Here is a 110,428-nt window from a genome sequence, read left to right on the forward strand (position 1 = left end):
TATCTGGCCAAATCGGCAGGCCGCAACTGCGTCTGCGTCGAGGAACCGCCCGACAGTACGGTGAGTGCCGAGGAAAAAAGCCTGCTTTTCAGCCCTTTGCATGCTGCCTCTTTAGACGAAAATGTTTCCGACAACACAGCACCAGACGTAAACACCGACGCCGCAAGCCAGGTCATAACGCCTTGAGACGATGGACACCTTGGCCCCTCACCCTACTTTGCCCGCTCATATATCCATGGAAGATGCCCTGCGGGCGCCTGGCCGCACCAAGCAGGCCCACATCATTGCCGTCACCAGCGGCAAAGGCGGTGTCGGCAAGACTTTTGTCTCTGCCAATCTGGCTGCGGCTCTGACGCGTCATGGCTTCAACGTGCTGGTACTGGACGCCGATCTGGGCCTGGCCAATCTGGACGTGGTGCTCAACCTCTATCCCAAGGTCACGCTGCACGATGTGTTCACGGGCCGCTCCACGCTGGAAGATGCGATTCTGACCACGCCGGGCGGCTACTCCGTGCTGCTGGCCGGCTCGGGCATGATCGAGTATTCGCGCCTGACGCCCGAGATTCGCTCCCAGTTCATGCGTACGGTGGAGCTGCTGCGCCCGCGCTACGACATCATCCTGCTCGACACCGGCGCCGGTATCTCCGACGTGGTGCTGTTCTCCGTCTCTCTGGCCACCGAGGTGCTGGTCGTGGCTACGCCCGAGCCCACCTCGCTGACCGATGCCTATGCAGCCATCAAGGTGCTGGCCCTGCAGCAAAAGCGCCAGCAGATCCGTCTGGTCATCAACCAGGCGCAGCGCCCTGGCGATGGCCGCGCCATCACGGGCCAGCTGCAGCAGGTGCTCAACCGCTTCGTGACCACCGATTCCGGTCAGCCGCTACAGCTGACTCACTGGGGCGATATTCCGGTCGACTCCGCCGTGCGCGAAGCCGTGATGCGCCGACAGCTGCTGCTGCAGGCCATGCCCGGAGCACCCGCATCCCTCGCAGTGGCACAGCTGTCCAATAAAATCAAGGCAGAGCTGACGGCCCCGGTCTGAGCTGCATCACCGTCGATGCAGCAGCCGCGCGGCCGCCCCCCGGATATCGACGTGGCCGACATACTCAACATCTCCTGCTACAAATTCACGCCCCTGCCTGATGCCGACCAGTTGCGCCAGACGCTGCTGGAGCGCGCCCATGCCCTGAGCCTCAAGGGCACGGTGCTGCTGGCCGAGGAAGGCATCAACTTTTTCCTGGCCGGCCCTGCCGATGCCGTACGCGGCTTTGTCGAGCAGCTGAAGCAAGACCCGCGTTTTGCCGACCTGACCCCCAAGGAAAGCTGGTCCGAGACCGTGCCCTTTCGCAAAATGCTGGTCAAGGTCAAGAGCGAGATCATCCGCATGGATCATCCCGCCATTCGCCCCGCCCATGGCCGGGCGCCTTCGGTCAGCCCGGTCACGCTGCGCCGCTGGCTGGAGCAAGGCCATGACGACGAGGGCCGCGAGGTGGTGACACTGGACACGCGCAACGACTACGAAGTGGACGAAGGCGCGTTTGCAGGCACGATCGACTGGCGCCTGAGCAAGTTCACCGAATTCCCGCCAGCACTGCGCCAGCACAAGGGCGAATTCGCCGGCAAGACCGTGGTCAGCTACTGCACGGGCGGCATCCGCTGTGAAAAGGCCGCCATCCTGATGCAGGACGAAGGCATCGAAAACGTCTATCAGCTCGAAGGCGGCATCCTCAAGTACTTTGAGGAAACCGACGGCAAGTTCTACGACGGCGGCTGCTTTGTCTTTGACGGCCGCGACTCGCTGGGCACCGATCTGTCGCGCACCGAGCTGGTTCACCCCCGCCCCATAAAAAAGCACTTGATGGAATAAGCCGGCCAGTCTGGGCGACTCTCAAAAAAAAGAGCGGCTAGCGCTTGTCATCAAAGGATTTCAGATACAAATCAATCTTAAATCCAAGATAGAAAAGCGCTAGACGCTTCTTATTCAATAGCAGATCGAAGCTGCTTATCTTGCCCAGCGTGCTGCAGCGCTGGCCACGCGCTCGCCGAACTGGCGTGCGGTCTCCAGATCGCCGGCGGCCATCTCGCCGGCCGATGCATCCGAGGGCGACTGCGCCATGGCGCCGCTGAAGCTTCCCATCCAGTTCACATCATTGCGCTGCGCGGCCTTGGTGTTCGAAGGCAGCAGGCCCAGACCCACCCAGACGCCGCCATGCTGCATGGCCAGGTGGTAGAAATAGTCGAGCGTGACCTGCTTGTCGCCCTGCACGCTGGCGCTATTGCTGAAGCCGGCGAACAGCTTGTCCTTCCAGGCCTGGGCAAACCAGGCCTTGGACGAGGCGTCGGCAAACTTCTTGAACTGCCAGCTCGGTGCCGCCATATAGGTCGGCGCGCCAAAGACGATGGCGTCGGCCGCGGCCAGTTGCTCCCAGCCGCCGTCTGGCAGATTGCCGTCGGCATCGATGGCCAGCAGCTGCGCGCCCGCGCCCTGCGCCACCGACTGCGCCATGCGCTGGGTATGGCCGTAGCCGGAGTGGTAGACCACAACGATAGTGCTCATGATTTCTTCTTTCTTGCTTGCGTCGGCGCGGCCATCCGCGCCGCCATCCTGTTTCTTTGCCAAATAAAGGCCCGCCGGATTGACACCCGGCGGGCCTTGTCTTGCGAGAGCACGCTAGCTTATCAAAGCCTTGGCTGCCCGCGCGCCTTCAGGCGATGCGGCGGCCTCAATCAACTCTTGCGAGCGTCCATGCTCCAGGCGCCTGCCCCATGGGCGGCATAGCCAAGCAGACCACCGACCACAGCGATGTTCTTCCAGAACAGCAGCTGCTGCATCATCGCGGCTTCGGCGGCAACGCCCCAGAAGTTGTGGAAGAAAAAGCTCGCGACGAGCGTGAAGAAACCCAGGATCAGCGCCGCCCAGCGCGTATGCCAGCCCAGCAGGATGGCCAGACCGCCGACGATCTCGATCACCAGGCCCACAGCCACGGCAATCTGGGGCATGGGCATGCCCACCGATGCGGCATAGCCCACGGTGCCGGCAAAGCCGCTGATTTTCTGGATTCCCGCCGGCAGGAACAGCAGGGCGATCAGCACCCGCCCCAGCAGGTCCAGAGGATTTCTGAATTGATTCAACATTTAAAACTCCAGTCATGGCGACCAAGGGTCGCGTTGGCTCATATCCATCATCACAACCCTTGAAATCGTCAGACTCAAGGCTCCAGGTCAAACACCAGAACTTCCGCAGCCCGGCCGTTTGCAAGGCGCAGGTGCTCCTCATTTTCAATAAGTGCAGCGTCGCCGCTTGTCAGCTTTTGTCCATTCACGTCCAGCTCGCCACGCACCAGGTGCACATAGGTCTTGCGGCCGGCTGGCAGGGACACATCCGCAGTCTCCCCTGCGTCGAACAGGCCGGCGTACAAGCGCGCATCGGCATTCATGCTCACCGAACCCTCGGCTCCATCGGGCGAGGCCACCAGGCACAGGCGACCGCGCTTTTGCGCCTCGCTGAAGGTCTTTTGCGCATAGCTGGGCTCGATGCCCGTGCGCGCCGGCAGCAACCAGATCTGCAGAAAATGCGTGGTCTGGTCCTGGGCATAGTTCTGCTCGCTGTGCACCACACCAGAGCCGGCACTCATGCGCTGCACTTCGCCGGGCAGGATGGGGGTTTCATTGCCCATGCTGTCCTTGTGCGAGAGCGCGCCTTCGAGCACATAGCTGATGATTTCCATATCGCGATGGCCGTGGGCACCGAAGCCCGTGCCCGGCGCGATGCGGTCTTCGTTGATCACGCGCAGATTGCCAAACCCCATGTGGCGCGGGTCGTAGTAATCGGCAAACGAAAAGCTGTGATAGGACTTGAGCCAGCCGTGGTCGGCGTAGCCGCGTTCCTGGGATTTGCGCAGAGTCATCATGGTGTGCTTCCTTTCGTTCAAGTCACTGTCTCTATGGGCTCTACTGTAGAAGTCGGCGGCAAAGCTGTGGCTGAACGGCGTTGATGGCATCATTCAAACTGTTTGAATACTCGATCCCACCATGCCCAGCTCCCGCGATGTGCTCACCCCCGACAGCCTGGCCATGCTGCAGGCCATAGCCGAAACCGGCAGCTTTGCCGCTGCCGCACGCTCCCTCGGTCTGGTGCCCAGTGCACTGACCTACCGCGTGCGCCAGATAGAAGATGCGCTCGACGTGCTGCTGTTTGACCGCAGCTCACGCCACGCCCAGGCCACGGAAGCCGGCCAGGCCTTGCTGCACGAGGGCGCCCGGCTGCTGCAGGAGATCGACGCCGTGGCGCACCGCGTCAAGCGTGTGGCCACGGGCTGGGAGCCGCAGCTGACCATCGTGATCGACGGTGCCGTGGCCCGTACGCCCGTCTTCGAGCTGGTCGAAGCCTTTTATGCGCTGAACCCGCCGACCACGCTCAAGCTGCGCGACGGCATTCTCAACGGCACACTGGAAGTGCTGACCAGCGGTCAGGCCGATCTGGCCATTGGCGTGGCGGTCAACACCAGCAATGTCTCGGAGCTGCAGACGCGCGAGATCGGTGAGATGGATTTCGTCTTCGCCGTCGCGCCGCACCATCCGCTGGCCAGGCTCGACGAGCCGCTGTCCGATGAGCTGCTGCTGCAGCACCGCATGGTGGCCGTGGCCGACTCAGGCGTGCGCAGCAACACCAGCTTCGGCCTGGTCAACGGCCAGGACGTGCTCACCGTGGACAGCATGCAGGCCAAGCTGGAAGCACAGATACGCGGCATTGGCGCAGGCTTTCTGCCGCGCGGCATGGTGCAGGCCTATCTGGACGCCGGCCTGCTGGTCACAAGGCAGGTACGGCGCGCCAGCCGCAATCTGCGTCTGCACTATGCCTGGCCTGGCCCGGCCCACCGGACACCCGGGCGCGCGCTGCAATGGTGGCTGACGCAACTCGAGAGTCCTGCCACGCGCAAGGCGCTCATGGAAAACCATCACCGTCAATAAGCTGCAGCGGCTCACAGCCGACATCCGGGAGGTGTAGAGTGAGTTGCGCTGCAACAATTCAGCAAAAGCAGCACTTGCTATCTTTTGGATAGCTGGCTACGCTAGAAGTCAAACGGTGTCGAAAAGGCTTTTTCATGAATGCTTCCCGCACTCGCGCGTCCGCAACTGCCTCTGCTTCTTCCCCCTCCCTGCATCCCGGTGCCAAGCGCATTGCCGTCATCGGTGCAGGTATTGCAGGCTTGGCCTGCGCCCGCACGCTGATGCAGGCCGGACACGACGTTCATGTCTATGAGCGTCTGACCCAGGCTGGCGGGCGCATGCGCTCGGTCAGCGGCCCCTATGGCAGTTTTGACATCGGCGCCCAGTTCTTCACCGTGCGCGACCCACGCTTCAAGCAGGCGCTGGACACCACACCCGGCAGTCTGCGCGCCTGGAGTCTGAACAGCGTTCAGACCCGCAATGCCCAGGGCCGTAGAGTCGACAAGCACGCACCGGTGCGCGAGACCCACTGGGTCGGCATGCCAGACATGCAGTCCCTGCCCCTGGCCTGGGCCGCTCCGCTGTGGGAGGCCGGGCGCCTGCATCTGGGCCAGTCCCTGCGCGCCATGAGCCACCACATTGCCAGCGGCAGCCACCACAGCCGCCATCAATGGTCGCTGATGCTGGATACCGAGGACCACGGCCCGCAGATTGCCGCCGACTTCGATGCCGTGGTGCTGGCGGTGCCGGCGCCCGTGGCCGCGCAACTGCTTCAGACCGCGCCACAGGGAGCGGCGCTGGCCAAGACCCTGGCCCCCGTGGAGATGGCTCCTTGCTGGGCCATGACGCTGTCCTACCCCATGGCGGCTCAGGCCGGCCTGACCACGCTGGGCCCGCAGTGGAATGCGGCGCGCAGCACGCATGAGCGCGTTGCCTGGGTGGCCCGCGAGTCTTCAAAGCCCGGCCGCGCCCAGACCGAGCGCTGGACGATTCACGCCAACCCGCTCTGGTCCAACGAGCACCGCCATGACGACGCCACGCGCGTGCTCTCCAAACTGCAAAAAGCCTTTGGCGAGATCACGGGCATCCGCGTCGCACCGCGCCATGCCAGCGTCTACCTCTGGCAGCATGCCCAGACTCTGGCCCCCCTGGGCAGGCCCTTCAGCCACGATCCCTCGGTAGGTCTGGGCCTGTGCGGCGACTGGTGCATAGGTCTGCGCGTGGAAGATGCTTTTGTCTCTGGGCTCGAAATGGGCCTGGCTCTGGCCTGAGCCTGCTGCGCACAGGGCAAGGGGCGTAAGATGGCGTCCCTCATGTCTGCGGCCCTCTCCCGTCCCTTCACCAGCGCCCCCAGTGCGGGGCCATATATCGGGCGCTTTGCCCCCTCTCCCACCGGACCGCTGCATGCGGGTTCCCTGGTCGCGGCACTGGCCAGCTGGCTGGATGCACGCGCCCACCAAGGACGCTGGCTGATTCGCATCGAAGACATCGATCCGCCACGCTGCCAGCCTGGCGCCGACCTGGAAATCCTGCGCCAGCTGGGCGCCTGCGGCCTGCACTCCGATCTCCCCGTGGTATGGCAGTCGCAGCGCCATGCTCTCTATGAAAAAGCACTGCAGCAACTGCAGGCGCAAAACATGGCCTACGCCTGCGGCTGCACGCGCAAGGACATCGAAGCCGCCTGGCAGGCAAAGGGGCTGACTCACGAGCGGCATGTGGAGCGCCCCTACCCCGGCACCTGCCGCCATGGCCTGCAAGGCAAGCCCGCCAGGGCCTGGCGCTTTGCGCTGGAGCAGCAGGTACATGAACTACAAGAGAATCAAACCAACACTCTTACTCAGCAAGCGCAAGCAGCTACGCAAAGCATAGCAATAAGGCACTCTTGCCTGGAAAGCGTGCGCCCTGTGCTGCACTGGCAGGACCGGCGTCTGGGCCCGCAGCAGCAGAACCTGATCACCAGCGTGGGCGACTTTGTACTGCGCCGGGCGGACGGGCTCTGGGCTTACCAGCTGGCTGTGGTCGTTGACGACGCCGAGCAAGGCATCACCGATGTGGTGCGCGGCGAAGACCTGGCAGACAACACCCCGCGCCAGCTGATGCTGCAGCTCGCCCTGGGCCTGCCCCAGCCGCGCTATCTGCACACGCCGCTGGTTTGCATGGAAAGCGGAGAAAAGCTCTCCAAACAGCATGGCGCACCCGCCGTGGATGTCAGCCAGCCGCTGAGCGTGCTGTCTGCTGCGGCGCAGGAGCTGGGCCTGCCACAAGCGCCTGCAGCCACCACTGGCTGCAACGAAAGCCCCGCAAGCGCCTTGCCTTTGGCGCTGGACTTCTGGCTTCAATGCTGGCGCCAAACCTACAATATCGCCCCGTGACTTCTTCTATTCCAACACCTACCACCGATATGGCCGAAAACGTGCCAGCCGCTGACGCATCCGCAGCATCCCAAGGCCAGGCGCCCGAAGGCGTGGCCTATCCCAAGACCATCAAAAGCTATGTGCGCCGCGCAGGCCGCACCACCACGGGCCAGGCCAAGGCTTTTGAGGAACTGGGTCCGCGCTTCCTGCTGCAATACCAGAAGGCTCCTCTGGACGCCGCAGCCGCCTACGGCCGCGACGGCAAGCTGATTCTGGAGATCGGCTTCGGCATGGGTGAAGCCACGGCCCATATCGCCCGCGTGCGCCCGGACGACAACTTCCTGTGCTGCGAAGTGCACGAGCCCGGCGTGGGCGCGCTGCTCAAGCGCATTGGCGAGCAGGAGATCGAGAACATCCGCATCCTGCAGCACGATGCCGTGGAAGTCATCGACAACATGCTGCCCGAAGCCTCGATCGACGGCGTGCACATCTTCTTCCCCGATCCCTGGCACAAGAAAAAGCACAACAAGCGCCGCCTGATCCAGAGCCCGCTGATCGCCAAGCTGGCCGCTCGCATCAAGCCCGGTGGCTATATCCACTGCGCCACCGACTGGGAGCCCTATGCGGTGCAGATTCTGGAAGTGCTGAACGCAGAACCCATGCTGCAAAACACGGCCGAGAACTACGCCGAAAAGCCCGACTACCGCCCGCTGACCAAGTTCGAAAACCGCGGCATCCGCCTCGGTCATGGCGTCTGGGACCTGGTGTTCAGGAAGAAGTAACCCCCTGAGGCGCTTTGCGCCTTCCCCCTTTTCTCTACGCGCTTCGCGCTAAGGAAAGGGGGACGACACCCTCGGTGCGGGGCGGCCCTTCCTCGGTGTCTCCGACTTGGGTTATGCCAGTTTCCAAGGGTTCGCTCCAACAATAAAAAACGCTCCTCATCGAGGAGCGTTTTGTTTTGGGGCAAGGCAGCCTGGACTGCCTTTTGGTGCTTGCCTTACAGGCGCTAGGCTCAGAGGCGCTCGGCCACCCAGGCCTGCACGCTGGCCAGCGCTGCGGGCACGGCTGCGGCGTCGGTGCCGCCGGCCATGGCCATATCGGGCTTGCCACCGCCCTTGCCGCCCACTTGCTGGGCCACAAAGTTCACCAGCTCTCCGGCCTTGACCTTGGCAGTTTCAGCCTTGGTCACGCCTGCGGCCAGTTGCACCTTGTCGCCGTCCACGGCAGCCAGCACGATCACGGCCGCGCCCAGCTTGTCCTTGAGCTTGTCCATGGTGTCACGCAAGGTCTTGGCATCTGCACCTTCGAGCTTGGCGGCCAGCACCTTGACTCCATTGACGTCGGCAGCCTGCGTGGCCAGCTCGTCGCCCTGGCTCGATGCCAGCTTGCCCTTCAGAGCAGCGATTTCCTTTTCCAGCGCCTTGATCTGATCCAGCGCACCACCGATGCGGTTGGTCAGCTCGGCTGCAGGCGCCTTGAAGGCAGCTGCAGCCTGGTCCACGGTGGATTCCAGCGACTGCAGATAGGCCAGCGCGTTCTCGCCGGTAATGCCTTCGATACGGCGCACGCCAGCGGCCACGCCGGATTCGCCCACCACCTTGAACAGGCCGATGTCGCCGGTACGGCTGACGTGAGTGCCGCCGCAGAGCTCGCGGCTGGAGCCGATGTCCAGCACGCGCACGGTTTCACCGTACTTCTCGCCGAACAGCATCATGGCACCGGTCTTCTGGGCCGACTCGATGTCCATCACGCGCGCATCCGTGGCGGTGTTGGCCAGCACCTCGGCATTCACGCGGGCTTCGATCTCGCGGATCTGCTCGGCTGTCACCGGAGCGTTGTGCGCAAAGTCGAAACGGGTGCGCTCGGCGTTGACCAGCGAGCCCTTTTGCTGCACATGGCCGCCCAGCACTTCGCGCAAGGCCTTGTGCATGATGTGGGTGACCGAGTGGTTGCGCATGGTCGCAGCGCGCACGGCGGTATCCACCTGCGCCTCAACGGCATCGCCCACCTTGAGGCTTCCGGCTTCCAGCACGCCGTGGTGACCGAATACATCGGCCTTGATCTTGAGTGTGTCTTCCACGGCAAAGCGGTTGCCGCCCGCGGCAATCACGCCCTGGTCGCCGACCTGGCCGCCGGATTCGGCATAAAAGGGAGTGGTGTCCAGAACAACCACACCGTTTTGACCAGCTTTCAGCTCGGAAACCGATACACCATCAGCGTACAGCGCTACGATTCTTGCTGCTTCCACCAGCTTGTCATAGCCCACGAAGGTGTTGCCCTGGCCGGTGTATTCCAGCGCGCGGTCCATCTTGAACTTGCCGGCTGCGCGGGCCGTTTCCTTCTGGTGCTGCATGGCGGCATTAAAGCCGGCCTCGTCCACCGTCACGCCACGCTCGCGCGCCACGTCGTTGGACAGGTCCAGCGGGAAACCGTAGGTGTCGTGCAGCTTGAAGGCCACATCGCCAGGCAGCACCTTGACGTCGCCGGCCAGCGCACTGTCCAGAATTTCCATGCCGTTGGCCAGGGTCTCGAAAAAGCGCTCTTCCTCAGCCTTGAGCACGCTGGTGATATGCGCTTCCTGCTCCTTGAGCTTGGGATAGGCGTCGCCCATCTGTACCACCAGATCGGCCACCAGCTTGTGGAAGAAGGGAGTCTTCTGGCCCAGCTTGTAGCCGTGACGGATGGCGCGGCGGATGATGCGGCGCTGCACATAGCCACGACCTTCGTTGGAAGGAATCACGCCGTCGGACACCAGGAAGGAGGTCGCGCGGATATGGTCGGCAATCACCTTCAGCGAAGGAGTGCTCAGATCTTCGGTGTGGGTTTCACGGCCGGCAGCCTTGATCAATGCCTGGAACAGGTCGATCTCGTAGTTGCTGTGCACATGCTGCAGGATGGCAGCCAGACGCTCCAGGCCCATGCCGGTGTCCACGCAGGGTGCGGGCAGCTTCACCACGGAGCCGTCTTCCTTCATGTCGAACTGCATGAACACGTGGTTCCAGATCTCGATGAAGCGGTCGCCATCTTCTTCCGGGCTGCCGGGAGGGCCGCCGGCAATGTGCTCGCCGTGGTCGTAGAAGATTTCCGAGCAGGGGCCGCAGGGACCGGTGTCGGCCATCATCCAGAAGTTGTCGCTCTTGTACTTGCCGCCCTTGTTGTCGCCGATGCGGATGATACGTTCGGCAGGCAGGCCGATGACGTTCTTCCAGATGTCATAGGCCTCGTCGTCTTCGTGATAGACCGTGGCCAGCAGCTTCTCGGCGGGCAGGCCGAAGACCTTGGTCAGCAACTCCCAGCCCCACTCGATGGACTCCTTCTTGAAGTAGTCGCCGAAGGACCAGTTGCCCAGCATCTCGAAGAACGTGTGATGGCGCGCGGTGTAGCCCACGTTTTCCAGGTCGTTGTGCTTGCCACCGGCGCGCAGGCAGGCCTGCACCGATGTTGCACGGTTATAGGGGCGCTTGTCCGTGCCCAGGAACACATCCTTGAACTGCACCATGCCGGAGTTGGTGAACATCAGCGTGGGGTCGTTGCCGGGAACCAGCGAGCTGGACGCAACAACGGTATGGCCCTTGGAAGCGTAGAAATCCAGGAACGTCTTGCGGATGTCCGCAACGGAAAAAGTGGGTGTACTCATGGTGTTTGGTATGAAGACGCCAGCATGACGCCTGCGATCAGTACGGCCCGGCGCTGCTTTTTCAGGAGCTGCGCAGACAGGCAAATCAGCCGAACATTATAGGTTTGCGACTACATACCCGCGCTGCCTTGTGCCGATAACAGCGATCACGAATTTTCATGCGTTGCATTAATGTCTTCATCATCGGCTTGCGGATAATCGGCAGCCACTATGAGCGATACCCCCAAAACCGAGACTTCCAAACCCGATGCCCCTGCCAAAAACCGCCTGGTGGTCTGGCTCATCGCCCTGCCCGTGGTCATCTTTGGCGCGCTCATGCTCGTCGGCCAGTTCATGGACGATCCACTCAGCAAGCAGCGCTGGACGGAGGCTGAAACCATCAAGATCTGCTGGAAGCAGACAGCCAAGCCCGAGGCCGAGCGCAAGACACAGGAGTTCAGGTCCCCCGAAGACTGCGAACGCCTCGAGTTTGACTTCAAGACCCGCTACGGCGAAAACCCCTGAAGCAGCTGCGACGGGGCATGCCCAGGCACCGAGCATGCGTCCTGCGTGACTGGGAGACTTACTCTTCGCCCCAGTCTTCCTCGACGCCCTCTTCCTCTTCTGCAGCGGCCAGAGCGATCATGCGGTCGAAGGTCTCGATGATTGCGACGCGGCGGTCCTGCTTGTAGCCCTCTTCCGGCTCCAGTTCGTCGATGCTCTGATCCCAGGCCTGCAGATAAGTGGCTTTCCATTGCTCCAGCGTCTGCAGATCCGGCCACAGCGGATGCATGCCGCCCTCGGCCATGGCGCACAGCAGCTCGATCCGGCAGGGAACCAGATCGGACTCGGACTCGCCCGCCTGCAAGGCCTCGGGCGAGTCCAGGGCCTCGGCAATTTCATCGATGAGCTGGCCCGTGATATCGGCCAGCCAGTCCAAGGCGGTGTCGTTATCGAAATTGCCGTGCGACCAAGTGCCCATGACCAAACTCCTTGCTGCGATATGTCAGTAAAGCAGGGCCCAACATAGCAGGCCTTGATGTCAGAACTGTGTCAGTCCGGGCAGTCGATCCAGGCGCGGAAGGTCAACGGTTGCGGTTTTTCATCGCGCGCTCCACCTCACGCTTGCCTTCGCGGTCCTTGATCACGTCGCGTTTGTCATGCTCGGCCTTGCCCTTGGCCAGGGCAATCTCGCATTTCACATAACCGTTTTTCCAGTGCAGATTGATGGGCACCAGGGTGTAGCCCTTTTGCTCGACCTTGCCGACAAGGCGCTTGATCTCGTCCTTTTTCAAGAGCAGCTTCTTGATCCGCGCCGAGTCGGGATTGACGTGGGTGGAAGCGGTCTTGAGCGGGTTGATCTGGCAGCCCAGCAGGAACAGCTCGCCGTCCTTGATCAGCACATAGCCATCGGTGAGTTGCACCTTGCCGCTGCGCAAGGCCTTGACCTCCCAGCCGTGCAGCACCATGCCGGCCTCGTGGCGTTCCTCGAAGAAATAGTTGAAAGCTGCTTTTTTATTGTCGGCAATGCGCGACGATGTTTCTGGTTTCTTGGCCATGGAATATTAGTTGCAGGCGGACCGGAGATGAAAGCTCTCCCTACAATACTGGATTGCCGTCTCGCCTCTGAGCGATGATTTTAGTTTCGCATCGCGCCCCTGGGTTGATTGGCCCTGGCCAATTCCCTGCTCTTGCGCCCTGCTGATTGCTCTTTGTTCATGAAAAACGTCAACAAGTCCGTCCTGATCTGGTACAGCCCCGAAGAAATGTTTGCCCTCGTGACGGATGTGGCCCACTATGCCGACTTTCTGCCCTGGTGCGATCATGCCAAGATTCTGGAGCAGGACGCCACCGGCATGACTGCCGAGGTGGGAATTGCGTTCAGCGGACTGCGCAAGTCTTTCGTGACGCGCAACACGAACAGTACCATGGACAACGGCGGCAAGCAGGTCAGCATGCGCCTGGTCAAGGGACCTTTCTCGCGTCTTGAAGGCCACTGGCGCTTTCATCCTGTAGGCGACGGCACGCAGCGCGCCTGCAAGGTCGAGCTGCAGCTCGACTACGGCTTCGAAAACGGTGCCGTAGCCGCCATCATCGGCCCGGTCTTTGACCGCATCGCAGGCTCCATGGTGGATGCCTTCATCAAACGCGCCGAGCAGATCTATGGCTGACGCGCCCCCCCACGCTGATCGACATCACGGTCTGCATGTCGCCCTGCTCCGGTACCGTGCAGGAAACCTTGTGGCAGCTTCCCGCAGGCAGCACCGTCCAGCAAGCGCTGGACGCAGTGACCGCTTCCACGGCAGCATTGCCGGATGTGCAAGTGCCCGAAGCCTCGGCCGGCATGGTCGGCATCTGGGGCAAGGTCGCGAATCCGGGCCAGGTTCTCAAGCATGGCGATCGTCTCGAGATCTATCGACCGCTGACCGTAGACCCCAAGGTTGCCCGACGCGAACGCTTTGCCCGCCAGGGCGCTCGCAGCGCCGGACTTTTCAAACGCCAGAGAGACGGAGCCAAGGCGGGCTACTAGCGAGCAGCCAGCAGGACTCAAAAAAGCGCCTTCTGACGGCGCTTTTTTATCGAGATTCCGGCGAAGACCCCGGCGACTATTGCGCCGGCTCTGCCATGGGTCCGCAATCGGAAGCGATCACGGCATCGGCTCGCTTGATCTCGGCATCGCGCGTAGCCTCGTCCATGAAGCCGCGCTCGCCGTTGGCATTCACATGCGAGAGCATGCGGCCCGAGGCCAGGGTTGCCCTGGCCTGCTTGGCGCGGTTGCAGTTGTCCTGGCGCTGCTTTTCCTTTTGCAGCTTGTCGGCCTGGACCTTGGCTGCATCCTGCTCCTGCTGCTTGCGCTTCTGCTCTTCCAGCCCCTTGTCTACGCCCTTGTCTGCTGAAGGCTTGGCAGCAGCTGCACCGGCTTCAGGCACGGCCACAAGCGCCGCAGGCTTTGCGCCACCGGGGCTGCGCAAGATATTCTTAGCAGGGATATCCGCAGGCGGCGCCCGGTCGCTGAACACCTTGCGCCCCTGACCATCTATCCATTGCCACTGGGCAATTGCGGGTACCGTGCAACAGGCTATGGCTGCGAACAATGCGAACTTGATGGCGTGCATGGAGTCAATAAGTCTTGGACAGGCGTTGGGGATTCTGGGTCACGAGCCCACATTGTGCGGCAAGTCACAGGTACAATCTTTCTTTTGGAGCCATCACATGCGCCTTCTCGGAAAAGCACTGACCTTTGACGACGTCCTGCTCGTTCCCGCCTACTCCGAAGTCCTGCCCAAGGACGTTTCTCTCGCCACCCAATTCACTCGCAATATCCGCTTGAACCTGCCCCTGGTGTCTGCCGCCATGGACACGGTGACCGAAGCGCGTCTGGCCATCGCCATTGCGCAAGAAGGCGGTATCGGCGTGATCCACAAGAACATGACAGCCGAGCAGCAAGCCGCTGAAGTGTCCAAGGTCAAGCGCCACGAATCCGGTGTGGTCCACGACCCTGTGGTCATCACCCCCGAACACACCGTGCTGCAAGTGCTGCAGCTGTCGGAAGAGCGCGGCATTTCGGGCTTCCCCGTGTGCGACGGCGGCAAGGTCATCGGCATCGTGACCAGCCGCGATCTGCGCTTCGAGACCCGCTACGACGTCAAGGTCAGCCAGATCATGACGCCCCGCGAGAAGCTGATTACCGTCAATGAAAAAGACGGCACCAGCCCCGCCGAAGCCAAGGCCTTGCTGAACAAGCACAAGCTCGAACGTATTCTGGTGGTGAACGACGCCTTCGAACTCAAGGGTCTGATCACCGTCAAGGACATCACCAAGCAAACCACCTTCCCCAATGCAGCGCGTGACGCATCGGGCCGCCTGCGCGTGGCTGCCGCCGTCGGCGTGGGCGCAGGCACCGAAGAGCGTGTGGAACTGCTGGTCAAGGCCGGCGTGGACGCCATCGTGGTGGACACGGCCCACGGTCACTCCAAGGGCGTGATCGATCGCGTGCGCTGGGTCAAGCAGAACTACCCCCAGGTGGACGTGATCGGCGGCAATATCGCCACCGGTGCTGCCGCTCTGGCACTGGTGGAAGCCGGCGCTGACGCGGTCAAGGTCGGTATCGGCCCCGGCTCCATCTGCACCACCCGTATCGTGGCAGGTGTGGGCGTGCCCCAGATCATGGCCATCTCCAATGTGGCCGACGCCCTGAAGGGCACTGGCGTGCCCTTGATCGGCGACGGCGGCATCCGCTTCTCCGGCGACATCTCCAAGGCCCTGGCCGCAGGTGCCTCCACCATCATGATGGGCGGCATGTTTGCCGGCACCGAAGAAGCTCCCGGCGAGGTGATTCTGTACCAGGGCCGCTCGTACAAGAGCTATCGCGGCATGGGCTCCATCGGTGCCATGCAGCAAGGCTCGGCCGACCGCTACTTCCAGGAATCGTCCACCGGCAACCCCAATGCGGACAAGCTGGTTCCCGAAGGCATTGAAGGCCGCGTGCCCTACAAGGGCTCCATGGTCTCCATCGTCTATCAGATGGCCGGCGGCGTGCGCGCCTCCATGGGCTACTGTGGTTGCGCCACGATCTCCGAGATGAACGAGAAGGCCGAGTTTGTGGAAATCACCGCAGCCGGCATCCGCGAATCTCATGTGCACGACGTGCAGATCACCAAGGAAGCGCCCAACTACCGCGCTGACTAAGCAAGTCCCTTGAATTCTGACCAGATTGAAAAATCTGGTCAGAATGCTAAAATCTGGCCTGAACTACTGGTTCTAGCCAGATTTTTTGTTTTCCGCCATGCAATCTATCGGTATCTACGAAGCCAAAAGCCGCTTTTCCGCCCTGGTCGAAATGGTCGAGCAAGGCGAGGAAGTGCGCATCACGCGCCACGGCAAAGAGGTTGTGCGCATGTTGCCCATGCGCCGCAAGCCCGTGATCACCGATGAGCAGATTGCGCGCGAGCTGGAGCAGATCTCGGCTCTGCAGCAGACGGTGAAAGCGCCAGCAGCCGCAACGACCGCCTCTGACAGCATCACCGGCCTGCGCCACACCGGACGGAGTCAGGCATGAGCGCCACCGCTTTTGTGCTCGATGCCTCCGTCACCGCCGCCTGGCTGCTGCCCGACAGCGCCAGCGAACACACCCGGCGCCTGTACACCCGCATCCGCCGCGATGAGGTGGATCCCCAAGCCCCCAACCTCTGGCAGTGGGAATGCGGCAACCTGATTGCGTCGGGCGTGAATAATGGCCGTATTCCACAGACGTCGGTCGAAGGCTTGTGGGGCGTGCTGGAAGCCATACGCCATCGCGTGGAGCTGCACGATCTGGCGCCAGCACAACACAAGGCCGTGCTGGATGTGGCGCTGGACACGGGCTTGCCCACTTACGATGCCGCCTACCTGTGGCTGGCGCAGTCGCTGCGCCTGCCGCTGGCCACATTCGACACTGCCCAGATGGCAGCCGCCCGCAAAAGCGGCGTCACCGTCTGGGCTCCCGAAGATTTCTAATCCCTTTTTGCCACCCTCTTGCCCTTGACCACCATGCAACACGACAAGATTCTTATTCTGGACTTCGGCTCCCAGGTCACGCAGCTGATTGCCCGCCGCGTGCGCGAAGCCAATGTCTACTGCGAAGTCCACCCCTGCGATGTGAGCAGCGACTGGGTACGCGAATTTGCCGCTGACGGCAAGCTCAAGGGCATCATCCTGTCGGGCAGCCATGCCTCCGTCTACGAAGTGGATGACCGTGCTCCCGACGCCGTGTTCGAGTTGAACCTGCCCGTGCTGGGCATTTGCTACGGCATGCAGACCATGGCCACCCAGCTCGGCGGCAAGGTCGAAGGCTCCAACACCCGTGAATTCGGTTACGCCGAAGTGCGCGCCCATGGCCACACCAAGCTGCTGGAAGGCATCGAAGACTTCGCCACGGCCGAAGGCCACGGCATGCTCAAGGTCTGGATGAGCCACGGCGACAAGGTCACCGAACTGCCTCCCGGCTTCAAGGTCATGGCCTCCACGCCCTCCTGCCCCATCGCCGGCATGGCCGATGAAGCGCGTCGCTACTACGCCGTGCAGTTCCACCCCGAAGTCACGCATACCGTGCAGGGTCAGGCGCTGCTCAACCGCTTTGTGCTCGACATCTGCGGCACGCAAGCCGACTGGATCATGGGCGACTACATCGAAGAAGCCGTGGCCAAGATCCGCGAGCAGGTAGGCGACGAAGAAGTGATCCTGGGCCTGTCCGGCGGCGTGGATTCGTCCGTGGCTGCCGCCCTGATCCACCGCGCCATCGGCGACCAGCTGACCTGCGTGTTCGTCGATCACGGCCTGCTGCGCCTGAACGAAGGCGATATGGTCATGGACATGTTCGAAGGCAAGCTGCACGCCAAGGTGGTGCGCGTCGATGCTTCCGACTTGTTCCTGGGCGAGCTGGCCGGCGTGTCCGAGCCCGAGCAAAAGCGCAAGATCATCGGCCGTCTATTCGTGGATGTATTCAAGGCCGAAGCCGAGAAGCTCAAGGCTGCCAACGCCGGCTCCAAGGGAGCCACCTTCCTGGCCCAGGGCACCATCTACCCCGACGTGATCGAGTCGGGCGGCGCCAAGAGCAAGAAGGCTGTCACCATCAAGAGCCACCACAACGTCGGCGGCCTGCCCGAGCAACTGGGCCTGAAGCTGCTGGAGCCCCTGCGCGACCTGTTCAAGGACGAAGTGCGCGAGCTGGGCGTGGCCCTGGGCCTGCCCCGCGGCATGGTCTACCGTCACCCCTTCCCCGGACCCGGCCTGGGTGTCCGCATTCTGGGTGAAGTGAAGAAGGAATATGCCGACCTGCTGCGCCGCGCCGATGCCATCTTCATCGAAGAACTGAACAACTGGATCGACGAGGCCTCCGGCAAGAGCTGGTACGACCTGACCAGCCAGGCCTTCACCGTGTTCCTGCCCGTCAAGAGCGTGGGCGTGATGGGCGACGGCCGCACCTATGACTATGTCGTTGCCCTGCGCGCCGTGGTCACCAGCGACTTCATGACCGCCGACTGGGCCGAGCTGCCCTACGGCCTGCTCAAGAAGGTGTCCGGCCGCATCATCAACGAAGTGCGTGGCATCAACCGTGTCACCTACGACGTGAGCACCAAGCCGCCAGCGACCATCGAGTGGGAATAAAGCGCTGTCGTGAACTGACAGGCAAGCTTTAACGGCCCCTCATCAAAGCCCGCAATCTGCGGGCTTTTTTATTCCGGGCTAGCACTATCTGAAACCTGCCGTTCTTACCACTCAGCCCCTCGGAGATCGAGAGCTGGATGGAGGACGGCCGCAAATGGATGAAGAACTTTCCAGACACCTACCCGCAACATCTGCGCGAGCAGTACGAACTTTGTCACGGAAATCTGCAGCAGGCCCATGGCAAGGCGATTCGCGCCACGAAGGCCACAGCGCAGTGCAGTCCTTTGGTGCGCCATGCCGAAGGAGATAAGACCGGCGCATGGCAGCACCCATGAAAAAATAGCCGCAGCATGGCAAGGCGGCTTCGCCTGACATTGGCCCATAAAAATACCCATGTCGCCACGGGCTTGCCATCGAATCAGCAGGCCGATTATTTCGTGAACTCCTTGATCCGGATGGGGCGATCCTTCACCAACTCCACAATACCTTCGCCATTCCTGAAATGGATGAACGTGCTCTTGCCATCCGTCATGCGCAAGCCGCTGGCCGCCGGCACACGAGTCATGTTGAACGAACGGTCGGCGTTGTCCGTCATCACGGCAGTCTCAAAATTATCCGAAGACTGCAGCCTGATCGTCAGATCCATGGGCCCCACAAAGTTAACCACCTTGGTGGCGGAAACGCCCGCCGCCTTGTCCCCGGCAGCGCTTTGCACAGGCGGTTGAGAGGCATTGCAGCCCACCAGAGCAATAGCGATCAATGAAATGGCCAGCATCACTTTCATGATGAACCCCCTTGCTTGTTGAATCTCAAACCAACCACCATCAAGCAGCATCGAAAGCCTGAGCCAGCCCTGATTCACCTTGATCGCAACACACCGCCACGGGAGCACCGCTGTCGATCACACGGGCAGACTCATCGCAAAATGGCCATCGCTGGATGGCCTTTCTCTGCAACAGCCGGGGTGCATCGCCACTGATGCTTGCAAAAGCGTTGGAGCAATTCTCGCCGCGCGCGGCAGTCATTGGCGCGGCATCCCAGCACCGCCATGCGGAGTGCAGGTGCCAGTTGAACGCTATTGAAACAGAAGCATATAGCGTAAGTCATGCAACGATCTTGATATAGAACTGCTTTCAAGTACATATAGAGCATGCGCTATATGCTCATAAATTCGATAGTCCCTAGCATCTCCCGGCTCCCTATTGCGCAGGCTTTTCATCGCCAACAAGAAAGCATGCTGCGCCAGTGCGCGAGCAGCAATCAAGACATCAACACGCCATCGGAAAGCGTTTCGCGCAGGATGATGAGATTGTCCGGCGACACGTGGATCAGGCCTTTACCAGGCACATCGATCTCGGCAATCAGGAAAAGAGCCAGGGCCGTGACGAACGGGACGATGAAAATCAGGGAGTTGCGACGATTTTGGCCACGGATGTTGTAGCCGATAAGAAAGTTCGAACAGACCCCGAAGATGATGAGCAGAAACCAGGCAGCACCTGGAATGTGATGTCGCCAGCTGGCCATCGTTTTTTGCTGTGCGATATAGAGGTCGTTGCAGGCGTTCAAGGCTGTCGCAATGACCGGGTCGGGGTTGGCTGTGGCAATCTTGCTGACCTGCGTCCACATCCGGGTCTGCATGCGAATGGACTCTCTGCGGATTTGCGCCCGCTGGCCTTCATTCATGGTCTCAAAGAATTGTGTGCGCAGACTCAAATAGTCTTGCAGCAAGGCCTTCGCCTGCTGCTGATGACTGTCCTTCAACAAGCTGTTGCGCTGAAAAGCATTGCCGATTGCGATGGCTTCGTTTTCTTCGGCCGCCACGCGCATGTTGTAGCCGCCAATCGCGAACGACAGAATGAAGCCGATCAGCAGACCAAACAATGACAAGGTTGCACCCAGGACGATCTTGAGTTCATCTTCAGCGACGGCGTCATGTTTGAACCTCTTATTCCAGGTGAATTTGCCCAGAAAAGCCGCGAGGCTGAGCAACGCAAAAATACTGACCAGCAGTATCCAGGAGTTGGTATCAATGGCGAGAAATGTCTTTTGCATCGTTATTCTCCAACTCAGCTCGATAGTCACCAGCAAGCCGGAGGGAATGACTCCGACGAGGACAACCCAGCCCGAGCCCTGAAGCCTCGCCCTCATCAGCTTGTCTCCAGGCAAATATACGCTTTATCGGTGAACCAGACGCAGAGCAGACACTCGCGAATCAGGCGGGCCGAGCAATGGACAAGCCCACGCCAGTCTTTTCGATCAACCCCGTGTCCACATCCGCTGCGACTGGGCAACCGCCCCAAAAACACGCAGCAAAAATCAGCCGCAAACGAGGCATGCAACTACACCGGCATATCGAAAGCTTGGATTGCTGCCAAGAAATGCACCACTGTCAATGCGCTTCAATGAGCAGGTATTTCTCGTAGTTTGTGACAAACAGAATGAATCCGTTTGGATATGCGGCGTGGGGCATGGCCGCTCTCTGAGAAGCCGGCAATGCTTGATTGTCAAGATTCTCATCGCTGCACCAGCTCCTGAAATAATTACAGGAAGCTGTTCTCCATATTTCATGTATCGGCGATACCATTTCCTCTGGCATCTCTTCAGCTGATAGCTATTTGTCGTCGGGCCTTGATACGTTGCAAGACCTGGTCCAGGCCCCATGTCTTGCTGCAAACAATATGGAACTTTTCACTGCCCCACATAACAACGGTTATGGACGTGGATTGGGATTTGCAGGTGATGGCTCGGGAACAGGAACTTGAGACCCCGGGGCTGGATGCGGTGCAGGCATTCCTTCTGTTGCTGGCGGCCTCGATTGAAGTTCTGGTTGTGGCGCTTTTTCACAGGCACTGAGAGCCGCCACAGCCGTAAGCAATACAAGGACATTGAGAGATTTCATGACCGACCTCCTTTCAAGGAACATAGGTCCATGCTAGGCCAAGGCGCTTCTCGGAATCTGCCCTCTTCTTTCAGAACTCACATCCTGTGACTTTCATGCCCGCCGCCAGGAAATCACCATATATGGTCACTTCTGACAAACAGACGGCTCAGCCCTTGGGCTCACCACCTCCCCAGATCTGGCGATGATGGAGCTGCCGTAAGAAGCCCGAAAAGATGTAACACCTGCGTATTGCCAGGGCCAAGCCGGCTGGCAATCAACGGCCTACGCATGTCGCGCCACCTGACCTGACCTGACCTGACCTGACCTGACCTGACATGACATGACATGACATGACATGACCTGACATGACCTGACATGACATGACATGACATAGTTGACCATCAAGTCACTTCAAGCTTTAGCCTTGAACACATGACTTTCCAATCCAGCTCGCAAACTGATTCCTCTTTGCTCGCGCTGCGAGTGCCGCCGATGGCACTGTTGGCAGTGTTTGCCGCAGCCATGTGGCTTCTGCCAGATATCCTGACCACCAAATTCCCGGCCTCTTGGACGGCCGCCTCATTGCTGGCCATATTGGGAGGAGCCTTCTGCATAGCCGGCGTACGAGCGTTTCAGCGCGCCCAAACCACGGTAAACCCCACCACTCCTGCAGCGTCGACCTCACTGGTCGTCAGCGGGGTTTATCGTATGACACGCAATCCGATGTACCTGGGCTTTGCACTGCTGCTGCTTGGCTTCGCCACAGGGTTGGGCAAGTTGTCGGCACTGCTTCTTGTGCCGCTATTCATGGCTTATTTGCAGCGCTTTCAGATTCGGCCGGAAGAAGAAGCGTTGCAAGCACAATTTGGAGCGTCCTTCGACACCTATCGCCAACAGGTCCGACGCTGGCTGTAGATGGGCTTGAACCAGCTCAGGGGAATTCCCAATCAGTTTTGATGACTTGAGCATAGCAATCACGCTCGCGATACCAAGGTAGAAGCACTCGAGCCGCTATTGAGTCAACAAACGGAGTCAGCCAAGGCATCACTGGCTGAAGCCCTTATACATTCGGCCTATCTATGGGGTCGGTCGGCAACTCTGCAGGCGGTTGTTCATTGGGCGGATCAACTGGTTCCGGCTTGGGTTCCGCTTCCTTGAGCGGGTTCTTTTGAAACGTCATGGCGGTCATCTCCTGCATGCGGTTTGAATGAGCGGCTCGCCCCTGAGCTGTCCGGCGAAGCGAGACCCATCCAAGGCGCTATTGCCTCAGCGAATAGCCGAACTAAGCATATCCTGAGGTCGGCTTCCCGATACTTCGTACGTCACGGAAAGATCTGGAAACGCCCAGCCTTGATCATCCAACGCCGAACTCAAACGCAGCGCAGACAAGGCCTGCGCCCATGTGAGCGCCGAACAAGTTGCAAGCACACTGGAGCCAGTGCCCTGGCCCTCGCCGCAGACCTTCAGCAAGCGACTGCAGGGATACCGCGAGGCTCAGACGATCTCGAAGATATCGCCATCGGACGATGCGGCGCTCTCGTGAAAGATGTCGTAGAGATACTGAGGCAACTCCTCGCAGGAAACCTCGGAAGGAACGGCCAGATCCACAAAGCCAAGCTTGCCATCGGCTCCAACGGAAAAACAGCGCCATGCGGAGTCTCTGCGCTCTATGAGCACGATATCGCCGAACACATTGAACCGATACCTTTCCATGTCCACTCCCTTGTTCTGCCTTGCATGCTAGCCCGTTTTCTCCTGCGTCATCTGTGCACTCGCCCGAGTGCTCCGGCCTTTATCAGCTGGATGAGACAACAGCGTGACTCTCATCTCAGCCGCGATGTCCGCAATCGGCTTCGCAGGCGGTAGTCATGCATCAGCCCCGTTGACTTTGGCAACGGAAAGAAGCGGCGGCAAGTGCATTGGGGGTTGACTTTCTGAGGCAAGGCAGCCTACTCGAGCAGGGATCGGCCTTGGAAAACCGCTTGGCGAGCAAGCTGCGCGATAGCGCCAGCACCGAAGCAGCGTTTGCACCGAAGCTGACGTTTTACTTATTGGAGGGCATTTAAGGTTATTAAAAAGAGTACTGTGCTCTTTGACGATCGATCCTGATTCGTCATCCAGGACTGGAGGTCTATATGCAAGATAGCCGTATTCCCCCGCCAATCCAGAAGTTCTGGGAGACCACCAAGGAGCTGTTCTCCATGGACAAGGATTTCCCCACTCCGCCACAACTAGAACAGCAAGAGCCCACAGCAATGGAAAAAAAGCAGGAGCAAGAGAGGCTGCTGCGCGAGCGCCGCAACTACCGGTACTGGTAGCCCGGCGCTTCAAATTCATCTGGCGATGGGTTCCCGACCACCTCGACAGGTGGTTTTTTGTTGCCTTGAGATACAAGAATACGAGCACATAGACCCTGCCAAACATAGGCGCCGTTAAGAAATACAGCGATAAGATGGCTCGCAAGCTGTGCTGCCCATGCCAAGACTCTCAGCCGCATCCCATGCCCCCTTCAGGAGACCCATGAAAAACAAAGTCGTGCTCATCACCGGCGGCAGCCGAGGTATTGGTGCGGCCACCGCCATACAAGCTGCGACGGTCGGCTGGGATGTGCTGCTCAGCTTCAATACGGATCAAGCAGCAGCCGAGGCGGTTGTCTCGCAAATCACCGACATGGGCAGGCACGCCATGGCCATTCAGGCCGACATGGCTTGCGAAGAACAGATTCGACGCCTTTTTGCAGTGGCCGATGTGCAGTTCGGGCGCTTGGATGCACTGGTCAACAACGCAGGCATCGTGGACACGGCGCAGACAGTGGCGGAGTTCAGCCTTGAGCGCCTGGAGCGGATGTTTCGCATCAACACCATCGGTGCTTTTCTGTGTGCCCGCGAGGCCGTGCTTCGCATGAGCACGGCACGCGGCGGTCATGGCGGAGCCATTGTGAATGTTTCCAGCATCGCCGCAAGACTGGGCGCGCCAGGCCAGTATGTGGACTATGCAGCATCCAAAGGAGCCATGGATGTGATGACGCTGGGACTGGCCAAGGAAGTGGCCGCGGAAGGCATCCGCGTGAACGCAGTCCGCCCCGGCCTCATCGAAACGGATATCCATGCCAGCGGGGGACAACCGGACAGGGTTCAGCATCTGGCGCCGCGAGTTCCCATGCGGCGTGGAGGAAGCGCCCTGGAGGTTGCGAATGCAATCGTATGGCTTATGTCGGACGAGTCCCCCTACACCACGGGCAGTCTGATTGAAATTTCGGGCGGAAACCTATGAGGAAAAAACGCTAGCCCGTCCATGCACAACAAAGCCCGCCAAGGCGGGCTTTTCAATGTCCTTACCCGTCAAGGGCATGCGACGGGCGACTTTAGAAAACAGACCTGCGCCAGCAACTCGTGGACTGAAGACCAAGAAGAAACACGGCCCGGCATTCCTGCTTAGGTCGAAAAATTGCCCGCCAGGTGCCGAAGACTCTCAACTATCCAAGTGGCCGATCCGCAGTTGACCTCTTAACTGGCACGCTGCTGCAACAACAATTTTCCAATCTTCGCTCTTTCCCTTGGTACATGCAGCTCAGCGATGCCCATGGCCTCCACCAGGCCGATGACCGCCATGTGGAGGACGATGATTTCCATGTCCGCCATGACCTGGGTGAGGCCTATGGGCGGGTGGACGGTGCACGTGATGATGATGGTGGTACCCAGGCCTGTATGCAGGCCGCCCGTAGTAATACGAGCCGCCGTAAGGCTGATAGATATAGGTATCGCCATACCCGTAGCTGTATCCAGGGCCTGCTGCATAGCAGCCCGACAAAAGCAAGACGAGCGCAGAGACTCCAAACAGTTTCTTCATTTGTCCGAGTCTAGTCGCTTCGATATCTTGCGGGTTTTCAATGTGTAAGGCCGTCTTTCCTCCAACAACTGCAGCCATCTCGACAAGCCGCTTTTGGCGCGCCCATCGGCAACCAGCCATCGGACTAGGTATTTGTGACGCATCAGAAGCGCACTGCATGGACTGCTGCTGATTCGACATGACCGTGGCAACCACATTCCTGCTCAATAGATAGTGAATGCAATAAGTGAACAATCAATTTTGATAGCTTCAATCTCTTTATAGAAAAGCGTTACAAGGCAAAATCACCGTGAACATCGGACCGCATAAATTGATGACTGTGACCTGCCTAAGGTGCCATGCCAGGCCCGCACCAGCAGCAAACGCGGACGCTACAAACCCTTTAAGACACTCGTGTCTGGATAGCTTGGGTTTGCCACTGCGCCAGTCTCCTGCTTCGGTGCAATTGCCGTTGCGAATAGCTGGTACGACTTCTACGCCTGTAACCCGTCAGATGCCGCGCTCGGAATCGCTCCCCCTTGAGCGTCGATCCCAAGCAACTGGAGACACTCAAAGAGTGATTGAGCCGAATCCTTCATCGGGCCAAACTGCCAAGTCTCAGCAAAAATTGCGATAGATCTTCATTTCAGACGGAGTTTGCATCTGGCGATGGGAATCGAACCGATCAAACCGGGGTTTAAGGGGGATTAAAGGGGTCATCCCCCTCTGAGCGCCATCATTTCAATTCCCGTCGCGCCCCCTAAACTCCCCAGAAAACTCCCCACACTTCAATGTCCGAGGGCGCCCTACTCTGTATGATCTGCAAAAATGCATGTCACCCTAGTTCTCCTTCCCGGTATGGATGGGACAAGCACCCTTTTCGAGCCCTTCATTGCTGCGCTCAAGGACAAGTACCCCGTTTCAGTAGTTCGATATCCAACTACTCGTCATTCCCAGACTTACGCTGCTTTAAGTGACTTCGCTACAGCGCATCTGCCACCTGATGGCCCTATTGTTTTGCTTGGAGAGTCGTTTTCAGGCCCAATCGCAATTTCGATAGCGGCAGCCAATCCAGCGCGAGTGCTGGGCGTCATCTTGTGTTGTACCTTCGTTCGAAACCCCAGACCCAACCTTCGGTGGCTAAAAGGCATGACTTACTTGCCGACACCCCGACCACCTTTGACAATCGCAACTAAATTGCTTTTTGGCCGGTTTGCAACCTCGAAGTTGAGCGCCTTGCTGCGTAAAGCTCTGCACGAGGTCCAACCAGCTATTTTGCGAGCTCGGCTCCGTGAAGTCGCATCTGTGGATGTACGTGCTCAAGCTGCCAGGCTTGCGATGCCAGTTCTATATCTGAGGGCACTCAATGATCACGTCGTGCCGCCGTCAGCAGCATCCGAAGCACAGCAACTGTGCCGAGATATGAAAGTCGAAACTTTTGATGCCCCACACTGCCTCTTGCAGGTCGTTCCCGCTGAAGCAAGCGAAGCGGTGATGCATTTCATGGATCGGTTGGTAGCCACCTAAAACAAATGATCAGTACTGCGACAGCCAGAACTCAACCCCAACCTGTCACTTCGGGCATATCAAGCTACAGCTCATGGCTGTAGACGATAAATCCACTATGTTCGGCTAACTTGTCGTAGAGCGCGCGGCCGGCTTCATTGGCTGCTTGTGTTTGCCAGTAGACGCGACTCGCGCCAGCCAGCGTGGCTTGCTCGTAGACGTTGTTGATGAGGGCCTTGCCAATCCCGAGCTTGCGCCGTGTGGGGGCCGTGAAAAGGTCCTGCAGGTAACAGACCAGGCCCAGTCTGGTGGTGCTGCGGTGAAACAGGTAATGGGCCAGGCCAACCACTTCTCCTTCATGCTCCGCAACCAACGCAAATACCGGCTCAATGGGATTGAAGAAGCGTTCCCAGGTTGTCTCGGTAATTTCTCTGGCCAGTGCAGTAGCCCCGACCCGTCCATAGAAAGCGTTGTAGCCGTCCCAAAGCGATAGCCACTGATCAAAGTCTTTGGATTGAATGGCTCTTACCATGACACCATTTAAAGAGGTACTTTCAGACATAGGACAGAATTTCTTAGCATGCAACACGATTGATATTAGAGTGTCCAAGCATAAGGCCTGGACGTTATTTCATAATAATGAAACCATTGACTATTATTTCTAATATTAGTGCATAGATCATTATTGGTCTCAAAAATCGATCTTGAAACCGGCTGGGGGCTGCCAAGACTGCAGCGAGCAATGCAAAAATGCTAACCAACATAGCACCTGCATAGTCCTGAAGCGTGGCAAACGAACGCAGAAGGCTAATCACCAAGACTACGCAGCCTGCACTTAGCGCCACAAAAATGATGCGCACCCACCATTGACGCTCTTCCTCGGCGACGGTATCCCCATCGACTATGTCAGATCGCGCTCGTTCTAACGATACAGAAGGAATTCTGGACATGGCTCGCAGTTTTCACATCTCGGAACTGTGTGAGCTCTGGCGCTCCCACCAAAGACCCACCACACCCGATAGAAACACGACCAGCACCGCTGGCCATAACGGCAGCTCGCTTGGCAATGCGAATAGGTAGATCAACGCTGCGCTGCAGAAGCCGCCGATTACGCTGACATACATGCGTGCATAGCTCCAATCGTTCAAGAAAACGAAGGCAGCGGCGAGCATGGTTTGCAAGGATTTCCACATTTAGTCATGCTAACAGCGGAGGCATCTTCTTGGCCCTCTTTAACGCCCCTACTCGGCTCGCCACAGCCGCTCAACGCCGCGTCTTCTTTTGGTCTTTCAGCACCAGGCACCCCGCCAAAGCCATGCATGAGCCCAACAGCAAGTAGATCGCTCCCGCCGAGGCGGCTCCAACCACGGGCGAAAAAAAATCGGCAAACAAGCGCGAGATCCCACAGATTGCCTTGCAGCTGGCTCCTTCTGCATGAAAAGCGCCGCGAATCAAAATGGCGCTTCCATTTGCAGTACCGAACACGCCAAGAATCAGGATAAGCCAAGCAAAGACCGTTGCATCACGACGCATGTCTGACCTTCAAGAAGTGTGATGGAAGACCTATCACGTCCAAAGGTAGCCACTCGGCCTGAGTGAGAGAATTTTGACCGACCGCTGCGGCGCAATTAAAGGACACTGCCTTGCTTGCCCGGACCTTAGATTGGTCGATTCAGATATACGAACAAAGCAAAAGTTGCTAGCAATAGAGCCAACAGCATCACTGCCTCCAATGCAATGAGCCCCACCCAAAAGCGGACGGGCTCATCTGCTCTGTAGGTCGTAGACGTTCGAGTCCATATAACGCCGTTCCTAATCGAAAAAATCGGATAAATGATTGCAATGGCCAAAAAACATATCCAGCCAAACACAGCGACACAAGTCGCAAGGGTTCCTCGGCCAAGGAAACTAACGAAGACCGGTGAAAACAGTCCAAACGTAAGACACGCTGCGAGTGGAGAAATTTTTTTTTGACTGTCAGTGCGCATACACCTCACCAGATTGGGACGACAAGTAAAACGCACTTGTCACCCGGATAGAAAGACTCTTGCTGGGCAATGATAGCGAACGAACATGCAAAAGCTGCACTATTGATCCAAGCAACGGCAAAGGCGATGGATTCAACTCACAACCCCACCTATATTGCCGCTGACACAAGCTTGCGTTAGCCTGCGTGCTCCACTATTGCTCAGGAGCCTGCCATGTCCCGTCGTTTGGTTCTTTCCGCCAGCACCGCCCTTGCGGCTGCCGCACTGATTGTGGGTTGCGGCGCCATGGGGTCGTCGGGCGGCAACCCCATGAGCTTCTTCATCACCAGCACCAACCCCGGCAAGGGCGGCGACCTGGGCGGGCTGGCCGGGGCCGACCGCTACTGCCAGTCGCTGGCCGCCAGCGTGGGCGCGGGCAACAAGACCTGGCGCGCCTACCTGAGCAATGCGGCACTGAATGGACAACCGGCCGTCAATGCGCGCGACCGCATCGGCAACGGGCCGTGGCGCAATGCCAAGGGCGTGGTCATTGCCACCAGCGTGGCCGACCTGCACAGCGCCAATGCCAAGGTCGGCAAGGACACCTCGTTGACCGAGAAGGGCGAAGTCGTCTCGGGCTTTGGCGATGAGGTCAACCGCCACGACATCCTCACCGGCTCGCGCCCGGACGGCACGCTGGCCGTGCCCGAGCCCGGCAAGGACACCACTTGCGGCAACTGGACCAAGAGTGATGGCGGCTCTGCCATCGTGGGCCACCACGACCACAAGGGCACCAACCCCGACCCTGTGGCCAATGCCTCGTGGAACTCGTCACACGGCACGCGCGGCTGCAGCATCGACCAGCTCAAGCAGAGCGGCAGCGCCGGGCTGATGTACTGCTTTGCGACCAACTGACCTGAGTGAACGCGCGGGCCTGAGCCCGCGCCTTGCTTGAGCGCCACGCCGCTCTCAATTCAGTCATTTCTCTTGAGTGCGTTTTGACCTCTTGATGAAAAACCAATTCACCATGCCATTGCGGCCACGAGCCAGGCGCATTTGATACACGAATCATCCCTTCTGAATTTAGATGGGTGATCGCCGGCGATATTTGGTTTAATCAGGCGCGATAACAACACTGAAAGAAATTGAATGGCTTCCTGCGCGTACTGCAATACCCGAATTCTTTTTGGCGGAAAGCGAGACGGCGAACGTCGCTACTGCAATGAAAAATGCCTGCACCAAGGGCTACTTTCCGACGCTGCCAGCCAGCTATCCCCCGCCGATGTCCAGGCCCATATCTTTCGGGTGCACAAAGGCAACTGCCCTAAATGTGACGGCCCCGGCCCGGTGGATGTGCATACCTCTTACCGCGTGTATTCGGTCGTCATGATGACGTCGTGGTCCAGCAGGCCGCTGGTGGCTTGCTCACGATGCGGCACCAAGCAAAAAATCGGAGACACGGTCTTTTCATTGTTTCTTGGTTGGTGGGGTCTGCCTTGGGGAATCTTGATGACCCCCGTGCAACTCACCCGAAATCTGATGGCCTTTGGCAAAACTCCAGACCCTGAGACGCCCTCACCCGCGCTGGAGCAAGTGCTGAGAAGCCATTTGGCGGCCCAGCTCCTTGCCAATCAGCAACAAGCAGCGTCCCAGCCCGGCAACTACCGTTGAAATCTGGTTAGCGCCCCAAAAGCGCCCACTCGCCAATGAAGGCAAACTAGCTCTCTACATTGCCTTTTTCTTTGCTTTATTTCAGTTGCCCAACATCGCACTGCGGGCCAGGGCTAATGCACTCGTAACTAATTTTTACAGATAATGCTTCGCATGCATTTTCTGCCTGCCTTGACTGCCGCAGCATTTTTGCTGCCAGCCACCGCTATCTCTCCGGCCATAGCGCAGCCCATCTACCGCTGCGGCAATACCTATTCTCAAGAGGCATGCAAAGGCGGCAAAGTGGTGGAAGACAAAACCACCACCCTGCATAGCGGGCACTCAGGCAGTACTGTTTATCTGTGCAAAGGCCATGGCGGCGGGCTGTTCTGGAGCAGCCACTCATGCGGCCAGCACAACGCTTTTCTGGAGCGTACGGAAACCGTGCCCTCGGGCCTGCCCTGGGATCAAAAAGTGGCCCAGGCCGAAGCCCAATGGCGCAAAACACAACGCAATACCGCCACCCCCGCGGTTGTCTATCAAAACCGCCCTGCTCAGCCTGCCGAGCCCGGCAAAAAGCAAGCTTGCGATGCTCTGGAAGAACGTGTCAAAGCGCTGGATAGCATGGGGCGTGCAGGCAGCCAATATTACGACCTGGATTGGGTGCGGAGGGAGCGCAAGGTTGCTCGGGATGAGCAGTATCGGCTGAAATGTTGATACTCGAAATATGCAAGCGCTAAAAGCAATTGGGAAAATCCCATGTAAGCACTTATATATGATGCCCTCACAAACAACTTGAAGGAGGAAATGTGGAGTTCTACGAAAGCCTTAACAACCTTGCCGCAAAAATCCGACAGCAGGGCCAAAACATCTCAACCGAAGAAGCAACAAAAACGGCATTCGTCATACCATTTATTCAATCCGTATTGGGATATGACGTTTTCAACCCTTCCGAAGTTGTTCCAGAATTCATCTGCGATGTAGGCACCAAGAAAGGTGAAAAGATCGACTATGCCATTTTCAAAGATGGCCAAGTCCAAATGCTGATCGAATGCAAAAAGCTCGGTGAGCCACTGAATGTAAACCATGCAAGCCAACTTTTCCGCTACTTTCACGTAACGACCGCAAGAATCTCTATCCTCACGAATGGACGGGTCTACAAGTTTTTCACAGACCTGGACGCCCCCAACAAAATGGATGAAAAGCCATTTTTGGAGCTCGATCTACTGGATATCGACGAGCACGCGGCACCAGAGCTTCGCAATCTCACGCGCTCCGCATTTGACGTTGACTCCATCATCAGTGCGGCGGGCGAACTGAAATATATCGGTCAACTCAAACGTGAATTAGCCAATCAGTTCAGCGACCCATGCGAAGAATTTCTTCGATTTTTTACTGCCCGTGTCTATGACGGAGCAATCACTGCTCGTGTGCGTGAACAGTTCCAGCCACTGCTACTTAAAGCAGTCGCCCAGTTCACCGGCGACTTGGTCAATGATCGGTTGAAGTCAGCTATTACTGGAGTTGCACCACAAACTCTGGTGGCTCAGCCACTTGCTACAGATGATGCTGTGAAGTCGGAGAAATCGACCGATAAGCCACTAGCATCACAAGATGAGGAAACCGCTCGCATCGACACAACCCCTGAGGAGATGGAAGGGTTCTTCATTGTGAAATCGATTGTGCGAACAAGCGTCGAGCCAGAGCGCATTGGTCATAGGGACACACAGAGCTATTTCGGCATTTTGCTGGATGACAACAACCGCAAGCCCGTTTGTCGCCTCCACTTCAATCGCAGCCAAAAATACCTTGGAATTTTGGATGCAGATAAAAAGGAAGTGCGCCACCCTCTTAGCAAACTGGACGATATCTACAACTTCTCCACGGAGCATATAGCTGCGACAAAGCTTGTGGCGCAACGCTAACAACGGCAATAACAAAGCCCGCTCATACGGGCTTGTTTGTCTCGAAGATGGTGACAGGTGTTCGGTATGAGTAGCAGTTTTGTCACCAAACCAGCTACACTTGTCAACGTCACGCCCGTTAAGCGTGACCTGGGCTTGGTCGCCCGGTAGTCAAGGCGCAGCAGCCGCGCCCTCAATCATGGTTTGCGGCTTTTTGCTTTTTTGAGCATGCCTGCCCGCGCATGGCTCCCGCTTTACGGTGGGCCGTGTGGGGACACCCGCGAGGGTGTGCCGGATCCTTGACCCGGTCGACCAACCCTGCACGGTCCACCACCTTCTCTTGGTCGGGGAGGTGATGGGTTTAGACCTCGTCGTCAAGGAGCCTCATCATGGCTGACAACAGCATTGGTTCGCCCGTAACCGCCCTTCCAGCGCTTTCCGTCGATCACGGAACCATCACCACCACAAGTCTTCAAATTGCAGAGCACTTTGGCAAGCGCCACGCTGATGTGATTCGCGCCATCAAAAGACTCGATGTCCCTGCCGAATTCACTGAACGCAATTTTGCGTTGAGCGATTTCACTGACTCAACAGGACGTGTATTGACCCAGCAGAACCTGCACAGGTCAGGCCGCTAATGCGAATGCCTCAGCGGGTGTTCTCATGTTCAACGCCTGATGCGGGCGTCGGTGGTTGTAGAAGTGGATCCAGTCCCCGATCAGGCGACTGGCATGCTGCAGCGATTCGAAGCGATGCCGATGCACGCATTGCTCCTTGAGCGTACGGATCACCCTCTCGACCACGCCGTTCTGCTCGGGGCTGTGTGGCGTGATGAACTCCTGGCGCAGCCCATAGCTTCTGACCAGCGAGGTGAAGCTGCGGCTGGTGAAGACCAGGCCATTGTCTGAACGCAGCAGGAACGGCTCAGATACTCGGCCCAGCGTGCCGAAGCGCGCGATCAGGGCCTGCTCCAGTGCTGACTCCGCCGTCTTCGATTTCCCACTGCGCGACAGGTGCCAGCCCAGCAGTTCCCGGCTATGGCAATCGATCACAAGGGCCATCGTCGTCCAGCCATCACGCCCGGCCCAGACCCGGCACATATCCGTGGCCCAGCGCTCGTTGGGCGCCTTGGCCACCGAGGGCAGCGACTGGATCCGCGGCCTGAAGCCCACCGGGCGCTTGCGCACCTGCCAGCCCTTGAGCTGGAAGATGCGCTGCACCGTGTTCTTGTTGAACCCCAGCAGGTGCGCCACGGTTCGGTACCCGAAGGACGGGTTCTCCTCGATCATGGCCTTGATCGGGGCCACGAAGTGCCCCTGCAGCGTGGGGGCAGCCTTCACCGGCCGGTAGTACACGCTGCGCCGCGGCACCTCGAACCACCGGCACAGCTTGCTGATCGAGACGGTGATGCCGTCGGCCTGCAGTCCCTGGCGGATCGTCTCGATCACTTCTCGTCCTCGCCCAGCAGGGACTGCAATTTTTTTCTTGCGCGCAACTCCAGCATCGCCTCGCCGTAGGCCTCCTGCAACTCCTTCAGTTGGCGCTCGTACTGCTCGCGCACATCCTGCGGGTTGGCCTTCAGCGCATTCTCCATGCCCTTGCGGCCATCTTCCACCCAGCCCTCAATCTCCGACGGCGGCAGGTCATAGGTTCGACTGGCCTCCGACACGCTGGTCTTGCCCTGGATGATCTCCAGGATCAGTGCCGTCTTGCGCTTTGCGGTCCAGCGTTTGATCTCTTCTTCCATCAATGTGCTCATGGTGTCTTTCTCTCGACGGTAACACCTGAGCAGGTTTTCACTGGGTCAATACACGGATACGCAGCGCATGGAGCTGGCCTTTTCTCTGGCCGCAGAGGCCGCGGCGCAGGTGCATCGCACGGTGTTCAATGCCGTGATGGAAGGTGACCAAGACGAGTGGCAGCACAGCCGCTATCTGCTGAACCTGAACTACGACAGGCAGGGCCGCCCCACCCTGCCCCATGCCCAGCCGATTGCGACCGACCAGATGGTGGTGTCCTTCAACAGCCTGCCGCAGCGCATTGCCGACGGCGAGATCATGGCCGCGACCGATACGCAGCTGGCCACGCTGGCAACGGCCTGCACCCAGCGGCTGACCCAGCGCGCCCAGCACCGCGAAAAGCAGGTGACGCTGCCGATCTACCCCGGTAATTCCCCCGGCCAGCGCCGCGCGTCTGCACAGGCCCTGACCGCCAAGCAGCCCCCTGCGCCCGATGAAGGCACGCTGCGCATGACGTTCAGGTAGTCTGCTTGAGTCACCCGAAGCGCTTTGCCATGCAAAAAGCCCCTCTGAGGGGCTTTTTTGTTCAGGCCTCTGGCTTGGAGGGCCAGAACATCTCTCGCACTTCGGGAGAGTAGTACGGCAATGCAAGCACTGCGCCAAACAGCGCAAAGCCCAAGCCCGATGTCGCGTTCCCCAGGCCGGACAGCACAATCGGCGGGCTGAAACATGCGACGACTGCGGTCGCAACAGAAGACCACAGGGTAAACCGAGGTGCCCATGCTCTGAACCACAGCATGCCGTAGAAGGAAATGAGGCCGAGCACTACGAGCACCGAAAGCGCCAACAAGAAGATCCAGTCCGTGGGGCCGACCTCTGACTGCATCAACAGGCTCTGGGAAAGGTCGGCCAGCTCCTGGGGCACCAGATCAAAGCCATATTCCGCCAGCATTCCAAGGATTGGGATGCCCAGCGAAGCAATCACCAATGCGCGATATGTCGATTTGCCCATACCCACTCCAAGTTGCGATGGGTGAATCGTACTACCGCCCTAGCCGCTGATGGCGATCTGCACAGTGGATGCGAGAGCACCACGCACAATACCTGCGCCGTTAAACGGGCCGGTGCCCTTCCGCAAGCTGGCGCAGCAGTTGCAGCTGCTCGGTCTGGATGGCGATGAGTTCACCCCACTGCGTTTTCTGCAGCTCGTCGATCTTTTCGTGCAGCAGCATGATCTCCAGCTCGGCCTTGAGGTTGACCTCGTAGTCATGCTCGCCGCGGATGCGGTCCTTGTCTGCCTGGCGGTTCTGTGACATGAGAATGATGGGCGCCTGTATGGCCGCCAGCATGGACAGAAACAGGTTCAGCAGAATGTAGGGATACGGGTCGAAGGTGGAGCCGCGCGTCAAAAGAAGCAGCGTGTTGAGGCCCACCCATATCACCATCGTTGCGCCAAATAGAATCACAAAGGCCCAGGACCCGCCAAACGTTGCAACGGCATCTGCTGCGCGCTGCCCGAAGGTGGGCGGCGTTTGCTCCAGCTCCTGCGCCACATTGCGTGAAATGTGTTTGCGCCGGGCAATGTGCTGGGCGACCTTGAGCGCTCTTTCGTCCAAGGTATCGGCGGAGACTCCGAGCAATCTCTTGGCAACGGTATCCGTGTTGAGCATGGGACTTCCTTGTCATCCGAAGGATGAAGACATCGCCACCATGCTACCCAACCTTGGCGCCTGCCTTGCGCCCTGTCGCGCCGCAGCCACCGACATGCGGCATCAGGCACAAGCGGCGAATGCTTGAATATTGACGCCAGGTGTTGCAATGGCCGCCCCGGAGTGTGAGTATGGGTTGCGGCAATCGTTAAGTTGGGGTTGATTGGCAACTACACATGCGCTGGTGCGCAAGGAGGCTGGATATGTTCAAGCACATTTTGATTCCTACGGACGGCTCGAAACTCTCCGAAGCTGCACTGCGTGCAGGCTTGCAGCTGGCCAAGGAGCAAGGCTCCGAGGTCACTGTGCTGTATGTGATGCCGGACTATTCGGCCCTGATGTATAGCGGTGAGGGGATGGTGGCCTACAACCCCAGCGAGATGCGCCGGGACGCCGAGCTAACGGCCGACACAGTGCTAAAGGCGGTGCAGGACATTGCCAAGGCCGAGGGCGTGGACTGCAAGTTGGAGCGGACGATGAACTTTTCAGTGCACCAGGCCATCATCCAGCAGGCCAAGGACAGCCACTGCGACCTGATCTGCATGGCATCGCACGGCCGCAAGGGCCTTGCCGGCATTTTGCTGGGCAGTGAAACCCAGCGCGTGCTGGTGAACAGCGGCATTCCGGTGCTGGTGCACAGGCCTGTGGTTTAAGCCCAGTCTACTGCAGCGCAACAGATTTTCGACTGTTCTCAAAATTCAATCGACGCCCCGGTGCCCTCGTGCAAAGGGGCGTTTTTCATGCGCCTATCGTCGTGTAGCATCGGTGCATCAAATTGTGAACTGATGGTTCCATTTGTCACGCCTGCCGCGGCGTCTTTGTTCATTCAGCATGAGGGGAGAGAGCAGATGAGTCACGCAATCGCTACCGACGCCGACCTGGCCTGGAAGACGGGCCCGATTCGCCCCAGAGCCTGCACCTGCGGCAGTGTGGTGTGCCAGTTGCTGCATGAGCGGGTGATGACCGATATGTCGCGCCGCATGTTTGTAGGCGGGGTGGCAGCGATGATGGCGCCGTTTGTGGGCCTGCACGCAGCCGAGCCCGGTGCCGGCGGCACGCCCAGGCAGGCAGACCGCCCCGTGTTGCTGACCAATCTGCGCCTGTTTGACGGCACGGGCAAGTCGGTGCGCCAGGGCGTGCAGGTGCTGATCCAGGGCAAGATGATTGCGGCCGTGCCCTCTGCCGGTGAAAAGGTGGAAGGTGCCCAGGTGATCGACTGCCAGGGCAAGCTGGTGATGCCGGGCATGATCGATACGCACTGGCACACCATGCTGGCAGCCATTCCGCAGATGACGGCGATGACGGCCGATCTGGGTTATCTGTATATCTCCGCCGCGCAAGAGGCGCAGCGCACGCTGATGCGCGGCTTTACCTCGGTGCGGGATGCGGGCGGGCCGGCCTTCGCGCTCAAGCGCGCGATCGACGAAGGGATGGTGCCGGGCCCGCGCATCTACCCCAGCGGGGCCATGATCTCTCAGACCTCGGGCCATGGCGACTTTCGCCTGCGCAGCGATATTCCGCGTGCGGCGAACGAGCCGCTGAGCATGGTGGAGCAAGTCGGCGTGGCCATGATTGCGGACGGCGAGACCGAGGTGCTGCGCCGCGTGCGCGAACAGCTGATGCTGGGTGCATCGCAGATCAAGATGCTGGCCGGCGGCGGCGTGGCATCGCTGTACGACCCGCTGGACAGCACCCAGTTCACCGAAAAGGAGCTGCGCGCCGGCGTGGAAGCCGCTAGCGACTGGAACACCTATGTGATGGCGCATGTGTATACGCCCAAGGGCATCAAGCGGGCCATCAAGGCAGGCGTGAAGAGCATCGAGCACGGCCAGCTGGCCGACGAAGAGAGCGTCAAGATGATGCGCGACGAGGGGGTGTGGTGGAGCCTGCAGCCCTTCTTGCAGGACGAGGACAGCAATGTCTACCCTGACGCCGTGCGCCGCGAGAGCCAGTCGCGCGTGGCCGAGGGCACGGTGCGCGCCTATGAGATGGCGCAGAAGTACGGCATCAAGACCGGCTGGGGCACGGACATTCTGTTCAGCCCCAAGGGGACGGCCACGCAGGGCAGGCAGTTGGCCAAGCTGACGCGCTTTTACGACCCGATGACGCTGCTGAAGCAGGCCACGGGCACCAACGGCGAGCTGCTGGCCCTGTCGGGCGAGCGCAACCCCTACCCCCAACCGCTGGGCCGCATCGCCCCCGGTGCGTTTGCCGACCTGCTGGTGGCCGACGGCGACCCGACGGTGAATCTGGACTTTCTGGCCAACCCCGAACAGAACCTGCGCCTGATCATGAAGGACGGCAAGGTGCACAAGAACACCCTGTAAGGGAGACAAATGACACAGCACATCAAAATGGCCGCAGCAGCGCTGGCCATGGGCCTGCTGGCGGGCTCGCCTGCCTGGGCGCAGGGCAAGGAATCGGCCGATGCGTGGCGCTTTCAGCTCACGCCCTATGTGTGGATGACCGGTCTGGACGGCAGCGTGCGCCCGTTCAGGGGCGCACCCACGGTCGACGTGAACAAGTCGTTCTCGGACATTCTGGAGAACCTCGACGCTGCCGCCTTCGTGAACGGCACAGCGCGCAAGGGCAGCTATGTGCTGCAAGGCGACTTCAGCTACGCAGCCACATCGGACAAGGCCGCCCTGCCCCTGGGCCTGAGCGCCCATGCCAAGATTCGCCAGACCTCGCTGACGATGACCGGTGGGCACAACTGGGCGTTGAGCCCTGAGTCGAGCTTTGACCTGATGGCGGGCTTTCGCCTATGGCAGATCAGGGCCGAAGTGAATGTGCCGGGGGTGGCGTCCGCGCAGTCCAACACCTCCTTCGTCGACCCTGTGGTGGCCGCACGCTGGCGCTACGACATTGCGCCGCGCTGGTCCAGCTTGCTGTATGCCGATATGGGCGGGCTGGATGTGGGCTCGAAGTTCACCTGGCAGGTTCACGCCTCGGTGAACTACCAGGTCAAGGAGAACATCTTTGTCTCGGTAGGCTACCGCCACCTGAGCGTGGACTACCGGGACGGCGGCAAGCGGCTGGACTTCAGCCAGAGCGGCCCGATCATCGGGGCGACGTTCAGGTTTTAAGTACCGCCAACGCAAATCGCAATATTGACAGGCAGGCTCAGTGCGTAACCAGCAGTTGCCTATCCACCCGCACCTGACCCGTCAAGGCATTGACCTGGGCGTCTCGGCGCTCGACCAGTCCGACAAGCTGGCCAACCACGCCCGCTCCTTGGCCAGCAAGGGATGCGAGTCGCTGGTGCTGATCTGCGAGATCTCGGCAGGCAGCGGCGTCACCGGCAAGCTGGGCGTTACGGGTTGCCCCAGCTCTGGCCCGTGCGCTCCTTGGCATGCAGGTGCACCACGCGGCGGCGGCCCCAGGGGGTAACGGCGGGCACGCGTTCCCAGCGGTTCAGGTCTTGCGCTTCGTCACCGCGCAGGTACAGCGTATCGCCAGGGTGCGCGGCGCGAAAATGGTAGGCCACGGGCGCGCCCTCGCCGTCCAGCTCCACGCCACGGCGAATACGGGCCATGCCCTCCAAGTAAGGCGGGGTCTCCAGCCGGTCGGCCTCAATCACGCTCAGCCGCGTAGCCCAGGGGCTGTCAGGCCGGGGCAGCCATTTGGGAATGGCCACGGCATCGCCGTTCACCATCTCGCCGCCCAGGGCCAGCACCGTCAGGCCCAGCAAGTCCGGCGATCAGGCGCTTGGCGGATGCCTCAGGCAGAGCTTTCCAGGCAAACGGCCAGACGATGCGGACACAATCAGTTTGATAGCAAAGCCAAGATTGGACAAACAACAGTCGGGAGGGAATCGTTTGGGCAAATATTACGAGCTGGCCACCAAGTACTTTGACACCTTCGAAGGCAGACACCTGTATCTCAGGCTGCTGAGCTGGCAGTGGATTCTCTGGGCCATTTCTGGCATCTGCTTTGTCGGCGCAATCTGTATGTCGCTCTGGCTAAGAACACGGCCATGGATTGCGTCCATCTATGTTGCTGAAGTTCTTTTTTTAAGCATGGGCTTCGCCTTAGTCCATCACCGCAAGAAACGACTCGACGAGCGCTTTGGCCTGAATGATGAGAACAGATCGACTCGCTTTAGAGCAATGCAGAAGATGCACCTGCAGTTCTTGACCAACAAACAGGCCACAGACTTTGCAGGCATCGTCAAGGAAATCGCAGACCTGCGCAGCAATCTGGACCGTTTTTCCCCTCCCAAAATCAACTACTTCAGGCTGATTTACGACCCGGATGCAAAGGCTCGCATGATCTCCATCACGCTCGCGTCGCTCGCGCTGTTTGTGGCATCGGCCAGTCGAACAACCGATGCCGAGTTGCTCAACCTCCTGGAACTGACAGCCCACCCCGCCTTTGGCGGATACCTTAAAAATCTGCTCTGGATTGCTGTAGCCATCTTTGCTATTGGCGTCGGCATGTACTACAGCTACCTTGAGTCGAAAGCTTTCATTCTTAGCTGGATGGCAAGGCTTGGCAAAAACAAAAAAGCCAATGAACTGGCTCTTGAATACTTTGTGACGGCACTCATTGAACAGCACGACCCAACCCCTTTGGACAAGAAGTAGCCGCAATCCAGCCAGAAGCCCCTGCCAGCCAAAGCCTGCAGCGGCTCATTTCATTGTGAGCTAAATCAGCCTCTAGTGACTACACATCAAGTGCTAGCAGCTATCAAAACTGATTACTTGGGCGCCACGGCATCGGTCTGGTCAGGCCCGGTCTTTCAAAAGTCGCATGCCCATGTCGTTCGCTCCACCCACGCGGAGCGTCCCCGGGTTTCATCGCATCAGCGGGCATGGCCGCTGCTCTGCGCGGCATCCCTGCCGTATCCAGCCGCCAAAGGGCGTACACGGTCAAAAGGGTGAGGTGAATGCGGCCAAGAGCAAGAACGGCAACGCCGTTTGGAATCCCGGCACCGCCCTCCCCGAGCGCATCTGGGCTTAAACCAGAGCGCCTTGCACCAGGGCGCTGCGGTTTGAACGGCTTTCGCCGAGCCAGAGGCACCTCCTCCCTCCACTTCACTTCCTCTGGCATGCCTGCAAGGGCATCGGCTCTTTCTTCACGGTCTGTGCCAGTCGATGGCTGCAGCCGTCCAATCCCCCAAGCCCGCCAGCAACCGCTGAGCGGGCTTTTCTTTTGCCCTCAACCGGAGAACCCATGCAAGCAGCTCGCCCCACCTTCGATCACCAGCGCGACATTCCTCCACTCAATCGCATCAGCAGGTTTGCTCAGCGCACCGTCCCTGTCGCGATTAGGTACAGCAAAAAGCCCTCAATGAGCTTCTTGTTAAGAACCTTGAAAGAAGCGTTTGACATTATTTTTGTTAATTTGAGGCAGATCTGCAATTTTCTTAATAATTACTCTATATCTCTCTTCGACATAGTAATAACAAACCGTCGAAGATATAATTAAAATTATCGTGACAAAAATCAGTAGCAAAAAATTATTGGAAAGCAGTGGAATCATTTCCACAACAAAGTCCCTTTTATCAATTAAATATAACAGAACAAATATTTGAAGCAAGTAAAATGAGTAACTAATTCTTCCTAAAAAATTAAAGGCTCTACTAGAAAGAATATTTGAAATAAATGTCCTCTCCGCTGCAACCAAGTACAGAATCAGAGCTATGTATGGAATAACAATAAAATTATGTCCAATGTACTGAGGCAGCTCACTTCCAAAAATTGCCAAATAAGTGAAGAAAGTCAATGTCGAAACAAACAAAAAAATATTAGGATAGGGAACACGAATCTTCAATATGTATAGCTTATACAGAAAAATTCCAATAATAAACTCAGATAATCTAAAAATAGGCATCGCATAAAAAACCCCAAACTGCGGCGGACTAAATAAGTAAGTGGTCAACCCAGGTAAAGCAGAAATTATGGAAAGCACAACAATACCTAGGGCGATGTGTTTTTTTGTGAAGTTTCTTGCTAGATTAACCATAAATGGAAACATCACATACAAGAAAACCTCCACAGAGATCGACCAAGTCCCACCAAAAGTCCAATAATTAAATAAATTTGGAAACCAAGCTTGAAGTGCAAATAAATTTATAAAATTCAAAGTGATAATTTGAAATAAATTTTTAAATGAAGCATCAGTGAAATTTATGCCTATCCATGGTATGGAAATGATACTAAGCAGAATATAAACAGGGTAAATTCTTGAAAATCTGTTAACTATGTATTTCTTAAAATTTATAGAACTATCTGCGTAGTTATAAGCCAATATAAAGCCGGAGAGCATAAAGAACAAAGTCATCCCGACTGCTCCTTGGCTTATCATATTCTTCAAATAAACATTACTCGAAAGCGGCCATCTCATATCAATATGAAAGACCAGTATTGAGAATGCTGCCAAGAACCTTACCCCGGTAAGGGTGAAAATCTCTGATTTCATCTTTTGTATTTTTAGATGGCTTCATCAAGGATGAAAACCTCATTGACTACATGCATTTGATACCGCCAGCAAGGCGACTGTAGCAGCACTCCACATCAGTTTGAGTAGTTGCACGCGACAGCATCTAGAACTACCCACCTTTCGCCGGGCCTGGGAAACCTCCTCACGACCTCTGCATCACTTCCCTAGGCATGCCCACCAGGGCACCGGCACTTTCCACCCACTAAGCCCGCCAGCAACCGCTGAGCGGGCTTTTCTTTTGCCCTCAACCGGAAAACCCATGCAAGCAGCCCGCCCCACCTTGCCCAGCGTGCCGATCACCAGCGCGGCATTCCAGTACAGCAACTCCGCCAGCACCAACATTGCCGACACCTTTGCCAAGGCCCGTGCACGCATGGCAGCCGAGCAGGCAGCAGCGACCAGCAAGCCGCGGCACCGCAGCCGACATGGCTCTGCGCTGATGACCGTCAACCGCGTGCGCGCCGGCACCACCAACCACCTGAATCTGCAGCTTTTCGAGGAGCAGCCGTCATGCGCATCTGTGTTCTGAAATGCGGCTGCGTCCCCATCCAACACATAGCCCGCAGCGCCGCCGAAGCGTTTGACCACGGCTTTGCCGAGCTGGGCCACCTGGGCTTGGGGATCACCTGCCGATGCATCCGATAGACACCGTGCTGCACGAGCTGCAGCACCGAGCGAGTGGCCCTGCTCTCCGAGATCTAGACAACCGAATTTCTGTTAGTTTTGGTTCAAAATCGGTTTCTGCCAGAAAAAGAGAGTATTGTGAAGAAAGCAGTCATTTCTGAGTGCTTTATTGAATCGGAGGCTTTTATGAAAGCCACAGTTAAAAATAATCTCAAGGCCCGCACCCGAAAAACCGGGCTTCCAGACGTCAATAGCCATTCTGTCTCTCATGACGACTATTCCCGCACGCCTGATCACCCCATCGAAAAGGGGCGCTTTATTTTGAGCGACATCGTTGCAAAAAGGATCCCATCACCTAAATCCTCTCCTGGGAAAGTGAAAATAGTGGGAAAGAGATTTCTGAGCGAATAGCGAAAGGAAATTGATATGTTTGCACAACCACTTTCCAAGGCCCAGGACCTTTGGTCAAATCTCATGCATGTGTTATTTCCTTGGGTGAGAGCTTTTCCAGGCCTGCCAAAAGAGGATGAAACGAATACTCAATTGCAGAAATCTGTTGCCGAAAAAGAGCATCAAATCAATCGTGATGCGTAATTTAATTCAACGATCCAGCCCCTCGATCGACCCTTCAGCACCCTACAGGTGCCTTTAAATCGAAAAAGGAGTACTATGGATAGCAGTAGACATCAATAATTCCCCTAATAAATAAAAGGCCTATATGTTAAGTGTAACCAAAAAACACCCATCCGAAAGCAATCCCGCCCCGTACGAAGCTGATAGCACTGCTGTACCTACTGGCGACTTTGTCTATTGCCCAGCGGTTTACGAAGCCAGATTGCGTCAAAACGAACACGCAAAAACACAAGTTCGCATCAAGAAATCTCGTCAGGCACAACGCAGCAACGCCACTGAAGAAGGCCTCCGAGTCCGTTCGCCTATCAATCTGCACCGCTAGTTGCACGATAGTTTGACCTGCAGGTTGCTTCTTCAACTGGCGCAACCCTCTCTTCTCAACGCTGCAGCCATTCAGGCATCCAAATAGAGGATGCGGTATCCCTTCAAACGAACTTCCGCAATAGTTTTCATCTACCGGCACAACTCTTATTTTGGGGCAATTTCTGAAGTTAATTAATTTCTTCGAATATACCCATATCTATAAAGTTTTTACAATAACACTTTGTGTGAATCACTCACGCATTGATAGCAATAAAGTCTTTTGCAGGCTAGCTCCAAGCCATTTAATTGCTACCTGACACAGCCTCAATTAATGTAATTTTTCGTCCGAAAGCGGTTTTATTGGTGAAATAGGCGTATGGTTTATCTATGGCATTCAGTCAGGACTTTCCAAAAATACCGGAGGTCTTTATGCCCTTCATCAATAAATACACACATTTATTCAAGGTATACAGACCGCATCTCTTGGATATAGACGACTACCTTATTACCGACAAATATTTCACTGTGACGTCGAATGACGATTCAGAGAGTGAGATAGCAGAATTTGATGAACTCTCTAGAAAAACCATAAAAGACTCACAAATTCACAAAACAATGAAAACACCTTCATAAGAATAATTAATCAAGGATTCAACGCCAAAAAAGGAGGCCTTATGTCCTACCTAAATTCTCAATGCAAAGGGTTTTTGTGCTCCATAAAAAAGACCTTCAGAGGCATCAACAATAGAAGCAGCCTGCCAGATCATCAGGAGAAGAAAACTCCCACAGACGAAGAAAAAAAAGATCTGGAGCGTCAACAGCCAGTCTTGATCCAAAGACAACGGGAACTTCACAGCGACGTCACCTAAAAGGATGTCGCATCAGCGGTGCTAACAGACGGTCTGTCGTGAGCACTACCCACCAGGACATCGCTCCACAAAGAATCCCCACACCGTGGCTCCTTTCAAAGTGTTCCTGGATCCATAGCAGGTCTTTCCGATTTGCTCTCAACCTCAAGGAATGTCCACCATGACTCAACAAACCAACCCACAAAGCACTGCAAACCAACAAGGCCAATCGCCTGCGGATCAAGCCCAAAAAGACAAGCAAGCACAGCAGCAAACCCCAAACCCGCAGCAACCCGGCCAGAAGCCTGCGCAAGAGCAGAAAAATCCTGCCCAGCAGGGGTAACGACTATTTCGCTGATCTCGATGGAGATTGGTACAACCCAAACGGTCAACGGAACTCGTTTTTGGCGCTTCTACTGGCCCATGCAAATGGGGCAGCCGCTCAGAAATCCCAATTTCAGTCAGCAGCAATGCAAATGCAATAAGCGCCAACCAGGCTCACAACCCTTGACGCAGATTCAAGAGCAAATGCGCTGACCCTTGACCATCAACTAGAAGACCTGCATCACGCGGGTTTTCTATTTTTTGAAAACCACAGCACTTGCCAACCGGATCCAGGGCACGCGCCAAGCACCCTGCACTCATGCCGATGCACCTGGTGCGCGCCGGCAAGCCAGCCTGCACTTCGTCCATCTCCCTGGTGCTATTGCGCAGGAGATCGTAAAAACGCTCTTAGATATGCAGCATGGCCAGCCCGCCCACGGCCAGGCCAAGCGCGGCTACGCCAAGCATCCCGTATTCGAGCCACTTCTTCTTGGTGAGCAGTGCAATGGCGGCGAGGGCAATGGCGACCTGCAGCCCGGTGGTTGCCTGGGCCCAGCGGTGATGCAGGTGCATCTGCATCTCGGACTGCTCGTCCCAGTGCCGGGCCTCCGCCTCCAGACGCTCGGCATCGCGCTTGATGTCGTCCTTTTCCTTCTCGTAGCGCTCTACCTTGGCCTGGTAGGCTGCCCGCTTGTCCTCCGTGGCCACCAGATCGCGCGCAAACTCGGCCATCGACTGCTTGGTGCTCTTGGCCTGGTAGAAGGCCCACTGATTCGCCGCTTCGGTCTTCTTGATGGCTGCGTCGTTTTTGTACAGCCCGGCATTGGCCTGGGTCGCACCGCCCATGTACGAGAAGATGGCGCCCACCGTTGCGATGACGGCAGTGCACATGGCGATCTGGTTGGTCAGGCTGCCGCCGCCGATGCCGTGGTGAGCCGTTGCGCCATGTTCGCCCTGGGCGGCATGTTCGAGTTCGTGATCGTGCGGGCCGTGGACGTGAAAGCCGTTGGAAGACATAGAAGCCAAATTCTTGATAGCAATGGGGGGCGCATTATGGGGCCGGCATGACCGCCACTTGGGCTTCAGAGCCCACTGGCATGCCAAAGACGCGGCCTTGCTGGATAGGCTTCGCGACCGGCAGCAAAAAAGTGGCCGGCAGCAGGTACCGCCCCAAAAAAGAAAAAGCCCACGCTTTTGGCGTGGGCCCTTCTTACAGATCGAAGAATATTACTTGCGTGGACGGGCCAGGGCCACTCCCACAGCACGACCACCCAGCGGCTGGTCGTTCAGCGTCTGGATAGCTTTCTGTGCCTGCTCAGGGGTGCTCATTTCAACAAAGCCGAAGCCGCGCGAGCGGCCGGTTTCACGGTCAGAGATGACGTCTGCGGAGATCACTTCACCGCACCCGCTGAAATGGGCGCGCAGGGCTTCGCCGTCGATGGAATAGCCGAGATTGGTGACATAGAGATTGTTTTGCATTGTGTTCTTTCAAGTGGGCTCATGCATTTAAGCGATGAGCGAATAGGAGGTAGAGAGGGTTAGCGACGGCGCTTGAAGGCTGGTGCCGCGCCAGTGCGAGGAGCAAGATGACGGAAGGTCACTCGCCCCTTGTTCAGATCGTAGGGAGACATTTCAACAGTCACTTTGTCGCCTGCCAGTACGCGAATACGGTGCTTGCGCATCTTTCCGCCGCTGTAAGCAATGAGCTGATGACCGTTTTCCAGAGTGACACGAAAGCGGGCATCCGGCAGTACTTCATCAACGCGACCGGGCATCTCGATTAGTTCTTCTTTAGCCAAAGTGTCTCCTGTGAGTAAAAGCAATAAGAGCTCAGTTCAGGCGTTGGCTCATCACCATGCTCCGGCCTTCAGCCAGTGCGTAGTTGGAGGCGAGCAACTCGCTAGAAAACTGAGGGATGAATCGAATGACGCGGTCATAAGCGCCGCGGCGAATGGAAACGGCAGCCAGGAACTGGCCGCTGGTGTTCGACTGTGTCAGAGGTGTGACCACGTAGCGGCCAATCTGCTCTGTAATATTTTTGTGCAGCATGAAAACGGACGGCCGCACGCACGGTTGCGCAGACCATCAAGTGAGATAGGGAAGGCCCGCTGTGAATGCAGGGGGCAACGCAGATCCATAAGGATGTTCAGGATCTGGGGAGTTCGCCTAGAAGGGAGTGACCACCGCGTGCTTTGCTAGAAGAGCGGCTACCTGCGGCCAAGGGGCGGCAATGGTGTCAGACAGGCACTGTTGGGGCGAACGGCCTAAACAGCGAGTGGAACCAGTATAGGTCAAGTGAAAGACCTTTGGTTTACAACATGCAACGTCGGCAACGGGAGCGGTGCTTGCGCCCAATCTCTCCCCTGCTCTTTCGAACAAGAAATCGATAGACCTGCCCGCGGTAACCCTGTACCGTGGGATCAACTGTTCTGAAATCTACTGAGAGTCTTAGCCATGAGCACAACTAAAAAGCCCGCCGTCCACCATATCGTAGAGGCCAAGCGATGGGAGCTCAGTCGGGAGAAAGAACGCATCACCTATCCCACCGACCATGCTGGGCCCGTCCAGATGGACTGGCGCAAGCGCGAGAACTACTCCGCCACGGATCTCGACTATCGAGGCCGAAACAAGACCTAGAGATCCTTCCACCCCATTGCCATTGCCCGCCTTCGTGCGGGCTTTTTTATTGCCGAAACAGGAGGCATGTATGCGCCATACCGGAACGCTTTTCCTCAGCCGCACCCCGCCGCAGGCCAGCACGGCGCTGTGCGGTGCTTTTCAGTTGCAGTTGCTGCTGCTGGATCGCCTGGGCCCGCACCACACAGAGCCATGGCGCGCCACCTGGACAGGCGTGGCCGCACAGCGATTTTGGCAAACACACCATGCAGCGCTGCTGCCCGGCACCGCCCTGGTGGTGGAGCTGGATCGCGCCCGCATCCACACGCTGGCCTGCTGCCCGCCACGCAGCGAGGTGCAGGCCCACGTCATTCACTCTGTGCACTGGTGCCGGCGCGCAGCCGGGAGCCTGCAAGCGCTTCAACGCGGCATGTCCAGCCGCAGCATGCGATGTGACCCGCGCAATCGATTGAGCAAACCCGAGCCCTGCCACTGAGCAGGGTTTTTCTTTTTCAAGAGGTATCACATGGATTCTTTTCTGACCGCCACCCAGCCGCCACCGGTCTTTCTGGCGCCGGATCGCTTTGTCACCATCAAGATTTTTGCGGCCATTTCGGGCTTCACTGAGAAGGCCATCCGTCGAAAAATCGAGAGCGGTGTTTGGATCGAGCGGCGCGAGTATTTCAGGTCGCCCGACTCGCACATTTTTATCGACCGTGAAGGAGTCCAAAAATGGGTAATGCGCGGGGTGTAGAGATCCGAGAGAGCGGCATTCGGCTCTCGTTCGCCCACCGGGGAGAGCGCATTCGCCGCACTCTCCTGGTGGAGGGCAAGGCCATTGCGCCAACGCCTGCCAACATCAAATATGCCATCCGGCTGCTGGCCGAGATCAAGCTCAAGATCCGTGCGGGCAACTTTGTGATGCGCGAGTATTTTCCGGAAGGCGGCACGGTGGCTGCCGGCACGACCGTGGCCCACCAGCTGGATCACTGGCTGTCGGTGAAGGTGGCAGAGAATTCGACGCTGGCGGGTTACCTCAGCGCGATCAAGTTCTGGAAGCCTTTCATTGGTGAGGAACAGGTCTCCGCCCTGAAGCACTCGGACATTCTGAGAGCCATCAAGACCCGACCGGATCTGAGCGGCAAGACCGTCAACAACTATGTGTCGGCTCTCAGGTCAGCGATGGACCTGGCCGTGCTCGACAAGCTGCTGACCGAGAACCCGGTCGCGGCGGTCCCCAGCGCCAAGTGGCAGCGGGAACCGCCCGACCCCTTCGACCACGAGGAAGTCGAGCAGATCATCGACTACGCGCGCGCAAACTTTGCGCCCACGGTCGCCAATCTGATCGCGTTCCGGTTCTTCTCAGGCCTGCGCACCAGCGAGATGGTGGCCCTGCGCTGGCACAGCATCGACTGGAACAAAAAGCGGTTTCGCAACCCCTTCTGGGTGCCGATGCTCAAGGCGCTGGGCGTTCGTTACCGGCCGCCCAACCATATGCGCCACACCTAAGCGACGATGCTGCTCATGGCAGGATCCACGCCGGCCTATGCGGCCAAGCAGATGGGGCATTCTGTGGAGATGTTTTTGAACGTCTACTCCAAGTGGCTGGACGACGGTCAGGGGGATATAGAGCAGGCGAAGCTGGAGTCCTTCATCGGACAAAACTCCCCAGGAACTCCCCTGAAAAAACAAAGATCGCGATAAGTCTTTGTTTTAAAAAGGCAAAGCTGGAGCGGGCGATGGGAATCGAACCCACGTTATTTGCTTGGGAAGCAAGAGTCCTACCATTGAACGACGCCCGCACACCGTCAACCGCATGATTTCATTGCAAAATCTGCCGCAAACCATTGTCTCTACTGAAAATGACAATGTTGTGCTTCGAAAATTCTAGCACAACGAAATCCTGTGAAATCCGCCTGCCCTGCGCGAGTCGGCACAGGTTCTCCGGCAACTTGCAGGTCTTGAGCACCACTGCGGAAGTCCCATCCACGGCGCAGGCGGGCAAGCTGTTGGATACTCCAAGGGCTCGGCCTCCTTTACCAGCTGGGTACGCCATCTGATCGTCGGTATCTTGTTGGCGCCTTGAACGCTTGATGTGAAGAGCCAAGGCCATCTCGACGAGTCCGTGGAGCAACAAACCAGTCCTTCCCTCTCCCCCGCTGCAGGTAATCGGACATGAGCTCGCAGCAATGGAGATAGACCCCTATGCGAGCTTCTTTCTCTTCGTCTGACGCACGCACCGAGCCGAGCCGAGCCGAGCCGAGCCGAGCCGAGCCGAGCCGAGTTGAGCTGAGCTGAGCTGAGCTGAGCTGAAATGCAGTTTCCTGCGTGCGTAAATGCGTCGGACAGCGTCACTTCAAAAACGCACACAACCATGTCCAAAGACGCCTCAGCATGTGTGCGGCCATCAACTCCTGGACTCTGCATGAAGGGCCAGTCGATGAAACATGCCAAGGCATTCAAGCTGAGGCAGCCCTCCCCAAGCGCAAGCTGTCCTTGAGCGCGCTCTCCAGGTACAGCACGGCCTTAATGGACGCTTTTTTGCAGATGCCGCGCTACTGCATCGCCCCTGATTGGCAATTCGTTTCGGGCTTAGCCAACTTCGCCCAACGCCGCTTTGCGACGAAACAAAAAATGCTAGGATCTTGCCGCTAGCGCCGACTTCAGCACCAAAGACACATAACTGCGCAGAAGTATTCGCCCACCTGGTTCACCAGGCAGGTCAAAAAGCTATTGCGTTCGATGCAGCAATAAAGCTCGGGGAGTGAAGCCATCACCCCTCCAATGCTTGAAGAGCATTTTGCTGCGGTAGTGGAACTTCATGAGTCAAGTGTCTTGTCCCAAACATCCATCCCCGGTGATTCCCCTGCGTCTCACGGCATGCGCGTCTCCTGGTCAGCGCTAAGCGGCTTGGCCGCCATTGTCCTGTTCTTCATTGTTCTGGGGCATGACGGCCGACGTGTTGCACAGTTGCTGGTACTCATGGTGCCTGTGCTCGTCAGTCTGGCCTGGCCGATGCGCAGCCATGCATGGCTCAAGGCGCGACGTTGGCTTTCCTTTGTCTGGGTAATGCTTTTTGCATTGGATGGCACCATGCGTGCCTATCTGATGGAGCTGTACCAGTCTTCACCAGAGGGCGCCATGGTGATCGGCGCGATGGCCAATACCAACTGGCGCGAAAGCTCCGAGTATCTGTCAATGCACTGGCGCAGCGTCGTGCTGATCTTCTGCGGCCTTGCCTTGCTCGCTTTGCTGGTGTGGCATCTCACGGGGCGAACTATATTGGCTGCCTTGCGCAGGGACCGAAGGCTGGCGGCGCTTTCATTGATCGTGGCCCTTGTGTGTGCGCTGGCCTATTCCAGCAAGCCTTGGCGCAGGCTGCATCCCGCGATTTTCTGGACCCAATGGGTGCACTCCGCTCAAAAACTGAAAGCCAGCCTCGCCGACCAGCATGAGGAGCGAGCAAGACTGCTAGATCTCGCCATCCAAGCAAGGCCTACGCTGGCGGACGCCGGGCCATCCACTGTCGTGCTGGTCCTCAGTGAAAGCATTAATCGAGACAACTTGTCGCTCTATGGCTACGACAGGCAGACAACGCCCCAGCTTCAGGAGCATCAACGGACATCTGGGACCCAGATGACCGTGCTGCGCAATGCATGGTCTGTGGATGCCAGTACTCTGCCCGCAGTGCGTAACTTGTTTGGCTTCGGTGCCCCGGGCTCGACGGAATCCCATCATCTGGTCGCGCTTGCTCGAGCATCAGGCTACAAGGTTTGGTGGATCAGCAACCACGACGATGTTGGAATCGAGCAGCAGCATGCCAGGCTGGCTGACATCGTGCAGATGGTGAATCGCACTCCTGGGCGCTCCTCTGTGTCTCTGGACGGGGAAATGGTCGATGAGCTGAAGACGGCTCTTGATGCGCCTTCCGAACGCAAGTTCATCGTGGTTCACATGCTGGGCGCCCATCCGCACTACAGCCTGCGCTACCCCAAGGGCCAGAATCCCTTTGATGATGAAGCAGATGCAATTGATGCATCGCTGAAGAACAAGGGCACCTCCTTATGGGTACGCCGGCAACGCCAGGAATATGATGCGGCGCTGCTGTATCACGACTATGTGGTGGCGGAAACGCTGCGCCTCACCCAATCAGCTGCCTTGGCGAAAGGCAAGGTGGCATGGATGTATCTATCCGACCATGGCCAGGAAGTGGGCCATGTCCGCAACCATGCGGGACACAGCAAGAGCACCGAGGCCGGCTACCGTATTCCCGCGATTATCTGGCGAACGCCCTCTTCGCCAAGCCTGCCTGAAGACGTTGCACAGAGGCCTTTTCGCTCCGATTGGGCCGCATGGACTATCGCGGATCTGCTGGATTTACGCTGGAGCAGCCAATCGCTTGAGCGCAATGTCTTGAGCAAGACCTACCGATGGGAAGAGCCGCGCCTGCCAATGCCTGTGAGTTCATTCACTAGGTGACTTTTCATGTGCGGAGCAAATACCCAGATCCGGGAGCCAGGCGATTTCAGCCTGCTCTTTGCTTGTCCCGCAGCGCCCCTACCGCCCCTCAGTTGGAGGCAAACACCCGCGAGCACAGGAAATCCACCAGGGCTCTGACTTTGGGCGAAACATGTCTGCCTGCCGGCCACAAAATGTGGAAGACCCCCTCGCGTTGCGCCTGCTCAGGCATGACACGCACCAGTCTCCCGTCAGCCAGCGCCTCCCGAATGGCAAAGTCCGGCAGACAGGCAATGCCGAGCCCTTGCAGGGCAAAACATGCACGCGTCTCGATGTTGTTGCAGACCATTGATACCGGTAGCTTCAGGGGCTCGCCGTCCGGCTCTGGAGGAAGTGGCCAAGCCTCCAGCTTGCCACTGTGAGGCCAACGGAAATGCAGGCAGAGGTGGGACTGGAGGTCTTGCACCTTGCTCGGACTGCCATAGGTAGCGAGGTATTTGGGAGACGCAACCAGCACCATCTTGAAATGGCCGAGCTTGCGCGCCACCAAACGGGAATCGGCAGGCTCTCCGGTGCGGACCACGGCATCGAAGCCCTCCTCCACCACATCAACCAGACGGTCTGAAAAATCAAGGTCCAACTGGATATCCGGATACTCGTGCATGAAATCGGCAAGCACCGGCAGTACAAGGGTACTCACCAGCGGCAGACTCACACGCAAGCGTCCTCTTGGAGCCGATGAGGCCTGAGACAGCTCCGCCTGTGCCGCTTCGATCTCTGAAAGAATGCGCCTGCTGCGCTCCAGCAGCAACAAACCTTCGGCGGTAGGTGTGATGCTGCGGGTGCTGCGATGAAACAGGCGCACGCCCAGTTTTTCCTCGAAGCGCGCCACGCTCTTGCCTACCGCAGAAGCGGAGACACCCAGCAGGCGGCCAGCCGCGACAAAGCTTCGAGTTTCGGCAACCTGTACAAACACCGTAAATGCGTTGAGGCTATCCATGCATCGCCATTTTCATTTCGGTAGTATGCCCCTTGATTACGGACATATTCGTCCTTGAAGAGCGGAACTCTATCCTACTTTTTCTCGGATTGCATGCCACATAAGGTCATGGTTTCCAAGCAAAGAGGATTGTGATCCGATGACTTCTTCACTTTCCTGCACGCCTACAAGAAGCGTGCAGCACTCCATTTCCGAGCCGCTGGCACTGGTGACCGATGCAGTGCACCACGCCCTTGCCGAGCAGCGACTGGTGGGCGCCGTGGTGCTCGCCTATCAGCACGGTCAAACGCTGTGCCGCATGGCCGCAGGCTGGGCCGACCGTGAGGCAGGCGTCGCAATGTCGGAAGACATGGTGTTCCGCTGGGCTTCGGCCAGCAAGCCGGTGATCAGCGCTGCCGTTCTGCGGTTGGTGGCCCAGGGACGCATCGCGCTGGACGAGCCCGTCACGACCTGGCTGCCAGCCTTTCGCCCCCGGCTTCCCGATGGCGGTGAGACGAACATCACGGTGCGCCAGTTGCTCAGCCACACCGCAGGCCTGGGCTACCGCTTTCTGGAACCCGACGCACACGGCCCGTACACGCGGGCTGGTGTATCGGATGGCATGGATGCGAGCGGTATCGACCTGCAGGAGAATCTGCGCCGCATTGCCAGCGTGCCGCTGCTGTATGCACCTGGTACTGGCTGGGGCTACTCGCTGGCCGTGGATGTACTAGGCGCGCTGGTCGAAGCAGTGTGCGGCATGGGCTTGCCGCAGGCCATCGAGACTCTGGTGACGCGCCCCCTGGGCATGGTCGATGCCGGCTTCACTTGCCTGGATGCGGCGCGTATGGCGACGGCTTACGTCAATGGCGGCCCGGTGCCCCATCGCTTGCAGGAAGGCGAGGTCGTGGCGCCCTTCGAAGGCACGGTGGGTATTGCCTACAGCCCTTCACGCGCTTTTGATGAACGCGCGTTTCCTTCCGGCGGCGCCGGCATGGTGGGCACTGCCGATGATTTGCTGCGTCTGCTGGAGGCGCTGCGCACAGGTCGCGATGGCTGGATGCCCGAGCAACTGGTCGCCGAGATGACGCGGGACCAGACACAGGGGCAGGAGCTGGCCGCCGGCCCGGGCCTTGGATTCGGCCTGGGCTTTTCCGTGCTGCGCGACCCGGCACGGGCCCAGTCACCCGAGTCCCGTGGCACCTGGCGCTGGGGTGGTGCCTACGGACATGCCTGGTGGGTGGACCGTCCCCGGGGCCTGACGGTGGTTGCCATGACCAACACCTTGTATGAGGGAATGTCAGGGCGTTTTGTATCGGCATTGCGGGATGCGGTTTACCGGGGCCTTCAAGAATGAGTGCCTCCACCTCTCAAAAAAGTCTGCCCTGGGCGAACTTGCTGGCCCTGAGCATGGCTGCGTTCATCACCATCCTCACTGAAGCATTGCCCGCCGCGCTGCTGCCGCAGATGGCACAAGACCTGGGTGTCTCTCAAGCCTGGATCGGCCAGACCGTGACCACCTATGCATTCGGTTCGCTGGTGGCTGCCATTCCGCTTGTGACGATGACACGCAGCATGCGCCGGCGCCCGCTGCTAATGGCTGCCGTGCTGGGTTTTGCGCTGGCCAACAGCGTGACGGCTTTGTCGGACAGTTTCACCCTCATCATGACTGCGCGCATCGTGGCAGGTATGGCTGCAGGAATGCTGTGGACGCTGCTGGCGGGCTACGCCACCCGCCTGGTTGCACCGCAGTTCCGTGGCCGCGCCATTGCAGTAGCCATGGCTGGCACGCCGCTGGCATTGTCTCTGGGCGTTCCCGCAGGCGGCTGGCTGGGATTGGCATGGGGCTGGCGCTGGTGCTTCGGCTTGGCCAGTACCCTGGCCCTGCTGCTGTGGCTGTGGATGTGGCTGCGGCTTCCGGATTTTCCAGGGCAGGACCGGAACCAGCGCAAGCCCATTGCCGCCGTGATGCGCACGCCCGGCGTGTTGGCAGTATTGATGGTAGTGCTCTTCTATGTGCTTGCCCACAACATCCTCTATACCTACATCGCGCCTTTTCTGGCGGCCAGTGGAGTGCATGTCCGCATTGACCTGGCGTTGCTGGTCTTCGGTATTGCGGCCTTGCCTGGCATCTGGTTGACGGGATTGTTCGTGGACAGACATCTGCATCGCCTGTCGATGGCGAGCATTCTGCTTTTCTGCGGCGCTGTTCTGATGCTGGGGCTGAGCTGGGGCGGTTCGTCGCTGGCCTTGGCAGCATTGGCAGTCTGGGGATTCGCCTTCGGCGGTTCAGCCACCTTGTTTCAGACCTCACTCGCACAAGTCGCGGGGGAACAGGTCGACCTGGCCCAGTCCCTGTTCGTGACGACGTGGAACTCTGCCATCGCCGGCGGAGGTCTGGCCGGCGGACTTCTGGTCGTGGCCTGGGGGGCGCAAGTCTTCCAGCCAGTGCTGCTGCTACTACTGGGCTTTGCCGTTGTCTGCCAGCGGCTGCTTTCTGGATCCAGCATCAAACATCTCAAGGTGATGCAAGCTGATTACGAAAGCTGAGTCTGCTGCTGCCTGGCCACATCTGTTCAGAGGCGAGGATGACGGACTTCCGGCGCCTCGCCTGCTGCAACTGGCAGCCAATGCCGGGCCGCTTGACTGAGCGCGACCGAAAGACTATCGAAGGGTCATAAGAAAACCACTAGCAGCTCCAATGTCTGCCGACAGGCAAGTCTCAAACGACCGCAGCCCGCCGAACAGCAGCATCCACTACCTGCCATGAGCAGAGTGTTCAATGTCACGCTTGGGGTACGGTCTGCCAGTCCCCCACTTCATTGGTTTGGAGTGCGCATTCTCATAGTGCCTATGATTACCCCTGCCAAGTCTGTACAGGAGATCGCCATGAGCACTTTCCGCGTTCAACACATCGACCACATCGTGCTGCGCGTCAGTGACCTGGAGCAAAGCATCCGCTTCTACCGGGAAGTGCTTGGTTGCGCACTTGCAAAACGTCGTGACGACCTGGGCATGGTTCATCTTCGAGCCGGTGCATCCATGATTGATCTGGTGGATATCCATGGCCCGCTTGGGCGTGAGGGCGGCCCTGCTGCCTCAACAGAGCGCAGGAATATGGACCATTTCTGCCTGCGCATCGAACCATTCGATGAGTCGGCCATCCTCGCCCACTTGAGCCGCCACGCGCTCAAGGCCGAGAAAGCAGAACAGCGCTATGGAGCTGACGGCACTGGCCCGTCCATCTATTGCCACGATCCAGACGGCAATCAGCTGGAACTGAAAGGACCTGCACACAGACTTTGATAATTGAGCGAGCGCTAGGCCGCAGCTTGGCGACGTTGAACAGATCAATTCCAAATCGCCAAAAGCTCACTATTCGCTGAAGAAAGCAGGCGCATCACCATTGAAAGCGCTATCGCGAAGCGCTGACTTGATGGCTGCGTCGCCACATGTTCGCAAAGCGGCCTTGTTCGACAAGGCGGCGAGCGCGACCTATCTGGGATCCATTCTGGTGCTCAATGCTGAGGGGAAAGTCACCCTCAAAGCAGGTGCAGAGAGTCTGGTGGACGACAGCTTCTCTGATCGGGATTTTTTCAAAGCACACCAGGAAAGCTCCAACCTGGGCCTCTATGTGGGCGACCCTTATGTATCACCACTTCATGGCTACTCGATGAGCATTCCTCTCAGTCGCAGGATTTCTCATGCGAACGGCTTTTTCGCTGGCATCTTGCTGATTGATATACAGCTCGAATACTCCCAGAAACTATTTTCTGAACTGTCGCTAGGCACACATGGAGCGCAGGCACTGAAAAGTCATAGGTCGCAATATCAGTAGCGCCAGCACATTCAAGCAGTTCATGGCGGCGCCAGAGGGCAGCTTTCGGACACGTCGTATATCGACGGTGCAAGACGCTTGTATTTCTTCAAGACTTTGCCGAACCTGCCTTTCATCATCATGGTGGCAAAGGCGCATTCTGATATTTATGCGGTTTGGCGGCACAGAACATTGCTCATTGCCTCTGTCATGGGGACACTCACATTGGCATCCATCGGTCTGTCCTGCGATTTTGGAGTACAGCTCAAGCGCAAAATACGCACGCAGGCTGAGCCAGCAATGGTGGCGCGCACCGATGGACTGACGGGCTTGAGCAACCGCCGCAAGCTCGATGAAATCCTGGATCAGGAATGGCGAAGAGCCACACGGCATCAGAGTACCCTGTCATTGCTATTCGTGGATATTGACTGTTTCAGGGCCTACAACGACAACGACGGGCATCAAGCTGGCGACACCGTTCTAGCGACCGTGGCGAAACGCATTGCCAACAATATCCGCCGCCCCGGAGATGGTGCCGCTCGCTATGGAGGCGAGGAGTTCCTTGTCGTTTTGCCCGACACGTCTTCGGACGGTGCAGAATTCATTGCTGAGAATATTCGTCTCGCACATTGAACATACAGAAAGCGCTTTCGGTCACATCACGGTCAGCATAGGGAGTGCCACGTGGGGCCCAGAACGGACCGATACAGATATGGCAGCGGTGATCCGTGATGCCGACGAGGTGCTCTACAACGCCAAGATGACTGGGCGCAACAAGGTAGCCTTGTCAGCACAACACAGATGCTGGGTGCCGCAGGCCCACCGCTGATCGGGACGGCTGCATTCGGCCAGCTCCAGAGGTGCAAGCGCAACGGCTCTCAAGACCGCACTCAGCTCGGGCTTCTACGCCCCTGCCCGAATACCCCGCAGCGATCGGACGTGGTCCTTCATCCGCTGTCCCAATACCCAGGCGCAATATCCGCGATCCAGGCGCGGCGCCTTTTATCCATTTCGCGCACTGGCAACGGTCGGCTCGAGAGTCTGCACGAACGCCCGGAAGCCGCATGTCTGTTGCGGCCTCGTGGAGGCTCCGGTGCGCCATTGCTCAGGCCGCAAATCGCTTCAGAATCAAGGATGCATTGACACCGCCGAACCCAAATCCGTTGAGCATGGCGTGCTCCATCGCATGGGCACGTGCATTACCGGCGATCAGATCCAGACCGGCCGCCATAGGATCTGGATGCTCCAGGTTCAGCACGGGTGGTGCGATCTGGTCGCGCAAGGCCAATGCCGTGAAGATCGCGGCAGCTCCGCCAGCTGCTCCCAACATATGGCCCAGGGCCGATTTGGTGGCCGTGATCGAAGGACCGGAGTCTGCGCCAAACACTTGACGAATGGCGGCCAGCTCGCCTCGGTCACCTACGGGTGTAGAGGTCGCATGGGCATTCAGATGCTGAATATCACCAGCTTGCAGCTGTGCTTGACGCAGCGCGGCGCGCATCGAACGAGCAGCGCCCGCTCCATCCTCCGGACCGGAAGTGACATGGTAGGCATCGGCAGAGGTACCATAGCCCACGATCTCCGCCAGTGGCTTGGCGCCGCGCTCCAATGCGTGATCCAGTGCCTCAAGCACCAGCAGCCCCGCACCTTCGGCCATGACAAAGCCATCCCGCGCCTGATCGAAAGGTCGGGAAGCCCTCGCGGGATCGCCGCCGCAAAAAGTCGTCACGGCCTTTGCCGCAGCAAAGCTGCCTAGCGCAACCCGGTCAATCGTGGCTTCGCTACCACCACAGAGCGCCATGTCCGCTTCGTCATTGCGAATCAAGCGCGCCGCATCGCCAATGGCTTGAATACTGGCAGCACAAGCAGTCACCGGCGCCCCCAACGGCCCCATGAGCCGGTGCCTGATCGATACCTGCCCCGCGGCCAGATTGGCCAGGAAAGCGGGTACCGTGAAGGGTGACAGGCGCTGGGGTCCCTTGCCATCCGTGGTTCGCACGGCTTCTGCGATGGTGCTGAATCCGCCCACGCCGGAGCCGATGATGGTCGCCGCGCGCTCCCGCTGCTCGGCTGATGGATGAGCCCACTGCGCATGGGCCAGAGCCTGGCCGGCTGCGCCCAACGCAAATGCAATGAAGCGATCCATGCGGCGTAGCTCTTTCGCTGAAATGATGGCTTCGGCATTCCACCCGGCCTCTGGATCCTCCTGCTGGCCTGGTACACGCCCGGCCACACAGACGCCTGTCCCCTCGGCGGTACCAGCACTCAGAGTCCGCACCCCGGACCGGCCGGCCAGCAGCCTCTGCCAGGCCAGTTCCACATTGCACCCTAAAGGAGATACCAGACCCAAGCCGGTAATAACCACCCGACGACCCATGCTGCGCCTTTCGCATGTCATGCCCAGTCTCCAGCAGGGACAGAGCATGACTATATTGATGATGACCGCAATCATAAATGAGTTTTGATGACGGCTATCATCTAACGCATGAAAGTGAGCAAAGCACAGGCAGCCGAGAATCGCGAGGGAATCGTGGATGCCGCTGCACGTCTGTATCGAGAAAAAGGCCTGGATGGAGTGGGCGTGGCGGAGATCACCCGCGACGCAGGATTGACACATGGTGGGCTGTACCGGCACTTCGAGTCCAAGGATGCCCTCGCACGCGAGGCATGCCTGCGCGCATTCGAGTGGACAATCACCCCGCTGGACGGATTGGAGTCTTCGGAGGCCGACGCCGCATCTGCAAACAGCCTTCGCGCACTGGTGCATGGCTATCTTTCCGCAACCCACCGCGACCACCCTGGAGAGGGCTGCCCTGCTGCTGCATTGGCCGCAGATGCCGCCAGAGCAGGCCCCGAAATGTCAGAGGTATTTGCGCTGGGTGTGGAACGCAACATCCAACGCTTTATGGGCGTGCTCCAGGGTGAAGACGAGACAAGACGCAGCGAGACTATCGTGACCCTCAGCAGCATGGTGGGTGCACTGGTTCTCGCTCGGGCAACAGCAGCGGGCAACCCGGCTCTTTCTGAAGAAATACTGGCCACCCTGCGAAAGCAATTAGCTCCGTAACCGCCTGGTTGGGGCATTCGCTCGCGCATTAGAAACGCGTCACGGCCGGTGCGGACTCCCCAAACAGGCATTGGGCAGCGTCGCCGCTATGGGCCGCGACTGCCGACCAGGGTGAGACGAACCGGACAACGGCTGATGGCCTCGCACACGCTGATCGCGAAAAGACAGGATGACCTGCCAGATTCGATGCGCTCCAACATGGAGACGGAAGAATCATGAGCACACCTTGCATGTGCTCATGACCCTGGTTGTTTCGCCAAAACGAGGTCTGGCAGGCGCGTCATGCGCAAACGCTGCTATCTGGATCTATCGCGCAGACCTTCGCTCCAGCGCGCCAGCCAGCCCGAGGCTGCCACCAGTGCCTGGCTGCCCTTGCCCAGCAACGAAGAGAGCTCCGTCTCGGCACGCTCGCGCAGCGTCTCCTCGTTTTCAGGCAGCGGCGGCAATATATGGGCGTAGTAGCTATTGCCCAGAACCCGGTGCAGCAGGCGCTCTCCCGGAAAAGGCTCGTTGTTGTTCAGCGCCCGCGCGCCTTTGAGAATATTGCGGATGTCGTACTGCGTGGGGCTGATATCGGCCACCTGCTTGGGCAGTCCCAGCAGCGTGTAGACGCCGATACGCGCCGTGCGCACCGAACTCTCCATCGTGAAGATCACATCGTTGCTGGTCTCCACGAACTGGCCCAGCAAGGCCAGATTGGTACAGCCCTGAGGCACCACATGAGGCCGGTCACCCGCCGCGCGCGGCATGAACTGCGCAGTGATGTAGGGCATCAGAGCCAGGCGCACCTTGGTGTTGGCGGCCACCGCATCGAGCTGATCATCGATACCCAGGTGGTAGCACAGCTCGGCCAGGATCTCTCGTCCGGTACAGGCGGGCATGGGCTTCCTGATATGGTTGCCCTCCTTGTCCATCAGCAGCGCATAAACCCACAGCACCAGTACGTCGTCAGGCTGATCGGGAAAATGCGGTTGGCGGTTGCAGGTGAAGCTCATCACCCAATTGGAATCCGTGAAAGTGATGATGCCGCCGGTGACCGTCTTGCCCGAATATGGATCATTGACCGCCAGTTCCTTGAGCTTGTCGATCAAGGGGGAAGGCTTGCAGGTAAGCGTGGCCGACTCCCACATCGAGCGGGAAACATCACCGCAGAACTTCTCGGGCTTGCCGAAGACCGGAGATTTCTTCGCCAGGTTCTGCCACAGCGTCCAGTCGCTGCCCTCGCCCGGCTCGCCATTGCCGCGCGCCAGTACCGGTACCGTGTCCATGTCTCCGTAGGCCGTGCCCTCGGTCATTGAACCAGTCAGCGCAAACACCACGTCGTCGGAGCCGACGGTGATGCTCTCCTCGCGACCCGCAACCTTGCAGCGGATCGCGGTCACGGTGCGGCTGCCCTCGTCCTCACGCATGTCCAGTTCATGGGCACGGGTGTCGAACTGCACGCGCACCCCCTGCTCCTGCAGCATGCGGGCCAGCGGCACGACAAAGCTGTCGTACTGGTTGTACTTGGGGAACACCAGGGCCGACATGTCGGTCAGGCCGTCAATGGCATCAAGGAAGCGATGCATGTACAGCTTCATCTCCAGCAGGCTTTGCCAGTTCTCAAAGGCGAACATCGAACGCCACAGATACCAAAAGTTGGTCTCGAGAAAGCTCTTGCTGAAATACTCCTCGATCGTGATGTCGTTCAGGTCTTCCTTGCGCTTGAGCAGCAGCTTGACGATCTCCCACTGGTGCGACTTGCTCAGACCCAGCGTAGCGAAATCGCGGATCTGCCCCTGCTTGTGCATCAGCCTGGCCTTGGACCAATTGGGATCTTTGTCGTTGATCCAGCGGTATTCATCGAGCACGCTGTAGCCTTCAGGCAGCTCCAGCGCCGGGACATCCTGGAACAGATCCCAGAAGTTGTCGTAGTTCCAGTTCATCTCGCGGCCACCGCGCACGATGTAGCCATCCTCGGCATTGCCCGAGCCATCAAGCGAACCGCCGGCAATGCTCAGGCTGTCAAGAATCGTGATGTCCTCCCCCTTCATTCCTCCGTCGCGAATCAGATAGAAAGCGACCGCCAGTCCGGCAATGCCGCTGCCTATGATCCATGCCTTGCGGCCCGACTCCTGCCTGGTCGGTACGGGACGATTGCGCATGTACGGACCGACCATGTCCGGCGGGGGCAAGGTATCTTTCGCGCTCTTGCGCCAAAAGCTCTCCCCGACATTCGCCTCCACGCGAACGGAAGCCTGGGACTCTGCACGATTCATGGTCTTGCCTTTCATGGATGTCATTGATGATGACGCTCTATATTTACCAGTAATGCACCGGCTGCGATTTGATATGCCATAAGAGCATCTCAACGCACATTTGCTCAAGCCCTTGAGGAAATGACTGGGAAAGAGAAAAATCCTCAGCGGACATGGGCTCTGGAAAATCGAGCCACTGCTGAAATAAGCAGGCCTCAATCAACAGGCTAAAGCAGGATATTCTTCCCAGTGCCAAAAGCATTGCTACAGCTTATCAGTGATGGTGCCCGCTCGGTCACTTCTCAGAGAGTACATGGCGCGCATCCGAAAATTGCCCACCGAAAGTATTTTTCTGGACGGACTCTTGGTCGTAGCAGCCTCCGACACCAAGTCCTTGAAAACTGCCCAGAATCGAGTGCAGCCAATGACAGGCCGAGGCAACAGAGAATGCAGTTGCCCAGGCTCGGATCGAAGCATCAAGTGCTCTGCAACACTTAGAACATGCCCAGTTTGTTGGGTGAGTCCTTGGGTACCTGCTGTCCTATATCCCACATTTCGACGATCTTGCCATTCTCGAATCGAAGAATATGCACGACCGCAATATCCATATCGACTCTCTCACGCCGCAAATGTGAATAGACCGCAACCCGGTCATCAGATTCAATGGTTTGTTTGACCATGAACGATCTATTGGGTTCTGATTCAGCGCTTTGTTCCATGCCAAGCAGCAAGGACTCCCGATCAGCGGGGAAATACGCGTTGTGATGGTGAAAACTCTCCGACACGTACAGATCGTAGGCTTTTCTTACCTGCCCTGTTGCGCACAAGGTCAGGAAGTCTGCCGCAATAGCGGCCTTGCTCCGGTTGCCCATGCTCATGCTCCATGGAGGCCGATGTTCGGCCCAAGGGTTTCAAGCTCAGGCCTATCCATGCCGGTGGTTGATGAAGCCAAATCATCAACCCGCCATGTTTTTGAAGCAAGCACCATCCACGACACGGCTACTGCCTGCTTTCGGCCCGCCAGCTCCTGTGATCAAAGATGCGTGCTCATGGCTCAAGCAAGCAGCCGCTTTCACGCAAGACCCGCTGCAAACGCTTTGGGTCCATCCCTTGAACAGCAGCGCTGCCCGCCATCGCTGCCGCGGTGCCCGCGGCCTGCCCCATCACAAAACATCCTCCACTTGCACGAGCAGCAGACTGCCCCTCGTGGGTCATGGAAGCACAACGCCCTGCAACAAGCAGGTTCTCAACCGTCTGCGGCACCAGCATTCTCCAAGACAGATCGTTATAGCCGCGCTCGGGATCCAAGGGAAACCCCCATGTGATGCCTCCGGCTCGATGCAGCTCCATCGGCCACGCATTGATGCCAATGCTGTCATCAAAGCGGACCGAATTCAGGATGTCATCGCCAGTCAGCGCATAGAGACCCTGGATTCGACGCGTCTCACGAATGCCGACCTGAGGGGCGATCTCCACGATTCTCGAATCGGCAAACCCCGGTATCTGCTCCTGCAAGAAGCGGAAGTACTCGACAATCTGACGCCGCCCCTCGACCTCTCCCGCACTCAACTCCTGCGCATCCACGGCATTCATGGCCTGACCGCTGGAATTGGCAATCTGGGTGACATTGGCACGCCACTCCGACGGATTGATCTGCGGCCGAAGAATCGCGCCTTCGCGAGGGAAGTTGTAGCGACCTGGATCGCGGAGCCGAGAACGCTCCATGAAGTCATTGATTGCCTTGAAATCGCCAACCGCCGGCAAGGCCTGCGATGCGTCGACATGGCCAATGCGGAACATCGTGGACGGGAAAAGACCGCTGCCATGCCCGTCGCCCACCTCATAGGGAACGCCGGCCAGGGCTGCGATGTCTGCGTCGCCCGAGCAATCGATGAACATATTGGCCCGAACTGCCTGACGTCCTGACTTGGTCTCGATGACCAGGGCATGAATGCGTGAGTCATCCATCAGCACAGATGAGGCCCTGGTGTGGAACAGCAAATGCACGCCGCAAGACAGCATCCACTGATCCGCCGCGCATTTATAGATGGAAGTGTCATAGGAGCGGACGCGAATCCTGCCCTGCATCCCGTCCTGAGGCTTGTTCAGCCCACCCATTGCCTGCAGTCGTGAAAGCAGATCGTCCACGACGCCATGCACGAGTTGGCGCATTTCCCCTTGATGACGGCCATATAGCCCTGCGAAGTTTGTCACGCCGCCGGCGGTGCCCATCCCTCCCAGGAAACCGTAGGACTCCACAAGAAGGGTTCGTGCCCCAAGCCGAGAAGCGCTGGCGGCAGCAGCCAGTCCGGCCGGACCGCCACCGATGACGACTACATCGTATTCACCCTGAACCGGTAGATAACGGGCAGGCTCCAGAAGGGATTTTTGCGAGGATGTCATGGCTTCTTGCTTCAGTCCAATGTGATCTTGTTACGTTCGACGACAGGCTTCCACCGCGCCACATCCGCAGCCAGCAATCTGCGGAATTCCTCGGGCGAATTCCCCACCGGATCCATGTACTGCATGCGCAGCTTGTCTTTGACGGCAGGCTCGGCAAGGACTTGCGCAATCTGGTCGCGCAGCGCGTCGACAATGGCTGCAGGCGTTTTCGCGGGCACGATGAAACCGATCCATGCATCTCCCTTTATGTCGGGAAGGCCGCTCTGAGCCAGAGTGGGCAGCTCGGGAAGTGATGGCGATCTGCTTGGGGAAGCCACGGCCAGGGCTCGCAGCTTCCCGGCTTTCACATGCGGCATCACGGCTGCGGCAGGTAGCAAGCCCATGTCCACCTCACCCGATAAAAGAGCGGTCACCGCAGCACCCGATCCGCGATAGGGAACATGCACTGCATCGCCGCCCGCCTGAGCTACCAGTGCAGCCATTGCCAGATGCGAGATGGAGCCGGCTCCAATCGACGCAAAGCTGAGCTTGGATTTGTCCCTCATCAGAGCCGACAGCTGCTTGGCATCTGTCGTGGACAGCCTGGAGCCGACGACCAGCACGGACGGCTGGGACACAGCAATGCTCACCAGCCCGATATCCCTGGACGTGTCGTAGGGCATCTTCCGAAACAGAAGCGCGTTGACGCCAAGAGGTCCGGCAATGCTGACACCGATGGTGCGCCCATCCCCCTCGGCCTTGGCCACCATGTCGGTACCAATATTGCCGGCGGCGCCACTCCTGTTCTCCACCACAAAAGCTTGATGCAGCCTGCTGGCCAGCCTATCGCCGATGACGCGGGCCACCAGATCAGGGGTCGAGCCAGCATCGAAGGGCACAAGGACTTTGACAGGGACTTGGGGCCATTCCTGTGAGTAAGCATGCCCACCCGTGATGGAAATGCAGGTGAGAAAAAGGGATAGAAGCAAGCGCGATTTCACAACAATGTCTCCAGGTTCTTGGGTATTCAGGGCGAGTTCCTCATCGCCTGGTACGAACTCTAGGCAAGCAGCATCATTGCGTCGATTGATAATGAACAATATCTGCTAGCGGGAAATCGAATAATGGATATGAAGCTTCTCTCGGTCTTCGACGAGATCTACAAAACACGGAGCGTGAGCCGTGCAGGAGAGAACCTGGGTCTGGCTCAGACCTCGGTCAGTCTGGCACTCGGCAGACTGCGGCGAGCCTTCAATGATCAGCTCTTTGTCCGCACCAGTGAGGGGATGCTTCCCACGCCGCGTGCAGCCGCACTGGTTCCTCAGCTGCGACAGGCTTTGGAACTGCTGCAATCAGCGACCAGGCAGCAGGCGGAATTCGACCCGGCCTCTTCCAGCAGAGCGTTCCGTCTCGCGATGACCGATATCAGTCACCTGGAATTTCTGCCTGCCTTGATGAACAAGCTGGGGAATATCGCGCCCAAGGTGCGAGTCGAAGTACTGCGCATCACGGCCGACACAGCCAGATTGCTGGAGGCAGGCGATGCAGACCTGGCGATAGGCTATATGCCGGAACTCGATGCCGGCTTCTACCAGCAGAAACTGTTCAGGGATGGGTTTGCATGCGTTGTGCGCAGAACGCATCCTCGAATCGGCGACAACCTGACAATGACTCGGTTCAAGACGGAGCGCCATGTGATCATCACGGCTCCTGGAACTGGTAACGAGATAGTCGAGCAGGAGTTGAAACGCCAAGGGGCGCAGCGCAATGTTGCACTGTCTCTGCCCACCCTCCCGGGGGTTGGCAACCTGCTGGCCCATACGGATCTCATCGCCACGGTTCCGCATCGAATTGCGCAGACGCTGGTAAAGATCGCCCAGGTCAAGGCAATCGCGTCACCATACAGGCTTCCAGAGTTCGCCATCAAGCAGCATTGGCATGAACGCTATCAGCAAGACCCGGCAAACCGATGGCTGCGCTCAACCTTGGCAGAGCTATTCCTGGAAATCTGATCAGTTCGGGCGTCTTGGCTACGACAGGCTGAATTCGCTCAGAGCGCGCGCCCGATTGCCGGAACGCCCCCCATGGCTAAAGAATAGAAGAGGCTCCTGTCGGAGCCTGGACCGCTCAATCAACGGCGACCATCACCGACGACGCCTTGAGAACCGCGTAGGCATTGTCGCCCTCCTTCAGCCCCAGCGACTGGGCTGAAGTCGAGGTGATCGAGGATGTGACCCTGACACCGGGAGCAATTTCCAGTGTCAACTCCGTGCTGACCGGGCCTGTGACAATCGAGATGACTTTGCCTTGCAAGACATTTCGAGCACTGATCTTCGTAGCATCTACACCTGAGAAATGACGATGGCCATGAGCATGTATCCAGCGGGTTGATGGCTGTAGAAGCTCTGCGATGTAGAAGTCTTATCGTCCGTTGTATGACTGCCAGGGCTCGATTGCTATCGATCCCACGCTATCCGAGCAGGAGCAAAAGACCATGCAACGCTCACAAGCCTCGCTTCAAGCACCAAGTGCGCCTCATCATCGATGACCCGAAGCGACCACGGCTTCTGCCCTGATGCCGTCGCTGGCACCGCTGCGCGGGACTGGCTCATAGGGCAAGCCATATCAGCTGTGTCCAGCGCCAGCCCCTGGGGCTTGTGCCAGCATGGACCTGTGCCGCAATGATGGCCAAGCGCCACTTGCGTGACACAGACAGACGCAAAACAACCGGTCAACCGCTGCTGGGGGTCTGCAGCCGCATACATTAGAGTACCTGCCGCAAGCGGCTTCATTTTTGTATTCGGTATACCGTCCCCCCGGGCGAGGTCACAGATCCACACATGCTCGCAGCTCCCACTTCCTCAAGGCATTCCTCTTAATGACCCGGAGATGAAATGTTGCGCATTTTGGGCAAGGCATCCTCAATCAATGTTCGCAAGGTACTCTGGGCCTGCGCCGAGTTGGACATCCCCTTCAAGCGGGAAGATTGGGGCAGCGGTTTCCAGTCAACGCTCAGTCCTGAATTCCTCGAGTTGAATCCCAATGCCATGATCCCTGTCATCCAGGACGGTGACTTCACGCCATGGGAGTCCAATACGATCATTCGCTATCTGGCCAATGGCTACAACGGGACCGGGCTCTACCCCATCGATGCCAAAGCGAAGGCCCGGATTGATCAATGGATCGACTGGCAGGCGTCGGACCTCAACAGATCATGGAGCTATGCCTTCATGTCCCTTGTCAGGCAATCGCCCGAGCACCAGGACCGCAGTGCACTGGCCCTGTCTTGCAAGGACTGGGCAAGGCACATGGAAATCCTCGAGCGACAACTGGGCTCCACCGGAGCCTACGTAGGCGGTACCGAGTTTTCTCTGGCGGACATACCTGCAGGACTGTCGGTGAACCGTTGGTTTGAAACTCCGCTTGAGCATCCGGACTTGCCTGCGGTGCGCGAATACTACGAACGCCCGAGTCTTCGCCCGGGATTCCGGCAGCATGGAAGAAACGGCACGCCCTGAGCATGTCCAGCCGACTCAAACATTGAACGCAGCCCATGCAAACGCTGCACCTCGCCCGCGTGCGGAGGCTGCGTCCTGTTACTCCGCTTCGCCTATTGGCGCTTGGGCCCAAGCGGGCCACAGTTTCACTGTCAGCAATGAAAGCAGAACATCATGTCCGAATCACGAGATTCCAGGTTTGCCGCAATGGAAGCGGCACTTTCCCTGAGCTTTTCCGGCGAGATAAAGATCGGCGGAAACTATGTCTCCGTGGTTCGCCACGACAGGCAGGTATTTGTCAGCGGCCAGATCCCTCGCGTCGGTGACAGCGTGGTCGTCACAGGCAGAGTCGGCGCTGAAGTTTCGGTCGAGCAGGCACGGTATGCCGCCAAGATTTGCACCATGCGTGCACTGGCATTGCTGCGGCAAGAGCTGGGATCTCTGGACAGGGTTTCGCGCATTCTGCGCATCACCGTGTTTGTCAAATGCTCAGAGGACTTCAGCCAGCAAAGCGAAGTGGCGGACGGCGCGTCCGAGCTGCTGTATTCCGTGCTGGGCGATGCCGGTATTCATACGCGCACATCCGTGGGGGTCTATCAGCTTCCCAAGAATGCCCCCGTGGAAATCGACCTGATCGCGGCGGTGGATTGATGCCCTATCACGGGGTTCCCCTGAGCTACACTGCTTCGCGTGGGCACCGTCCTGCTGACCTCAACCGCAAGCGCATCAGCCATACAGCACCGCCTGGAAGCTGATCGCGCCTTGCAAGCAGAGACCATCGAATGAGCAATACCACCGATCACGGTGTCCAGTTCGGCCGAATCGCCGCGACGATTCCGGTGAAGGACATGGCCAGAGCCTGTGACTTCTACACCAAGATTCTCGGGTTCACAAAAGTCTTCGAAAACGGGAACCCCGTCGGATTCATGATCCTGAAGCGGCATCACGGCGAGCTGCACCTGAGCCTGCAGCCCAGCCACAAAGCCGTGAAATTCAATGTCGCGCATCTCCTGGTCGACAACGTTGATGCGCTGCACACCATCTGCCATCAATACGGCTTGAGAATCATCAAGAGCCTTCAGGACAAGGACTATGGCCTGAGGGCATTCGTGTTTGAAGACCCTGATGGCAACCGTATCGATGTCGGACAAATGATCCAAGCCTGAATCGTGAGGTAGCCTCGGCCACCTTGGGTGGCCACAGCCCGCCTCGGATCGGAAACCCGGTCGCAGCTAAGGACGAGCACAGTCGCTTCCCTGATTGCCACAGATCGCGTTCGGCCGGGAGCAGGCACACGGCCGGGTTTCACGGCAAAGCGCATCCGGCTGGCCGTTGCCCTGCAGCTTTGCGGCCTCAATGACTGCAGATACCAGCCATGCTTGCTGGACCGGCCGGCCTTGCATGCCTTGGACCCTCTCGGGTTCCCTACAGCAGGCTCAGCCTCAGGCCTTCGTCCAAGGTCAGAGCATCGGGGCAATTCCTGCCTCACGGACTCAACGAAAGCAGATCTGGAAGGCAAGTCTTTCTTCCACTTTGTTAGGGGCACTCAGGTCACGGCTGCCTAGCCTCAAATCACATGGGTAAAATTGTGCGGGATCAAAGAGCCTGCATTCAACTGCTGCTCCAAGCGTCGAGCAGAGTCCTGGCCCTGGAGCGCACAAGGCTCGCTACGTACAGTCAGGTTTTCTCTCGTTCTGCGCTTGACCAAGATCTTCAAGAATTTCTGTAAATACAGGCCAAGCACTGGCCGCCCCTGCCGAACCATGCCGCTTTGCTTTTGCGATTTTGCCCTGACCGCCGACCGCCCTGCCCTGCCTGAAGTGCAGGCGGCCAGGCGCTGGAAGATGGCCCCCGGAGCAATGGCATGACAGAGCAGCAGCTATACGACCTGGCTCCTGCACTGGAGCTGATGGCTTTTGGTCTGGTCCTGGCTCTTGGGCCTTTATGCTGGGTCTGGTGGCGCAATCGCGGCACCGGCTCCGGCAGACGCCTCCAGGCACTATGTGTGCTGACGCTGTTTCTGACCTTCGACCTGGTTCTGTTCGGCGCCTTCACCCGTCTGACGGACTCAGGCCTGGGTTGCCCGGACTGGCCTGGCTGCTATGGCACGGCCAGCCCCATCGCAGCACATGCCCAGATCTCCGAAGCGCAGGCTGCCATGCCGACCGGCCCGGTCACCCATGGCAAGGCCTGGGTGGAAATGATTCACCGCTATCTGGCGACCACGGTCGGCGTGCTCATCATTGCGATGACGGTCATGAGCTGGAAGCAGGCAGGCACCGCCAGGCGGGCAGGCCGACACATATCATTCAGTGGCGCTGCCAACCCCTGGTGGCCGACTCTGGCACTGGTATGGGTCTGCATCCAGGGTGCGTTTGGGGCACTGACGGTCACCATGAAGCTGTTTCCGGCCATCGTCACGCTGCACTTGCTGGGCGGTACCGGCTTGCTGGCATTGCTGGCCATTCCTGCTTCGGGCCTGAGCCTGCAGCAGACCGGTCTGTCTCCGGCCCTGATCGCCAGAGGCTTGCGCATTGCGCTGTGGCTTTGCCTGGCGCTGCTCGTCGTCCAGGTCAGCCTGGGCGGCTGGGTCAGCACCAATTACGCCGTCCTGGCTTGCACGACCTTCCCTGGCTGTCAGGGCAGTTGGTGGCCGACCATGAATTTTGCCGAAGCGCTGCAGATCTGGCGCCCCCTGGGCATGCTCAAGGACGGCGGCCATATCAGCTTCGAAGCACTGACCGCCATTCACTACACCCACCGTCTGGCGGCCTATGTGGTGGTTCTGGCACTGGCGAGTCTGTGGTGGGCATTGCGCCATGCTCCGGCACTGGCCAAGCAGCGACGGCTGTTGGGGTTTTTTGCAGTGCTGCAAGTTTTGACGGGTCTGTCCAACGTGGTGTTGGACTGGCCTCTGGTTGCGGCCGTGCTTCACACCGGTGGAGCCGCGGCCCTGGTAACGATTGTGGTCTGGAGTCTGGCCGTGACGCGCTCAAATGCCGTCGCCGCCCCCGACCCTGAAATGGCGCGCCGCCCAGCCTGAGGCATAGCGTAAAAGAGTGATTGCATGAGTCAAAGTGAAGCCTTGTTGAACAACACCTCGCGAATCAGCCAGTTCTACGCGCTGACCAAGCCGCGCGTGGTGCAGCTCATCGTGTTCTGCGCCCTGATCGGCATGGTGCTGGCCGTTCCCGGATGGCCCACGGCCAACCAGTGGATCCATATGGGTGTTGCCTGCGTCGGCATCTGGCTGGTGGCAGCTGCCGCTGCGGCCTTCAATTGCCTGGTGGAGCGCCATATCGATGCCAAGATGAAGCGCACCTCCTGGCGCCCCACGGCGCGCGGCGAGCTCTCCAGTCAGCAGGCACTGGCCTTCTCGGCCATTCTCTGCATGATCGGTGCCACAATTTTGCTGCTCTGGACCAATGCGCTGACCATGTGGCTGACGCTGGCCACCTTTGTCGGCTATGCGGTGATCTACACCGTGGTGCTCAAGCCCGCCACGCCACAGAACATCGTTATCGGCGGAGCCTCTGGCGCCATGCCCCCAGTGCTGGGCTGGGCAGCCATGACGGGCAACGTCGGCCCCGAGGCATTGATTCTGTTCCTCATCATCTTCCTCTGGACCCCTCCCCACTTCTGGGCGCTGGCCCTGTATCGTGTCGAGGACTACCGCCAGTCCGGCCTGCCCATGCTGCCCGTGACCCATGGCAGCGAATACACGCGCCTGCAGATTCTGCTCTACACCGTGGTGCTGTTTGCGGCCGGTCTGCTGCCCTTTATGTACGGCATGAGCAGCTGGCTGTATCTGTTTGCGGCTGTCGTGCTGGGCGCTGGCTTTATCGTCTATGCCGTGGCTCTGTACCGCAATTACTCGGACGAGCTGTCGCGCCGCACCTTCAGGTTTTCGCTGCTTCACCTGAGCCTGCTGTTTCTCGCCCTGCTCGTGGACCACTATCTGTTCATGGCCTGATCTTTGAGGTTTCGCCCATGCCAAAGCCCGGTTCGCCGGGCTTTTTTGACACTCTCAAAAAGAGAGCTATCAGCGCTTTATGGGCATGCGTTTGAGCGCAATTTCATTCAGATTTTGCTTTGCCCTGCCACTGCACAGCTTTGTGACCGAGACCGAACGCAGCGCTGATGATTCGGCGAAGACCTGGAGGGGCGCAGATTCTCGTCACCGGGATCATCAAAAAAGAAGGCCAGTCCCTGCTGCAGGACTGGCCCCGGTCATGCATCCAGCAGACCCGATCAAGTGTCCATTTACAGACCCTTGAGCAGCTTGCCGTTCACTTCCTTGCCGTACATGGAGTACTTGCCATGGTGCTTTTCGGCCGTGGCCTGCAGATTGCCGTTGAAGCGCGGGTCCTGGCCACGCTCCTGGCTGTTGATGAAGGTGGCCACATCCCAGGCCTCCTGATCGCTCAGGGTTGCATTGCCATAAGGCATGTTGTTCTTGATGAAGTTGGCCGCCTTGTCGATATCGTGCATGCCGGCCCCCCAGTTATAGGAGTCCTTGCCCCACAGCGGCGGGAACACGGCCACATCGCCGACGAACTGGCCCTTGCCGTCCGCGGCATGGCATAGCGCGCACTTGGCTTCATACACCTTGGCACCGGCTTCGTAAGTGGGTGTCGTTCCGGGCTGGCCCGCTTTCTGGAAGCCGGCACCGGGCAGCTTCTCTCCGGTGGGCGCCTTCTGGGCCATCCAGTAGGCGTAGGACTCCAGAGCCACCAGAACATCATGACCGTCATCCGGCGCCTTGCCGTTCATGGAGTACATGAAGCAGCCGCGCACACGCTCGGCAAACGTGTCCACATGATCGGTCTTCTTGCGATAGGCCGGGTACATGGGATAGGCCCCCCACATGGGAGCAGCGCCTTTCAGACGACCCGCATCGAGGTGACAGTTGGTACAGCTCAGCGGATTGCCCGAGAAGCCCACGGCATTGGTCGGCGTGCGCGTGAAGATGGCTTCGCCGCGGCGCACCCACTCGCCCATGGGGCCTTCCGGGTAGTCACTCACACCGGGAGGTGTGAATTCGCCAGGCTTGGCAGCCACGACCATGGCCCTGGTGTCTGCCGCAGGCGCTGCCACCTTGACGGGCTCTTCGGCCTTTTGGGGTCGGCTGATGCTCATGCCATACCAGAGCGCTCCGCCCAGACCTGCAAACAGGCAGGCCACCACGGCGTATTCAGCGAAATTGGAGCTTTGAGAAGCTGTTTGTTGTTGGTCCGACATAGTCAACTCCCGAACACTTAAGGCTTGGTGGCCGCTGCAGAGGCAGCGGGGGCATGCAGGCGCTGGTAATACGCAGCCACGGCCTTGATGTCCTCGGCCGTGAGCTTCCTGGCCACTGCCCCCATCAGACCCAGAGGGCCCGCTTCGCGCTGCCCCTTGTTCCAGGCGTCGATCTGGCCTTGCATGTAGTCGGCCGTCAGATGGCCGATGGCCGGAAAATCATTGCCCACGCCCACGCCGCCAGGGCCATGGCACTGCGCACAGGCAGGAATGCCGTCGGCCCAGCGGCCGCGCTCGACCAGCCAGGCGCCACCATCGTCGCTCTTGCCAGGCAAGGCACCGCGCACGCTCTTGATCGGCAATGGCAAGCTCGCGTAATAGGCTGCTACATCGGCGCGCTCCTGCGCGCTCATGGCCTTGGCCATGGGAGCCATGACAACAGATTGACGGGCGCCGGCCGCCAGCTGGTTCAGCTGACGCTCCAGGTAGCCTGCATGCTGGCCCGCCAGGGCAGGAAAGCCGGCCTGGCCCTCACCCTTGGCACCATGGCAGCTGGCACAGGCAGCCGCACCGCCCGCTGAGCCGGACTGGGCAATCCTGGCCCCGGCAGCAGAGTTTCCGTTCAATGCGGCCTTGGCGGCGGCAGGTTCTTGTGCCCAGGCGCTGGTCGCCATCAGCATGGAAATGCCGACAGCTACCCACGACCGGGGCAGAGTCTTTGTGTTCAAGCGATTCATCTTGGGAATGGAGGTTTGGGCGGCGCAGATCTGCCGCGCTTCAGGCCTGTGCCTGACGCCTACGTCTGAGCTGGGCAGTCACGGCCGAAGCAAGCCATGACAGCAAGCACATGGCCCGAAGATACCGAGGGAAGATTAAGAGCCAATTAATGCCGCCAGCAATTGGCTGCCGCTGCAGGACCGGGCTAATCGGGCAATGCCGCACAGGGCTTGATCGGCAGACATAAACGCGCCACCAGCCCCGTCACCGCAGGCTCCGCCTGGCCGTTCTGCTGCCTCCATTGCGCCAGGGGCAGCAATTCCAGCTCACCGCCGCCGCTCTGTGCGATGCGCTGCACGATTGCCAGGCCCAGGCCGCTGCCATGGGCCTGATGCTGCTTGCGCCAGAAGCGCTGGGTCGCCACGGCACAGTCCTCGCTGTTCAGCCCGGGTCCATGATCGATTACCGTGAACTCCAGATAACCGCAGGGATTGGCAGGCGTTGCCTGCAGCTTGTCGGCATCAGGCTGCACCAGGTGCGAAACATGACGCAGACCAAGCAGCACCGAAGATTCGCCAGGCCCTGCGTCTGCCGTCTGCCCATAGTGCAAGGCGTTCTCCATCAGATTGCGCAATGCCGACACCAGCAGGGGCTGAGGCAGGGCCACGCGCAAAGCCTGCAGCCGGGCATCCTCCAAGTCCTGATCTGACGACCAGCGCAAGCGCTGCGATCCCGAGGAAATGGCCGTGGCAGTGAGCTCCCGGGCCTTTTCCAGAGCCTCCCAGCCACAGGCCGGCTCGCCGCGGAAGCCACAGCCTTCCTCAGCTACCGGCTGGCAATCCAGCCTGGCCAGCAGCAGCAATTGCTCCAGCGTGTGCTGCAAATGCTCCACCCCCTGTCCCGCCTGCTCCAGGGCCTGCCGGGTCATCTGCCACTGCGTGGTCTGCGAAACAGGCCTGGAAGCAATGCCCGGGTTTGCGGCAGGCGAATGTTCCGTCAACGCCACCATCTGTGCGCCTGCATGGGCCACCGCCATCTGCGCCACCTGCACATGGGTTTTGACGGCTGTCAGCGGAGTGCGCAGCTCATGGGCGGCATCGTCGCTCCAGCGGCGCTCGCGCTCAATGGCTCGGTGCACGCGCTGCAGCAGGTGATTGATGGTCTGCACCAGCGGCGCCAGTTCCCTGACCTGCCGGCCTTGCGCCACGGGAGAGTCGTCGCCGGGCGGACGCTGGCTCAACTCCTGGCGCAGCGACTCCAGCGGCCGCAGGCCGCGCGTCACGCCCCACCACATCAGCACCATGCTGGCCAGCAGTGCCAGCACAAAGGGCAGGATGATGGTGTAGGCAAAGCCATGGATCAGGCCCTCACGCACATCGATGCGGTCGGCCGTGGCAATGCGTACGCCATGCTCCTCGAGCACATAGGTGCGCCAGGGCTTGCCGCCTTTGGTGATGCTCGAGAAGCCCAGCGGCAGCGGCCCCTGGAAGCTGGGTGCGCCTGCGGTGCGGGCCAGCACCTGGGAATCGCCGGGTTCGGCGCCACGACCAGATTCTGCAGTCCCGCCAGGGGCGGTACTGCCAGTCTTTGCAGCCCTGACACGCGGCACATCCAGCGGAGACGCAGGAATCAGGGCCGGGCGCGCATCCGCCTTGCCCGTGGCTCCGCCAGCCTCGGCATCAGCGGCCGCCTCCATGGCGCCAGGCGCGGGGGCGGTCTGCACCTCGCTGCGAATCATGCTGACCTCGCAGGCCACGCCATCGCGCGCCACCACGTTGAGCATGGGGCCCCAGTCCTCAGGACTGGCGTTATGGGGTTTGAACTGATGGACGATGCCCGCCACCATGCGGGCCGAGGCGATCAGCCGGTCGTCAAGCACCGAGCGCAGCTCATGCCGCATGTCGGCAAACATCCAGGCGGCCACGCCACCCCATAGCGTGCACAGCGCCAGGCACAGCCAGACCAGCAAGCGGACCCGCAGACTGCGCATCAGCGCCCGCCCCCTTGCACACGCCCCAATCTGAAGCCCACGCCACGCACGGTCTCCACCATGTCCGAGCCCAGCTTGCGGCGCAGGTGATGCACATGCACGTTCACGGCATTGCTCTCCACATCGAGGCTGTAGCCATAGAGGCTGTCGCGCAACTGCTCCAGACTCAGCACGCGCCCTGGTGACTGCAGCAGCGCACGCAGCAGCGCCCACTCACGGCGCGACAAATCCACGGCACAGCCCCCACGCATGGCCTGGCCGGCAGCCAGATCCACATTGACATCGCCCAGCACGATCCAGTCCACGGTACGCCCCGCAGCACGGCGCAGCAGCGCATGCAGTCGCGCCGCCAGTTCGTGCAGATCGAAGGGCTTGACCAGATAGTCGTCGGCCCCGGTCTGCAATCCTTCGATACGCTGACCCACTGCATCACGTGCGGTCAACACCAGCACGGGCAGCGCCAGCCCCTGGCTGCGCCAGCGCGCCAGCAGATGCAGACCATCCTCATCAGGCAGACCCAGATCCAGCACACACACGTCAAAGTGGGAGGATTTGAGCGCCGCATCGGCCTGGCTGGCGCAACCCACCACGTCCACACCAAAGCCCTGTAGCTGCAGGCCCGCCTTCACCCCGCTGGCGACCAAAGCGTTATCTTCCACTAACAGCACATGCATTTTTTCATTGCGCAACCGTCACCCGCACCATCGTTTCCAGCAACCGGGCAGGTGTTGAGCGCCTTGTTTATCCGAATCGGGCGAGCATCGCAGATTTGTCTTTTCGCAGCGTTAACCCCTGCTTAATCCCCTGCGCCCAAGATCACGGCCAGCCCCATCCAGGACCGACCACCTCCGCTCGCTCATGTTTCTTCGCTTCATCGCAGTCCAAGCTCTGCTTTCAGCCCTGCTGCTGGCAGGCACGGCTGCGTGGTCACAGCCGCTGAGCCCGCCCGGCCTGAGCGCTGGCAGATCCGCTGCGCAATCCTTGATTCTGGGTGCTGAACAGGCTTTTGCACTGACGCCACCGGAGCAAAACGCCATCAGGACAGAGGCCGACGATCGTCGCCGGCTGGAGCTGCACTGGACTATTGCCCCCGGCCATTACCTCTACCGCGACCAACTGCGCCTGCGCGATGCGCTGGGCCAGGCGCTGCCGCTGCGGATTCCTCAGGGGCAGTCGCGGGACGATGCCTTTTTTGGCAATGTGCAAGTCTTTCATCAGGAGCTGCGCGTTCAGGCCGCGCTGCCAGAGAGACCCGAGCAGTGGCCGCTGGAATTGCAGTGGCAGGGTTGCGCCGAGGCCGGCATCTGCTACCCGGTGCAGCAGCAGAGCATCAGAGCCGCTCAGTTGGACCTGGACAAGACGGCGCAGCCAACCACCCCGGATCCTGTCAATACCGCAGCCGCTTCAGCCAGCCCACTGCAGGCACTGGCACTGCCGGCCAGTGTGCTGATCGGCCCTCTTGCCTTTCCCAGCATGGCACTTGCAACGTTTCTGGCCATGTTTGCAAGCCAGTGGTGGGCGAGGCGCAAGCAGCGCCAAGGCGCTCAGCCCATGGAGGCCCTGCTGCTGCGTGCCACGCTGGCTGGGCTGCTGGCGGCACGTGCGACCTATGTAGCTCAATGGTGGCCCGAGTATTGGTCGTCCTTGAGGGCATCTCCGGCCGGCGCGTTGCAGATCCTGGATATTCGCGATGGCGGCTGGAACCTCTGGGCCGGACTGCTGGCGGCAGCACTCTGGGGCGCTTGGAGCGCACGTCGGCATGCGGTTTTGCGGCGCGGCGTGCTGCAGTCCCTGGGACTGGGGGCTTTCATCCTCGTGACGGCTTATGCGCTGCGCAACTGGGTGGAGCCCACCAGGCCCTTGCTACCAGCGCTGACGCTGGTCAGCGCTGGCGCTCAGCCCACGGACTTGCGCAGCTATCGAGGCCAGGCGCTTGCCATCAACCTCTGGGCCAGCTGGTGCCCGCCCTGCAAACGCGAAATGCCGGTACTGGCCCAGGCACAAAAAGACCATCCGGAAGTGCGTTTCATCTGGATCAACCAGGGCGAGGACGCGGCCACCGTGCTGCGCTATCTGCAATCCATGCCCTTGCCCGTCTCCCAGGTGCTGCTGGACCCGGAGCAGCTCGCCAGCCGGCACTGGCAGCAGCGCGGCTTGCCTTCCACCTATTTCTATGACGCGAGCGGGCAGCTCCGATCCATGCGCATGGGAGAGCTCTCGCGTGCCACCCTGGCCGAACAGCTGCGCACCATTGCCCCTGCTCGACCTGCTCCATGACTCAAGACTGACAAAGGTTTATCGTGCCCCGCCCACTGCCGCTGTCATGCCCGCTTTCTGCACTGATTTTTCCCGTGCTCGCCGCCACTGCCGTTACCGTGGTGGCCGTGGCCCATGCCCGCAATGTGATTGCCGCCAGCAAAGCCGCCGCAAGCAGTGTTGCAGCCGGCGATCTGCCGTCGGCGCAGTTCCTGGCCGAACAGGGCCTGCAGATCGTGGGACCCATGCAAAGCTCCGGCGGCCTCAAGGCCTGGGCTGCCTACCGCGATCAGCAGCCGATTCCCATCTACCGCATGCCTGACGGCAAGCACTGGGTGATCGGCACCGTCATCGATGCCCTGGGCAAGGATGTGAACGCCAAGGCCTTGCACAGCGCGGTACAGCAGCCCATGGGTCAGGAACTCTGGGCCGATCTGGAAAACACCCGCTGGATTGCCGATGGCAGGCCTGATGCCCCTCGCATCGCCTATGTGTTCACCGACCCCAACTGCCCCTACTGCAACCAGCTCTGGCGCGAAGCAAGGCCGCTGGTGCAGGCAGGCCAGTTGCAGCTGCGCCATATTCTGGTCGGCATGCTGCGTCCCAGCAGCGAGGGCAAGGCCGCTGCCATTCTGGGCTCCCGGGTTCCGGAGCAGGCTCTGGCCAGCCACGCCATGGCCTATGCCGATGCCCCTGGCAAAAATCCCGATGCCCTTGGCATTGCGCCGCTGCAGCGCATCCCTGTGTCGGCCCGCGATGCGCTGGCCAATAACGCTGCGCTGATGAGCAGTGCGGGCTTGCGCGCCACGCCCGTGACGATCTGGAAGAACGTCCAGGGCCTGGTGCAGATCCGCACCGGCATGCCGCCGGGGCTGCTTGAAGAACTGCTCGACAACACCCCAGGCAAGCCAAGCCCTCAATAAGAGGTGAATTGCCTCAAAACCCATGCACCGACTATGCAAGCAGCTATCATCACGGTAGCAAATCTATACAAATACCATGAGCCGCCCTGACTGGAAGACCCTGCTGCCCGCCCTGAGCCCTGCCAGCCGCATCGTGCTGCACGCCCCCAGTCCGCAAGCGCTGGCCCGCGCACGCGGTAATTTCAAGAACCTGAAAGCCGCCAACCCCGAGCTGGAGGTCTGGATCGTCGTCAACGCCCAGGCTGTGCAAGCCGTGCTGGACCAGCCGGACGATCTGGGTCCGGCATTGGCGCAGGTGCTGTTATGCCCCAACACGCTCAGAAACAACGGCCTGAGTGCCCCCGAAAACATTCAGGTGCTGCCCATGGGCGCCGTGGAAGCCATCGCCCGCATGCAGCAGGATGGCTGGACCTATATCCGCAGCTGAGCGGGCGGGCGCCGGATTCAGGACTACAGCCCCCAGTCCCTGAGCGCAGGCAGCGCCAGCTGGGTTGCGGCATAGCCTTCGTCGATGGACTCACGCCCCCGGTAGAAATCCATCAGTCCGACATGCGAGAGACGCGGCGCTATCAGCACCTCGGCCGGGTCTCCCGCCATGCGGCTGCGCGTGATGCGCATCTGCATGATGTTGACACTGGCCATGACCACATTGACCAGCGAGGGCACGGGCATGGAGTCGTCACCCTCGTCAAACCCGTCCCCCTTGCGCCCCCTGCGCATGACGGTTGAGGACAGCGTCTTCACGCTGGTCATGCTGCGCTTCCAGGCCCCTGTCCAGCTGAGCGGTGAACCGTTCGCGGCCAGCGCTTCGGGAATCTGGCCCAGCGGCAGCGGGGGCTCCTCGTCTTCCCTATGCAGCGCCGAGACCTTGAGCTCGTGCCCGTGCATCCTGAGCTCGCTCTCGCCCATGTCCGCTGCTCTCATATGCCTGCGCATGATGTCGGCATTCAAATCGACGGCAATGACGATATCCGCCCCCATGGCGCGCGCCAGCGAGACCGGGACAGGATTGACCAGGCCGCCGTCGACCAGCAACCGCCCTTCACGCATCACCGGGGTGAACAATCCGGGCAGGGCGATGGAAGCACGCACGGCCTCGGCAATCGAGCCCTTGCGCAGCCAGACTTCGGCTCCCGTCTGCAGGTCGGTGGCCACGCAGCCGAACGGCGTGCCCAGCTCCTCCACGGTTTCCTGCACGAAATTCTCGCGCCAGAACTCGATGATCTTCTCGCCCTTGAGCAGGCCGCCGCCCAGATTGAAGTCCATGAAGCCGAAGACCTTGCGCTTGCCCAGACCCAGCACCCAGCTCTCGAAGGCATCCATCTCGCCGGCCGCGTAGGTTGCACCGACCAGCGAACCAATGGAAGTGCCGCAGATGATGTCGGGGCTGACGCCTGCCTCGCGCAGCGCGCGCAACACCCCAAAATGCGCCCAGCCTCTCGCAGAGCCGCTGCCCAGGGCCAGGCCCACCACGGGTTTGCGTCGCAATTTGTTCATAAGGCCTTCCCTGCCACTTTCACAGATGGTTCAACCGGGCTGCTCGCCCCGCAGCAATGCCAGCATCCCGGCCTCGTCCAGCACAGGCACGCCCAGCTCCTCGGCCTTGGCCAGCTTGCTGCCAGCCTCAGCCCCTGCCACCACATAGCTGGTTTTTTTGCTGACCGAACCCGAGACCTTGGCTCCCGCCGCCTCCAGCATGTCCTTGGCCACGTCGCGGCCCAGTGTGGGCAAGGTACCGGTCAGTACCACGGTCAGCCCAGCCAGAATCTGGGGCGCTTTCTCGACTGGCTCGCCTTCCTCCCAGTGCACGCCGCAGGCGCGCAGCTGCTCCACCACCTCACGGTTATGGGGCTGGGCAAAAAAGGTGTGAATGCTGTCGGCCACCACCGGCCCCACATCCTTGACCTGTAGCAACTCCTCCACGCTGGCGTCCATGATGGCATCGAGCTTGCCGAAATGCTTGGCCAGATCCCTGGCCGTGGACTCGCCCACATTGCGGATGCCCAGACCAAACAGAAAGCGCTGCAGCGTGGTGCTCTTGGATTTCTCCAGGGCCGCCAGCACGTTCTGGGCCGACTTCTCGGCCATGCGATCCAGCGCCGCCAGCGAACTCAGGCCCAGTCTGTAAAGGTCTGGCAGCACGCGTACCACCTGGCCATCCACGAGCTGATCGACCAGCTTGTCGCCCAGACCTTCGATATCCATGGCACGGCGATGCGCAAAGTGCAAGATGGCCTCCTTGCGCTGCGCGCCGCAGAACAGGCCGCCCGTACAACGGTGATTGGCCTCGCCTTTTTCGCGCACCACCGCGCTGGCGCAAATGGGACAGGTCCTGGGCATGCGGAAGTTCGGCACGTAAACCGGCCGCTCGCCCGGCACCCGCCCCACCACCTCGGGGATCACGTCGCCCGCACGGCGCACTATGACCTGGTCGCCCACGCGCACGCCCTTCTTGCGAATGTCGAACAGATTGGACAAGGTGGCATTGGTCACCACCACACCGCCCACCTGCACCGGAGCCAGGCGCGCCACGGGCGTGAGCTTGCCCGTGCGCCCCACCTGCACGTCGATGGCTTCCATCAGCGTAGGCATCTCCTGTGCGGGATATTTGTGCGCCACAGCCCAACGCGGCTCGCGCGACTTGAAGCCCAGCCGACGCTGCAGGGCCAGGCTGTTGACCTTGTAGACCACGCCGTCGATTTCATAAGGCAGATTGGCGCGCTCGGCTCCGATGCGCTGGTGAAAGGCCACCAGCTCGGAAGCACCCCGTGCCAGGGCGACCTGCGGTGCCACCGGAAACCCCCAGGATCTCAGCGTCTGCAGCATGGCGTAGTGCGTGCCGAAGTCCGGCCCGCCCTGCTCTGGCGGCGTGATCTCGCCCAGGCCGTAGGCGAAGAACGACAGCGGGCGCTGGGCCGCGATACTCGAGTCGAGTTGCCGCACCGAGCCGGCAGCCGCATTGCGCGGGTTGGCAAAGGTCTTGGCACCGGCAGCCTGCTGGCGCGCATTGAGCTTTTCCAGATCGGCCTTGGCCATATGCACCTCGCCGCGCACCTCCACCACGGGCGGCACATTGCGATCTGCGGGCAGGGACAGCGGAATCTGGCGAATGGTACGGATATTGTGGGTGACGTCTTCCCCCACCTCGCCATCGCCGCGCGTGGTGGCCTGCACCAGGCGGCCGTTTTCATAACGCAGATTCATGGCCAGACCGTCGAACTTGGGTTCGGCCACATACTCGATGGCAGCTGCGGATGCATCCAGCCCCAACTCCTTGCGCACGCGCTGGTCGAAGGCCATGGCGCCCGTGGCCTCATTGTCGGTCTCGGTCTGAATGCTGAGCATGGGCACGGCATGACGCACGGGCGTCAGGCCATCCAGCACTGCACCGATCACGCGTTGCGTGGGCGAGTCCGGGGTGACGAGGGCCGGGTAAGCGCCTTCGAGTGCTTCCAGTTGCTGATAGACACGGTCGTATTCGCCATCAGGCACCGTGGGAGCATCGAGCACGTAGTACTCATGTGCCCATTGCCAGAGCTGGGCGCGCAATGCAGCCACCTTGCTCGTCACGCTTCCCGGCACCCCCGCATTGATAGCATCCTGCGCTTTCTGGCCCTGGGACTCAGCGGAAAAAAGGTCTAAATTCTCGGTCATGCTCTGCCCGCTGGAAATTCACGGTCTGGGATAAAAAAGGCCAACATCGTTGGCCCTGTTTGTTTTAGCTGAAAAGCCTTCTGGCGAGAAGCGATCCGGCCGACAGCTCTGCGCTGTCGAGCTTGTCGTAGAGCAGCTCCAGGTCATGCTGAATCGGGTCCAGCGCCGAGACCGGCAGCAGATAGCCATTCTGGTCGCAGAGCACCCCGTCCATGGTCTGGCACAGCTGCTCCGCCACCTGGCGCAGACGCGCAAACGGCTGCTGCCCGCGCGGTACCTGGGCCACGTCCAGGCTGAGCAGGAATTCGCGCACGACGGACTGATCCAGATCGTCGCCCATGGCGGCCTGGGGGTCGTAGTTCAGTACCAGCACGGGCGGCAGGCCCTGGATGGGCGAGGCCAGCACCATGCGCCCCGGCATGGGCGTGATGACAAAGCCCAGGCGCTGCGCATTCTGCTGCACATAACCGGCACTCCAGGATGCCTGACGCGCCCGCAGCATAAAGCTCAGCTGCGCATCGTGCTCGCTGGCGAACTGATCGAGCTCGCGTGCCCGCGAGACCTCGTTGAGCATATTGGGCACATCGGCCATGGCGCCCAGCGCATCGGCAAAGCGCTGGACCTTGGTGACGAACTCCGAGAACTCGATCTCGTTGAGCGCACCGGTACGGTTGGCCAGTTGCACCCCGGCCTGAAAACCTAGATAGCGTTGACCGGTCTGCAGCGGCTCCCACTGTTTGCTCTCCTGGTTTATGCCCTCGATGGCAAACGGCTTGTTGCCGGCACGGCGGGTGCTGGGCTGGGCCTGCAGAGCCACTTCGCCAGGAACGATCTGAGCCACCGTGACAGGCGCGATCGCATCGATCAGCGCATCCAGATGGCCACGGCGCTCCACGGACGAGGCAGGAGGAATCGAAACGGCCAGAGGGGCGTCCGTCAACACGGGCTCCACAGCCTGCTCGGTCACGGCAGCAATGGCGGCATCCGTGCGCTGAGCGGTCGCCTCTTGCATCGCCCCGGCGTGCCCGGCTTCGGCAAGCTCGGCTTTCTGCTGTGCGGCAGCCAGAGCTTCCTGGCGCTGTGCTTCTTCATGGGCTTCGCGCGCCACAAGTCGGGCCAGCTCGGCATCGGCTTCGGCAAAGCGCCCCGCGGACTCCGGCATCTGCAGAGGCTCGGTTCCGGGAATGGCGTTGCCGAAATCGCCCAGCACGGGCTCGTGCTGGTACTTGGTCAGATCCGCGCCATGACCGACAGTGTTCATGCCGGGTTCGAGACGCTGAGGATCTGTGCTTTCTTCCTCGGGCTCGGCCCGCCTGGGAGCATTGCGACGCGCAGTCCAGGCGTTGTAGGCAACGATCAGCGCCAACAGCACCACACCCAGGACGGCCAGACTGATTTGCAAGTTACTCATGTGAGAAAACGGTTCTTCAATAGGAGGATGACCGGGCTCAGGATAGCTCAGCCATGGAGAGGGCGGACTCCATGTCCACCGCAACAATTCGTGAAACGCCCTGCTCCTGCATGGTCACACCGATCAACTGCTCCGCCATTTCCATGGCGATCTTGTTGTGGCTGATGAACAGGAACTGGGTGCCCTTGCTCATGCTATGAACCAGCTTGGCATAGCGCTCGGTGTTCGCATCGTCCAGCGGCGCATCCACTTCGTCCAGCAAGCAGAAGGGCGCAGGGTTGAGCTGGAAGATGGCAAACACCAGCGCAATCGCGGTCAAGGCCTTTTCGCCGCCCGAGAGCAGGTGAATGGTCTGGTTCTTCTTGCCCGGCGGCTGGGCAATCACCTGCACGCCGGCATCGAGGATTTCGTCGCCGGTAATCACCAGCTTGGCCTGACCGCCGCCGAACAGCTCGGGGAACATGCGGCCGAAGTGACGATTGACGATATCGAAGGTGCCGGTCAACAGATCCCGCGTCTCGGCGTCGATCTTGCGGATCGCCTCTTCCAGGGTATTCATGGCCTTGGTCAGATCGTCCATCTGCGCATCGAGGAAGGTCTTGCGTTCGCGTGCCAGGGTCAGCTCGTCGAGCGCGGCCAGATTCACCGCCCCCAGGGCCTGAATTTCCCGATGCAGACGATCTATCTCGCCCTGCAGACCGTGAAGACGCACATTGCCCTCGGCAATGGATTGCGACACCGCCGCCAGATCGGCATTGGCCTCGGTCAGCAGATTGCTGTATTGCTCCAGGCCCAGGCGCGCAGCCTGCTCCTTGAGCTGGAATTCGGTGATGCGCTGGCGCAGCGGATCCAGCGCCTTTTCCAGGCTCTGGCGACGCTCGTCGCTGGCGCGCAGCTTGTTCGTCAGATCCTCATATTCGCTGCGGCGCTCGGCAACGTCCTTTTCGCGCTGCATCTTCAAGTCCAGCGCATCCTGCAGACCGCCCTGCGCTGCCGCATCCGACAGCCGGGCCAATTCGTCCTGGGCGCGCTGCTGCTCATCGGCCAGCGATCTGGTTTGCTGGCTGGCGGTTTCGATGGTGCGAGACAGCTCCGCGCGACGCGCGTGCAGCGTGCGCTGCGAGAAGGTCGCCTCCTGGGCCTGACGCTCCAGGCTGCGCAGCTGCTCGCGCGACTCGTTCAAGCGACGCTCGGCATCCAGCACGCGATCGCCCAGCTGGGCATGGCGCTCCTGGCTGTCGGCCAGCTGCATGTCCAGTTCCTCGAAGCGCGCCTCGGCAGCCACCTTGCGCTCTTCAATATCGGAGAGCTGGGCTTCGACTTCGGACAGATCCGCCGTGATCTGTGCATTGCGGGCACGCGCCTGCTCGGCCAGCTGCGACAGGCGCAGGGTTTCGACCTGCAGCTCATGGGCCCGGCTTTGCGACTCACTCGCTTCGCGGCGCGCGGACACCAGGCGCTGCGAGGCATCGGCATAAGCGCTTTCGGCGCGTACCAGAGCCGAGCGCGACTCATCGGCAATCAGTGACTGGGCACGGACTTCCTTCTCGAGATGCTCGATCTCCTGCGCCCGTGCCAGCAGACCCGATTGCTCGGAATCCTGGGCATAGAAGGTCACGCTGTGCGCGGTCACCGCATGGCCTGTGGGCACATAAATGGTCTCGCCGGCCTGCAGATCGGCGCGCTTGGCCAGGGCCTCGTCGAGTGTGGGCGCGGTATAGCAGCCCGTCAGCCAGTCCACCAGCACGGTGCGCAGGCCGACGTCGCTGATCTTGAGCAGATCGCTGAGACGCGCAAAGCGCGCATCTGCCGGGACACCCGGAGCCTGAGCCTGGCTGAAGAAGGCCAGCCTCGCTGGCGGAGCATCCTGCCCGCCCGAGCCCAGAAAACCGCGCACCATGTCAAGGCGACCGACTTCCAGCGCCCCCAGACGTTCGCGCAGCGCGGCTTCCAGCGCGTTTTCCCAGCCCGATTCGATGGCAATGCGGCTCCACAGCCCCTGCAAGCCGTCCAGCCCATGCTTGGCCAGCCAGGGCTGGAGCTTGCCATCGGTCTTGACCTTTTCCTGCAAGGCCTTCAGAGCCTCCAGCCGCGCCGACAGATCGGCATGCCGGCTGTTCTCCGCATTCAATGCCTGCTGGCGCGCGCGCCGATCCTCGTCGAGCTGCGGCACGCTGTCCTGCAGTTCGTTGAGCACGGCATCCGCCATCTCGGCCAGCTCCTGGGCCTCGGCCAGCTGTGCCTGCAAATTGTTCAGACGTGCCTCGTCCGGCGTCTCCAGCGCATTGCGGTCGGTCCGCAAACGCTCGTAACGGGTTTCGAACTGGCGACGCTGCTCGTCCAGGCTGCGCTGCTCGGCGGCCAGCACCTGAATCTGCTGCTGCACCTGCACCACGGAGTTGCGTTGCTCGGCGTCGGCCTTCTGCGCCTTGTGCCAGGCTTCCTCCAGGTCGGGCAGACGGCCACTTTGCTCCTCGAGCTGTGCGGCCAGCATCTCGGCCTGCTCCTCGGCATCCATGCCCGCGCCTTCGATGTTCTCGATCTCGCCCTGGGCCTCTTCGCTGCGGCTGCTCCACAACAGCAGCTGCTCTGCCAGTTGCTGCAGGCGCTGCTGCACGCGCTGGCGGCCTTCGACCACATAGCGAATCTCGGCTTCCAGCTTGCCGACCTCGGCCGTGGCTTCATAGAGCTTGCTCTGCGCCTGATTGACCTGATCGCTCGCGTCGTAGTGCGATTGGCGCAGGGTCTCGAGTCCGCTTTCGTTGTTGCGGATATCGGCCATGCGCTCTTCGAGCTCGTTGACGACCTGGAGGCCTTCGACACGCACACGGTCCTGCTCGGCCTCGGCCTCGGCCCGCTTCATGAACCACAGCTGATGCTGCTTGAGCGTGACCTGGGCGTTCAGGCCGTTGTACTTGGCCGCAACTTCGGCCTGCTTTTCCAGCTTGTCCAGATTGGCATTGAGCTCGCGCAGAATGTCTTCCACACGGGTGAGGTTCTCGGTCGTGGCCGAGAGGCGGTTTTCCGTCTCACGACGACGCTCCTTGTACTTGGAAACCCCGGCCGCTTCCTCGAGGAACAGGCGCAGCTCTTCGGGGCGCGACTCGATGATGCGGCTGATCGTGCCCTGGCCGATGATGGCGTAGGCACGCGGCCCCAGACCCGTGCCCAGAAACACGTCCTGCACGTCGCGGCGACGCACGGGCTGGTTGTTGATGAAGTAGCTGCTATTGCCTTCGCGCGTGAGCACGCGCTTGACGGCGATTTCGCCGAACTGGCCCCACTGGCCGCCCGCGCGATGGTCGCTGTTGTCGAAGCTCAGCTCCACACTGGCGCGGCTGGACGGCTTGCGATGCGTGGTGCCGTTGAAGATCACGTCCTGCATGGACTCGCCACGCAACTCGCTGGCCTTGCTCTCGCCCAGCACCCAGCGCACCGCATCCATGATGTTGGACTTGCCGCAACCGTTGGGTCCCACCACACCGACCATCTGCCCCGGCAGAATGAAATTGGTGGGCTCGGCAAAGGACTTGAAGCCGGAGAGCTTGATGGAATTCAGGCGCACAGTGTCAGTGTCGGTCTAGAAGCTGGCCTGCGAAGGCTTGTGGTGGGGAAGAGAAGCGCCAACAGCAACGGCAGCCATGCAAAGCCTCAAGGCCCTGCCCGTGCTCGCAACCATTAGCAGAAGGGAATCATAACGCGGCCTGCCCCTTCGTCAGCCAAGATTGCTGCATACACACAAACCATAGCTACCTGCGCTTTCGCGCTAAGGGCTGGGGGCGGATTTCAACCGCCAAACCCGCCGAGAGCTGCCTCAGGCGCGCGGCTGAAAGGCGATCAACCCGGCTCCCAGCAGGCAGACGGCAACTCCCGCCATATCCCAGGCGCTGGGTTTGACGCCATCGACCAGCCACAGCCACAAAAGCGCCATGCTGATGTAGATGCCGCCATAGGCGGCGTAGATGCGGCCCGAGGCCGAGGGATGCAAGGTCAGCAGCCAGACAAACAATGCCAGGCTGGCCGCTGCAGGCAGCAGCAGCCAGACGCTGCCACCCTGCTTGAGCCAGAGCCAGGGCAGATAGCAGCCCACGATCTCCGCCACGGCGGTCAAGGCAAACAGCAGCAAGGTCTTGATTTCAGGCAATTCGTACTCTCACACAGCGAAAAGCAGGCATTGTAGAGACCGCAACTGCCTCAGCGCATGGACACGGGGCTGAGCGCCGGCGTCGCAGAACCCGGCACATTGCCATTCGTGACCAGGCCCTCGAACTCGCCGACCGGCACGGGTGGGCTCATCAGATAGCCCTGCCATGCATAGCAGCGTATGCCCTCGAGGAAACGGCACTGAGCCTGCGTCTCCACGCCTTCGGCAATCACATGCAGACCCAGACTCTTGGCCAGGGCCACAATGGTGCGGGCAATGGCCGCATCATTGGGGTCGGTCAGCACGTCACGCACAAAGCTGCGATCGATCTTGAGCTGATCCAGCGGCAGCCGCTTCAGATAGGACAGCGACGAATAGCCGGTGCCGAAATCGTCCAGCGAGAATCCGATGCCGTAGGACTTGAGGCGCATCATCTTGGCGATGGTGTCGTCCACATCAGCCACCAGCATGCCCTCCGTCAGCTCCAGCTTGAGCCGGCGCGCATCGGCCCCATGCTCGGCCAGCGCCTTGAGCACCTGCTCGACAAAGCCGCTCTGGTGAAACTGCTTGGGGCTGACATTGACCGAGAGCACCAGTTGCGCATAGCGGGGATGCTTGGCCCATTTCGCCAGCTGCTGACAGGCCGCCCTGAGCACCCAGTCCCCCAGAGGCAGGATGACGCCGGTTTCTTCGGCCAACGGAATGAAGTGGGCGGGCGGAACAAAACCTTTTTCAGGGTGCTTCCAGCGCAGCAGACCTTCGGCACCGATCACCTTGCCCATTTCCACCTGGGGTTGATAGAACAGCTCGAACTCGCCGGCCTGCAGGCCTGCTCGCATGTCCTGCTCCAGCGTACGGCGCTCCTGCAAGGCCGATTGCAGCTGCGGATCAAAGAAGCAGCTGACATTGCGTCCCTGACTCTTGGCCTGGTACATGGCCATTTCAGCGCGGCGCTGCACTTCCTCACCCGTCAGCTCGGGCTCGCCAAACAGGCTCAGGCCCATGCTGACGGTGATGGAACGCAGCACTCCGCCGATCTCTATGGGCTCGCGCAAGCGGTTCAGCCATTGATCGGCCTGCTGCTCCAGCCTGGCGGCTGCCGCCACGGAGTCGCCGCCCAGATCCTCGATCAGCAGCACAAAATCGTCACCGCCCTGGCGGGCAATCGTGGCCCCCGAAGGCAGCAGACCACGGATGCGCTGACTCATCGACTGCAGCAGCAGATCGCCCTGATCCAGGCCGTAGGCCTCGTTGAAGGCCTTGAAGTTGTCGATATCCAGCAGTACCACTCCACCGAAATGGGCCTTGCGCTGGGCCATGGCCAGCGCCTGCTGCAGCCGGTCGGCCAGCAGGCGGCGGTTGGGCAGTCCTGTCAGGGCATCGTAGAAGGCCAGACGACGGACCTCTTGCTCGGCCGCCATGCGCTGGCTCTGGTCCTGCAGCACCATCAGGCATCCATCGGCCTGCAACACGGCGCTGACCGCCACCGGGCGGCGCAGGCCATCAAGACCTCTGAGCATCAAGGTCTGTGCAGATACGGTGCACGCCGCAGCCTCGGTGGCAAGCTCGTCCCACGGCGCGTCCTGGCCATCGACGCGCTCGTGTTCGGAGCGGCGAAGCTGCAAGATGCGGCTGGCCTGTGCCTTGGCGACCTGCCAGCGCTGGATCACGCGCTCGCGCTCTGCGGTGTCGGGGAACATGCGCTCCCACCACTGCTGGGTTGACACGCTGGGCTTGCCGCCATAGCCGGCCAGACGCAGAAACTCCTCGTTCCAGTACACCAGGCGCCCATCCAGATCCTCCATGACCAGCCCTACCGGCAACCTTTGCATGAGACTGCGCAACTGCTGGTGACCCAGCCGCTCCATCTGCTCCAGGCGCTTGCGCCCGCTGATGTCCTGCACCAGCACCTGCAATCGACGGGACTCATGACGCCCGGTCAGAAACGCGTTGAGCTCCACCCAGATCGGTGCGCCACTCTTGGAGCGCAGACAGAACTCGCCCGCGTTGTGCTGAAACTGCTGCAGGTCCAGCCCTTCGAGAAGCTGGGCGCACTGGGCCTGGTCTTCAGGCATGACCAGCTCCAGCACGCTGCGCCTGTGAATGTCCTGGGCTTCGTAGCCCAGCAGCCTGCAGAAATGCTGGTTGACCTTGAGCACGCTGCGCGTGGCGATATCCAGCTCGAGCACGCCCATGGCGGCCTGCTCGCACATGGCATGAAAGCGCGCGTCGCTCTCCTGGCGTGCCTGCGCACTGAACTTGAGGCGCCGGCTCCAGCTCCAGCGACTTTGCCACCAGCCCGAAACCCAGGCGGCCAGCACCAGCCCCGCCAGCAGGCCGGCAGCCAGCACCAGCCATGGCAGGTATCGCTCAAGCCGTCTCTGGCTGCTGAGCGCGGGCTTGAACTGCAGCGACCAGATACGGTCGTACACCTGTATCTGTCGCTCCAGCGGCTTGATCGCGGCAAACTCCGGATGGGTTTCCGCCTCCGCCCACAAGGAGCCGGTGAACAGGATCTCCGAGCCGCTGGCAAGCAGCGACAGCGGCAAGGCCGGCCGTTTGTGGTCCATGCCGACCTTGGGCAATGGGTCGGCGGGGCTGAGGTCCACCAGCTTGAAAGCGACCTGCGGATAAAGATTGGCCGGAACCAGCCCTCTGGCAAATTCACCGAGCCGGATCCGGGCATCGACCGTTCCAAGCAGCTTCTCGGAGCCGTTGTAGCCCCCTTCCTGGGTAGCAGCGGGCCATAGCGGCGCACGCAATGCAACGCCCTTGGGGCTATCGGGCAGTTGCAGAAAGCGAAATGGTGCCGACATCGACATCTGGCGCGAATTCCATGCCTGCATCAGACCATGAAATGCCGCTGCCGGCTGACGCGCATTGCTTCCCGCCAGAGCCTCGTTGTCGATCATCGGCCAGACATAGGAAACCTCGAAGGCCTGGGAATCACGCGCAAGATCGGTGTGCAGTTCCTCGTTCACCGCACGGGTCAGACTCAGTGCCTGCAGCCCGACCAGGCTTTCACGGCTGAGCAAGGCATGGGCATGCTGGGAAAACATCTGCTGACCCGCATCCGCATCACTGCCCATTTGCTCGGCCAGCTTGGCAAGCAGCCGGTCATAGCTGCCCAGGCGCTGCTCCAGGGATCGCGTTGCCATATCGGCACTGAGCTGCAAACGCTGTTGCATGCGCGACTCCTGGCTCTGATGGAGCAGCCAGCTCCCCAGACAGCCACAGGAAATCCCAAAACCCAATGCCAGCAGCGCCAACCAAGGTTTGCGCACTGTCATCACTGGCTGAGTTGCGAATTGCGGCATGCAAAAAACACAAGATTCCTGAGTTGCGAAGTGGCTCCGGTCCGCAGTAGCGCCTTGCAGCAAAGGCTGCGACACCATGAGCCAATGGGAGGAGCGACATAGTTTGTAGGAACAAACCTACAGCCAAAGAACATTCACGCCAAGTGATTACCCTGAAAGGCTTGCCATGATTGCTTCTAGATTTAGATCAAATCATAGGCATAAGCTTGTATATCCAATACAAAGCGCTGCAAAATCAAGAGCAAGTCACCACCTCGAAATTGACAAATGTCAATATTTGTCGGAGCTTAGTCCTATTCCGGCCTCATCACAAACCACGACAATTTGTATCTTTTTTGCAACAATCAAGCAGAACCACAGTGCGGAACCCGGTTATTTCCGCCTGCAGGCGAGTGAGTAACAAGGTTTTTCCACCGGCAACAGAGCAACCATGTCCCAACGCCCGACCCTGCTGATCATCTACCACTCCCTGACGGGCGGCACGCTCCAGATGGTCGAAGCCGCCAGTGCCGGCGCCCGCCAGGAAGCATCCGTGCAGGTCCGCCTGCTGCATGCGACCGAGGCCGGCCCGCAAGACCTGTTGCAGGCCCAGGGCTATCTGTTTGCGACGCCGGAGAATCTGGCGGCCATCAGCGGCCTCATGAAGGATTTTTTCGACCGAAGCTATTACGGCGTGCTCGACCGGGTACAGGGCCGCCCCTATGCCAGTCTGGTCTGTGCGGGCAGTGACGGTCATAACGCAGCCAGACAGATGGAACGCATTGCCACCGGCTGGCGTCTGAAGGCCGTGGCGGAGCCGCTCATCATCTGCACCCATGCCCAGACACCGGAGGCCATACTGGCCCCCAAGCAGATCCCGGCCACCGATCTCCAGCGCTGCGAAGAATTGGGCCAGTCGCTGGCCGCCGGGCTGGCTTTGGGCATTTTTTAGAAAAGCCAGGGTTTGCCCGCATCATTCCGCGCAGGACAGGCTCCAGACAAAGTCAAGAATGGGGCCTTCGAATCGGCTTGTATAAATGTGCCATCATTGTGTGCGCATGCTTTTCTGCGATGCGCGCTCCCAAGCAGGCATAGTCTGCGACTTCACCAGCTCTTGCGTCCATGATTGAACCAGACACCGCACGTCCCAAGCGCACGCCTCGCGGACCCAGTCCGCAAAAGACCCAGGCCACGCGCCGCTCCATCGTGGCGGCTGCGTTTGCAGAATTTCTGGAACATGGCTATGCGCGTGGCACCACGGCTTCGGTGGCACAGCGCGCGGGACTGTCAAAGGTCACGCTGTTTCGCTATTTCGACAGCAAGGAAGCCCTGTTCGAAGCTGTCATCCAGACACATATCGCCTCGGCCGCCGTGGCCTTGCAGTCCAGCCCCATGCACGAGCATGAATCGGTGGGCGAATATCTGCTGCGCACCGTGGGCGCCGCTGCGGAGGTCATAGACAGCAGCGGCCGCTCTGCCACGGCCAGACTGGTCGTCGCCGAAGGCCTGGAGTTTCCGCTGCTGGCGCAGATGTATCGTCGCTATGTCCACGACGCCTTGCTCGAGCATTTCACCCGGCTCGCGCAGCTGGCCGCCAAACGTGGAGAGCTCAAGGCACCGGAGCTGGTGCAGCACCCGGAATTGCTGCTTGCGCCGCTGTGGCTGGCCATGATGAACAACACCGTCATTCATCCCGAAGTGCCCATGAATGCCGGAACCCTGTTCCGGCTCCAGGTTACCCTGCTGTTCAAGATACCTTGAGTGTTGGCGCGCCAGAATTTCAATGAAATCCGGCCCAATCGCTTACTGGTAGAGCGCTAGTAGCTATCAAAAAAACCGCAGTCTCTCGGACTGCGGCTTTGTTTAAGGAGCGCGTTCACCCATCAACCCGGCTGTGGCGCCTCTTCTCCACCCAGTGCCTTCCACAGGGTCACGCGGTTGAGCTGCTCCGACAGGCGCAGGCCTATCAAGGTCTGCTGCGCGGTATAGAGGCTGCGCTGCGCATCCAGCACCGTCAGATAGTTGTCCACACCGGCCTTGAAGCGAGCATTCGACAAATCAAAGGCTTTTTGCGTATTGGCCACCATGCTGGTCTGGGCGTCCAGCCGCTCGCCCCACTGGGCACGGTCGGCCAGCACATCCGCCACCTCCTTGAAGGCGGTCTGCACAGACTTCTCGTACTGACTCAGTGCAATGCGCTGATTGCTCTCGGCTACCTGTACATTGGCGCGGTTGCGGCCGCCATCAAAAATCGGCAGCTTGACCAGAGGGATGAAACTCCAGGTGCTGTTGTTGTTGCCGAACAGGCGGTCCAGCTCGTTGCTTCCGGTACCGACACTGCCGGTGAGCGTGATGCTGGGAAACAGCGCCGCTCTGGCTGCGCCGATATTGGCATTCATGGCCTGCAGATTGCGTTCCGCAGCCTGCACATCCGGGCGCTTGAGCAGCACCGATGAAGGCAAAGGCACAGGCACGACCTTGAGAGCCGCCGTGTCCGCCGCGCCCGTCAGGGTCTGGGCAGTGGGCAGAAGTTGCGCAGGCACCGGACCGCCCACCAGCAACTGCAGGGCATTGCGGTCCCTGTCGACCTGAGAGGTATAACTCGCCACGTCACCGCGCGCCGTATCGACCGTGGTCTGGTTCTGAGCCAGCACCAGGCCGGAGGTCGAACCCAGCTCATGCATGCGCCGAGTCAGCTCGAAAGCCTTGATGCGGCCGTCCAGCGTGTCCCTGGCCAGCTGCAGGCGCGCCTGATCGGCCGCCAGCGTCAGCCAGGCATTGGCGACATCAGCCACCAGACCGATCTGCACATTGCGCCGGTTGTCCTGGCTTTGCAGAAACTGCTGCAACGAGGCTTCGCTCAGATTGCGGATGCGTCCCCACAGGTCCAGCTCGTAGCTGGCGAAACCCAGCTGGGCCGTGTATTGCTCGGTGACGCTGGAGCGCCCTGCCGTCGTCAGATCCCCTGCGGTGCGGGTGCGATTGCTCTGCGCCTGGGCCGTGATGCCCGGCAGCAGATCGGCTCTTGTGATTCCGTACTGGGCGCGCGCCTTCTCGATGTTTTCCAGCGCGACGCGCAGATCGCGATTGTTGCTCAGCGCCAGCGCCACCACCTCGCGCAGCTGCGGCGACTGCAACCATTGCAGCGCCTGGGCCTGTTGCAGCGCTGCCTCGCTGGCCTTGGCCGGCACGGCGTTGCCGGAGACAGTCTCGGGCACGGGCAGATCAGGCGCTCTATAGGCCGGAGCCAGGTTGCAGCCCGCCAGCAAGGCCGTTACTGCCGCATTGGCCATGGTCGAAAATTTCATGCTCGGGCGCCTCATGCCGCGCTCTCCTTGTTGACGTCAGCCGCCTCATCGCTGCGCGAGCGGCTCTTGAACCAGCTGCGCACCAGCAGGAAGAACACCGGCACGAGGAAGATACCCAGCACCGTCGATGCCACCATGCCGCCCAGCACGGCCGTGCCGATGGCGTTGCGACCACCAGCGCCAGCGCCGGTGCCGATGGCCAGCGGGATCACGCCGAAACCAAAGGCCAGAGAAGTCATCAGGATGGGACGCAGTCGCAGACGCACGGCTTCCACCGTCGCATCGAACAGCTTCTTGCCCTGCTCCTGCAGCTGTACTGCAAACTCCACAATCAGGATCGCGTTCTTTGCCGCAAGACCCACGGTGGTGAGCAGGCCGACCTGGAAATACACGTCGTTGGTCAGGCCACGGGTATAGGTCGCCAGCAGCGCGCCCACCACGCCCAGCGGCACGGCCAGCATCACCGACAGCGGCACCGTCCAGCTTTCATAGAGTGCGGCCAGGCACAGGAAGACGAACAGAATCGAGATGGCATACAGCATGGGTGCCTGCGCACCGGACTGGCGCTCCTGCAAGGAAGCTCCCGTCCATTCGTAGGCAATGCCGTTGGGCAGCTTCTTCAGGATGTCTTCCACCGTCTCCATGGCGGTACCCGAGCTGATGCCCGCTGCGGCACGGCCTTCAAACTCATAGGCCGGGCTGCCGTTATAGCGCAGCAGCTGGGGCGAACCATAGGCCCAGTAGGTTTTGGAGAACGCGCCAAACGGCACCATCTCGCCCTTGTTGTTGCGCACCGTCCATTTGGCGATATCGGTGGGCAGCATGCGGTACTGGGCATCGCCCATGATGTAGACACGCTTGACGCGGCCGTTGTTCAGGAAGTCGTTCACATAGGTGCCGCCCATGGCGCTGGAGAGCACGCTGTTGATGTCGCTGTACGCCAGCCCCAGAGCGGCAGCCTTGCGGTCATCCACATCCACGCGCAGTTCGCTGGCGTCTTCCAGATTGGTGGTGCGCACAGCCGTCAGCAGATTGTTGGCACGCATTTCGCCAAGCACCTGATCACGGGCGGCGAGCAGCGCTTCATGGCCGACACCGTTGATGTCCTTGATCATGAAGTTGTAGCCCGAGCTCGAACCCAGGCCGCGCACTGCAGGCGGCAACACCACCTGCACGCGCGCATCACGGATGCCGGCCAGATCCTTGGTCGCCTTGTTCGCAATGGCCGCGGCCGATTGCGAAGGCAGCGGACGCATGCTCCAGGGCTTCAGACGAATGAAGCCGCGCGCCGAGCTCTGGTCGCCGTTGAGGCCCGAAACCTGGTTGAAGCTGATCACGTCCGGCTGCTTGGCCAGATACTCGCGCACCTGGTCAAGCACTTCCTGCAGACGGGCATCCGAAGCACCCGACGGCAGATTGACGTTGACATAGACAAAGCCCTGATCCTCGTCCGGCAGGAAGGAGGTGGGCAGCTTGGCCATCAGCAACCAGACCGCGGCCAGCACGGCCAGGAAGATCAGCATCATGCGCTTGGTCCGGCCCAGGCTGAAAGCCACGGTGCTCTGGTAGCGGTTGGCCGCGGCATCGAAATTGCGGTTGAACCAGCGGAAGAACCGGTCGTTGATGCCCAGCACCCCGGAGCGTATGGGGCGCTCGTGGCCATCTCCGTGACCGAGATCCGGAGCTTTCAGAAGCGTCGCGCACAGCGCCGGCGTCAGCGTCAGGGCCACGAACACGGACAGCGCCATGGCCGCCACGATGGTGATGGAGAACTGGCGATAGATCACACCGGTCGAGCCGCCAAAAAAGGCCATGGGCACGAACACCGCCGACAGCGTGACCCCGATGCCGACCAGCGCGGGCGTGATTTCCTTCATGGACTGGCGCGTCGCCTCCTTGGGAGACTTGCCCGTCTCGTGCATCACCCGCTCCACGTTCTCGACCACCACGATGGCATCGTCAACAAGCAGGCCGATGGCCAGCACCATGGCAAACATCGTCAGGGTATTGATGGAGAAACCCGCAACGGACAGCACGCCGAAGGTGCCCAGCAGCACCACCGGCACGGCAATGGCGGGGATCAGCGTGGCACGGAAGTTCTGCAGGAACACGAACATCACTATCACCACCAGCACCATGGCCTCGCCCAGCGCATGCACCACTTCGCTGATCGAGGCCCGCACAAAGGGCGTGGAGTCCGAGCTCACGAAATAGTCGATCTGGTTGGGGAAGAAGGGCTTGAGCTCCGCCAGCTTGGCGGCCACGGCATCCGACACCGCCATGGCGTTGGCACCGTCGGCCAGGATGATGCCCATGCCTGCGCCCGGCATGCCGTTGAGCTTGGCCTGAATGGACAGGTTGTCGGCCCCCAGCTCCACCCGTGCCACGTCCTTGATGGTGACGACAGAGCCGTCATTCGAGGACTTGAGCACGATGTTCTCGAACTGTTCCACGGTCTTGAGCTTGGTACGCGCCGTAATGGTCGCGTTCAGCTGCTGGTTCTGCACCGCCGGCAAAGCGCCCAGCTGACCCGCCGAGACCTGGGCATTTTGCGCGTTGAGCGCGCTGCTCAGATCGGAGGGAATCAGCCCGTATTTCTCCATCTTGGCTGGGTCCATCCAGATGCGCATCGCATAGGGCGTACCGAAGACGTTGATGTCACCGACGCCTTCGATGCGTCCGATGATGTCCACCAGATTGCTGTTGATGTAGTCGCCGATGTCCACGGCGGTCACAGCCTCATCGGGCGAATAGAAACTGTAGGTGACCAGAAAATCCTGGCCGCCCTTGTTGATGAAGACGCCACGCGTCTTCACGGAGTCCGGCAGGCGGTTGACCGCGCCCTGGATCTTGTTTTGCACCTGCACCTGGGCCACGTCGACATTGGTGCCCGGAGCAAAGGTCAGGGTAATGCGGGCCTGACCGGAGGCATTGCTGGTCGAGCTCATATAGAGCATGTTGTCGATGCCCTTGATCTGCTGCTCGATGATCTGCGTCACCGAGTTTTCGACCGTCTCCGCCGAAGCGCCCGTGTACTGGGCGCCGATGGTCACCCTGGGCGGAGCGATCTCGGGGTACTGCTCCAGCGGCAGCAGCTTGATCGACAAAGCCCCTGCCAGCATGATGATGATGGCGATGACCCACGCAAAGATGGGCCGGTTGATGAAGAACTGAGCCATGTGTGTCGCCTGCCTTGCTTACTTCTTGGCAGGCGCATCGGCAGCGGCCTGGACGGGCGGCTCGCCACGCTGGCTCTTGCGCTCGGCCTTGGCCTTCAGATCCACTTCCACGGTCTGGACCTTGTCGCCGGGCTTGATGCGCTGAAAGCCATCCACCATCACACGCTCGCCGGCTTTCAGGCCCGTCTTGAGCAGCCAGAAAGCACCCACGGCGCGATCGAGTTCCACATCGCGCTTTTCAACCACATCGCCGTCCTTGACGACCATGACATTGGCGCGTCCGGTCAGATCGCGGGTCACCGACTGCTGCGGCACCAGCAAGGCATCGGGTGCCAGGGCCGTCGGCAGCAGGGCCTTCACATACATGCCGGGCATGAGCATGCCGTCGGGATTGGGCACCTCGGCGCGCAAGGTCAGCGTGCCGGTCGTGTCGTTGACGATCACGCCGGCAAAGGCCAGCTTGCCCTGATGCGGGTAGTCGCTGCCGTCGTCAAGCTGGATGCGCACGGGAATCTTGTTGCCTTCCACCTTCTGGTAGCGGCCGGACTCCAGATCTCGCTTGAGCTGCATCAGGTCGGAGCTGGACTGGGTGAAGTCCACATACATCGGGTCCAACTGCACGATGGTGGTGAGCGCCGTGGCCTGGCTGGCCGTGACCAGCGCGCCGGGCGTGACGGCAGACAAAGCGATGCGTCCGCCGATCGGCGCCTCGATACGGCTGTACTTGAGATTGATGCGCGCGGTTTCCAGGTTCGCCTTGGCCACCGCCACGTCGGAAGCGGACTGGGCGGCCGCCGCCTGGCTTTCGTCAAAGGCCTGCTTGCTGATGGCGTCGATCTTGACCAGCTCGGCATTGCGCCGCGCCGTGGCCGCCAGCGTGCGCTGGCTGGCTTCGGCCTTGGCCACGGCTGCCGCCGCACTGGCCTCGGCAGCCTTCAGCGATGCGGCATCGATCTGGTAGAGCTGCTGGCCCTGCTTGACCTGAGCGCCTTCGGTGAACAGGCGCTGCTGGATGATGCCCGAGACCTGGGGACGCACTTCGACCGTCATGAAAGCCCGAGTACGCCCTGGCAGACTGGCATCCAGCTGCTGGCTTTGGGACTGCAAGGTGACCACTCCGACCTTGGGCTCGGACTTGGCCGGGCCTTTTTGCTCCGCCTCGGGCTTGGAGCAACCCGCCAGCGCCGCAGCGATCAGCATGGCGCCCACAGCCAGCGTCCAGCGCTGCTGGCGATGCCGCTGCCGGCCTGCACCGGGCAGGCAAGAAAAATGCGCCTCTCGGCGCGGTCTCGGCGAAGCGGACTGGTCAATCTTCATACGTGGAACGGTCTGAACTAAGGAACTTGTCAACATTGTGCGCCGACAATATTAATAAAATGTAAAGCTGCCAAGAGCGCAATGGCATGCCGGCAATCACCCGCCTACCATTCTTCTGCCACACAGGCACACAAGACATGCTGCGCCATCGACTTGGCGGCATCACTTTAGAAAGCCTTGGCAGCAAGGCTCCACCTCATAACGGACTAGAGCCGGCCCCCGCCGCACTGCGCAATCGATGGTCGGCTGTGCCATCAATATCAGCACGGCAGCCGCTCTTGCTGCCAAATCAATGCTGCGACTTGCCCGGGCGTACCCGCAACATGCTGAAAACCCCGGCCAATGCCGCAAAGCCGCCGGCCACTGCCAGCGCCAGCAGTTCAGCATTGCCACCATGCCCGCCCGAGATGGCAAAGATGGTGGCCAGCACCACGGCACCCAGCGTCTGCCCTGTCATGCGGGCCGAACTCAGCATGCCGCCTGCCGCGCCGCTGCGCGACATGGGGGCCGAAGTGACGATGGTGTGATTGTTGGGTGACTGGTAGAGCGCAAAGCCGCTGCCCGCCAGCAGCATGCGCCAGACCATATCCCAGTGCGCGACGTCGATGGGCATGGCCGCCAGCAGCCACAGTCCGCAGGCAAACATGGCCATGCCGATACCGCCCAGCAGCCCGTCGGGATACTTGCCAATCAGACGCCCGGCTACCGGGGCCGTGAGCATGGTGGCCAGCGGCCAGGCCGTGATCAGCATGCCGGCCTCCATGGGAGACAGGCCGCGAGCCTCCAGCAGCAGGAATGGCAGGGCCAGATAGGACAGCATCTGCGCGCAGAAGGCCGAGACCGAGCCGCACATCGACAAACGGAACACGGGAATGCGCATCAGATCGACCGGAAACAACGGAGCTGTCCTGTGCCACTGACGGCGCAGATACACATAGCCGACCACCAGCCCGGCGCCCAGCAGCCACCAGCCCGAAGGCATCAGGGAGCTGCCCGCAGCGCCCTGCCCCATGCGCACGCCCAGTTGCTCACCGCCCAGGAAAAGCAGGGTGAACATCAGAATATTGAGCAATACGTCAAGCGCCGCGATCGGCTCGCCATCCTTGCGCACCACGGGGTTGGCCGGCAGCGCCTTGCGTCCCATCCACAAGGTGATCAGGCCCAGCGGCACATTGATGGCAAACAGCCAGGGCCAGTTGGCGACCGACAGGATGGCCGCGGCCACCGAAGGCCCGGCCATGGACGAGGTCGCCACCACCAGCGAATTGATGGCCATGCCGCGTCCCAGCATGGCGCGCGGATAGGTCAATCGCACCAGCGCTGCATTCACGCTCATGATGCCGGCCGCACCCATGCCTTGAAACACACGCGCCGCAATCAGAGTGGCCAGCGAGCTGGCCAGCGTGGCCGCCACCGAGGCAATGACAAACACCGTCATGCCCAGCAGATAGATGCGCCGGTAACCCAGGCGCTCACCCAGTGCCGCCAGCGGCAGCAGCAGCACCAGACCGGCAAGCTGATAGGCGTTGACCACCCACAGCGTCAGCGCCGAACTCGCCTGCAGCTCGCGCGCAATGGCGGGCAAGGCCAAATTGACGATGCTGCTGTCCAGCACCGACAGCGTCAGTCCCAGAATGATGACCAGCATGGCGCGGCCGCGTGCGCCATCGGGCAGGCCGTCGTAGGCGGCAGGAGTCTGGGCAGCGCTCTCAGTCATGGGCAACTCGGTGTACACGGCCCAGCGTGATCCAGGTCAGCGCCACGCCCACCAGGGCTCCGGTCGCCATACCCACCACCATGGGCAGGGGCTTGCCGTTGGAAAAATGCCCCACGATCTGCATGGCCGCCGCGCCGCTCAGCATCTGCAGCGTGCCCAGCAAGGCCGAGGCGGTTCCGGCAATCTCGCCGTGCTCCTCCAGGGCCAGCACCGAGGTCGTGGGAATCACCAGACCCATGAAGGCACTGGCGATGAAGTACAGCACGATCAGCACCGTCAGCTGCTCGCCGCCCAGCAGGTAATAGACCAGCAATGCAGCCATGGTCACGCCCGAGGCAGAAGCTGCGGCCTTGACCACATTGACCAGGCCAAAGCGCTGACCCAGCCGCCCCGTCAGTTGCGCCGCACCGATGAAGGCGATGGAGTTGAGTGCGAACGCCATGCTGTACTGAGTGGACGAGAGGCCGTAGTAGTTGATCAGCACAAACGGCGAGCCCGCCAGGTAGACAAAAAAGCCCGCCATGGCGCAGCCGCCGATGAACACCAGGCCCAGGTAATGCCAGTCACGCAACAGGCTCAGATAGGCCTTGAGTGCGCCGCCCAGGCTGCTGTCCAGCCGCGCCTCGGCGCTGCGGGTTTCCTCCACGCCGCGCCAGGTGGCGATCAAGCCCAGCATGGCTGCGGCGGCCACGACCCAGAACACGGCACGCCAGCCGGCCAGGGCAATCACGCCGCTGCCGGCCAGAGGCGCCAGAATCGGCGAGACGCTGAAGACCAGCATCAGCAGCGACATCATGCGTGCGGCCGCGTGGCCCGTATGCAGGTCGCGCACCACGGCACGCGGCACGGCCATGCAGGCTGCAGCGCCCAGACCCTGCACAAAGCGGAACCCCACCAGGGTCTCGATATTGGGCGCCAGCGCACATCCCACGCTGGCGGCGGCAAACACCGACAGGCCAAAATACAGCGGCGGCTTGCGGCCCAGCATGTCGGAGACCGGGCCGTAGAGCAGCTGGCCCACACCGATGGAGAGAAAGAACGCGGTCAGGCTGGCTTGCACGGCACCGACCTGGGCATCCAGGCTGGCGCCGATCTGTGGCAAGGCCGGCAGATACATATCGATGGCGAAAGGCCCTATGGCCGACAACAGGCCGAGAATCAGAACCAGGCGCAGGGAAACAGAAGCTTGCATAGGGGTGTGATTGTCGTGGTAACTTGATTTATGTGCTGAGCAGGCGCTGGTTTCCTGCATGACGGTGCAGGCTCACGCCGGCCAGCCTCCCCCTCTACCTAAGCCGTCAATTACGAGGCTTTAGGCCCGGTCATCCAGGCCATGACTGCATGGACAGCCAGCACAATGGGCTCAACTACCCTTCCCTGCTATTGCCGTGATTGCTGCAAGTTTCTACCCACGTCTGCCCTTTTTACTGCTGACTGCGCTATGTCTGACGTCTCCGCCGGCCAGCGCGCAGCCCGCCGCAGCGGCCCCGGCTTTTCTGCCCTCACCGGATGGGAACATGGTGATAGACACGCGCGCCAAGCTGGCATGGCCCCGCTGCGCCGAGGGCATGAGCTGGAATGGCAAGACCTGCAGCGGCCAGGCCGAGGTCTTCAGCTACAAGCAGGCCATGACCCATGCCGCAGAACGCAACAAGGCCGAAAACCTGCGTTGGCGCCTGCCGCGCGTCAACGAACTCAAGCGCCTGCTCGACCGCAGCAGCAAGCCCCAGGGCCTGAACCCGGAACTTTTTCCCAATGCGCCGCGCGACTGGCACTGGACGGGCACGGCCGCCGTGAATGCCCAGCGCCTGAACACCTACAACTACGCCCAGGTGGACAAATCCAGCAGCATCTCCGGCCTCTCGGCCCAGCAGGCCTGGGCGGTCAACACCGAGACGCTGCAGGCCGTGCCTGATATGGGCAAGGGCAATGGCTTGCTGCTGCGCCTGGTGCGTCCGGCCACCGAGGCCGAGCTCGGCCCCCAGACTTCGTCCGCGCCATGAAAAAAGCCTTGCCGCTGCGGCAAGGCTTTTTCAGCTCCCTCATGTTCAGCCTGCGCGCAGCGCCGCCTTGAGGCTCTCGCCCAGTTCGGGCTTGTGCGCGAACGGATCCGTCGGGTTGCGGCCCTGCACCACATCCTCCAGACGCACCTGCACCGAGCCCAGAGCCTGCGGGTGGCTGTAGATATAGAACTGGCCCGACGCAATGGCATCGAACACCTTCTGCGCCACCTCGGTCGCCGTGACCTTGCCCGAGCCCACGGCCTTGTCGGTCATGGCCTGACCTATCTTCTGGCTGGCCGTCAAAGGCTGCGCCTCCAGGCCCTGGGGACGGTTGCGCTCGCTGTGACCTATGCCCGTGGGCACGAAGAAGGGGCAGAGCAGACTGGCGCTGACCTGGTCCGAGACCAGGGCCAGGTCCTGGTACAGCGTCTCGGTCAGCGACACCACCGCGTGCTTGCTGACGTTGTAGATACCCATGTTCGGCGGCGCCAGCAGACCGGCCATGCTGGCGGTGTTGACGATATGGCCTTCGAAGGCGGGATCGGCCTTGGCGGCCTCCAGCATCATGGGCGTGAACAGGCGCACGCCATGGATCACGCCCCAGACATTGACGCCCAGCACCCACTGCCAGTCGGCCACCGTGTTTTCCCAGACCAGGCCGCCGGCACCGACGCCCGCGTTGTTGAAGACGAAGTGCGGCGCACCAAAGGTTTCCTTGACTTCGGCAGCCAGTCGTTCCATCTGCGCCGCATCCGACACATCGACCCTGCGCGCCAGCACCTTGGCACCGGCAGCCTTGAGCTCGGCCTCGGCCTTGTCCAGCGCCTCCTGCTGCACATCGACCAGCACCAGATTCATGCCTCTGGCAGCTCCCATGCGCGCGCACTCCAGCCCGAAGCCAGAGCCCGCACCCGTCAGAACCGCCGTCTTTCCCACGAAATTCGTGATCATTCTTGTCTCCGGATATTTTTCTACGAATACACCCACGATGCAGAAGATGGACACTGCCCCAACGAGAAACATCAAGCAAGGGCCTATGCCGGCCGCGCCGCCCCTCAGCGAGGATGTTGTCCCCCTTCACTAGCGCGCAGCGCGTAAAGAAAGGGGGCGCCCGGCTAGGGGAAGGCGCGGGGCCGCCCAGGCAAAGCGCCTCAGGGGGTGATTTTTCAGCCTCAGGGGGTCAAATCAGTTTCACCAGCTGCTTGCCGAAGTTCTTGCCCTTGAGCAGTCCCAGAAACGCGCCGGGCGCCGAGGCCAGACCTTGAGAAATCGTCTCGCGCGGCTTGAGCTTGCCGGCGGCCACCAGGCCGCCCAGCTCGGTCAGGGCCTCGCCCCAGACTTCCATGTGCTCGCTGACGATAAAGCCTTCGAGCTTGATGCGGTTGACCAGCAGCAGCGCCGGGTTGGCCAGTGGCAGGGGCTGGCCGTCATAGCCGGCAATCATTCCGCACAGGGCCACACGCGCAAAGGCATTGGTGCGCAGCAGCACGGCATCGAAGATATAGCCGCCCACGTTCTCGAAATAGCCGTCGATGCCGTTGGGGCAGGCATCCTTCAAAGCCTTGGCCATGGTCTTGACATCGGGGTGCTCGCGGTAATCGATGCAGGCATCAAAGCCCAGCTCATGCACGGCGTAACGGCATTTCTCGGCACCGCCCGCAATGCCCACCACGCGGCAGCCGCGCGCCTTGGCCAGCGCCACAAAGGCGCTGCCCACGGCACCGGTCGCGGCACTGACGACCATGGTTTCACCGGCCTTTGGGTTGATGATCTTGACCAGGCCATACCAGGCCGTGACGCCCGGCATGCCCACGGCACCCAGATAGTAGGACAGCGGCACATGGGTGGTGTCGACCTTGCGCAGCGCGCCGGGCACGCTGGGGTCGAGCAGCGAGTACTCCTGCCAGCCGCCCATGCCGACCACCTTGTCGCCGGCCTTGAACTTGGGGTGGCGGCTCTCGACAATCTCGCCTACCGTGCCGCCCTGCATGACCTCGCCCAACGGCTGGGGTTGGGCATAGCTCTTGGAGTCGTTCATGCGACCGCGCATGTAAGGGTCCAGGCTCAGATAGTGGTGGCGCACCAGCACCTGACCCTCGCCCACCGCGGGCAGCGGCGACTGCACCAGCTTGAAATTGCTCTCCACCGCCTCGCCCTGCGGGCGGTTGTCCAGAAGGATCTGCTGATTGACCGTCATGTTTCGTCTCCTGTTTGAAACTCAATTTTCATAGCTGAAAGCGCTTGATATACCTCACACCTACAGCCAATAACATACAAAACAACCATATGAAAGGCGGTAGCTGCTCATAAAAACAGAGCAGCCGATCTGTACTCAATCCGTGGGCAGGGCTTTCAGTCCGCCTTCGGCTGCAGGCCTGCGCTGCATGTACTTGAAAGTGCCTGTGGCCTGCACGCACAGGCGTCCTTGCGCGTCATAGATACGGCCTTCGGTGAAAGCCATGCTTCCGGTGCGATGCAGCAGCTTGCCCTGGCCTACCAGCGGTCCCTTGGCCGCCTGCATGAAGGAACTCTTCATCTCGATCGTGACAACCCCCTGCTCGAAGTCCACGCTGCGCGCGGCCACGGCCATGGTCACATCAAGCAAGGTCATCGATGCGCCGCCATGCGTGACGCCGAAGGAATTCAGGTGCTCGGGCCGCGGTGTGTAGCGCAGTTCGGATTCGCCGCTTTCCGCCTTGATCAGGACGAAACCAAGTTCATGCACAAAGGGAATTTCTGGACCAAATGACAACACCGCAAAACCTTTCAGAAGAATGAAGCGCCGCGCACCGCGCTGCGACAGCCAAGTCGTGAATATAAACACGCCGGACCGGCCCGAACTCCGGCGCGTGACAAAAACACGGCCAGGCCGGTCTTCAGCCTCCGACCAGGGCGCTCACCCCGCCATCCACCGCCATCCACTGGCCGGTGATGTGCTTGCCAGCATCGCTGGCATAGAGCAGCGTCAGTCCCTTGAGATCCTCGTCGTCACCCAGGCGGCGCAGCGGGGCATGGGAACGCATTTCGTCCTCACCCAGCGTCTCGATCAGCACGGCCGCCATCTTGGTCTTGAAAAAGCCCGGGCAGATGGCGTTGACCGTGATGCCGTGCTCGCCCCACTCGCCAGCCAGCGCGCGCGTGAAATTGATGACCGCGCCCTTGGAGGTGTTGTAGGCAATGGTCTTCATGCCCGTGGGATTGCCGCCCAGGCCGGCGATTGATGCCAGATTGATGATGCGACCGCTCTTGCGCTCCAGCATGGACAGGCGGGCGATCTGCTGGCTCAGCAGAAAATAGCCGCGCACATTCAGGTTCATCACCTTGTCCCAGGCCGCCGTCGGGTGGTCCTCAGCCGGGGCGCCCCAGCTGGCTCCGGCGTTGTTGATCAGGATGTCCACATGGCCGAGGCGCTGCACGGCCTCCTTGGCCAGGCGCGTGATATCGGCCTCGTCCGAGCAGTCGGCGGCAACCCAGTCGGCCTCTATGCCTGCGGCCTGGAGTTCGGCTGCGGCCTCTTCCAGATCCTTGGCCTTGCGCGAGCTCAGCAGAATCTTCGCGCCGGCCTCGCCCAGCGCATGCGCCATCTGCAGACCCAGGCCACGCGAGCCACCGGTCACCAGGGCCGTCTTGCCCGAGAGATCGAAAAGTTGCTGCACCGTACGTGTCATTCTCATGTCTCCTGTTTGTTTTCAAGGTTCAAACCGGGCGCGCAGTGCCTTGCAAGGCCTGCCCGTCAAAAGCTGCCTGGATTGTGCGGGCGCCCCAGGTCCGGTGTTGTCACCTGCGTGTCGGCGCTGTCCCGCAGGTGGCAGAGCCCGCGCTGGCGCTGCCTGCAGGGTCTGCCGGCAGCAGCCCGGCAAATCGCATTCAGCGCCTTCAATCGGCAAACAGCGACTGTGTGCCGCCCCAGGCGCCACCTTCGATCTCCAGCATGCGCAGCTTGGTCAACGCCCCCTGACCGCCCGAAAAGCCGCCCGGTGCCCGCCCCGCCGCCAGCACGCGATGACAGGGAACAATCGGTGCAAACGGATTGGCGCCCAGCGCCTGGCCCACGGCGCGCGCGGCACCGGCCTCGCCCAGTGCCGCAGCCACCTCGCCATAGGTGCTGGTCCGGCCCGGCTCCAGGGCGCGCGTGAAAGCATAGACCCGGCTGTGAAATGCAGGCACGGCAAATTCATCAAGCGCGATCTGCTGCAGATCGGGCAAATCATGGGTCGACTCTTGCGCAAAGGCCTGGCGCAGATCGCCCAGCACGCCGGCAGCCACAGCCTCCGCGCTGGGTTGCGCCCAGCCCTGCTCGCTCCGCGAGCTCAGGCCTGCCAGCAGACACTGCACCCCGGCCATGGCCTGCAGTGCAAAACCCGGAACCGCGGAGATGGAGGTCACTGCGCCATAGACCGCAGGCCCGCGCTGCGGCTGCAGCGCATGGCGTTTGGTCAGGCCCAGCAACATGCGCTCCCGGGTCTCGCCCCAGCTGGCCTCGGGCAGTTGCACGGCGCAGACGGCAGCGGCATTCCAGGCCAGTCCGCAGGTACCGATGCGCGTGACAAACAAGGCATGACCGGGAAAAGGCAGCGAAGCAGCGTGATTCATGCACACAGTCTACAGAGCGCAGTCTTTGGGGAGGCGTAAAAATTTTCCAGGAGCTGGATACAAAAACAGTTAATTACTGTATATTTAAACAGTCAAAACACTGTGGATATACGGACATGCAAGAAGCCCATTTCACCGTCTCTCTGTGCGACTACCCCGAACTGCCCGAGGACAAACGTCATCAAGCCGAGGCGCGCTATGCCCGCGTGCTGGCCCGCCAGCTCGGCGGGGAAGAACAGGTCGGCCAGGCCCTGTCTCTGGTGCAAGGCCTGGAAGACACCCCGCCCGAGGAAATCACCGATGACGCCAAACTCACCTTCCAGCGCTGGATGAAAGCCGCCCGCGCCGCTGCCGAAGCCGGCCTGCAAGGCATTGGCGGCACCGAAAGCTGTTTTTTCGATGTACGACGGGTAGCCTACTGAGGCTTGAGCCGCTCGCGCATGGCACGGCGGTTGAGCTTGCCCACCGCCGTCTTTGCAATCTCCTGCACAAAAATCACCTGCTGTGGTTTTTTGTACGAAGCCAGCTGCGTCGCCACATGGGCTACCAGCTCCTGCTCGCTTGACTGCGCCCCGTCCCTGAGGACAACCGCCGCAGTCACGACTTCGACCCATTTGTCGTGCGGCAGCCCTAGCACCACGCATTCGCGTACCGCGGGATGGGTGAGCAAGGCATTCTCGACCTCCAGCGGATAGACGTTGTAGCCGCCCGTAATGATCATGTCGGACTTGCGATCCTTGAGATGCAGAAAACCTTGGGCATCGAGCAGCCCCATGTCTCGCGTGCGCACCCAGCCGTCCGGGGTAAAAGTGTCCTCATTGAGTTGCGGGGCGTTGTAGTAGCCGCGCACCGCCGACGGTGCCCTGACGGTGATCTCACCCGGCTCGCCCGGCGCCACATCCCGCCCCTGTTCGTCCAACAGTCGCAGCTCGACATCCAGACAGGGCTGGCCGCAGGCCGACCCCATGAGCTGAGGCGTGTGGTCTTCGGGCCTCAGAACCGCCAGGCACAAAGGCACCTCGGTCTGCCCGTAGTACTGCCAGAAGCGGTGGGTTCCCCAATGCTCCATGGCCTTTTGCAGCACGCTGCGCGGCATGGGTGAGGCGCCATAGATCACATACTTGAGCGCCGAGACATTGACTCTGGTGAAATCCGGATGCTCCAGCAGCATCTGCAGCATGGTCGGCACCAGATTGATGGCGGTGATGCGCTGCGCCTGCAGTACCGCCAGAAACCGGCCCGGCTCAAAGCTCGAGACAATGACGGTACGCCCTCCGCGAAGCCAGAACGGCAGCACGAACACACCACTGGCGTGAATCAGGGAGGCGGCATGCAGCATGGCGTCATCCGCCGTGGCCGGCAGCAGATTGAGCAGCACATTGCGGCAGATGCTGGCAAAAGATGCCTGGGAATGCTGGGCAGCCTTCAAGGTACCGGTGGTTCCGGACGTGAACAGCGTCAGCACGATATCGTCGGGCTGCACCTCGATGTCCGGCCCTTGCACGGGATGACGGCTAGCCAGCGCACCAAGATCCACGGAACCTGGCATGGCCGCACCAAGCCCCAGGCAGCAAAGCGCGGGCAGCTCGGCCTTGATTTGTGCAGCACGCTGCTCCAGGCCTGCCCCAAAGATCAGGTGGATGCAGCCTGTCTCCTGGAGCATCTTCACATGCTCAGCCACAGACAAGCGCGCATTCAGAGGCACACGATTGAGTCCGGCCTTGACGCAAGCGAAGTCCAGCGGCACGCTGAGCAAGCCATTGTTCAGCAGCAATGCCACGCGATCGTTTTGCTCGATCCCCTGTGAGTACAGGGCATGGGCAAGCTGGCTGCTCAGCGCGTCGACCTGGGAGAAACTGAGGCTTTCCTCTCCAAACACCACGGCTACGCGATCCGCATGCTGGCGTGCTCCGCGCCGTATTAGCTCCAGATAAGTGGGCTGTCTTGCATGCATGCCGCCGCACTGATGGCTCGTCATCGTGATCTCCTCCTGTTTCAGCCTCAAGCCTTGTCAACGATCAGCGCGAAAACTGCCCATGACGCCCCTCGCCTCGGGTGAAGTGCGCTGCGCCGCCAGCGCCCTCCGCAGCCACCATCGGCACCCCTTTGCGACCCTCGCTGCGCAAGGCATCCGCAAGACTCATGTCCCACTGCGCGTAGGCAGAATCGCGATCGGTGCGCATGCACTGCTGGGGAAATGCGGCCAGTTGCTGCGCCAGCGCCCTTGCCGCTTGCAAAGCCTGCCCGGCAGGCACAAGCCGGTTCGCAAGGCCCATGGAAAGAGCCTCCTCGGCCTTGACGGGCCGTCCGGTCAAGATCATGTCCAGCGCCCTACCCATTCCCACCACCCGAGGCAGGCGCACCGTCCCCCCATCAATCAACGGCACTCCCCACCGGCGGCAGAAGACGCCGAACACGCAAGACTCGTCAACCACGCGAAGATCGGCCAGCAACGCCAGCTCCAGCCCTCCTGCTACCGCGTAGCCACTGATGGCCGCAATCACCGGCTTGCTCAATTCAAGCCGTGTCGGACCCATGGGACCACCTCCGCCGCCTTCGGAATCCAGTTCGTTGCGCAACCCGGGGTCAGCCACTGCCGCCAGATCAGCGCCAGCACAGAAATGCCCTGCGCTGCCGGTCAGCACCGCAACATGCAGTGCTTCATCGCGCTCAAACCGCAAAAAGGCATCGCGCAGCTCCTGGGCCATGGGCCGGTGAACAGCGTTTCGCTTGTCAGGCCGATTCATGGTGATGGTGCAGACTGGGCCATTGATTTCGAATTGCACAAACCGCATGCGTTGTCTCCTTTTTTGCTTGACGCCCATGCTAGTAAAGCTCTCAATATTTCTCCATCATGGACAAATCATGTAATGTTCTGCCAAGACGCCCTTGCGCTACAGACTTGATACTGGACCTGCTGGTGGCACGTGCGATTCCGCTCTCCGCCCGTGCCATCACCCAGGCAGCAGCCTTGTTCGGCATTGGGGAAAATGCGGTCCGCGTCTGCCTGAGTCGCCTGATATCGGCCGGTAAAGTGGACAGGCCCGGGCGTGGTCTGTATCTGGCGCGGCTCCAGCCCTCTCATCTCGCCCATATCGTGGACAACTGGCACCGGCGTGAGCAGTTGCGTCGGCCCTGGCACGGGCAATGGCTTGCGTTACAGGACGCATCCGCCTCCAAAGCGGACAAATCTCTATGGC

The 110,428-nt window shown here is 60.2% G+C and carries 115 protein-coding genes and 1 tRNA gene (2 of these 116 only partly in view); 61 read left to right on the plus strand and 55 right to left on the minus strand.

Annotation, left to right across the window (positions count from 1 at the left end; translation table 11 throughout):
- The 3 genes in view from O987_RS14875 to O987_RS14885 are tightly spaced (at most 51 nt apart) and all read left to right on the plus strand, a layout consistent with a single transcriptional unit that may run on beyond the window.
- Positions 1-186 carry the end of a GGDEF domain-containing protein gene (locus tag O987_RS14875; RefSeq protein WP_003054753.1) on the plus strand. 609 nt of this gene lie to the left of the window's left edge, so 186 of the gene's 795 nt are visible here — the last part of the coding sequence; its start codon lies off the left edge, out of view; its stop codon occupies positions 184-186.
- A 4-nt stretch (positions 187-190) separates the two neighbouring features.
- Entirely contained in the window at positions 191-1,042 is an 852-nt protein-coding gene (locus O987_RS14880; RefSeq protein WP_003054751.1) for a MinD/ParA family protein, read from the plus strand.
- Positions 1,043-1,093: 51 nt separating this feature from the next.
- Complete coding sequence (locus O987_RS14885; RefSeq protein ID WP_043376514.1) at positions 1,094-1,867, plus strand: sulfurtransferase; 774 nt, start codon at positions 1,094-1,096, stop codon at positions 1,865-1,867.
- A 135-nt stretch (positions 1,868-2,002) separates the two neighbouring features.
- Here O987_RS14885 and O987_RS14890 read toward each other — a convergent pair whose 3' ends face one another.
- The 3 genes from O987_RS14890 to O987_RS14900 form a co-directional block, all read right to left on the minus strand.
- Positions 2,003-2,557, minus strand: coding sequence for a flavodoxin family protein (locus O987_RS14890; protein ID WP_043376517.1), 555 nt, complete (start codon positions 2,555-2,557; stop codon positions 2,003-2,005).
- A gap of 170 nt (positions 2,558-2,727) precedes the next feature.
- Complete coding sequence (locus O987_RS14895; RefSeq protein ID WP_043373160.1) at positions 2,728-3,135, minus strand: DoxX family protein; 408 nt, start codon at positions 3,133-3,135, stop codon at positions 2,728-2,730.
- Between the two features lie 74 nt (positions 3,136-3,209).
- Positions 3,210-3,911, minus strand: coding sequence for a pirin family protein (locus O987_RS14900; protein WP_043373161.1), 702 nt, complete (start codon positions 3,909-3,911; stop codon positions 3,210-3,212).
- Positions 3,912-4,032: 121 nt separating this feature from the next.
- Between O987_RS14900 and O987_RS14905 the strand changes: the two genes are divergently transcribed.
- From O987_RS14905 to trmB, 4 genes are all read left to right on the plus strand, one after another.
- On the plus strand, positions 4,033-4,971 hold the full coding sequence (locus tag O987_RS14905) for a LysR family transcriptional regulator (protein WP_043373163.1): 939 nt from the start codon (positions 4,033-4,035) through the stop codon (positions 4,969-4,971).
- 134 nt (positions 4,972-5,105) lie between these two features.
- Positions 5,106-6,221, plus strand: coding sequence for an NAD(P)/FAD-dependent oxidoreductase (locus O987_RS14910; RefSeq protein WP_003054741.1), 1,116 nt, complete (start codon positions 5,106-5,108; stop codon positions 6,219-6,221).
- A gap of 42 nt (positions 6,222-6,263) precedes the next feature.
- A complete protein-coding gene (gene gluQRS, locus O987_RS14915; protein WP_043373165.1) occupies positions 6,264-7,322 on the plus strand; it encodes a tRNA glutamyl-Q(34) synthetase GluQRS in 1,059 nt (352 codons plus the stop codon).
- A 29-nt stretch (positions 7,323-7,351) separates the two neighbouring features.
- Positions 7,352-8,086, plus strand: a complete 735-nt coding sequence (gene trmB, locus O987_RS14920) for a tRNA (guanosine(46)-N7)-methyltransferase TrmB (protein ID WP_003074922.1) — start codon at positions 7,352-7,354, stop codon at positions 8,084-8,086.
- 230 nt (positions 8,087-8,316) lie between these two features.
- Here the strand turns inward: trmB and alaS are convergent, their stop codons facing one another.
- The gene (gene alaS / locus O987_RS14925) at positions 8,317-10,941 is read right to left on the minus strand and encodes an alanine--tRNA ligase (protein WP_043373167.1); all 2,625 of its coding nucleotides are present in this window, start codon (positions 10,939-10,941) and stop codon (positions 8,317-8,319) included.
- Positions 10,942-11,151: 210 nt separating this feature from the next.
- Between alaS and O987_RS14930 the strand changes: the two genes are divergently transcribed.
- On the plus strand, positions 11,152-11,445 hold the full coding sequence (locus O987_RS14930; RefSeq protein WP_043004996.1) for a hypothetical protein: 294 nt from the start codon (positions 11,152-11,154) through the stop codon (positions 11,443-11,445).
- A gap of 58 nt (positions 11,446-11,503) precedes the next feature.
- Here the strand turns inward: O987_RS14930 and O987_RS14935 are convergent, their stop codons facing one another.
- Together O987_RS14935 and smpB are read right to left on the minus strand one after the other, a co-directional pair.
- Positions 11,504-11,902 carry a DUF4259 domain-containing protein gene (locus O987_RS14935; RefSeq protein ID WP_043373170.1) on the minus strand — a complete coding sequence of 133 codons (399 nt, stop codon included), beginning with the start codon at positions 11,900-11,902 and terminating at the stop codon, positions 11,504-11,506.
- 103 nt (positions 11,903-12,005) lie between these two features.
- Positions 12,006-12,479 carry an SsrA-binding protein SmpB gene (gene smpB / locus O987_RS14940; protein WP_003054725.1) on the minus strand — a complete coding sequence of 158 codons (474 nt, stop codon included), beginning with the start codon at positions 12,477-12,479 and terminating at the stop codon, positions 12,006-12,008.
- A gap of 159 nt (positions 12,480-12,638) precedes the next feature.
- Here smpB and O987_RS14945 point away from each other — a divergent pair, with 159 nt between their 5' ends.
- Both O987_RS14945 and O987_RS14950 read left to right on the plus strand, forming a co-directional pair.
- Entirely contained in the window at positions 12,639-13,091 is a 453-nt protein-coding gene (locus tag O987_RS14945) for a type II toxin-antitoxin system RatA family toxin (RefSeq protein ID WP_003054722.1), read from the plus strand.
- Positions 13,088-13,450: an RnfH family protein gene (locus tag O987_RS14950; protein WP_043373171.1), complete on the plus strand. Its 363-nt coding sequence runs from the start codon at positions 13,088-13,090 to the stop codon at positions 13,448-13,450. The genes O987_RS14945 and O987_RS14950 overlap by 4 nt, the downstream gene beginning before the upstream one ends.
- A gap of 76 nt (positions 13,451-13,526) precedes the next feature.
- Here O987_RS14950 and O987_RS14955 read toward each other — a convergent pair whose 3' ends face one another.
- Entirely contained in the window at positions 13,527-14,036 is a 510-nt protein-coding gene (locus O987_RS14955; protein ID WP_043373173.1) for a DUF4124 domain-containing protein, read from the minus strand.
- Positions 14,037-14,133: 97 nt separating this feature from the next.
- Between O987_RS14955 and guaB the strand changes: the two genes are divergently transcribed.
- The 5 genes from guaB (at position 14,134) to O987_RS14980 (ending at position 18,401) form a co-directional block, all read left to right on the plus strand.
- On the plus strand, positions 14,134-15,609 hold the full coding sequence (gene guaB, locus O987_RS14960; RefSeq protein WP_043373176.1) for an IMP dehydrogenase: 1,476 nt from the start codon (positions 14,134-14,136) through the stop codon (positions 15,607-15,609).
- A gap of 97 nt (positions 15,610-15,706) precedes the next feature.
- Positions 15,707-15,979, plus strand: a complete 273-nt coding sequence (locus tag O987_RS14965; RefSeq protein ID WP_003054710.1) for a type II toxin-antitoxin system Phd/YefM family antitoxin — start codon at positions 15,707-15,709, stop codon at positions 15,977-15,979.
- Entirely contained in the window at positions 15,976-16,416 is a 441-nt protein-coding gene (locus O987_RS14970; RefSeq protein WP_043373178.1) for a type II toxin-antitoxin system VapC family toxin, read from the plus strand. The genes O987_RS14965 and O987_RS14970 overlap by 4 nt, the downstream gene beginning before the upstream one ends.
- A gap of 33 nt (positions 16,417-16,449) precedes the next feature.
- A complete protein-coding gene (gene guaA / locus O987_RS14975) occupies positions 16,450-18,066 on the plus strand; it encodes a glutamine-hydrolyzing GMP synthase (RefSeq protein ID WP_003054707.1) in 1,617 nt (538 codons plus the stop codon).
- 137 nt (positions 18,067-18,203) lie between these two features.
- Entirely contained in the window at positions 18,204-18,401 is a 198-nt protein-coding gene (locus O987_RS14980) for a hypothetical protein (RefSeq protein WP_043373181.1), read from the plus strand.
- Between the two features lie 95 nt (positions 18,402-18,496).
- On the opposite strand, the gene O987_RS14985 is transcribed toward O987_RS14980, so the two are convergent.
- Positions 18,497-18,928, minus strand: coding sequence for a hypothetical protein (locus O987_RS14985; RefSeq protein ID WP_235214149.1), 432 nt, complete (start codon positions 18,926-18,928; stop codon positions 18,497-18,499).
- A 398-nt stretch (positions 18,929-19,326) separates the two neighbouring features.
- The gene (locus O987_RS14990) at positions 19,327-20,118 is read right to left on the minus strand and encodes a hypothetical protein (RefSeq protein ID WP_043373184.1); all 792 of its coding nucleotides are present in this window, start codon (positions 20,116-20,118) and stop codon (positions 19,327-19,329) included.
- A 660-nt stretch (positions 20,119-20,778) separates the two neighbouring features.
- Between O987_RS14990 and O987_RS29090 the strand changes: the two genes are divergently transcribed.
- Both O987_RS29090 and O987_RS14995 read left to right on the plus strand, forming a co-directional pair.
- Complete coding sequence (locus O987_RS29090; RefSeq protein WP_158407676.1) at positions 20,779-20,919, plus strand: hypothetical protein; 141 nt, start codon at positions 20,779-20,781, stop codon at positions 20,917-20,919.
- A 460-nt stretch (positions 20,920-21,379) separates the two neighbouring features.
- A complete protein-coding gene (locus O987_RS14995; RefSeq protein WP_034400575.1) occupies positions 21,380-21,862 on the plus strand; it encodes a methyltransferase family protein in 483 nt (160 codons plus the stop codon).
- Between the two features lie 579 nt (positions 21,863-22,441).
- On the opposite strand, the gene O987_RS15000 is transcribed toward O987_RS14995, so the two are convergent.
- Entirely contained in the window at positions 22,442-22,660 is a 219-nt protein-coding gene (locus O987_RS15000; RefSeq protein ID WP_019042546.1) for a DUF7661 family protein, read from the minus strand.
- Between the two features lie 422 nt (positions 22,661-23,082).
- Between O987_RS15000 and O987_RS15005 the strand changes: the two genes are divergently transcribed.
- Positions 23,083-23,265: a hypothetical protein gene (locus O987_RS15005; RefSeq protein WP_003054686.1), complete on the plus strand. Its 183-nt coding sequence runs from the start codon at positions 23,083-23,085 to the stop codon at positions 23,263-23,265.
- Positions 23,266-23,467: 202 nt separating this feature from the next.
- Entirely contained in the window at positions 23,468-24,220 is a 753-nt protein-coding gene (locus tag O987_RS15010) for an SDR family oxidoreductase (protein WP_043373187.1), read from the plus strand.
- A gap of 233 nt (positions 24,221-24,453) precedes the next feature.
- Here the strand turns inward: O987_RS15010 and O987_RS15015 are convergent, their stop codons facing one another.
- Complete coding sequence (locus O987_RS15015) at positions 24,454-24,714, minus strand: hypothetical protein (protein WP_144244932.1); 261 nt, start codon at positions 24,712-24,714, stop codon at positions 24,454-24,456.
- Between the two features lie 889 nt (positions 24,715-25,603).
- On the opposite strand from O987_RS15015, the gene O987_RS28140 reads away from it, so the two are divergent.
- Positions 25,604-26,302, plus strand: a complete 699-nt coding sequence (locus tag O987_RS28140) for an alpha/beta fold hydrolase (protein WP_080731532.1) — start codon at positions 25,604-25,606, stop codon at positions 26,300-26,302.
- Positions 26,303-26,366: 64 nt separating this feature from the next.
- Here O987_RS28140 and O987_RS15020 read toward each other — a convergent pair whose 3' ends face one another.
- From O987_RS15020 to O987_RS15035, 4 genes are all read right to left on the minus strand, one after another.
- Positions 26,367-26,843 carry a GNAT family N-acetyltransferase gene (locus O987_RS15020; protein ID WP_043373191.1) on the minus strand — a complete coding sequence of 159 codons (477 nt, stop codon included), beginning with the start codon at positions 26,841-26,843 and terminating at the stop codon, positions 26,367-26,369.
- Between the two features lie 64 nt (positions 26,844-26,907).
- On the minus strand, positions 26,908-27,231 hold the full coding sequence (locus O987_RS15025; RefSeq protein WP_043373194.1) for a hypothetical protein: 324 nt from the start codon (positions 27,229-27,231) through the stop codon (positions 26,908-26,910).
- Between the two features lie 12 nt (positions 27,232-27,243).
- Positions 27,244-27,474 (minus strand): DUF4175 domain-containing protein, encoded by a 231-nt coding sequence (locus O987_RS15030; RefSeq protein WP_141567822.1) that lies wholly within the window; start codon positions 27,472-27,474, stop codon positions 27,244-27,246.
- A gap of 70 nt (positions 27,475-27,544) precedes the next feature.
- Positions 27,545-27,814 carry a hypothetical protein gene (locus tag O987_RS15035; protein WP_019042537.1) on the minus strand — a complete coding sequence of 90 codons (270 nt, stop codon included), beginning with the start codon at positions 27,812-27,814 and terminating at the stop codon, positions 27,545-27,547.
- A 668-nt stretch (positions 27,815-28,482) separates the two neighbouring features.
- On the opposite strand from O987_RS15035, the gene O987_RS15040 reads away from it, so the two are divergent.
- The 5 genes from O987_RS15040 to O987_RS28150 all read left to right on the plus strand — a co-directional run bounded on the left by O987_RS15040 (position 28,483) and on the right by O987_RS28150 (position 32,440).
- Positions 28,483-29,163: a hypothetical protein gene (locus O987_RS15040; RefSeq protein ID WP_043373197.1), complete on the plus strand. Its 681-nt coding sequence runs from the start codon at positions 28,483-28,485 to the stop codon at positions 29,161-29,163.
- A 234-nt stretch (positions 29,164-29,397) separates the two neighbouring features.
- Positions 29,398-29,919 carry a hypothetical protein gene (locus O987_RS28145; RefSeq protein WP_080731533.1) on the plus strand — a complete coding sequence of 174 codons (522 nt, stop codon included), beginning with the start codon at positions 29,398-29,400 and terminating at the stop codon, positions 29,917-29,919.
- Between the two features lie 153 nt (positions 29,920-30,072).
- Positions 30,073-30,615: a hypothetical protein gene (locus O987_RS15045; protein WP_235214150.1), complete on the plus strand. Its 543-nt coding sequence runs from the start codon at positions 30,073-30,075 to the stop codon at positions 30,613-30,615.
- 92 nt (positions 30,616-30,707) lie between these two features.
- On the plus strand, positions 30,708-31,823 hold the full coding sequence (locus tag O987_RS15050; protein WP_043373201.1) for a type I restriction endonuclease: 1,116 nt from the start codon (positions 30,708-30,710) through the stop codon (positions 31,821-31,823).
- A 368-nt stretch (positions 31,824-32,191) separates the two neighbouring features.
- Positions 32,192-32,440, plus strand: coding sequence for a Rha family transcriptional regulator (locus O987_RS28150; protein ID WP_080731534.1), 249 nt, complete (start codon positions 32,192-32,194; stop codon positions 32,438-32,440).
- Here the strand turns inward: O987_RS28150 and O987_RS15055 are convergent.
- Entirely contained in the window at positions 32,429-33,250 is an 822-nt protein-coding gene (locus O987_RS15055) for an IS3 family transposase (protein WP_043373203.1), read from the minus strand. The two genes, O987_RS28150 and O987_RS15055, sit on opposite strands and share 12 nt — an antisense overlap.
- Positions 33,247-33,561: a DUF1153 domain-containing protein gene (locus tag O987_RS15060; protein WP_043373207.1), complete on the minus strand. Its 315-nt coding sequence runs from the start codon at positions 33,559-33,561 to the stop codon at positions 33,247-33,249. Before O987_RS15060 ends, O987_RS15055 begins: the two co-directional genes overlap by 4 nt.
- A 67-nt stretch (positions 33,562-33,628) precedes the next feature.
- On the opposite strand from O987_RS15060, the gene O987_RS15065 reads away from it, so the two are divergent.
- Complete coding sequence (locus tag O987_RS15065; RefSeq protein ID WP_235214151.1) at positions 33,629-34,066, plus strand: hypothetical protein; 438 nt, start codon at positions 33,629-33,631, stop codon at positions 34,064-34,066.
- Between the two features lie 61 nt (positions 34,067-34,127).
- Here the strand turns inward: O987_RS15065 and O987_RS15070 are convergent, their stop codons facing one another.
- The gene (locus tag O987_RS15070; RefSeq protein WP_043373211.1) at positions 34,128-34,553 is read right to left on the minus strand and encodes a hypothetical protein; all 426 of its coding nucleotides are present in this window, start codon (positions 34,551-34,553) and stop codon (positions 34,128-34,130) included.
- 100 nt (positions 34,554-34,653) lie between these two features.
- The gene (locus O987_RS15075; RefSeq protein ID WP_043373214.1) at positions 34,654-35,211 is read right to left on the minus strand and encodes a DUF1003 domain-containing protein; all 558 of its coding nucleotides are present in this window, start codon (positions 35,209-35,211) and stop codon (positions 34,654-34,656) included.
- Between the two features lie 242 nt (positions 35,212-35,453).
- Between O987_RS15075 and O987_RS15080 the strand changes: the two genes are divergently transcribed.
- From O987_RS15080 to O987_RS15090, 3 genes are all read left to right on the plus strand, one after another.
- Positions 35,454-35,903, plus strand: coding sequence for a universal stress protein (locus O987_RS15080; protein WP_003054670.1), 450 nt, complete (start codon positions 35,454-35,456; stop codon positions 35,901-35,903).
- A gap of 195 nt (positions 35,904-36,098) precedes the next feature.
- Positions 36,099-37,577 carry a metal-dependent hydrolase family protein gene (locus O987_RS15085; RefSeq protein ID WP_043373217.1) on the plus strand — a complete coding sequence of 493 codons (1,479 nt, stop codon included), beginning with the start codon at positions 36,099-36,101 and terminating at the stop codon, positions 37,575-37,577.
- 9 nt (positions 37,578-37,586) lie between these two features.
- Entirely contained in the window at positions 37,587-38,336 is a 750-nt protein-coding gene (locus O987_RS15090) for a YfaZ family outer membrane protein (RefSeq protein WP_003054668.1), read from the plus strand.
- Between the two features lie 227 nt (positions 38,337-38,563).
- Here the strand turns inward: O987_RS15090 and O987_RS15095 are convergent, their stop codons facing one another.
- Complete coding sequence (locus tag O987_RS15095; RefSeq protein WP_235214152.1) at positions 38,564-38,941, minus strand: phage portal protein; 378 nt, start codon at positions 38,939-38,941, stop codon at positions 38,564-38,566.
- Between the two features lie 97 nt (positions 38,942-39,038).
- Here O987_RS15095 and O987_RS15100 point away from each other — a divergent pair, with 97 nt between their 5' ends.
- Positions 39,039-39,836 (plus strand): hypothetical protein, encoded by a 798-nt coding sequence (locus O987_RS15100; RefSeq protein ID WP_043373219.1) that lies wholly within the window; start codon positions 39,039-39,041, stop codon positions 39,834-39,836.
- A 718-nt stretch (positions 39,837-40,554) separates the two neighbouring features.
- Here the strand turns inward: O987_RS15100 and O987_RS15105 are convergent.
- Positions 40,555-41,673 carry an acyltransferase family protein gene (locus O987_RS15105; RefSeq protein ID WP_043373221.1) on the minus strand — a complete coding sequence of 373 codons (1,119 nt, stop codon included), beginning with the start codon at positions 41,671-41,673 and terminating at the stop codon, positions 40,555-40,557.
- A 280-nt stretch (positions 41,674-41,953) separates the two neighbouring features.
- Between O987_RS15105 and O987_RS15110 the strand changes: the two genes are divergently transcribed.
- The 4 genes from O987_RS15110 (at position 41,954) to O987_RS29245 (ending at position 44,445) form a co-directional block, all read left to right on the plus strand.
- A complete protein-coding gene (locus O987_RS15110) occupies positions 41,954-42,223 on the plus strand; it encodes a hypothetical protein (RefSeq protein ID WP_043373223.1) in 270 nt (89 codons plus the stop codon).
- Between the two features lie 233 nt (positions 42,224-42,456).
- Complete coding sequence (locus O987_RS28830) at positions 42,457-42,729, plus strand: hypothetical protein (protein ID WP_144244933.1); 273 nt, start codon at positions 42,457-42,459, stop codon at positions 42,727-42,729.
- Positions 42,730-42,744: 15 nt separating this feature from the next.
- Entirely contained in the window at positions 42,745-42,912 is a 168-nt protein-coding gene (locus O987_RS29095; RefSeq protein WP_158407677.1) for a hypothetical protein, read from the plus strand.
- A gap of 1,371 nt (positions 42,913-44,283) precedes the next feature.
- Positions 44,284-44,445: a hypothetical protein gene (locus tag O987_RS29245; RefSeq protein ID WP_187427945.1), complete on the plus strand. Its 162-nt coding sequence runs from the start codon at positions 44,284-44,286 to the stop codon at positions 44,443-44,445.
- 389 nt (positions 44,446-44,834) lie between these two features.
- Here O987_RS29245 and O987_RS15125 read toward each other — a convergent pair whose 3' ends face one another.
- The 4 genes from O987_RS15125 to O987_RS15140 all read right to left on the minus strand — a co-directional run bounded on the left by O987_RS15125 (position 44,835) and on the right by O987_RS15140 (position 46,475).
- A complete protein-coding gene (locus O987_RS15125; RefSeq protein WP_043373227.1) occupies positions 44,835-45,443 on the minus strand; it encodes a DUF4337 domain-containing protein in 609 nt (202 codons plus the stop codon).
- Between the two features lie 210 nt (positions 45,444-45,653).
- Positions 45,654-45,905 (minus strand): RNA recognition motif domain-containing protein, encoded by a 252-nt coding sequence (locus O987_RS15130; RefSeq protein ID WP_003054642.1) that lies wholly within the window; start codon positions 45,903-45,905, stop codon positions 45,654-45,656.
- A gap of 59 nt (positions 45,906-45,964) precedes the next feature.
- Positions 45,965-46,225 carry a translation initiation factor IF-1 gene (gene infA, locus O987_RS28165; protein WP_003054641.1) on the minus strand — a complete coding sequence of 87 codons (261 nt, stop codon included), beginning with the start codon at positions 46,223-46,225 and terminating at the stop codon, positions 45,965-45,967.
- A gap of 31 nt (positions 46,226-46,256) precedes the next feature.
- On the minus strand, positions 46,257-46,475 hold the full coding sequence (locus O987_RS15140) for a hypothetical protein (RefSeq protein ID WP_043373230.1): 219 nt from the start codon (positions 46,473-46,475) through the stop codon (positions 46,257-46,259).
- Between the two features lie 405 nt (positions 46,476-46,880).
- Here O987_RS15140 and O987_RS15145 point away from each other — a divergent pair, with 405 nt between their 5' ends.
- The 5 genes from O987_RS15145 (at position 46,881) to O987_RS29775 (ending at position 48,746) form a co-directional block, all read left to right on the plus strand.
- A complete protein-coding gene (locus O987_RS15145; RefSeq protein WP_003054638.1) occupies positions 46,881-47,063 on the plus strand; it encodes a hypothetical protein in 183 nt (60 codons plus the stop codon).
- Between the two features lie 70 nt (positions 47,064-47,133).
- Complete coding sequence (locus O987_RS15150) at positions 47,134-47,538, plus strand: hypothetical protein (RefSeq protein ID WP_235214153.1); 405 nt, start codon at positions 47,134-47,136, stop codon at positions 47,536-47,538.
- 30 nt (positions 47,539-47,568) lie between these two features.
- On the plus strand, positions 47,569-47,796 hold the full coding sequence (locus O987_RS15155; RefSeq protein ID WP_003054634.1) for a hypothetical protein: 228 nt from the start codon (positions 47,569-47,571) through the stop codon (positions 47,794-47,796).
- Entirely contained in the window at positions 47,775-48,551 is a 777-nt protein-coding gene (locus O987_RS15160; protein WP_326998621.1) for an Arm DNA-binding domain-containing protein, read from the plus strand. Before O987_RS15155 ends, O987_RS15160 begins: the two co-directional genes overlap by 22 nt.
- Positions 48,552-48,566: 15 nt before the next feature.
- Positions 48,567-48,746, plus strand: a complete 180-nt coding sequence (locus tag O987_RS29775) for a hypothetical protein (protein WP_326998622.1) — start codon at positions 48,567-48,569, stop codon at positions 48,744-48,746.
- 24 nt (positions 48,747-48,770) lie between these two features.
- On the opposite strand, the gene O987_RS15170 is transcribed toward O987_RS29775, so the two are convergent.
- Positions 48,771-48,844, minus strand: a tRNA-Gly gene (locus O987_RS15170).
- A 1,078-nt stretch (positions 48,845-49,922) separates the two neighbouring features.
- On the opposite strand from O987_RS15170, the gene O987_RS15185 reads away from it, so the two are divergent.
- Positions 49,923-51,521 carry a phosphoethanolamine transferase gene (locus O987_RS15185; protein WP_043373238.1) on the plus strand — a complete coding sequence of 533 codons (1,599 nt, stop codon included), beginning with the start codon at positions 49,923-49,925 and terminating at the stop codon, positions 51,519-51,521.
- 88 nt (positions 51,522-51,609) lie between these two features.
- Here the strand turns inward: O987_RS15185 and O987_RS15190 are convergent, their stop codons facing one another.
- A complete protein-coding gene (locus O987_RS15190; RefSeq protein WP_043373242.1) occupies positions 51,610-52,500 on the minus strand; it encodes a LysR family transcriptional regulator in 891 nt (296 codons plus the stop codon).
- A 139-nt stretch (positions 52,501-52,639) separates the two neighbouring features.
- Between O987_RS15190 and O987_RS15195 the strand changes: the two genes are divergently transcribed.
- From O987_RS15195 to O987_RS29670, 6 genes are all read left to right on the plus strand, one after another.
- Positions 52,640-53,836 (plus strand): serine hydrolase domain-containing protein, encoded by a 1,197-nt coding sequence (locus tag O987_RS15195; protein WP_043373245.1) that lies wholly within the window; start codon positions 52,640-52,642, stop codon positions 53,834-53,836.
- Positions 53,833-55,029, plus strand: a complete 1,197-nt coding sequence (locus O987_RS15200) for an MFS transporter (RefSeq protein ID WP_043373248.1) — start codon at positions 53,833-53,835, stop codon at positions 55,027-55,029. Before O987_RS15195 ends, O987_RS15200 begins: the two co-directional genes overlap by 4 nt.
- 339 nt (positions 55,030-55,368) lie before the next feature.
- A complete protein-coding gene (locus O987_RS15205) occupies positions 55,369-55,785 on the plus strand; it encodes a VOC family protein (RefSeq protein WP_003054330.1) in 417 nt (138 codons plus the stop codon).
- A 130-nt stretch (positions 55,786-55,915) separates the two neighbouring features.
- Entirely contained in the window at positions 55,916-56,317 is a 402-nt protein-coding gene (locus O987_RS29495) for a cache domain-containing protein (RefSeq protein ID WP_050881006.1), read from the plus strand.
- Positions 56,318-56,395: 78 nt separating this feature from the next.
- Entirely contained in the window at positions 56,396-56,929 is a 534-nt protein-coding gene (locus tag O987_RS29665) for a diguanylate cyclase (RefSeq protein ID WP_051962187.1), read from the plus strand.
- The gene (locus tag O987_RS29670) at positions 56,841-57,125 is read left to right on the plus strand and encodes a diguanylate cyclase domain-containing protein (RefSeq protein ID WP_268746912.1); all 285 of its coding nucleotides are present in this window, start codon (positions 56,841-56,843) and stop codon (positions 57,123-57,125) included. Before O987_RS29665 ends, O987_RS29670 begins: the two co-directional genes overlap by 89 nt.
- Positions 57,126-57,401: 276 nt before the next feature.
- Here the strand turns inward: O987_RS29670 and fabF are convergent, their stop codons facing one another.
- Positions 57,402-58,673 carry a beta-ketoacyl-ACP synthase II gene (gene fabF, locus O987_RS15215; protein ID WP_080731641.1) on the minus strand — a complete coding sequence of 424 codons (1,272 nt, stop codon included), beginning with the start codon at positions 58,671-58,673 and terminating at the stop codon, positions 57,402-57,404.
- Positions 58,674-58,781: 108 nt separating this feature from the next.
- Between fabF and O987_RS15220 the strand changes: the two genes are divergently transcribed.
- The gene (locus tag O987_RS15220) at positions 58,782-59,363 is read left to right on the plus strand and encodes a TetR/AcrR family transcriptional regulator (RefSeq protein ID WP_043373252.1); all 582 of its coding nucleotides are present in this window, start codon (positions 58,782-58,784) and stop codon (positions 59,361-59,363) included.
- A gap of 296 nt (positions 59,364-59,659) precedes the next feature.
- Here O987_RS15220 and O987_RS15225 read toward each other — a convergent pair whose 3' ends face one another.
- The 4 genes from O987_RS15225 to O987_RS15245 all read right to left on the minus strand — a co-directional run bounded on the left by O987_RS15225 (position 59,660) and on the right by O987_RS15245 (position 65,082).
- Complete coding sequence (locus tag O987_RS15225) at positions 59,660-61,645, minus strand: oleate hydratase (protein WP_043373254.1); 1,986 nt, start codon at positions 61,643-61,645, stop codon at positions 59,660-59,662.
- 449 nt (positions 61,646-62,094) lie between these two features.
- Positions 62,095-62,472 carry an ester cyclase gene (locus O987_RS15235; protein ID WP_051962305.1) on the minus strand — a complete coding sequence of 126 codons (378 nt, stop codon included), beginning with the start codon at positions 62,470-62,472 and terminating at the stop codon, positions 62,095-62,097.
- A 175-nt stretch (positions 62,473-62,647) separates the two neighbouring features.
- Positions 62,648-64,003, minus strand: coding sequence for an FAD-dependent oxidoreductase (locus O987_RS15240; RefSeq protein ID WP_003054322.1), 1,356 nt, complete (start codon positions 64,001-64,003; stop codon positions 62,648-62,650).
- An 11-nt stretch (positions 64,004-64,014) separates the two neighbouring features.
- Entirely contained in the window at positions 64,015-65,082 is a 1,068-nt protein-coding gene (locus O987_RS15245; protein ID WP_232536016.1) for a Bug family tripartite tricarboxylate transporter substrate binding protein, read from the minus strand.
- 30 nt (positions 65,083-65,112) lie between these two features.
- Between O987_RS15245 and O987_RS15250 the strand changes: the two genes are divergently transcribed.
- Positions 65,113-65,994 carry a LysR family transcriptional regulator gene (locus O987_RS15250; protein ID WP_235214155.1) on the plus strand — a complete coding sequence of 294 codons (882 nt, stop codon included), beginning with the start codon at positions 65,113-65,115 and terminating at the stop codon, positions 65,992-65,994.
- 115 nt (positions 65,995-66,109) lie between these two features.
- Here O987_RS15250 and O987_RS15255 read toward each other — a convergent pair whose 3' ends face one another.
- Positions 66,110-66,361 carry a TOBE domain-containing protein gene (locus tag O987_RS15255; RefSeq protein WP_050873589.1) on the minus strand — a complete coding sequence of 84 codons (252 nt, stop codon included), beginning with the start codon at positions 66,359-66,361 and terminating at the stop codon, positions 66,110-66,112.
- Positions 66,362-66,876: 515 nt separating this feature from the next.
- On the opposite strand from O987_RS15255, the gene O987_RS15260 reads away from it, so the two are divergent.
- The 5 genes from O987_RS15260 to cyoE all read left to right on the plus strand — a co-directional run bounded on the left by O987_RS15260 (position 66,877) and on the right by cyoE (position 71,452).
- Entirely contained in the window at positions 66,877-67,500 is a 624-nt protein-coding gene (locus O987_RS15260; RefSeq protein ID WP_043373264.1) for a glutathione S-transferase family protein, read from the plus strand.
- 153 nt (positions 67,501-67,653) lie between these two features.
- Positions 67,654-68,130, plus strand: a complete 477-nt coding sequence (locus O987_RS15265) for a RidA family protein (protein WP_019043672.1) — start codon at positions 67,654-67,656, stop codon at positions 68,128-68,130.
- Between the two features lie 131 nt (positions 68,131-68,261).
- Positions 68,262-68,645, plus strand: a complete 384-nt coding sequence (locus tag O987_RS15270; RefSeq protein WP_019043671.1) for a VOC family protein — start codon at positions 68,262-68,264, stop codon at positions 68,643-68,645.
- Between the two features lie 698 nt (positions 68,646-69,343).
- Positions 69,344-70,522 carry a COX15/CtaA family protein gene (locus tag O987_RS15280; protein WP_043373268.1) on the plus strand — a complete coding sequence of 393 codons (1,179 nt, stop codon included), beginning with the start codon at positions 69,344-69,346 and terminating at the stop codon, positions 70,520-70,522.
- A 24-nt stretch (positions 70,523-70,546) separates the two neighbouring features.
- Complete coding sequence (gene cyoE, locus O987_RS15285) at positions 70,547-71,452, plus strand: heme o synthase (protein ID WP_003054312.1); 906 nt, start codon at positions 70,547-70,549, stop codon at positions 71,450-71,452.
- 290 nt (positions 71,453-71,742) lie between these two features.
- Here the strand turns inward: cyoE and O987_RS15290 are convergent, their stop codons facing one another.
- The 4 genes from O987_RS15290 to O987_RS15305 all read right to left on the minus strand — a co-directional run bounded on the left by O987_RS15290 (position 71,743) and on the right by O987_RS15305 (position 76,101).
- Entirely contained in the window at positions 71,743-72,720 is a 978-nt protein-coding gene (locus O987_RS15290; RefSeq protein WP_019043669.1) for a c-type cytochrome, read from the minus strand.
- A 17-nt stretch (positions 72,721-72,737) separates the two neighbouring features.
- Complete coding sequence (locus tag O987_RS15295; RefSeq protein WP_003054309.1) at positions 72,738-73,457, minus strand: c-type cytochrome; 720 nt, start codon at positions 73,455-73,457, stop codon at positions 72,738-72,740.
- 185 nt (positions 73,458-73,642) lie between these two features.
- Positions 73,643-75,427 carry an ATP-binding protein gene (locus O987_RS15300; protein WP_080731535.1) on the minus strand — a complete coding sequence of 595 codons (1,785 nt, stop codon included), beginning with the start codon at positions 75,425-75,427 and terminating at the stop codon, positions 73,643-73,645.
- Entirely contained in the window at positions 75,427-76,101 is a 675-nt protein-coding gene (locus tag O987_RS15305; protein WP_003054305.1) for a response regulator, read from the minus strand. The genes O987_RS15300 and O987_RS15305 overlap by 1 nt, the downstream gene beginning before the upstream one ends.
- A gap of 184 nt (positions 76,102-76,285) precedes the next feature.
- Here O987_RS15305 and O987_RS15310 point away from each other — a divergent pair, with 184 nt between their 5' ends.
- From O987_RS15310 to O987_RS15320, 3 genes are all read left to right on the plus strand, one after another.
- Entirely contained in the window at positions 76,286-77,704 is a 1,419-nt protein-coding gene (locus tag O987_RS15310) for a prolipoprotein diacylglyceryl transferase family protein (protein ID WP_043373272.1), read from the plus strand.
- A 74-nt stretch (positions 77,705-77,778) separates the two neighbouring features.
- Complete coding sequence (dsbG, locus tag O987_RS15315; RefSeq protein ID WP_043376527.1) at positions 77,779-78,606, plus strand: thiol:disulfide interchange protein DsbG; 828 nt, start codon at positions 77,779-77,781, stop codon at positions 78,604-78,606.
- A gap of 76 nt (positions 78,607-78,682) precedes the next feature.
- Positions 78,683-79,033: a hypothetical protein gene (locus O987_RS15320; protein WP_019043665.1), complete on the plus strand. Its 351-nt coding sequence runs from the start codon at positions 78,683-78,685 to the stop codon at positions 79,031-79,033.
- Positions 79,034-79,056: 23 nt separating this feature from the next.
- Here O987_RS15320 and O987_RS15325 read toward each other — a convergent pair whose 3' ends face one another.
- The 6 genes from O987_RS15325 to O987_RS15350 form a co-directional block, all read right to left on the minus strand.
- Positions 79,057-80,103, minus strand: a complete 1,047-nt coding sequence (locus tag O987_RS15325; RefSeq protein WP_043373275.1) for a patatin-like phospholipase family protein — start codon at positions 80,101-80,103, stop codon at positions 79,057-79,059.
- Positions 80,104-80,133: 30 nt separating this feature from the next.
- Entirely contained in the window at positions 80,134-82,260 is a 2,127-nt protein-coding gene (gene ligA / locus O987_RS15330) for an NAD-dependent DNA ligase LigA (protein ID WP_003054292.1), read from the minus strand.
- A gap of 64 nt (positions 82,261-82,324) precedes the next feature.
- Positions 82,325-83,671, minus strand: coding sequence for a cell division protein FtsZ (locus O987_RS15335; protein ID WP_029158680.1), 1,347 nt, complete (start codon positions 83,669-83,671; stop codon positions 82,325-82,327).
- A gap of 37 nt (positions 83,672-83,708) precedes the next feature.
- Positions 83,709-87,236 (minus strand): chromosome segregation protein SMC, encoded by a 3,528-nt coding sequence (smc, locus tag O987_RS15340; protein WP_003054288.1) that lies wholly within the window; start codon positions 87,234-87,236, stop codon positions 83,709-83,711.
- A gap of 249 nt (positions 87,237-87,485) precedes the next feature.
- On the minus strand, positions 87,486-87,815 hold the full coding sequence (locus O987_RS15345; protein WP_003054287.1) for a YnfA family protein: 330 nt from the start codon (positions 87,813-87,815) through the stop codon (positions 87,486-87,488).
- Between the two features lie 50 nt (positions 87,816-87,865).
- On the minus strand, positions 87,866-91,003 hold the full coding sequence (locus O987_RS15350; RefSeq protein ID WP_003054285.1) for an EAL domain-containing protein: 3,138 nt from the start codon (positions 91,001-91,003) through the stop codon (positions 87,866-87,868).
- A gap of 559 nt (positions 91,004-91,562) precedes the next feature.
- Between O987_RS15350 and O987_RS15355 the strand changes: the two genes are divergently transcribed.
- Both O987_RS15355 and O987_RS15360 read left to right on the plus strand, forming a co-directional pair.
- Positions 91,563-92,063 carry a flavodoxin family protein gene (locus O987_RS15355; RefSeq protein ID WP_019043662.1) on the plus strand — a complete coding sequence of 167 codons (501 nt, stop codon included), beginning with the start codon at positions 91,563-91,565 and terminating at the stop codon, positions 92,061-92,063.
- A 170-nt stretch (positions 92,064-92,233) separates the two neighbouring features.
- Positions 92,234-92,872 carry a TetR/AcrR family transcriptional regulator gene (locus O987_RS15360; protein WP_003054281.1) on the plus strand — a complete coding sequence of 213 codons (639 nt, stop codon included), beginning with the start codon at positions 92,234-92,236 and terminating at the stop codon, positions 92,870-92,872.
- A 122-nt stretch (positions 92,873-92,994) separates the two neighbouring features.
- Here O987_RS15360 and O987_RS15365 read toward each other — a convergent pair whose 3' ends face one another.
- The 5 genes from O987_RS15365 to O987_RS15385 all read right to left on the minus strand — a co-directional run bounded on the left by O987_RS15365 (position 92,995) and on the right by O987_RS15385 (position 101,824).
- Positions 92,995-94,434: an efflux transporter outer membrane subunit gene (locus O987_RS15365; protein ID WP_043373280.1), complete on the minus strand. Its 1,440-nt coding sequence runs from the start codon at positions 94,432-94,434 to the stop codon at positions 92,995-92,997.
- A complete protein-coding gene (locus O987_RS15370) occupies positions 94,431-97,598 on the minus strand; it encodes an efflux RND transporter permease subunit (RefSeq protein ID WP_019043660.1) in 3,168 nt (1,055 codons plus the stop codon). The genes O987_RS15365 and O987_RS15370 overlap by 4 nt, the downstream gene beginning before the upstream one ends.
- Before the next feature lie 18 nt (positions 97,599-97,616).
- On the minus strand, positions 97,617-98,915 hold the full coding sequence (locus O987_RS15375) for an efflux RND transporter periplasmic adaptor subunit (protein ID WP_043373282.1): 1,299 nt from the start codon (positions 98,913-98,915) through the stop codon (positions 97,617-97,619).
- 289 nt (positions 98,916-99,204) lie between these two features.
- The gene (locus O987_RS15380) at positions 99,205-100,632 is read right to left on the minus strand and encodes an MFS transporter (RefSeq protein ID WP_003054273.1); all 1,428 of its coding nucleotides are present in this window, start codon (positions 100,630-100,632) and stop codon (positions 99,205-99,207) included.
- The gene (locus O987_RS15385; RefSeq protein ID WP_019043658.1) at positions 100,625-101,824 is read right to left on the minus strand and encodes a multidrug effflux MFS transporter; all 1,200 of its coding nucleotides are present in this window, start codon (positions 101,822-101,824) and stop codon (positions 100,625-100,627) included. Before O987_RS15385 ends, O987_RS15380 begins: the two co-directional genes overlap by 8 nt.
- A gap of 325 nt (positions 101,825-102,149) precedes the next feature.
- On the opposite strand from O987_RS15385, the gene O987_RS15390 reads away from it, so the two are divergent.
- Positions 102,150-102,635, plus strand: a complete 486-nt coding sequence (locus O987_RS15390) for a DUF1566 domain-containing protein (RefSeq protein WP_003054269.1) — start codon at positions 102,150-102,152, stop codon at positions 102,633-102,635.
- Between the two features lie 45 nt (positions 102,636-102,680).
- On the opposite strand, the gene O987_RS15395 is transcribed toward O987_RS15390, so the two are convergent.
- From O987_RS15395 to O987_RS15415, 5 genes are all read right to left on the minus strand, one after another.
- On the minus strand, positions 102,681-103,586 hold the full coding sequence (locus O987_RS15395) for an SDR family oxidoreductase (RefSeq protein WP_019043657.1): 906 nt from the start codon (positions 103,584-103,586) through the stop codon (positions 102,681-102,683).
- Between the two features lie 229 nt (positions 103,587-103,815).
- On the minus strand, positions 103,816-104,832 hold the full coding sequence (locus tag O987_RS15400) for an NADP-dependent oxidoreductase (protein ID WP_003054266.1): 1,017 nt from the start codon (positions 104,830-104,832) through the stop codon (positions 103,816-103,818).
- 135 nt (positions 104,833-104,967) lie between these two features.
- Complete coding sequence (locus tag O987_RS15405) at positions 104,968-105,390, minus strand: PaaI family thioesterase (RefSeq protein WP_029158675.1); 423 nt, start codon at positions 105,388-105,390, stop codon at positions 104,968-104,970.
- Between the two features lie 121 nt (positions 105,391-105,511).
- Positions 105,512-106,303 carry an SDR family oxidoreductase gene (locus O987_RS15410; protein WP_003054264.1) on the minus strand — a complete coding sequence of 264 codons (792 nt, stop codon included), beginning with the start codon at positions 106,301-106,303 and terminating at the stop codon, positions 105,512-105,514.
- Between the two features lie 208 nt (positions 106,304-106,511).
- Positions 106,512-107,228, minus strand: coding sequence for an MGMT family protein (locus O987_RS15415; protein WP_043373284.1), 717 nt, complete (start codon positions 107,226-107,228; stop codon positions 106,512-106,514).
- Positions 107,229-107,344: 116 nt separating this feature from the next.
- On the opposite strand from O987_RS15415, the gene O987_RS15420 reads away from it, so the two are divergent.
- Positions 107,345-107,650: a hypothetical protein gene (locus tag O987_RS15420; protein WP_003054262.1), complete on the plus strand. Its 306-nt coding sequence runs from the start codon at positions 107,345-107,347 to the stop codon at positions 107,648-107,650.
- Here the strand turns inward: O987_RS15420 and O987_RS15425 are convergent.
- Both O987_RS15425 and O987_RS15430 read right to left on the minus strand, forming a co-directional pair.
- A complete protein-coding gene (locus tag O987_RS15425) occupies positions 107,644-109,206 on the minus strand; it encodes a class I adenylate-forming enzyme family protein (RefSeq protein ID WP_043373286.1) in 1,563 nt (520 codons plus the stop codon). The two genes, O987_RS15420 and O987_RS15425, sit on opposite strands and share 7 nt — an antisense overlap.
- Positions 109,207-109,246: 40 nt before the next feature.
- Complete coding sequence (locus tag O987_RS15430) at positions 109,247-110,023, minus strand: crotonase/enoyl-CoA hydratase family protein (RefSeq protein WP_029158673.1); 777 nt, start codon at positions 110,021-110,023, stop codon at positions 109,247-109,249.
- Between the two features lie 125 nt (positions 110,024-110,148).
- Here O987_RS15430 and O987_RS15435 point away from each other — a divergent pair, with 125 nt between their 5' ends.
- A protein-coding gene (locus O987_RS15435) for a transcriptional regulator, PaaX family protein (protein ID WP_235214157.1) crosses the window boundary here: on the plus strand, positions 110,149-110,428 show its start. Its footprint extends 521 nt past the window's final position; only the first 280 of its 801 coding nucleotides appear in the window; its start codon is at positions 110,149-110,151; its stop codon lies beyond the right edge, outside the window.

Origin of the sequence: Comamonas testosteroni TK102, from assembly GCF_000739375.1 — a bacterium.
Classification (GTDB): Bacteria; Pseudomonadota; Gammaproteobacteria; order Burkholderiales; family Burkholderiaceae_C; genus Comamonas; species Comamonas brasiliensis.

What these genes read in the sequence shown, in the direction of transcription:
- O987_RS14880 (WP_003054751.1), top strand. Translation starts at nt 191, where the DNA reads ATGGACACCTTGGCCCCTCACCCTACTTTGCCCGCTCATATATCCATG.
- O987_RS14890 (WP_043376517.1), bottom strand. Translation starts at nt 2,557, where the DNA reads ATGAGCACTATCGTTGTGGTCTACCACTCCGGCTACGGCCATACCCAG.
- O987_RS14895 (WP_043373160.1), bottom strand. Translation starts at nt 3,135, where the DNA reads ATGTTGAATCAATTCAGAAATCCTCTGGACCTGCTGGGGCGGGTGCTG.
- O987_RS14900 (WP_043373161.1), bottom strand. Translation starts at nt 3,911, where the DNA reads ATGATGACTCTGCGCAAATCCCAGGAACGCGGCTACGCCGACCACGGC.
- O987_RS14905 (WP_043373163.1), top strand. Translation starts at nt 4,033, where the DNA reads ATGCCCAGCTCCCGCGATGTGCTCACCCCCGACAGCCTGGCCATGCTG.
- O987_RS14910 (WP_003054741.1), top strand. Translation starts at nt 5,106, where the DNA reads ATGAATGCTTCCCGCACTCGCGCGTCCGCAACTGCCTCTGCTTCTTCC.
- gluQRS (WP_043373165.1), top strand. Translation starts at nt 6,264, where the DNA reads ATGTCTGCGGCCCTCTCCCGTCCCTTCACCAGCGCCCCCAGTGCGGGG.
- trmB (WP_003074922.1), top strand. Translation starts at nt 7,352, where the DNA reads ATGGCCGAAAACGTGCCAGCCGCTGACGCATCCGCAGCATCCCAAGGC.
- alaS (WP_043373167.1), bottom strand. Translation starts at nt 10,941, where the DNA reads ATGAGTACACCCACTTTTTCCGTTGCGGACATCCGCAAGACGTTCCTG.
- O987_RS14930 (WP_043004996.1), top strand. Translation starts at nt 11,152, where the DNA reads ATGAGCGATACCCCCAAAACCGAGACTTCCAAACCCGATGCCCCTGCC.
- O987_RS14935 (WP_043373170.1), bottom strand. Translation starts at nt 11,902, where the DNA reads ATGGGCACTTGGTCGCACGGCAATTTCGATAACGACACCGCCTTGGAC.
- smpB (WP_003054725.1), bottom strand. Translation starts at nt 12,479, where the DNA reads ATGGCCAAGAAACCAGAAACATCGTCGCGCATTGCCGACAATAAAAAA.
- O987_RS14945 (WP_003054722.1), top strand. Translation starts at nt 12,639, where the DNA reads ATGAAAAACGTCAACAAGTCCGTCCTGATCTGGTACAGCCCCGAAGAA.
- O987_RS14955 (WP_043373173.1), bottom strand. Translation starts at nt 14,036, where the DNA reads ATGCACGCCATCAAGTTCGCATTGTTCGCAGCCATAGCCTGTTGCACG.
- guaB (WP_043373176.1), top strand. Translation starts at nt 14,134, where the DNA reads ATGCGCCTTCTCGGAAAAGCACTGACCTTTGACGACGTCCTGCTCGTT.
- O987_RS14965 (WP_003054710.1), top strand. Translation starts at nt 15,707, where the DNA reads ATGCAATCTATCGGTATCTACGAAGCCAAAAGCCGCTTTTCCGCCCTG.
- O987_RS14970 (WP_043373178.1), top strand. Translation starts at nt 15,976, where the DNA reads ATGAGCGCCACCGCTTTTGTGCTCGATGCCTCCGTCACCGCCGCCTGG.
- guaA (WP_003054707.1), top strand. Translation starts at nt 16,450, where the DNA reads ATGCAACACGACAAGATTCTTATTCTGGACTTCGGCTCCCAGGTCACG.
- O987_RS14980 (WP_043373181.1), top strand. Translation starts at nt 18,204, where the DNA reads ATGGAGGACGGCCGCAAATGGATGAAGAACTTTCCAGACACCTACCCG.
- O987_RS14990 (WP_043373184.1), bottom strand. Translation starts at nt 20,118, where the DNA reads ATGCAAAAGACATTTCTCGCCATTGATACCAACTCCTGGATACTGCTG.
- O987_RS29090 (WP_158407676.1), top strand. Translation starts at nt 20,779, where the DNA reads ATGGACGTGGATTGGGATTTGCAGGTGATGGCTCGGGAACAGGAACTT.
- O987_RS14995 (WP_034400575.1), top strand. Translation starts at nt 21,380, where the DNA reads ATGACTTTCCAATCCAGCTCGCAAACTGATTCCTCTTTGCTCGCGCTG.
- O987_RS15000 (WP_019042546.1), bottom strand. Translation starts at nt 22,660, where the DNA reads ATGGAAAGGTATCGGTTCAATGTGTTCGGCGATATCGTGCTCATAGAG.
- O987_RS15005 (WP_003054686.1), top strand. Translation starts at nt 23,083, where the DNA reads ATGCAAGATAGCCGTATTCCCCCGCCAATCCAGAAGTTCTGGGAGACC.
- O987_RS15010 (WP_043373187.1), top strand. Translation starts at nt 23,468, where the DNA reads ATGAAAAACAAAGTCGTGCTCATCACCGGCGGCAGCCGAGGTATTGGT.
- O987_RS15015 (WP_144244932.1), bottom strand. Translation starts at nt 24,714, where the DNA reads ATGGCGATACCTATATCTATCAGCCTTACGGCGGCTCGTATTACTACG.
- O987_RS28140 (WP_080731532.1), top strand. Translation starts at nt 25,604, where the DNA reads ATGCATGTCACCCTAGTTCTCCTTCCCGGTATGGATGGGACAAGCACC.
- O987_RS15020 (WP_043373191.1), bottom strand. Translation starts at nt 26,843, where the DNA reads ATGTCTGAAAGTACCTCTTTAAATGGTGTCATGGTAAGAGCCATTCAA.
- O987_RS15025 (WP_043373194.1), bottom strand. Translation starts at nt 27,231, where the DNA reads ATGTCCAGAATTCCTTCTGTATCGTTAGAACGAGCGCGATCTGACATA.
- O987_RS15030 (WP_141567822.1), bottom strand. Translation starts at nt 27,474, where the DNA reads ATGTGGAAATCCTTGCAAACCATGCTCGCCGCTGCCTTCGTTTTCTTG.
- O987_RS15035 (WP_019042537.1), bottom strand. Translation starts at nt 27,814, where the DNA reads ATGCGTCGTGATGCAACGGTCTTTGCTTGGCTTATCCTGATTCTTGGC.
- O987_RS15040 (WP_043373197.1), top strand. Translation starts at nt 28,483, where the DNA reads ATGTCCCGTCGTTTGGTTCTTTCCGCCAGCACCGCCCTTGCGGCTGCC.
- O987_RS28145 (WP_080731533.1), top strand. Translation starts at nt 29,398, where the DNA reads ATGGCTTCCTGCGCGTACTGCAATACCCGAATTCTTTTTGGCGGAAAG.
- O987_RS15045 (WP_235214150.1), top strand. Translation starts at nt 30,073, where the DNA reads ATGCATTTTCTGCCTGCCTTGACTGCCGCAGCATTTTTGCTGCCAGCC.
- O987_RS28150 (WP_080731534.1), top strand. Translation starts at nt 32,192, where the DNA reads ATGGCTGACAACAGCATTGGTTCGCCCGTAACCGCCCTTCCAGCGCTT.
- O987_RS15060 (WP_043373207.1), bottom strand. Translation starts at nt 33,561, where the DNA reads ATGAGCACATTGATGGAAGAAGAGATCAAACGCTGGACCGCAAAGCGC.
- O987_RS15065 (WP_235214151.1), top strand. Translation starts at nt 33,629, where the DNA reads ATGGAGCTGGCCTTTTCTCTGGCCGCAGAGGCCGCGGCGCAGGTGCAT.
- O987_RS15070 (WP_043373211.1), bottom strand. Translation starts at nt 34,553, where the DNA reads ATGGGCAAATCGACATATCGCGCATTGGTGATTGCTTCGCTGGGCATC.
- O987_RS15075 (WP_043373214.1), bottom strand. Translation starts at nt 35,211, where the DNA reads ATGCTCAACACGGATACCGTTGCCAAGAGATTGCTCGGAGTCTCCGCC.
- O987_RS15080 (WP_003054670.1), top strand. Translation starts at nt 35,454, where the DNA reads ATGTTCAAGCACATTTTGATTCCTACGGACGGCTCGAAACTCTCCGAA.
- O987_RS15085 (WP_043373217.1), top strand. Translation starts at nt 36,099, where the DNA reads ATGAGTCACGCAATCGCTACCGACGCCGACCTGGCCTGGAAGACGGGC.
- O987_RS15090 (WP_003054668.1), top strand. Translation starts at nt 37,587, where the DNA reads ATGACACAGCACATCAAAATGGCCGCAGCAGCGCTGGCCATGGGCCTG.
- O987_RS15105 (WP_043373221.1), bottom strand. Translation starts at nt 41,673, where the DNA reads ATGAAATCAGAGATTTTCACCCTTACCGGGGTAAGGTTCTTGGCAGCA.
- O987_RS15110 (WP_043373223.1), top strand. Translation starts at nt 41,954, where the DNA reads ATGCAAGCAGCCCGCCCCACCTTGCCCAGCGTGCCGATCACCAGCGCG.
- O987_RS29095 (WP_158407677.1), top strand. Translation starts at nt 42,745, where the DNA reads ATGTTTGCACAACCACTTTCCAAGGCCCAGGACCTTTGGTCAAATCTC.
- O987_RS29245 (WP_187427945.1), top strand. Translation starts at nt 44,284, where the DNA reads ATGACTCAACAAACCAACCCACAAAGCACTGCAAACCAACAAGGCCAA.
- O987_RS15125 (WP_043373227.1), bottom strand. Translation starts at nt 45,443, where the DNA reads ATGTCTTCCAACGGCTTTCACGTCCACGGCCCGCACGATCACGAACTC.
- O987_RS15130 (WP_003054642.1), bottom strand. Translation starts at nt 45,905, where the DNA reads ATGCAAAACAATCTCTATGTCACCAATCTCGGCTATTCCATCGACGGC.
- O987_RS15140 (WP_043373230.1), bottom strand. Translation starts at nt 46,475, where the DNA reads ATGCTGCACAAAAATATTACAGAGCAGATTGGCCGCTACGTGGTCACA.
- O987_RS15145 (WP_003054638.1), top strand. Translation starts at nt 46,881, where the DNA reads ATGAGCACAACTAAAAAGCCCGCCGTCCACCATATCGTAGAGGCCAAG.
- O987_RS15150 (WP_235214153.1), top strand. Translation starts at nt 47,134, where the DNA reads ATGCGCCATACCGGAACGCTTTTCCTCAGCCGCACCCCGCCGCAGGCC.
- O987_RS15155 (WP_003054634.1), top strand. Translation starts at nt 47,569, where the DNA reads ATGGATTCTTTTCTGACCGCCACCCAGCCGCCACCGGTCTTTCTGGCG.
- O987_RS15160 (WP_326998621.1), top strand. Translation starts at nt 47,775, where the DNA reads ATGGGTAATGCGCGGGGTGTAGAGATCCGAGAGAGCGGCATTCGGCTC.
- O987_RS29775 (WP_326998622.1), top strand. Translation starts at nt 48,567, where the DNA reads ATGGCAGGATCCACGCCGGCCTATGCGGCCAAGCAGATGGGGCATTCT.
- O987_RS15185 (WP_043373238.1), top strand. Translation starts at nt 49,923, where the DNA reads ATGCGCGTCTCCTGGTCAGCGCTAAGCGGCTTGGCCGCCATTGTCCTG.
- O987_RS15190 (WP_043373242.1), bottom strand. Translation starts at nt 52,500, where the DNA reads ATGGATAGCCTCAACGCATTTACGGTGTTTGTACAGGTTGCCGAAACT.
- O987_RS15195 (WP_043373245.1), top strand. Translation starts at nt 52,640, where the DNA reads ATGACTTCTTCACTTTCCTGCACGCCTACAAGAAGCGTGCAGCACTCC.
- O987_RS15200 (WP_043373248.1), top strand. Translation starts at nt 53,833, where the DNA reads ATGAGTGCCTCCACCTCTCAAAAAAGTCTGCCCTGGGCGAACTTGCTG.
- O987_RS15205 (WP_003054330.1), top strand. Translation starts at nt 55,369, where the DNA reads ATGAGCACTTTCCGCGTTCAACACATCGACCACATCGTGCTGCGCGTC.
- O987_RS29495 (WP_050881006.1), top strand. Translation starts at nt 55,916, where the DNA reads ATGGCTGCGTCGCCACATGTTCGCAAAGCGGCCTTGTTCGACAAGGCG.
- O987_RS29670 (WP_268746912.1), top strand. Translation starts at nt 56,841, where the DNA reads ATGGAGGCGAGGAGTTCCTTGTCGTTTTGCCCGACACGTCTTCGGACG.
- fabF (WP_080731641.1), bottom strand. Translation starts at nt 58,673, where the DNA reads ATGGGTCGTCGGGTGGTTATTACCGGCTTGGGTCTGGTATCTCCTTTA.
- O987_RS15220 (WP_043373252.1), top strand. Translation starts at nt 58,782, where the DNA reads ATGAAAGTGAGCAAAGCACAGGCAGCCGAGAATCGCGAGGGAATCGTG.
- O987_RS15225 (WP_043373254.1), bottom strand. Translation starts at nt 61,645, where the DNA reads ATGACATCCATGAAAGGCAAGACCATGAATCGTGCAGAGTCCCAGGCT.
- O987_RS15235 (WP_051962305.1), bottom strand. Translation starts at nt 62,472, where the DNA reads ATGGGCAACCGGAGCAAGGCCGCTATTGCGGCAGACTTCCTGACCTTG.
- O987_RS15240 (WP_003054322.1), bottom strand. Translation starts at nt 64,003, where the DNA reads ATGACATCCTCGCAAAAATCCCTTCTGGAGCCTGCCCGTTATCTACCG.
- O987_RS15250 (WP_235214155.1), top strand. Translation starts at nt 65,113, where the DNA reads ATGAAGCTTCTCTCGGTCTTCGACGAGATCTACAAAACACGGAGCGTG.
- O987_RS15260 (WP_043373264.1), top strand. Translation starts at nt 66,877, where the DNA reads ATGTTGCGCATTTTGGGCAAGGCATCCTCAATCAATGTTCGCAAGGTA.
- O987_RS15265 (WP_019043672.1), top strand. Translation starts at nt 67,654, where the DNA reads ATGTCCGAATCACGAGATTCCAGGTTTGCCGCAATGGAAGCGGCACTT.
- O987_RS15270 (WP_019043671.1), top strand. Translation starts at nt 68,262, where the DNA reads ATGAGCAATACCACCGATCACGGTGTCCAGTTCGGCCGAATCGCCGCG.
- O987_RS15280 (WP_043373268.1), top strand. Translation starts at nt 69,344, where the DNA reads ATGACAGAGCAGCAGCTATACGACCTGGCTCCTGCACTGGAGCTGATG.
- cyoE (WP_003054312.1), top strand. Translation starts at nt 70,547, where the DNA reads ATGAGTCAAAGTGAAGCCTTGTTGAACAACACCTCGCGAATCAGCCAG.
- O987_RS15290 (WP_019043669.1), bottom strand. Translation starts at nt 72,720, where the DNA reads ATGTCGGACCAACAACAAACAGCTTCTCAAAGCTCCAATTTCGCTGAA.
- O987_RS15295 (WP_003054309.1), bottom strand. Translation starts at nt 73,457, where the DNA reads ATGAATCGCTTGAACACAAAGACTCTGCCCCGGTCGTGGGTAGCTGTC.
- O987_RS15300 (WP_080731535.1), bottom strand. Translation starts at nt 75,427, where the DNA reads ATGCGCAGTCTGCGGGTCCGCTTGCTGGTCTGGCTGTGCCTGGCGCTG.
- O987_RS15305 (WP_003054305.1), bottom strand. Translation starts at nt 76,101, where the DNA reads ATGCATGTGCTGTTAGTGGAAGATAACGCTTTGGTCGCCAGCGGGGTG.
- O987_RS15310 (WP_043373272.1), top strand. Translation starts at nt 76,286, where the DNA reads ATGTTTCTTCGCTTCATCGCAGTCCAAGCTCTGCTTTCAGCCCTGCTG.
- O987_RS15320 (WP_019043665.1), top strand. Translation starts at nt 78,683, where the DNA reads ATGAGCCGCCCTGACTGGAAGACCCTGCTGCCCGCCCTGAGCCCTGCC.
- O987_RS15325 (WP_043373275.1), bottom strand. Translation starts at nt 80,103, where the DNA reads ATGAACAAATTGCGACGCAAACCCGTGGTGGGCCTGGCCCTGGGCAGC.
- ligA (WP_003054292.1), bottom strand. Translation starts at nt 82,260, where the DNA reads ATGACCGAGAATTTAGACCTTTTTTCCGCTGAGTCCCAGGGCCAGAAA.
- O987_RS15335 (WP_029158680.1), bottom strand. Translation starts at nt 83,671, where the DNA reads ATGAGTAACTTGCAAATCAGTCTGGCCGTCCTGGGTGTGGTGCTGTTG.
- O987_RS15350 (WP_003054285.1), bottom strand. Translation starts at nt 91,003, where the DNA reads ATGCAACAGCGTTTGCAGCTCAGTGCCGATATGGCAACGCGATCCCTG.
- O987_RS15355 (WP_019043662.1), top strand. Translation starts at nt 91,563, where the DNA reads ATGTCCCAACGCCCGACCCTGCTGATCATCTACCACTCCCTGACGGGC.
- O987_RS15360 (WP_003054281.1), top strand. Translation starts at nt 92,234, where the DNA reads ATGATTGAACCAGACACCGCACGTCCCAAGCGCACGCCTCGCGGACCC.
- O987_RS15365 (WP_043373280.1), bottom strand. Translation starts at nt 94,434, where the DNA reads ATGAGGCGCCCGAGCATGAAATTTTCGACCATGGCCAATGCGGCAGTA.
- O987_RS15370 (WP_019043660.1), bottom strand. Translation starts at nt 97,598, where the DNA reads ATGGCTCAGTTCTTCATCAACCGGCCCATCTTTGCGTGGGTCATCGCC.
- O987_RS15375 (WP_043373282.1), bottom strand. Translation starts at nt 98,915, where the DNA reads ATGAAGATTGACCAGTCCGCTTCGCCGAGACCGCGCCGAGAGGCGCAT.
- O987_RS15380 (WP_003054273.1), bottom strand. Translation starts at nt 100,632, where the DNA reads ATGACTGAGAGCGCTGCCCAGACTCCTGCCGCCTACGACGGCCTGCCC.
- O987_RS15385 (WP_019043658.1), bottom strand. Translation starts at nt 101,824, where the DNA reads ATGCAAGCTTCTGTTTCCCTGCGCCTGGTTCTGATTCTCGGCCTGTTG.
- O987_RS15390 (WP_003054269.1), top strand. Translation starts at nt 102,150, where the DNA reads ATGGTGATAGACACGCGCGCCAAGCTGGCATGGCCCCGCTGCGCCGAG.
- O987_RS15395 (WP_019043657.1), bottom strand. Translation starts at nt 103,586, where the DNA reads ATGATCACGAATTTCGTGGGAAAGACGGCGGTTCTGACGGGTGCGGGC.
- O987_RS15400 (WP_003054266.1), bottom strand. Translation starts at nt 104,832, where the DNA reads ATGACGGTCAATCAGCAGATCCTTCTGGACAACCGCCCGCAGGGCGAG.
- O987_RS15410 (WP_003054264.1), bottom strand. Translation starts at nt 106,303, where the DNA reads ATGACACGTACGGTGCAGCAACTTTTCGATCTCTCGGGCAAGACGGCC.
- O987_RS15415 (WP_043373284.1), bottom strand. Translation starts at nt 107,228, where the DNA reads ATGAATCACGCTGCTTCGCTGCCTTTTCCCGGTCATGCCTTGTTTGTC.
- O987_RS15420 (WP_003054262.1), top strand. Translation starts at nt 107,345, where the DNA reads ATGCAAGAAGCCCATTTCACCGTCTCTCTGTGCGACTACCCCGAACTG.
- O987_RS15425 (WP_043373286.1), bottom strand. Translation starts at nt 109,206, where the DNA reads ATGACGAGCCATCAGTGCGGCGGCATGCATGCAAGACAGCCCACTTAT.
- O987_RS15430 (WP_029158673.1), bottom strand. Translation starts at nt 110,023, where the DNA reads ATGCGGTTTGTGCAATTCGAAATCAATGGCCCAGTCTGCACCATCACC.